Annotated in this window: 106 protein-coding genes and 1 other annotated feature (2 of these 107 cut by a window edge); of the genes, 78 read left to right on the forward strand and 28 right to left on the reverse strand. The window is 36.9% G+C overall.

What is annotated here, in order from left to right:
• The 6 genes from addB to KVT27_RS00655 all read left to right on the forward strand — a co-directional run.
• Positions 1–682: the 3' portion of a helicase-exonuclease AddAB subunit AddB gene (gene addB, locus KVT27_RS00630; RefSeq protein ID WP_217580483.1), read on the forward strand. It extends 2,828 nt beyond the left edge of the window; only the last 682 of its 3,510 coding nucleotides appear in the window; its start codon lies off the left edge, out of view; its stop codon occupies positions 680–682.
• A 1-nt stretch (position 683) separates the two neighbouring features.
• Positions 684–4,400, forward strand: coding sequence for a helicase-exonuclease AddAB subunit AddA (addA, locus tag KVT27_RS00635; protein ID WP_217580485.1), 3,717 nt, complete (start codon positions 684–686; stop codon positions 4,398–4,400).
• An 83-nt stretch (positions 4,401–4,483) separates the two neighbouring features.
• A complete protein-coding gene (locus tag KVT27_RS00640) occupies positions 4,484–5,650 on the forward strand; it encodes a DUF418 domain-containing protein (RefSeq protein WP_261613125.1) in 1,167 nt (388 codons plus the stop codon).
• A gap of 124 nt (positions 5,651–5,774) precedes the next feature.
• Positions 5,775–6,677: a fumarylacetoacetate hydrolase family protein gene (locus KVT27_RS00645; protein ID WP_025116790.1), complete on the forward strand. Its 903-nt coding sequence runs from the start codon at positions 5,775–5,777 to the stop codon at positions 6,675–6,677.
• 186 nt (positions 6,678–6,863) lie between these two features.
• Positions 6,864–7,232, forward strand: a complete 369-nt coding sequence (locus tag KVT27_RS00650; protein ID WP_012292941.1) for a YisL family protein — start codon at positions 6,864–6,866, stop codon at positions 7,230–7,232.
• Between the two features lie 148 nt (positions 7,233–7,380).
• Complete coding sequence (locus KVT27_RS00655) at positions 7,381–8,898, forward strand: alpha-amylase family glycosyl hydrolase (protein WP_309140214.1); 1,518 nt, start codon at positions 7,381–7,383, stop codon at positions 8,896–8,898.
• 102 nt (positions 8,899–9,000) lie between these two features.
• On the opposite strand, the gene KVT27_RS00660 is transcribed toward KVT27_RS00655, so the two are convergent.
• Together KVT27_RS00660 and KVT27_RS00665 are read right to left on the reverse strand one after the other, a co-directional pair.
• Positions 9,001–9,858, reverse strand: coding sequence for a DegV family protein (locus KVT27_RS00660; protein WP_036123407.1), 858 nt, complete (start codon positions 9,856–9,858; stop codon positions 9,001–9,003).
• A gap of 144 nt (positions 9,859–10,002) precedes the next feature.
• Positions 10,003–10,812 carry a Cof-type HAD-IIB family hydrolase gene (locus tag KVT27_RS00665; RefSeq protein ID WP_036123409.1) on the reverse strand — a complete coding sequence of 270 codons (810 nt, stop codon included), beginning with the start codon at positions 10,810–10,812 and terminating at the stop codon, positions 10,003–10,005.
• 121 nt (positions 10,813–10,933) lie between these two features.
• On the opposite strand from KVT27_RS00665, the gene KVT27_RS00670 reads away from it, so the two are divergent.
• Together KVT27_RS00670 and KVT27_RS00675 are read left to right on the forward strand one after the other, a co-directional pair.
• Positions 10,934–11,698, forward strand: a complete 765-nt coding sequence (locus KVT27_RS00670) for a prolyl oligopeptidase family serine peptidase (RefSeq protein ID WP_036147196.1) — start codon at positions 10,934–10,936, stop codon at positions 11,696–11,698.
• A 53-nt stretch (positions 11,699–11,751) separates the two neighbouring features.
• On the forward strand, positions 11,752–12,060 hold the full coding sequence (locus KVT27_RS00675; protein ID WP_036123413.1) for a metal-sulfur cluster assembly factor: 309 nt from the start codon (positions 11,752–11,754) through the stop codon (positions 12,058–12,060).
• Between the two features lie 59 nt (positions 12,061–12,119).
• On the opposite strand, the gene KVT27_RS00680 is transcribed toward KVT27_RS00675, so the two are convergent.
• Positions 12,120–12,806, reverse strand: a complete 687-nt coding sequence (locus KVT27_RS00680; protein ID WP_036123414.1) for a Crp/Fnr family transcriptional regulator — start codon at positions 12,804–12,806, stop codon at positions 12,120–12,122.
• A 269-nt stretch (positions 12,807–13,075) separates the two neighbouring features.
• Here KVT27_RS00680 and KVT27_RS00685 point away from each other — a divergent pair, with 269 nt between their 5' ends.
• Complete coding sequence (locus KVT27_RS00685) at positions 13,076–15,202, forward strand: ATP-dependent Clp protease ATP-binding subunit (RefSeq protein ID WP_208704701.1); 2,127 nt, start codon at positions 13,076–13,078, stop codon at positions 15,200–15,202.
• 49 nt (positions 15,203–15,251) lie between these two features.
• On the opposite strand, the gene KVT27_RS00690 is transcribed toward KVT27_RS00685, so the two are convergent.
• Positions 15,252–15,446 (reverse strand): YjzD family protein, encoded by a 195-nt coding sequence (locus KVT27_RS00690; protein WP_025116798.1) that lies wholly within the window; start codon positions 15,444–15,446, stop codon positions 15,252–15,254.
• Between the two features lie 385 nt (positions 15,447–15,831).
• Here KVT27_RS00690 and KVT27_RS00695 point away from each other — a divergent pair, with 385 nt between their 5' ends.
• The 3 genes from KVT27_RS00695 (at position 15,832) to KVT27_RS27480 (ending at position 18,375) form a co-directional block, all read left to right on the forward strand.
• Positions 15,832–16,770, forward strand: coding sequence for a beta-ketoacyl-ACP synthase III (locus KVT27_RS00695; RefSeq protein WP_008181752.1), 939 nt, complete (start codon positions 15,832–15,834; stop codon positions 16,768–16,770).
• Positions 16,771–16,800: 30 nt separating this feature from the next.
• On the forward strand, positions 16,801–18,042 hold the full coding sequence (gene fabF / locus KVT27_RS00700; RefSeq protein WP_217580487.1) for a beta-ketoacyl-ACP synthase II: 1,242 nt from the start codon (positions 16,801–16,803) through the stop codon (positions 18,040–18,042).
• A 111-nt stretch (positions 18,043–18,153) separates the two neighbouring features.
• Positions 18,154–18,375 (forward strand): YuzI family membrane protein, encoded by a 222-nt coding sequence (locus KVT27_RS27480; RefSeq protein WP_080709365.1) that lies wholly within the window; start codon positions 18,154–18,156, stop codon positions 18,373–18,375.
• A 9-nt stretch (positions 18,376–18,384) separates the two neighbouring features.
• Here the strand turns inward: KVT27_RS27480 and trpS are convergent, their stop codons facing one another.
• The gene (gene trpS / locus KVT27_RS00705; RefSeq protein WP_036123418.1) at positions 18,385–19,374 is read right to left on the reverse strand and encodes a tryptophan--tRNA ligase; all 990 of its coding nucleotides are present in this window, start codon (positions 19,372–19,374) and stop codon (positions 18,385–18,387) included.
• 61 nt (positions 19,375–19,435) lie between these two features.
• Positions 19,436–19,661: a binding site (T-box leader), on the reverse strand.
• A gap of 486 nt (positions 19,662–20,147) precedes the next feature.
• Here trpS and spxA point away from each other — a divergent pair.
• From spxA to pepF, 4 genes are all read left to right on the forward strand, one after another.
• Positions 20,148–20,543 (forward strand): transcriptional regulator SpxA, encoded by a 396-nt coding sequence (spxA, locus tag KVT27_RS00710; protein ID WP_025116803.1) that lies wholly within the window; start codon positions 20,148–20,150, stop codon positions 20,541–20,543.
• A 435-nt stretch (positions 20,544–20,978) separates the two neighbouring features.
• Entirely contained in the window at positions 20,979–21,647 is a 669-nt protein-coding gene (mecA, locus tag KVT27_RS00715) for an adaptor protein MecA (RefSeq protein WP_008181512.1), read from the forward strand.
• Positions 21,648–21,827: 180 nt separating this feature from the next.
• Complete coding sequence (locus KVT27_RS00720; protein ID WP_208704700.1) at positions 21,828–22,949, forward strand: competence protein CoiA; 1,122 nt, start codon at positions 21,828–21,830, stop codon at positions 22,947–22,949.
• A 54-nt stretch (positions 22,950–23,003) separates the two neighbouring features.
• Positions 23,004–24,821, forward strand: coding sequence for an oligoendopeptidase F (pepF, locus tag KVT27_RS00725; RefSeq protein WP_036123423.1), 1,818 nt, complete (start codon positions 23,004–23,006; stop codon positions 24,819–24,821).
• A gap of 385 nt (positions 24,822–25,206) precedes the next feature.
• Here pepF and KVT27_RS00730 read toward each other — a convergent pair whose 3' ends face one another.
• The 4 genes from KVT27_RS00730 to KVT27_RS00745 form a co-directional block, all read right to left on the reverse strand.
• Complete coding sequence (locus KVT27_RS00730) at positions 25,207–26,016, reverse strand: DsbA family protein (protein ID WP_008181503.1); 810 nt, start codon at positions 26,014–26,016, stop codon at positions 25,207–25,209.
• Positions 26,009–26,416, reverse strand: a complete 408-nt coding sequence (locus KVT27_RS00735) for a globin domain-containing protein (RefSeq protein ID WP_008181502.1) — start codon at positions 26,414–26,416, stop codon at positions 26,009–26,011. The genes KVT27_RS00730 and KVT27_RS00735 overlap by 8 nt, the downstream gene beginning before the upstream one ends.
• Before the next feature lie 216 nt (positions 26,417–26,632).
• Positions 26,633–27,400, reverse strand: a complete 768-nt coding sequence (locus KVT27_RS26565; protein ID WP_248287728.1) for a lytic transglycosylase domain-containing protein — start codon at positions 27,398–27,400, stop codon at positions 26,633–26,635.
• A 28-nt stretch (positions 27,401–27,428) separates the two neighbouring features.
• The gene (locus KVT27_RS00745; RefSeq protein WP_036123425.1) at positions 27,429–28,016 is read right to left on the reverse strand and encodes a CYTH domain-containing protein; all 588 of its coding nucleotides are present in this window, start codon (positions 28,014–28,016) and stop codon (positions 27,429–27,431) included.
• Positions 28,017–28,143: 127 nt separating this feature from the next.
• Between KVT27_RS00745 and KVT27_RS00750 the strand changes: the two genes are divergently transcribed.
• The 6 genes from KVT27_RS00750 (at position 28,144) to KVT27_RS00775 (ending at position 33,077) form a co-directional block, all read left to right on the forward strand.
• Positions 28,144–28,527, forward strand: a complete 384-nt coding sequence (locus KVT27_RS00750) for a UPF0738 family protein (RefSeq protein ID WP_036123426.1) — start codon at positions 28,144–28,146, stop codon at positions 28,525–28,527.
• A gap of 53 nt (positions 28,528–28,580) precedes the next feature.
• The gene (yjbM, locus tag KVT27_RS00755) at positions 28,581–29,252 is read left to right on the forward strand and encodes a GTP diphosphokinase (protein WP_008181494.1); all 672 of its coding nucleotides are present in this window, start codon (positions 28,581–28,583) and stop codon (positions 29,250–29,252) included.
• A complete protein-coding gene (locus tag KVT27_RS00760) occupies positions 29,249–30,043 on the forward strand; it encodes an NAD kinase (RefSeq protein ID WP_025116813.1) in 795 nt (264 codons plus the stop codon). The genes yjbM and KVT27_RS00760 overlap by 4 nt, the downstream gene beginning before the upstream one ends.
• 1 nt (position 30,044) lies before the next feature.
• Positions 30,045–30,953, forward strand: a complete 909-nt coding sequence (locus KVT27_RS00765) for an RluA family pseudouridine synthase (RefSeq protein WP_254636025.1) — start codon at positions 30,045–30,047, stop codon at positions 30,951–30,953.
• A gap of 292 nt (positions 30,954–31,245) precedes the next feature.
• Positions 31,246–32,622, forward strand: a complete 1,377-nt coding sequence (gene mgtE, locus KVT27_RS00770) for a magnesium transporter (protein WP_025116815.1) — start codon at positions 31,246–31,248, stop codon at positions 32,620–32,622.
• Positions 32,623–32,651: 29 nt separating this feature from the next.
• A complete protein-coding gene (locus tag KVT27_RS00775; RefSeq protein ID WP_036123427.1) occupies positions 32,652–33,077 on the forward strand; it encodes a hypothetical protein in 426 nt (141 codons plus the stop codon).
• A 65-nt stretch (positions 33,078–33,142) separates the two neighbouring features.
• On the opposite strand, the gene KVT27_RS00780 is transcribed toward KVT27_RS00775, so the two are convergent.
• Positions 33,143–33,667, reverse strand: coding sequence for a CotY/CotZ family spore coat protein (locus KVT27_RS00780; RefSeq protein WP_008174263.1), 525 nt, complete (start codon positions 33,665–33,667; stop codon positions 33,143–33,145).
• 125 nt (positions 33,668–33,792) lie between these two features.
• Here KVT27_RS00780 and KVT27_RS00785 point away from each other — a divergent pair, with 125 nt between their 5' ends.
• The 6 genes from KVT27_RS00785 to KVT27_RS00810 all read left to right on the forward strand — a co-directional run bounded on the left by KVT27_RS00785 (position 33,793) and on the right by KVT27_RS00810 (position 36,650).
• On the forward strand, positions 33,793–34,194 hold the full coding sequence (locus KVT27_RS00785; protein WP_225316259.1) for a YhcN/YlaJ family sporulation lipoprotein: 402 nt from the start codon (positions 33,793–33,795) through the stop codon (positions 34,192–34,194).
• Entirely contained in the window at positions 34,195–34,650 is a 456-nt protein-coding gene (spoVAC, locus tag KVT27_RS00790) for a stage V sporulation protein AC (RefSeq protein WP_036123428.1), read from the forward strand.
• Positions 34,644–35,639: a stage V sporulation protein AD gene (locus KVT27_RS00795; RefSeq protein WP_008174258.1), complete on the forward strand. Its 996-nt coding sequence runs from the start codon at positions 34,644–34,646 to the stop codon at positions 35,637–35,639. The genes spoVAC and KVT27_RS00795 overlap by 7 nt, the downstream gene beginning before the upstream one ends.
• Positions 35,640–35,655: 16 nt before the next feature.
• Positions 35,656–36,015 (forward strand): stage V sporulation protein AE, encoded by a 360-nt coding sequence (gene spoVAE / locus KVT27_RS00800; protein ID WP_008174255.1) that lies wholly within the window; start codon positions 35,656–35,658, stop codon positions 36,013–36,015.
• A gap of 65 nt (positions 36,016–36,080) precedes the next feature.
• Positions 36,081–36,263: a YjcZ family sporulation protein gene (locus tag KVT27_RS27175; protein ID WP_012292972.1), complete on the forward strand. Its 183-nt coding sequence runs from the start codon at positions 36,081–36,083 to the stop codon at positions 36,261–36,263.
• Positions 36,264–36,401: 138 nt separating this feature from the next.
• Positions 36,402–36,650, forward strand: a complete 249-nt coding sequence (locus KVT27_RS00810; RefSeq protein WP_008174251.1) for a stage VI sporulation protein F — start codon at positions 36,402–36,404, stop codon at positions 36,648–36,650.
• A gap of 119 nt (positions 36,651–36,769) precedes the next feature.
• On the opposite strand, the gene KVT27_RS00815 is transcribed toward KVT27_RS00810, so the two are convergent.
• From KVT27_RS00815 to KVT27_RS00825, 3 genes are all read right to left on the reverse strand, one after another.
• On the reverse strand, positions 36,770–37,198 hold the full coding sequence (locus KVT27_RS00815) for a GNAT family N-acetyltransferase (RefSeq protein WP_036147208.1): 429 nt from the start codon (positions 37,196–37,198) through the stop codon (positions 36,770–36,772).
• A gap of 3 nt (positions 37,199–37,201) precedes the next feature.
• Entirely contained in the window at positions 37,202–37,717 is a 516-nt protein-coding gene (locus tag KVT27_RS00820; RefSeq protein WP_012292975.1) for a YjcG family protein, read from the reverse strand.
• 81 nt (positions 37,718–37,798) lie between these two features.
• The gene (locus tag KVT27_RS00825; protein ID WP_036123430.1) at positions 37,799–38,518 is read right to left on the reverse strand and encodes an alpha/beta hydrolase; all 720 of its coding nucleotides are present in this window, start codon (positions 38,516–38,518) and stop codon (positions 37,799–37,801) included.
• Between the two features lie 112 nt (positions 38,519–38,630).
• Here KVT27_RS00825 and KVT27_RS00830 point away from each other — a divergent pair, with 112 nt between their 5' ends.
• Positions 38,631–39,212, forward strand: coding sequence for a phosphatidylglycerophosphatase A family protein (locus KVT27_RS00830; protein WP_008174245.1), 582 nt, complete (start codon positions 38,631–38,633; stop codon positions 39,210–39,212).
• Between the two features lie 118 nt (positions 39,213–39,330).
• Here KVT27_RS00830 and KVT27_RS00835 read toward each other — a convergent pair whose 3' ends face one another.
• The 3 genes from KVT27_RS00835 to KVT27_RS00845 are packed head-to-tail and all read right to left on the reverse strand — an operon-like array spanning position 39,331 to position 44,095.
• Positions 39,331–41,142, reverse strand: coding sequence for an ABC transporter substrate-binding protein (locus KVT27_RS00835; RefSeq protein ID WP_036123431.1), 1,812 nt, complete (start codon positions 41,140–41,142; stop codon positions 39,331–39,333).
• A 12-nt stretch (positions 41,143–41,154) separates the two neighbouring features.
• Positions 41,155–42,651, reverse strand: a complete 1,497-nt coding sequence (locus KVT27_RS00840; protein ID WP_150908131.1) for an ABC transporter permease — start codon at positions 42,649–42,651, stop codon at positions 41,155–41,157.
• 13 nt (positions 42,652–42,664) lie between these two features.
• Positions 42,665–44,095: an ABC transporter permease gene (locus tag KVT27_RS00845; RefSeq protein ID WP_217580491.1), complete on the reverse strand. Its 1,431-nt coding sequence runs from the start codon at positions 44,093–44,095 to the stop codon at positions 42,665–42,667.
• Between the two features lie 112 nt (positions 44,096–44,207).
• Between KVT27_RS00845 and KVT27_RS27180 the strand changes: the two genes are divergently transcribed.
• From KVT27_RS27180 to KVT27_RS00910, 13 genes are all read left to right on the forward strand, one after another.
• Positions 44,208–45,956: an ABC transporter ATP-binding protein gene (locus KVT27_RS27180; RefSeq protein ID WP_225316268.1), complete on the forward strand. Its 1,749-nt coding sequence runs from the start codon at positions 44,208–44,210 to the stop codon at positions 45,954–45,956.
• 552 nt (positions 45,957–46,508) lie between these two features.
• Entirely contained in the window at positions 46,509–47,324 is an 816-nt protein-coding gene (locus tag KVT27_RS00855) for a thermonuclease family protein (protein ID WP_217580493.1), read from the forward strand.
• A 783-nt stretch (positions 47,325–48,107) separates the two neighbouring features.
• Positions 48,108–49,259, forward strand: a complete 1,152-nt coding sequence (locus tag KVT27_RS00860) for a Gfo/Idh/MocA family protein (protein WP_036123436.1) — start codon at positions 48,108–48,110, stop codon at positions 49,257–49,259.
• 18 nt (positions 49,260–49,277) lie between these two features.
• Positions 49,278–50,270, forward strand: coding sequence for an ABC transporter permease (locus KVT27_RS00865; protein WP_150908100.1), 993 nt, complete (start codon positions 49,278–49,280; stop codon positions 50,268–50,270).
• Between the two features lie 13 nt (positions 50,271–50,283).
• The gene (locus KVT27_RS00870) at positions 50,284–51,162 is read left to right on the forward strand and encodes a carbohydrate ABC transporter permease (RefSeq protein WP_036226084.1); all 879 of its coding nucleotides are present in this window, start codon (positions 50,284–50,286) and stop codon (positions 51,160–51,162) included.
• Positions 51,163–51,186: 24 nt separating this feature from the next.
• Positions 51,187–52,797, forward strand: coding sequence for an extracellular solute-binding protein (locus KVT27_RS00875; protein WP_217581348.1), 1,611 nt, complete (start codon positions 51,187–51,189; stop codon positions 52,795–52,797).
• A gap of 172 nt (positions 52,798–52,969) precedes the next feature.
• Positions 52,970–53,638: a YesL family protein gene (locus tag KVT27_RS00880; RefSeq protein ID WP_244294752.1), complete on the forward strand. Its 669-nt coding sequence runs from the start codon at positions 52,970–52,972 to the stop codon at positions 53,636–53,638.
• Complete coding sequence (nagA, locus tag KVT27_RS00885; RefSeq protein ID WP_208704688.1) at positions 53,635–54,813, forward strand: N-acetylglucosamine-6-phosphate deacetylase; 1,179 nt, start codon at positions 53,635–53,637, stop codon at positions 54,811–54,813. The genes KVT27_RS00880 and nagA overlap by 4 nt, the downstream gene beginning before the upstream one ends.
• A gap of 69 nt (positions 54,814–54,882) precedes the next feature.
• Entirely contained in the window at positions 54,883–55,614 is a 732-nt protein-coding gene (locus KVT27_RS00890) for a GntR family transcriptional regulator (RefSeq protein WP_036123444.1), read from the forward strand.
• A 71-nt stretch (positions 55,615–55,685) separates the two neighbouring features.
• Positions 55,686–56,528 (forward strand): class II fructose-bisphosphate aldolase, encoded by an 843-nt coding sequence (locus KVT27_RS00895; RefSeq protein ID WP_036123445.1) that lies wholly within the window; start codon positions 55,686–55,688, stop codon positions 56,526–56,528.
• Complete coding sequence (pfkB, locus tag KVT27_RS00900) at positions 56,525–57,463, forward strand: 1-phosphofructokinase (RefSeq protein ID WP_208704681.1); 939 nt, start codon at positions 56,525–56,527, stop codon at positions 57,461–57,463. The genes KVT27_RS00895 and pfkB overlap by 4 nt, the downstream gene beginning before the upstream one ends.
• Before the next feature lie 10 nt (positions 57,464–57,473).
• Positions 57,474–58,490, forward strand: a complete 1,017-nt coding sequence (locus tag KVT27_RS00905) for an SIS domain-containing protein (RefSeq protein WP_254636026.1) — start codon at positions 57,474–57,476, stop codon at positions 58,488–58,490.
• Between the two features lie 99 nt (positions 58,491–58,589).
• Positions 58,590–59,465, forward strand: a complete 876-nt coding sequence (locus KVT27_RS00910) for an ROK family protein (protein ID WP_036123449.1) — start codon at positions 58,590–58,592, stop codon at positions 59,463–59,465.
• A 294-nt stretch (positions 59,466–59,759) separates the two neighbouring features.
• Here the strand turns inward: KVT27_RS00910 and KVT27_RS00915 are convergent, their stop codons facing one another.
• The 3 genes from KVT27_RS00915 to KVT27_RS00925 all read right to left on the reverse strand — a co-directional run bounded on the left by KVT27_RS00915 (position 59,760) and on the right by KVT27_RS00925 (position 63,305).
• Entirely contained in the window at positions 59,760–60,857 is a 1,098-nt protein-coding gene (locus KVT27_RS00915; RefSeq protein WP_217580495.1) for an ABC transporter ATP-binding protein, read from the reverse strand.
• A gap of 82 nt (positions 60,858–60,939) precedes the next feature.
• Positions 60,940–61,845, reverse strand: a complete 906-nt coding sequence (locus tag KVT27_RS00920; RefSeq protein WP_217580497.1) for a PucR family transcriptional regulator — start codon at positions 61,843–61,845, stop codon at positions 60,940–60,942.
• 587 nt (positions 61,846–62,432) lie between these two features.
• Positions 62,433–63,305: a glycine betaine ABC transporter substrate-binding protein gene (locus KVT27_RS00925; protein WP_217580499.1), complete on the reverse strand. Its 873-nt coding sequence runs from the start codon at positions 63,303–63,305 to the stop codon at positions 62,433–62,435.
• Between the two features lie 242 nt (positions 63,306–63,547).
• On the opposite strand from KVT27_RS00925, the gene KVT27_RS00930 reads away from it, so the two are divergent.
• The 8 genes from KVT27_RS00930 to srtB all read left to right on the forward strand — a co-directional run bounded on the left by KVT27_RS00930 (position 63,548) and on the right by srtB (position 71,287).
• A complete protein-coding gene (locus KVT27_RS00930) occupies positions 63,548–64,120 on the forward strand; it encodes a manganese efflux pump (protein WP_036147235.1) in 573 nt (190 codons plus the stop codon).
• A gap of 229 nt (positions 64,121–64,349) precedes the next feature.
• Positions 64,350–64,967, forward strand: coding sequence for a heme uptake protein IsdC (gene isdC / locus KVT27_RS00935; protein WP_235213784.1), 618 nt, complete (start codon positions 64,350–64,352; stop codon positions 64,965–64,967).
• Position 64,968: 1 nt separating this feature from the next.
• Complete coding sequence (locus KVT27_RS00940; RefSeq protein WP_036147238.1) at positions 64,969–66,393, forward strand: NEAT domain-containing protein; 1,425 nt, start codon at positions 64,969–64,971, stop codon at positions 66,391–66,393.
• 83 nt (positions 66,394–66,476) lie between these two features.
• Positions 66,477–67,745, forward strand: coding sequence for an NEAT domain-containing protein (locus KVT27_RS00945; protein WP_254636028.1), 1,269 nt, complete (start codon positions 66,477–66,479; stop codon positions 67,743–67,745).
• A gap of 15 nt (positions 67,746–67,760) precedes the next feature.
• Positions 67,761–68,666: a heme ABC transporter substrate-binding protein IsdE gene (gene isdE / locus KVT27_RS00950; RefSeq protein WP_036123462.1), complete on the forward strand. Its 906-nt coding sequence runs from the start codon at positions 67,761–67,763 to the stop codon at positions 68,664–68,666.
• Positions 68,667–68,760: 94 nt separating this feature from the next.
• A complete protein-coding gene (locus KVT27_RS00955; protein ID WP_217580501.1) occupies positions 68,761–69,726 on the forward strand; it encodes a FecCD family ABC transporter permease in 966 nt (321 codons plus the stop codon).
• A 5-nt stretch (positions 69,727–69,731) separates the two neighbouring features.
• Positions 69,732–70,502: an ABC transporter ATP-binding protein gene (locus KVT27_RS00960; RefSeq protein ID WP_036123466.1), complete on the forward strand. Its 771-nt coding sequence runs from the start codon at positions 69,732–69,734 to the stop codon at positions 70,500–70,502.
• Positions 70,503–70,513: 11 nt separating this feature from the next.
• Positions 70,514–71,287: a class B sortase gene (srtB, locus tag KVT27_RS00965; protein ID WP_254636029.1), complete on the forward strand. Its 774-nt coding sequence runs from the start codon at positions 70,514–70,516 to the stop codon at positions 71,285–71,287.
• A gap of 147 nt (positions 71,288–71,434) precedes the next feature.
• On the opposite strand, the gene KVT27_RS00970 is transcribed toward srtB, so the two are convergent.
• On the reverse strand, positions 71,435–71,872 hold the full coding sequence (locus KVT27_RS00970; protein ID WP_036123470.1) for a VOC family protein: 438 nt from the start codon (positions 71,870–71,872) through the stop codon (positions 71,435–71,437).
• 386 nt (positions 71,873–72,258) lie between these two features.
• Between KVT27_RS00970 and KVT27_RS00975 the strand changes: the two genes are divergently transcribed.
• From KVT27_RS00975 to ssuE, 7 genes are all read left to right on the forward strand, one after another.
• Positions 72,259–72,786: a YceI family protein gene (locus tag KVT27_RS00975; protein WP_036123473.1), complete on the forward strand. Its 528-nt coding sequence runs from the start codon at positions 72,259–72,261 to the stop codon at positions 72,784–72,786.
• 188 nt (positions 72,787–72,974) lie between these two features.
• Positions 72,975–73,901, forward strand: coding sequence for an NAD-dependent epimerase/dehydratase family protein (locus tag KVT27_RS00980; protein WP_008174188.1), 927 nt, complete (start codon positions 72,975–72,977; stop codon positions 73,899–73,901).
• Positions 73,902–74,002: 101 nt separating this feature from the next.
• On the forward strand, positions 74,003–75,283 hold the full coding sequence (locus KVT27_RS00985; RefSeq protein WP_254636030.1) for an AAA family ATPase: 1,281 nt from the start codon (positions 74,003–74,005) through the stop codon (positions 75,281–75,283).
• On the forward strand, positions 75,280–75,855 hold the full coding sequence (locus KVT27_RS00990; protein WP_036123481.1) for an RloB family protein: 576 nt from the start codon (positions 75,280–75,282) through the stop codon (positions 75,853–75,855). Before KVT27_RS00985 ends, KVT27_RS00990 begins: the two co-directional genes overlap by 4 nt.
• A gap of 123 nt (positions 75,856–75,978) precedes the next feature.
• Positions 75,979–78,060: a catalase gene (locus KVT27_RS00995; RefSeq protein WP_036147247.1), complete on the forward strand. Its 2,082-nt coding sequence runs from the start codon at positions 75,979–75,981 to the stop codon at positions 78,058–78,060.
• Between the two features lie 232 nt (positions 78,061–78,292).
• Positions 78,293–79,630, forward strand: coding sequence for a dihydrolipoyl dehydrogenase (lpdA, locus tag KVT27_RS01000; RefSeq protein WP_217580507.1), 1,338 nt, complete (start codon positions 78,293–78,295; stop codon positions 79,628–79,630).
• Positions 79,631–79,795: 165 nt separating this feature from the next.
• The gene (gene ssuE / locus KVT27_RS01005) at positions 79,796–80,329 is read left to right on the forward strand and encodes an NADPH-dependent FMN reductase (protein ID WP_036127653.1); all 534 of its coding nucleotides are present in this window, start codon (positions 79,796–79,798) and stop codon (positions 80,327–80,329) included.
• Between the two features lie 46 nt (positions 80,330–80,375).
• On the opposite strand, the gene KVT27_RS01010 is transcribed toward ssuE, so the two are convergent.
• On the reverse strand, positions 80,376–80,525 hold the full coding sequence (locus KVT27_RS01010) for a hypothetical protein (RefSeq protein ID WP_196244078.1): 150 nt from the start codon (positions 80,523–80,525) through the stop codon (positions 80,376–80,378).
• Positions 80,526–80,727: 202 nt separating this feature from the next.
• Here KVT27_RS01010 and KVT27_RS01015 point away from each other — a divergent pair, with 202 nt between their 5' ends.
• From KVT27_RS01015 to KVT27_RS01040, 6 genes are all read left to right on the forward strand, one after another.
• Positions 80,728–82,116 (forward strand): aldehyde dehydrogenase, encoded by a 1,389-nt coding sequence (locus KVT27_RS01015; RefSeq protein ID WP_036123489.1) that lies wholly within the window; start codon positions 80,728–80,730, stop codon positions 82,114–82,116.
• Between the two features lie 323 nt (positions 82,117–82,439).
• A complete protein-coding gene (locus KVT27_RS01020) occupies positions 82,440–83,906 on the forward strand; it encodes a UDP-N-acetylmuramoyl-L-alanyl-D-glutamate--2,6-diaminopimelate ligase (RefSeq protein ID WP_036123491.1) in 1,467 nt (488 codons plus the stop codon).
• Between the two features lie 135 nt (positions 83,907–84,041).
• On the forward strand, positions 84,042–85,619 hold the full coding sequence (locus KVT27_RS01025; protein WP_008174169.1) for a peptide chain release factor 3: 1,578 nt from the start codon (positions 84,042–84,044) through the stop codon (positions 85,617–85,619).
• 193 nt (positions 85,620–85,812) lie between these two features.
• Positions 85,813–88,866 carry an efflux RND transporter permease subunit gene (locus KVT27_RS01030; RefSeq protein ID WP_217580509.1) on the forward strand — a complete coding sequence of 1,018 codons (3,054 nt, stop codon included), beginning with the start codon at positions 85,813–85,815 and terminating at the stop codon, positions 88,864–88,866.
• Between the two features lie 19 nt (positions 88,867–88,885).
• Positions 88,886–89,971 (forward strand): SDR family oxidoreductase, encoded by a 1,086-nt coding sequence (locus KVT27_RS01035; protein ID WP_036123496.1) that lies wholly within the window; start codon positions 88,886–88,888, stop codon positions 89,969–89,971.
• A gap of 338 nt (positions 89,972–90,309) precedes the next feature.
• Positions 90,310–91,068, forward strand: coding sequence for a TerC family protein (locus tag KVT27_RS01040; protein WP_036123499.1), 759 nt, complete (start codon positions 90,310–90,312; stop codon positions 91,066–91,068).
• Between the two features lie 411 nt (positions 91,069–91,479).
• Here the strand turns inward: KVT27_RS01040 and KVT27_RS01045 are convergent, their stop codons facing one another.
• Positions 91,480–91,683: a hypothetical protein gene (locus KVT27_RS01045; RefSeq protein WP_152564538.1), complete on the reverse strand. Its 204-nt coding sequence runs from the start codon at positions 91,681–91,683 to the stop codon at positions 91,480–91,482.
• Positions 91,684–91,927: 244 nt separating this feature from the next.
• Between KVT27_RS01045 and KVT27_RS01050 the strand changes: the two genes are divergently transcribed.
• Positions 91,928–93,283 carry a TrkH family potassium uptake protein gene (locus tag KVT27_RS01050; RefSeq protein WP_036123502.1) on the forward strand — a complete coding sequence of 452 codons (1,356 nt, stop codon included), beginning with the start codon at positions 91,928–91,930 and terminating at the stop codon, positions 93,281–93,283.
• 705 nt (positions 93,284–93,988) lie between these two features.
• On the opposite strand, the gene KVT27_RS01055 is transcribed toward KVT27_RS01050, so the two are convergent.
• On the reverse strand, positions 93,989–95,728 hold the full coding sequence (locus KVT27_RS01055) for a B12-binding domain-containing radical SAM protein (RefSeq protein ID WP_036147257.1): 1,740 nt from the start codon (positions 95,726–95,728) through the stop codon (positions 93,989–93,991).
• 259 nt (positions 95,729–95,987) lie between these two features.
• Here KVT27_RS01055 and KVT27_RS01060 point away from each other — a divergent pair, with 259 nt between their 5' ends.
• Together KVT27_RS01060 and KVT27_RS01065 are read left to right on the forward strand one after the other, a co-directional pair.
• Positions 95,988–97,406: a PAS domain-containing sensor histidine kinase gene (locus KVT27_RS01060; protein ID WP_225316251.1), complete on the forward strand. Its 1,419-nt coding sequence runs from the start codon at positions 95,988–95,990 to the stop codon at positions 97,404–97,406.
• Positions 97,407–97,528: 122 nt separating this feature from the next.
• A complete protein-coding gene (locus tag KVT27_RS01065) occupies positions 97,529–97,975 on the forward strand; it encodes a MarR family winged helix-turn-helix transcriptional regulator (RefSeq protein WP_036123507.1) in 447 nt (148 codons plus the stop codon).
• A 118-nt stretch (positions 97,976–98,093) separates the two neighbouring features.
• Here the strand turns inward: KVT27_RS01065 and KVT27_RS01070 are convergent, their stop codons facing one another.
• The 3 genes from KVT27_RS01070 to KVT27_RS01080 form a co-directional block, all read right to left on the reverse strand.
• Positions 98,094–98,789 carry a hypothetical protein gene (locus KVT27_RS01070; RefSeq protein WP_036123509.1) on the reverse strand — a complete coding sequence of 232 codons (696 nt, stop codon included), beginning with the start codon at positions 98,787–98,789 and terminating at the stop codon, positions 98,094–98,096.
• A gap of 61 nt (positions 98,790–98,850) precedes the next feature.
• A complete protein-coding gene (locus KVT27_RS01075) occupies positions 98,851–99,468 on the reverse strand; it encodes a CPBP family intramembrane glutamic endopeptidase (protein ID WP_036123513.1) in 618 nt (205 codons plus the stop codon).
• 79 nt (positions 99,469–99,547) lie between these two features.
• A complete protein-coding gene (locus KVT27_RS01080) occupies positions 99,548–99,736 on the reverse strand; it encodes a YkvS family protein (protein WP_004224583.1) in 189 nt (62 codons plus the stop codon).
• Between the two features lie 123 nt (positions 99,737–99,859).
• Between KVT27_RS01080 and KVT27_RS01085 the strand changes: the two genes are divergently transcribed.
• The 3 genes from KVT27_RS01085 to KVT27_RS01095 all read left to right on the forward strand — a co-directional run bounded on the left by KVT27_RS01085 (position 99,860) and on the right by KVT27_RS01095 (position 101,480).
• Positions 99,860–100,048 carry a hypothetical protein gene (locus KVT27_RS01085; RefSeq protein ID WP_036123515.1) on the forward strand — a complete coding sequence of 63 codons (189 nt, stop codon included), beginning with the start codon at positions 99,860–99,862 and terminating at the stop codon, positions 100,046–100,048.
• A 92-nt stretch (positions 100,049–100,140) separates the two neighbouring features.
• Positions 100,141–100,317, forward strand: a complete 177-nt coding sequence (locus KVT27_RS01090) for an aspartyl-phosphate phosphatase Spo0E family protein (protein ID WP_008174142.1) — start codon at positions 100,141–100,143, stop codon at positions 100,315–100,317.
• A 296-nt stretch (positions 100,318–100,613) separates the two neighbouring features.
• Positions 100,614–101,480, forward strand: a complete 867-nt coding sequence (locus tag KVT27_RS01095) for an NAD(P)-dependent oxidoreductase (protein ID WP_217580511.1) — start codon at positions 100,614–100,616, stop codon at positions 101,478–101,480.
• Positions 101,481–101,548: 68 nt separating this feature from the next.
• On the opposite strand, the gene KVT27_RS01100 is transcribed toward KVT27_RS01095, so the two are convergent.
• On the reverse strand, positions 101,549–101,941 hold the full coding sequence (locus KVT27_RS01100; protein ID WP_036123521.1) for a DoxX family protein: 393 nt from the start codon (positions 101,939–101,941) through the stop codon (positions 101,549–101,551).
• Positions 101,942–102,096: 155 nt separating this feature from the next.
• On the opposite strand from KVT27_RS01100, the gene KVT27_RS01105 reads away from it, so the two are divergent.
• The 6 genes from KVT27_RS01105 (at position 102,097) to KVT27_RS01130 (ending at position 110,800) form a co-directional block, all read left to right on the forward strand.
• Positions 102,097–102,417 (forward strand): winged helix-turn-helix transcriptional regulator, encoded by a 321-nt coding sequence (locus KVT27_RS01105; protein WP_036123525.1) that lies wholly within the window; start codon positions 102,097–102,099, stop codon positions 102,415–102,417.
• Between the two features lie 196 nt (positions 102,418–102,613).
• Positions 102,614–103,936 (forward strand): MFS transporter, encoded by a 1,323-nt coding sequence (locus KVT27_RS01110; protein ID WP_008174138.1) that lies wholly within the window; start codon positions 102,614–102,616, stop codon positions 103,934–103,936.
• Positions 103,937–104,001: 65 nt separating this feature from the next.
• The gene (locus KVT27_RS01115) at positions 104,002–104,904 is read left to right on the forward strand and encodes a chemotaxis protein (protein WP_008174137.1); all 903 of its coding nucleotides are present in this window, start codon (positions 104,002–104,004) and stop codon (positions 104,902–104,904) included.
• A 160-nt stretch (positions 104,905–105,064) separates the two neighbouring features.
• Entirely contained in the window at positions 105,065–106,618 is a 1,554-nt protein-coding gene (locus tag KVT27_RS01120) for a Ppx/GppA family phosphatase (RefSeq protein WP_036147263.1), read from the forward strand.
• Positions 106,608–108,764 (forward strand): RNA degradosome polyphosphate kinase, encoded by a 2,157-nt coding sequence (locus tag KVT27_RS01125; RefSeq protein WP_036147265.1) that lies wholly within the window; start codon positions 106,608–106,610, stop codon positions 108,762–108,764. The genes KVT27_RS01120 and KVT27_RS01125 overlap by 11 nt, the downstream gene beginning before the upstream one ends.
• Positions 108,765–108,793: 29 nt before the next feature.
• Complete coding sequence (locus KVT27_RS01130; RefSeq protein WP_036123535.1) at positions 108,794–110,800, forward strand: putative bifunctional diguanylate cyclase/phosphodiesterase; 2,007 nt, start codon at positions 108,794–108,796, stop codon at positions 110,798–110,800.
• Between the two features lie 45 nt (positions 110,801–110,845).
• Here KVT27_RS01130 and KVT27_RS01135 read toward each other — a convergent pair whose 3' ends face one another.
• The gene (locus KVT27_RS01135; RefSeq protein ID WP_036147268.1) at positions 110,846–111,457 is read right to left on the reverse strand and encodes a TetR/AcrR family transcriptional regulator; all 612 of its coding nucleotides are present in this window, start codon (positions 111,455–111,457) and stop codon (positions 110,846–110,848) included.
• Positions 111,458–111,693: 236 nt separating this feature from the next.
• On the opposite strand from KVT27_RS01135, the gene KVT27_RS01140 reads away from it, so the two are divergent.
• The 3 genes from KVT27_RS01140 to KVT27_RS01150 form a co-directional block, all read left to right on the forward strand.
• On the forward strand, positions 111,694–112,587 hold the full coding sequence (locus KVT27_RS01140) for an NAD(P)-dependent oxidoreductase (protein ID WP_217580513.1): 894 nt from the start codon (positions 111,694–111,696) through the stop codon (positions 112,585–112,587).
• Between the two features lie 15 nt (positions 112,588–112,602).
• Positions 112,603–114,123, forward strand: coding sequence for a CoA-acylating methylmalonate-semialdehyde dehydrogenase (locus tag KVT27_RS01145; protein ID WP_150908186.1), 1,521 nt, complete (start codon positions 112,603–112,605; stop codon positions 114,121–114,123).
• A 66-nt stretch (positions 114,124–114,189) separates the two neighbouring features.
• On the forward strand, positions 114,190–115,343 hold the 5' portion of the coding sequence (locus KVT27_RS01150) for a GntP family permease (RefSeq protein WP_217580515.1). Its footprint extends 163 nt past the window's final position; 1,154 of the gene's 1,317 nt are visible here — the first part of the coding sequence; its start codon is at positions 114,190–114,192; its stop codon lies off the right edge, out of view.

Genomic DNA, 115,343 nt, shown 5'->3' on the forward strand with positions numbered 1-115,343 from the left:
TATGCGAGGTCGTATTGATCGTATCGATAGTGCCACAATAGATGACCGTTCTTATTTACGGATTGTTGATTATAAATCATCAGCTCGAGATTTAGATTTAAATGAGGTTTATTATGGATTGTCTTTACAGGTACTTACTTATTTAGATGTGGCAATGGAAAATAGCTCCTATTGGCTTCCAGGGGAAACGGAACCAGCTGGGGTACTGTATGTCCATGTCCATAATCCTATGTTAAAACTAGATAAGGATATGACGGATAGTGAAATAGAAGAAGACCGGTTAAAGCAATATAAAATGAAGGGTCTGCTGTCTGAGAATGCTGAGTCCATTTTATCGATGGACGAGCAGTTAGAGGAAAGTAGTGGACACTCAAAAATTATCCCTGTTTATATGAAAAAAGATGGAACACCTTCTGAATCGCAATCACGCATTGTGCCTGTAAATGATATGAAAAGACTCCAGCATTTCGTACGTCGTAAGCATCAGGAGGCAGGGAATGGGATTTTGTCTGGTGATACTGCCATCAGCCCGTATAAATTAAAATCCAAAACGGCCTGTGACTATTGTCAATTTGCCGCGGTTTGCCAATTTGATCCATCCGATGGTAAACAAAACTATCGTCAGTTGATGCAAGCGAAACCAAATGAAATTGTTGATAAAATTCGGAAGGAGATAGAGTAGCATGGTCCAAACAATTCCTATAAAGCCAGCGAATGTCTCTTGGACAGACGATCAGTGGAAGGCCATTTACGCTAGTGGGCAAGATACACTTGTGTCGGCTGCGGCGGGATCTGGGAAAACAGCGGTACTGATTAATCGTATGATTGAAAAAGTTATTGCTACTGACAATCCCATTAATGTGGATGAGCTACTGGTGGTGACCTTTACGAATGCTTCAGCAGCTGAAATGCGCCATAGAATGTCAGAAGCTCTAGAAAAGGCTATAGTAGAAAATCCAACTTCCAATCATTTAAGAAGACAACTGAGTCTTATTAATAAGGCGCAAATATCAACATTGCATTCTTTTTGTTTAGCGATTGTTAAACAATATGCTTATATGCTCGACATCGATCCTGGATTTCGTATTGCTAATGAAGCAGAGGTAGCTTTATTAAGAGATGATATAGTGGCGGATGTTCTAGAAGGAGCCTATGATTCTGAAGAAGAGACACAGGTACAAGCTATTTATCGACTTGTGGATAGCTTTACGTCGGATCGAGATGATCAAGCGATTGAAACGCTGATTAGTAAGCTTTACGATACTTCTCGTGTACACGCAGAGCCTCAAAGATGGCTAAGGAGTTTACCAAAAGCTTATGAATTAGCAGAGGAAGTGACGATTGATGATTTAGAGCTATCTCACTATGTTAAATTGACTGTTCGACATAGTTTGGAGGAAGCCTTCGTCCTTATTTCAGAAATGCGAGCAATCACCCTCCAACCCGATGGACCTGCCCCCTATGCTGAAACGGCAGAAATTGATTTTGCTATGATTCAGGAAGGGATTCGAATAAGTCAGGAAGGTACATGGCAGGAACTCTTTGATTATTTTGGGACCGTTAAATGGTCTACATTAAAACGAGTATCCAAGGATGCTTTAGTAGACGTGGAGCTACAGGAGCTTGCAAAGAAAAAGCGAGAAGCAGCGAAAAAAATTATGAATAAAATGAAAGAAACCTATTTTATTCGCACCCCCGCACGATTGCTAGAAGAAATACGCTTAATGGCGCCAATCATTGGCACATTAGTGGAATTGACGACGATTTTTAGTGAGCAATTCCGACTTGCCAAATTAGAGCGGGGTATTATTGATTTTTCAGATTTAGAGCATTATGCACTGCAAATTTTAACAGTCGAGATAGATGGAGAGCTACAGCCATCTCCCGTAGCACTTGATTTGAAAAAACGCTTTAAAGAAGTACTTGTGGATGAATACCAGGATACAAATATGCTACAGGAAACGATCTTACAACTTGTCAAGTCAGGGGAAGAACAGGATGGTAATCTGTTTATGGTGGGAGACGTCAAACAAAGTATTTATCGTTTCCGCTTAGCTGAACCTAAGCTCTTTATGAGGAAGTATAGTGAGTTCTTGGAAACGCCAGATGTAACGGGCATGCGTATTGATTTAAATGCTAACTTTCGTAGTCGTAAAGAGGTATTGAACGCGACGAACTATATTTTTGCACAAATTATGGGTGAGCGTGTTGGCGAAATTCTTTATGATGACAATGCGTCATTAAAGCCCGCAGCGCCCTATGATGAAAAAGAAGTACCTGTTGAGCTTGTCGTAATGCACCCTCCACAGGATGAGGAAGCAGTGGACGAGCAAGAGGATAAGACGGAAGAAGCGGCTGAGCTAGAGGAATTAAAAAAGTCACAATATGAAGCACGTTTTATTATTGATCGTATTCGACAAATGATGGAAGATGGAACAACTGTTTATGATACGAAATCACTGACAGAAAGGCCGTTGAAATATAGTGATATTGTTATTTTAATGCGTTCTATGACATGGTCGACAGATTTAGTGGAGGAATTTAAGCTAGCAGGTATTCCACTCTATGCAGAGTCGTCCAAAGGCTATTTTGATGCACTGGAAGTCATGATTATGTTAAATGTCCTAAAGGTAGTAGATAACCCTTATCAGGACATCCCGTTAGCTTCCGTACTGCGTGCACCGTTTGTTGGTTTAACAGAAAATGAATTAGCTAAAATCCGCTTAGCTGATTCAAAGGTACCTTTCTATGATGCGCTACGACAATTTATCCGAAGTGAAGGACATGAGATACAGACAACTACGTTTGAAAAACTTCAACGCTTTATGCTAGCTTTTGAAAATTGGCGGGATTTAGCACGTCGTGGGTCACTATCAGATTTAATCTGGAAAATTTATTTAGATACACATTATTATGAAATGGTTGGCGCCATGCCCAACGGTAAGCAGCGTCAGGCCAATTTACGGATTTTACATGATCGTGCATTAATGTATGAGCAAACAGCCTTTCGAGGTCTTTTCCGCTTTTTACGCTTTATTGATCGGATGCGTACACGCGGGGATGATTTAGGTACGGCTAAATCAATTGGTGAAAAGGACGATGTAGTACGCCTTGTGACCATTCACTCCTCCAAAGGATTAGAATATCCTGTAGTCTTTGTGGCAGGGATGGGACGTCCGTTTAATAAAATGGATTTTCATAATCCTTATTTATTCGACCAAGATTTTGGACTAGCTGTAAAGGCCATTGACCCGGAAAATCGCATTACTTATACTTCATTACCATTTTTGGCGCTGAAAGAGAAGAAAGAGCTGGAAATGCGTGCAGAGGAAATGCGTGTCTTATATGTTGCCATGACACGCGCTAAGGAGCGTCTGATTTTAGTGGGTTCCGTGAAAAATTGGGACAAAACGCGAGACAACTGGCAGGATGCGCAAAATATACCAAGTGATGCTCCGCTTCAAGAATATTTGCGGGCTAGAGCAAATAGCTATCTAGACTGGGTTGGCCCAGCCGTGGCAAGGCATGGTGACTTTGCCTCTCAAGCTACCACTTCATATAAGGAATTGGACAGTCCATCCCATTGGTGGATACAGCCGGTTGATACGAGACATTATTCGTATGATATACAGGCATTTGATGATGACATACAACAACTCCTTACAACACAAGAGGACGAGGCGCTTTTATTCGAAATAACGACACGCTTTCAAGCGCAGTATACGTATCAAAAGTCAACAAGAAAACGTTCTAAAACATCGGTTAGTGAAATTAAACGTATAGAAAACTTACAGCGTCAGGAGGAGCCAGAATATTATTTTGCGCCTCAAGCTAAGCGGACGTCAGCTTCTATTGCACCACGACCAACATTTTTACAGGATCAACAGCTAACAGGTGCCGAAATAGGAACGGCTGTCCATACAGTGATGCAGCATATTCCACAGTTTGGCTTTGATGATATTGAAGCTGTAAAAGGCTTTGTAGCAGATTTAGTAGCAAAACAGCTACTGACAGAGGCAGAAGGAAAAGTGGTCCCTATAGCGAAAGTTTTTCATTTCTTTCATACCGAAATTGGGCAACGCTTTAAGCAGGCAAGACAGATTCGTAGAGAAATGCCATTTACTATTAGTAGAGTAGATGAAGATGGGGATGCTCAAATCGTCCAAGGGATTATCGACTGTTTGTTTGAGGATGAATATGGCAACTGGGTCTTGCTAGATTATAAGACAGACCGTATTTTGCCTCATTTTGCAAAGGAGCCCGCCCTGACAAAAGAAATAATGGGGCGTTATGCTGTTCAGCTTCGTGTTTATAGTGAGGCTATTGAGTCCATTTTACAAATTAAAGTAAGCGATAAAGTGCTGTATTTATTCGATAATGAACAAACTGTACAGGCATAAGTTTTTGTTATGGAAAAGCGGAGGATGCAATTTTTTGCTTGCTCTGCTTCAACCATAGCTGCTATTTAAGAGGAGGCTATTTTGTGGAGTTCAAACCGACAATGTTGCAGGATCGACTAGCAACATTAGATATTTTACGAGGTATTAGTTTAGTAGGCATTTTGCTCGTAAATATGTATACCTTTTATTTGCCAATGCCGCATATTGATTTAGCATCTTGGTTTACAACACCATCCGATATCGTATGGCAGAAAAATTTAGATATTTATGTACAAAGTAGCTTTTACCCACTGTTTGCGATGCTATTTGGATATGGGCTTGCCATGCAGTGGCAAAAAGCACAAAGTCGGGGGCAAAATTTCTATACGCTAGGATTACGTAGACTTTCTGTATTATTTGCCTTTGGTTTCATACATGCCGTGCTAATATGGTGGGGCGATATTTTAATGATGTACGCATTTTGTGGGGTATTTTTAGTGCTTTTACTACGTTTAAGCCCTATTTGGTTAGTGGTTAGTGCACTTATAATTAACGGTTTGATGCAAGTTTTTATGTTATTTGTCATTGGGATTATGCAATTTAATACGAAGGTGGATGACTATTTAGATATTGTATCTGTAGAGAAGGCGATTACAGCTTACGGTACTGGAAACTGGCTAGATGCTTTTATGCAGCGCTTAACAGACTTATCGACACAAGCAGGTATAGGAATGTGGTTTGCGGCATTGTTTACTATTTTACCATATATGTTAATAGGCGCAGCTGCATCAAAATGGCGACTAGTAGAGCGAGCGAAAGAATTAAAATGGCTATGGCTAGCACTTGCGATTACTGGGTTGATTATAGGCATAATGATCAAAAGTTTACCCATTATGTTTACACGGACGTATTTATTTGATTATTTAAAGGTATACATAGGTGGCCCTATCCTTTCAGTGGGTTATGTCGCGGTCATAGTGCTACTTTGCCTGTTGCCAATTGTAGCTAAGCTACTTAGTCCTTTTGGTAAAATTGGACGGATGTCGTTAACGATGTATATTATGCAATCCATTATCGGCACGTGTTTATTCTATCAATTTGGCTTTGGCTGGTATGGGAAGGTAAGTGTAGAAACAGGTGTATTCATTGCCATTGGAATAATTGTTGTGCAAATGATCATCGCCGAAATTTGGTTAACAAAATGGAAGCAAGGTCCTTTAGAGGCTCTATGGCGTAAATTAACGTATAAGGAAAAAGTAGAAATGCGATAATATATTCCGCTTCACATGCATAATTTATGAAGATATAACAACTTATAAAATTATTGTCGCAAAAGTGAGGCAATTTCTATCATATTGTTGTATCATGTAGAAAAAAGAAGGAGCTCTTTCAATCATGAAAATTTTATCATTCAAATTAGGTGGACATGTAAGCTTTGGACCAAAAGTAAAAAAAGAAGAAGCGGTATGGGATGTACTCGCTATTCAAAATGAACTTCAAGTTCTCCCTTCTTTTTCAAGTTCTATTGTAGATGGTATTGCTCTAGGCTTTGATTTTGTTGAACAGATTCGTAAATTAGTAGAAGCAGCTGAAAAATCAGATCGTGCTAATAGTTTTAAACGTGAATTTACAGAAATCGAGTGGCTTTCACCCATTCCACGTACACCCAAAAATATTATGTGTATAGGTAAAAATTATAATGAACATGCCAAAGAAATGGGTGCAGAAGCAGCACCAACGGAATTAATGGTATTTACAAAATCGCCAACGGCTATTGCGGCAGATGGACAAACACTTTCCATTCACGCGGACCTTTCATCGAAAATGGATTATGAAGGGGAGCTTGCGATTGTCATTGGAAAACGTGGTAAAAACATTCCGAAAAACTTAGCATATGATTATGTTTTTGGTTATACAATTGCCAATGATATAACAGCTCGTGATTTACAAGAGAAGCATAAACAATTCTTCTTAGGTAAAAGCTTGGAGGGCACTTGTCCGCTTGGGCCATATCTTGTGACAAAGGATGAAATTCCAAATCCTCAGGACTTAACAGTAGTCACAAAGGTAAACGATGAAGTGCGCCAAAATGGCTCGACGAAGGACATGATGTTCTCAGTTGAAACTTTAGTATCTATTCTATCTCAGCATGTAACACTTGAGCCTGGTGATGTTATTTTAACAGGTACACCAGCTGGAGTTGGAAAAGGCATGAACCCGCCACAATTCTTAAAGGCTGGAGATACAGTAAAAGTATCTATTCAAGGCATCGGTACTTTAGTCAACCATTTTGAATAATAATTGGGAATCCGCGTGAGTCTTTACTCCGCGGATTTTTTTATTACTTACCATGTAGGTTGCTTTTCAGGGAGTTTCTAAGTCACAAATGGTGTAAATTATGTGAACACTATTGTAATGTTTGAAACCCTTTCCATCGCATGGTAGGATAGAGTTTGATAGAAAAATGAATGAGGTGGGACAAACATGGGTTTTTTAACTAGCCAAACGCATTTGCATATTACTACTTGGGTAGTAGCTATTGTTATCTTTTTAATCGCTGCGCTAATGGGCAAGCAATCAAAAGGCTTACATATGACATTGCGTCTATTTTATGTACTAATTATCATTACAGGTGGGGCATTATTCATTGAAGGCATGAATTACAACATGGGCATGCTTTACGGCTTTAAATTCATAGGCGGTATTCTTGTAATTGGTATGATGGAAATGGTTTTAGTACGCCAAAAGAAAAATAAACCAACTGGCATGTTTTGGATTTTATTTGCAGTATTCTTATTGATTACATTGTTCCTAGGCTTCAAGCTACCAATGGGTCAAAATTTCTTAGCATAATATTTGGTGAAAGTCGTGAAGTATTTGCTTCGCGGCTTTTATTTTATTAAAAACAGCGATCATACTGAAATGGAAGGGAACGGACACCTTTTTGCCGTAATTCCTTCCGCATTTTCGTAAAATCTTTTGAAAAGATAGCGACGTGACAGTGATATTTGGTAAAATGACGATGGATTGGTTTGAAAGAGAGGGAATAACAGTGAAATTCAAGAAGTGGATAAGTGCGACAGCTGCATCACTTTTACTAGCTACTACATTCGTAAGTGCTACACCCGTAGCGCATGCGGATGAAAAAGCGACAACATCGATTGCAGAAGAGAGCATCTATGATTTACTCGTTGACCGTTTCTTTAATGGCTCGGGCGCAAACGATTTTGATACAAATACGCAAGACCCTTCGAAATTTGCAGGAGGGGATTTTACAGGTTTACAAGATAAATTAAAATTTATCGGTGAAATGGGCTATACGATTGTTTCCATTGGACCTATTTATTCCACAGAGAAATATGATGGATCCATGCTAACAAGCTATTCTACGATTGAACGCCATTTTGGAACTGTAGAAGAATTCCAAAGTGTTGTAGAGGCTTACAAAGCTAAAAATATGTCTATAATGGTGGATTTTCCACTCAATGATGTAAGTCCTAATCATGAATGGGCAAAGGATGCTGCGAAAGCAGACTGGATTGCTTCTACGAATAATGGAAAAGTTCAATGGGATTTAACGAATACAGATGTGCAAGAAGCACTTATTCAATCAGCAATCGATTTTGTTTCTACATATGATATTGGTGGAATTCGATTAACTCATATTTCAGATGCTGATACGGATTTTATCAATAAAATGATAGCGGCATTAAAAGAGACAAAATCATCTCTTTATGTCATAACAAATGAAGCGAGTGAGGCTGATTTTGATGCAACCTTCTCACCAGCGACAGCAGAAATTTATCGCAATATCTTTAAGAATGTTGATATGGACTCATCTAAATTGACAGAGCCGTTTTCAGGAGAAAAGCCGACGCAAATTATGGTGGATTCTTTAGAAACCCACCGTTTTACATTCGATTCTGCGAATGAAAACATGTTCCCACCTACACGTTTAAAAATGGCTATGGGTGCTTTATTTATGATGCCAGGAACTCCAGTAGTCCAATATGGTACAGAAATTGCGATGAACGGGGAAGCTAAGCCTGATACACATCAACTTTATAACTTTAAAACAGATGAAGAATTAATTGACTATATTAAAAATGTTCAATCCTTACGAAATCAGTCTGCCACTTTACGAAATGGTGATTTTAACATCATTACAAATGAAAATGGTTTACTTGTCTTTACACGTACTTCGGATGAAGAACAATGGGTAATTATGGTCAATAATACGAGCAAAACTCAGCGCGTGGACTTAACACCTGAACAACTTGGTGAAGGGAAAATGCTAAACGGGATTTTACATGAGGAAAAAGTTCGTATAAACGAAAAGCAAGTGTATCCAGTCATTTTAGACAGAGAAATGGTAGAGATTTATCAGGTTCGCAATGATGAGGGGCTAAATGTGCCGTATATGGTTGCCCTTGGTTTAGTTTGGGTCATCTTTATTGGCTTTGTTGTAATCATCATTAAACGAGGAAAAGTTCGTCGTCAAGAACAAGACGCTTCTTAATATCTACGCAAAAAATAGCATGCTAGGAGTCATCCTAGCACGCTTTTTTTGTTTTTTATTTAGGGATGCTCCAATAGCTGGGCAATTCCAAGCTATCATAGTTTAGCCTTCATAGCTCTTATTCGTGAAGAAAATCGCGATAGTGCCTGGCCCCACATGTGAACCGATGGCTGAGCCAATCATCGTAATTTGAACAGCCTGTGGAGAAAAACGCTCCTGAATGGATGCTTTTGCTTCATTGGCAAAGGCCATATCATCACTATGACTAATACCAACAATTTTATTCGTGAAGTTACCTCCACGCTCCTGCATTAAATCCAGCATACGATTAAGTGCTTTTTTACGACCACGTGATTTTTCTATCGGTACAAGTTTGCCATCTTCTACATTTAAAATAGGTTTAATGCTTAGAAGGCCACCTAAAAAGGCACTCGCTTTTGAGACACGGCCACCTTTAGCAAGGTAGTCCAAATCTTCAACTGTAAATAAATGCTCTATTTGAGGAGCGAAAGCGCTAATTCTAGACGCTACATCTTCAAATGAGGTACCTAAATTTCTAAGCCGAACAGCCTCTTCCACAACAAGACCATGTCCTAGTGATGCACATTTGGAGTCGATAATGACTAACTTCAATGAAGGATATTGTTCTAGTACTTGATTACGAATCATTTGAGCAGTACTATATGTGCCGGATAATTCTGATGAAAAGGCGATATAGATACCTTCTTCTTCATTTTTAGCTAATTCTTCAAAGTGCTTCAAAAAAAGCTCTGGCGATACTTGAGATGTTTTGGGTTGGGCACCTTGACGAATTCCATCATAAACCTCTTTGGAATCAATGGAAATGACATCTTCATATTCTTTGTTGTTCAATTGCACTCGTAAAGGGAGTAGCACGACATCATTTTCTTCATAGTAAGACTTTGGTAGATCACATCCACTATCCGTAAAAATCTTCATTCTCTTGTCCCCCTAATTTCAACTTACTTTTTAAAGCCTTTTTAGCTTTATTCAGTCGGTACTCACTTAAATCAACCGGAAGGGGTACCACTGAATAAAGTTAAACTGGTAAAAATGGTATGGTAACTTGAACTTACTACGTAACTATGATAATTTCAAGCGTTCGATGAGTATTTTTGCAATCCCATCATCATTATTTGTAGTAGTTATTTCATTGGCAATATTTTTAAGGCTTGATATACCATTCCCCATCGCTACGCCAAGTCCAGCATATTCGATCATCTCTAAATCATTGTCTTCATCACCAAAAGCAATAATACGTTCACGTGGAATACCTAAATCCTTTGCTACGTGTGCAATGCCTACTGCTTTATTTAAGCCACGTCGAACAATCTCTATAATATGAAGAGGTGCGCCCCAACGACGGTGTTCAATAACTTCAGCGTGCACTGCCTGTAAGTGGTCGCGAATAATGACAGAATTGGCTTCATTTGCCTGTATCAGTAAACTTGTAGGATTATCTAAGAGATGTGTGTATAAATCCCCAAGTGTAATTTTCGGATTACCCATATTAAAAATATTTAAGATGCGATCATCCTCTGTGTGTACATAAATATCATCCTTCACCTCAGCAATGATATTTTCATACTCGTAACTATTAATGGAATTAACGACATCATGGACAACACTTAAATCAATGGGAGTATGCATATGCTGCCAAGAGACATTTTTAGGGTGATGCACATAGGCTCCATTAAAATTGACTATTGGTGTTGTAAGCCCAAGCTCATGATAATAAATATCACTGGCACGGTATGGACGGCCAGTTGCAATCATTACTTGATGTCCTTGTTCCTTAGCCTGCAATAATGATTTTTTTGTTTTTGCGGAAATTTGTTGTTGGTCTGTTAATAAAGTACCATCTAAATCCAATACGATTAAATGCGGTTTCATAGCTTGTTGCCCCTTTCCTATAGTTTGAATAGTATCTCTTTGTCTTTCATTCGTCAAAATTTTGTCACAGTGAAAAAAGTTTGCTAACATAAAGATGAGACAAGAGTTGGGAGTGACAAGAATGTTTGTAGAAAAAGAAATGTGGGGAAATATTCCTTTATTACATATACATACAGACAATATGAATGAAGATACCCCGGTAGTGATCTTTTTACATGGATTTATGAGTGCAAAAGAACATAACTTACACTATGCATATCAGTTGGTGCATAAAGGGGTGCGTGTCCTATTACCAGATGCAAAATTTCATGGTGACCGTAGCGAAGGTCTCACAGAGATGCAAATGAACTTGAAATTTTGGGATATTGTTATAAATTCTATTCATGAAGTGGAACAATTATATAATGAATTAAAGAATAAAAATTTATTAGCTCATCATAAAATTGGCATAGCAGGTACGTCTATGGGTGGTATTGTGACATCAGGCTGTCTTAAGCTTTATGATTGGATTCAAACGGCTGCAATATGTATGGGTGCGCCTGGTTTTATAAAATTGGGTGAATACCAATTGCAGCAATTTACAAAAAGTGGTGTCAATTGGCCCATGACAGAGGAAGATGTGCAAAAGATTAATGAGGTCCTAGGAACCTATGATGTCAGTCTAACTCCTGAAAAATTTGCAGGACGCCCGATTTTCTTTTGGCACGGTGAATTAGATAAAACTGTACCTTTCCATGAAACCTATAAATTTTATGAAACATTACGGGAATACTATCAAGCAAACCCTGAAAATTTAACATTCATGGTGAATAAAAAGGCTGGACATACTGTACCACGTGACGGAATGTTAGCAGCGACAGATTGGCTTGCAGAGCATTTGGCATAATATGATGCATCTGCTATGATAAGGTTAACACTATGATGGAAGGAGAAATGGGAATGGATCAAGATATGAAAGATAGCATGTTAGGTGCATTAGAAAACGTAATTGACCCTGAGCTTGGAATTGATATCGTCAACTTAGGTTTAGTATATGATGTAGAATTAGATGATGAAGGTGTAGCGACGGTTACAATGACGCTAACATCGATGGGGTGTCCACTTGGCCCAGTAATTGTGGATCAAGTGAATACAGCATTAAATGAACTTCCGGAAGTGAAAAGTACAAATGTAAACATTGTATGGAATCCACCTTGGTCAAAAGATAAAATGTCACGCTATGCAAAAATGGCATTGGGTGTACGCTAATAGTGGCTATTAAAAATCCCTGCTTATAAGAAATAAGCAGGGATTTAGCATGTAACGAATTAATCGATACGGCATACTTGTAATGGACAATTTTCGCAGGCAATCTCATTTTTTAAAAATTGTAAATCATGAATAGTAATAAAGCCTTTGTCAAAAGTCAAAATGTCATGTTTTTTTAAATCATTCAACATACGATTGATCATTTCACGACTAGTCGCACACAAATTTGCAATTTCCGTATTTGTTAGTTGAAACTCAATAAAAATGGAACCATCCTCTAAAGGTTTACCATACGTATTAGATAGACGAATGAGTGTTGAAAACAAGGCACCCTTTTTACCATTTAACACTAAATCACGCAAACGACTCTGATGTTTTAAATTTTCTGTCTGAAGCCACTTCATGTATTCCACCATGATTGTAGGCTGTTCTTCCAGTAAATGTTCTAATGACTTTCGACTTAAAACATATAGCGTAGCAGATTCTAAAACTTTTGCAGTCATGGAGTTATAGACAAGGTTACAAAATAATGAACCCTCTCCAATGATACTATCAGGACCACATATACGAATCGTCAATTCCTTACCTGCCTCAGTTTCTTGACTAATCGATATAACACCTGACTTAATATAGTATATTTCCTTTGACCGTTCACCCTCTAGAAAAATTTTATTCCCTTTATTTACTTTAATAAAAACACCATGCTTTTGAAAAAGGTCCATAATTTTTTCAAACATATTATCCATTGAAACCATATCTCCAACACATCGCTTTCTTTTTGTAATAAATGGCGATTATTACAAAAGGACAGTGGATTTTTCGATACTAAAACATAGAAACATACTATTATTATAACGTAAATTTTCATGAATAAGTGTAAAAATTTAGTGCTATTTCTTTGCGAAGAACTGTCGAGTGATGTAAAATAAAGTTAGTCAAAGAAGGTCAAACTTTTAAAAAGAACCAGAATGGGTATAAAAATTATGCGAAATATTAAAGTAAAGGAGTGCTAGTTATGCAATTTCAACAAACAGATAATCAAAAGCCATTAGAGCAATTTGGACGTAATTTAATAGAAGAAGTTAAAAATGGCAAAATGGATCCTGTCATTGGGCGCGATGAGGAAATTCGAAATGTCATTCGCATCTTAACGCGTAAAACAAAAAATAATCCTGTATTAATTGGTGAGCCAGGAGTTGGTAAAACAGCGATTGTAGAAGGTTTAGCTCAACGTATTGTGAAGGGTGATGTACCAGAGGGCTTGAAAGAGTGCGTGCTATACGAGCTGGATATGAGTGCCTTAATTGCAGGTGCAAGCTACCGTGGCCAATTTGAAGAGCGTTTAAAAGGCGTGTTAAAAGAAGTGAAAGATTCAGAAGGTCAAATCATTTTATTTATTGATGAAATTCATACAATTGTAGGCGCAGGCAAAACGGATGGCGCTATGGATGCAGGAAATATGTTAAAACCCATGCTAGCTCGTGGTGAATTACATTGTATCGGTGCTACTACATTAGATGAATATCGTATGTATATTGAAAAAGATCCTGCCTTAGAACGCCGATTCCAGCAAGTTCTTGTACGTGAGCCTTCTATTGAGGATACTGTGTCTATTTTAAGAGGCTTAAAAGAGCGCTTTGAATTACATCATGCAGTACGTATTCATGACCGTGCGATTGTGGCCGCAGCAGAACTCTCCAATCGTTATATTACAGAGCGATTTTTACCAGATAAGGCGATTGATTTAATCGATGAGGCATGTGCAATGATTCGAACAGAAATTGATTCAATGCCACAGGAACTTGATGCCGTGACTCGTCGTATTATGCAGTTAGAAATTGAAGAACAAGCGTTGCGTAAGGAAAAGGACGAAGCAAGTAAAAAGCGTCTGGAGCAATTACGAGAGGAATTGGCAAAGTTAAAAGAGTCCTCTGAAGGAATGCGGCAACAATGGGAGGCAGAAAAGGAAAAGCTACATGATATTCAGAAAAAACGCGAGACATTAGATAAGTACCGTCGTGATTTAGATGAAGCGGAAAGTAAGTATGATTTAAATAAAGCTGCAGAATTACGTCATGGTAAAATTCCAACACTTGAAAAAGACATTCAGGTGCTCGAAAAAGAATTAGAAAGCGGCGCAGAGTCCCGTATTTTACGTGAAGAAGTGACAGCTGAAGAAATCGCAGCAATTGTTTCTCGCTGGACAGGTATTCCTGTGACAAAATTAGTGGAAGGCGAGCGCGAAAAACTATTACGTTTAAAAGATACATTACATGAACGCGTAGTTGGCCAAGATACAGCTGTTCAATTAGTAACAGAGGCTGTATGGCGTGCTCGTGCAGGTATTAAAGATCCGCATCGTCCAATTGGTAGCTTTTTATTCTTAGGTCCGACAGGTGTTGGTAAAACAGAGCTTGCTAAGGCACTAGCTGCTCAATTATTTGATTCAGAAGATCATTTTATTCGAATTGATATGAGCGAATATATGGAGAAGCATAGTGTGTCTCGCTTAGTTGGTGCTCCTCCAGGGTACATTGGCTATGAGGAAGGCGGTCAATTAACGGAAGCTGTCCGTCGTAACCCTTATTCTGTAGTGTTATTAGATGAAATTGAAAAAGCACACCCAGATGTGGCTAATATTTTATTGCAAATTTTAGATGACGGAAGAATTACAGATAGTCAAGGACGTATGGTCAATTTTACAAATACCGTAGTAATTTTAACGTCGAATATCGGCTCTAGTTATTTAATGGAGGCAAAAGATGACGATCCAACCGTTGAAGACTTGGTTATGACTGCTCTCAGACAGCATTTCAAACCAGAGTTATTAAACCGTATGGATGATATTATCTTTTTCCATGCCTTATCAAATAAACACTTTACAGCAATTGCTTGGAAGTATGTAGAGCAGTTAATTAACCGTGTGGCTGAACAGGAAATTACATTAGCTGTCGACCAAGAAGTTATTGATTGGGTTGTTCTACAAGGAGCAGATGCTCAATTTGGGGCAAGACCACTAAAGCGCTTTGTACAACGCCATATCGAAACGGCAGTGGCTAAGGAACTGCTACGAGGCGAGGTATTGCCTGGAGAAACATTGCATGTAAAAATGCATGATGGCCATTGTATAGTGGAAAAATAACAGAAAAAACCTGTTTCGCATAATGCGGAACAGGTTTTTTCTAGCTGAATTAATGATGGTCTGCAGCTTCTGGTGTAGGATCGTTTGGAATGATTGCTCCAATAATAAAAATTAAGATGGAGAATACAACTGAAACGATTGCCCCTGTCTTAAAATCAAATGGTGCACCAAGTACAGAGCTGACTACATAGTTTAACATTGAAACTAGTAGGAATGACCATACGAACGTTACGATATATTGCATTAATTTCACCTCAACCGAACTTTTTTCATCATAAGTTTTTACTCATATTCATTATCATATCATAACATAAATCGAAAAAAAATGAATCTTTTATGTGAAACATGGCGAATTTGTCACAACAAATACAAGGTTTTGCATTTTATAATTCTCAGGTATTTTTTGCGGCATTCAATTTGCCAAAGTATGCAAACCTGAAAAAGGGAATTTGGAAACTCTATAGACTTCAAGCTATACGTAGTATAAGGCTAAGCTTACTTTCAATAACAAAGAAACGACTCGTTCAATACACAATAATTTTAAATCATCTTGCGTCATTCCTTTACTATGCGTTATAATTATGACCAGTTACTAATAATTGATAGTAAGAAAGCTGAGGGGTTGCTATATGAACGCTGGTATTTTAGGAATAGGCAAATATGTTCCTGAGAAAGTCGTGACAAATTTTGATTTAGAAAAAATAATGGATACTTCGGATGAGTGGATTCGTACGCGAACAGGCATTGAAGAACGTCATTTTGCGGCAGATGATCAGGAAACTTCAGATTTAGCAGTAGCCGCTGCTAAAGAAGCTATTGCAAAAGCGGGTATTACGCCTGAGGAGATTGGGTTAATACTTGTAGCAACTGTCACACAGGATCAAACTTTCCCAAGTGTAGCATGTATGGTTCAGGAACAACTCGGAGCAGTAAATGCTGCGGCGATGGATCAAGCAGCCGCATGTGCAGGATTTATATATAGTTTAGTGACAGCTAAACATTTTGTAGAGGCAAACACTTATAAATATGTCTTAGTAGTAGGTGTTGAAAAGCTGTCAAAAGTCATTGATTGGAACGATCGAAATACAGCAGTATTATTCGGTGATGGCGCGAGCGCAGCAGTTGTAGGGCCAGTATCTGAAGGCAGAGGTATTTTATCATTTGAGCTTGGTGCAGATGGCACAGGCGGTAAAAATCTTTATTTAACAAAACAAGATACAATTGCCATGAATGGTCGTGAAGTATTTAAATTTGCTGTACGTCAGATGGGTGAATCGGCTGTCAGTGTGTTAGATAAAGCAGGATTAACAAAAGAAGACGTAGATTTTTTAGTGCCGCATCAGGCGAATATACGTATTATGGAATCTGCTCGTGAGCGATTAGAGCTACCACCAGAAAAAATGTCAAAAACGATTCATAAATATGGGAATACTTCTGCAGCATCGATTGGTATTTCCTTGGTAGATGAGCTTGAAGCAGGTAAAATTAAAGAGGATGATTTATTAGTCCTTGTTGGTTTTGGTGGCGGCTTAACATGGGGTGCCGTAGCCATGAGATGGGGAAAATAAGTAGGAAAAATGCTTGAGGGGAGTAAGACAATGAGTAAAAGACGAGTAGTAATTACAGGAATTGGCGCAGTTACACCACTAGGAAATAGCATCGAAGAAACATGGGCGAACATTAAAGCTGGTAAATCTGGCATTGGTGAGCTAACACGTTTAAATAAAGAGCTTTTTGCAGCCAAAATTGCAGCAGAAGTGAAAGATTTTGATATTGAAAAATATATTGATCGTAAAGAAGCTCGAAAGATGGACCGCTTTACACATTATGCATTAGCTGCTTCAATCATGGCTATGGAAGATGCACAGCTAACAATTGATGAGGAGTTAGCTCCACGTGCGGGTGTTTGGATTGGTTCGGGTATTGGTGGAATGGAAACCTATGAGCAACAGTTTTTAACATTCCAAGAGCGCGGGGCAAGACGAGTTAGCCCATTCTTCATTCCAATGATGATTCCAGATATGGCTTCAGGTCAAGTGTCGATTCATTTAGGTGCAAAGGGAATTAACTCTTGCTCAGTAACAGCATGTGCTTCTGGAACAAACTCAATTGGAGATGCTTTTAAAGTTATTGAACGTGGGGATGCAGATGTTATGATTTCAGGTGGTGCGGAATCACCAATCGTAACAATGGCTGTCGCAGGTTTCTGTGCCAATACTGCATTATCTTTAAATCAAAATCCAAGGGAAGCATGCCGTCCATTTGATAAAAATCGTGATGGATTTATTATTGGTGAAGGTGCAGGTATTGTCATCTTAGAAGAATACGAACATGCAAAAGCTCGTGGCGCTAAAATCTATGCGGAAGTATTAGGTTATGGTGCAACAGGTGATGCTCATCATATTACTGCTCCAGCTCCAGAGGGTGAAGGTGCCGCACGTGCAATGATGCAAGCATTGACAGATGCTGGTGTAGAGGCATCTCAAGTTGATTATATCAATGCACATGGTACTAGTACGCCATATAATGACTTATTTGAAACACAAGCTGTTAAAACTGCTTTCGGTGACCATGCTTATAACCTAGCTATGAGTTCTACAAAATCTATGACAGGACACTTATTAGGGGCAGCAGGGGGCGTAGAAGCTATTTTTACCGCTCTTGCACTTAAAGAAGGTATATTACCACCAACAATTAATTTAACAGATCCAGATCCTGATTGTGATTTAGATTATGTTCCAAATGAAGCGAGAGAAGCAAATATTCAATATGCAATGAGTAATTCTCTTGGTTTTGGTGGTCATAATGCAAGTCTTCTATTTAAAAAATATGAAGCATAAATAGTACATCTAAACTCAAAAAACGTCAGCCAAATTTAATTGGTTGACGTCTTTTTTTATAGTTTTGTGAATAAATGATAAGTAAGAAGAAATAGAAAGGATGCCGTTACATTGTTCCGTCTCTTTTTATTTTTAGTAAGCTATGGTCTCATGATCCTCTCAATAGGGAATCTTATATTGTATTTAAATTACCGTACGCTAGGGTACTCTTGGAAAGTTGTGTTCAAATTTATTTTTCAAACTACGGAATTTTATATGGCGGTTGGTGCTTGTATCATCATATGTGCTGTCGTTCTTGATATAGGCTTTGATCGAACGTCAGATAAGCTATAAATGAAATGATTAGCGGCGTGCACGCCCAAGGCCCATTGCCTCTTCCATACGTTTTAATGTGGCACTGGCAATTGCATTTGCTTTTTCAGCACCTTCATCAAGGATGACGTCTAATTCAGAGGATTCTACTAAATGATAGAATTTTTCTTGAATTGGCGTCAGGTGATCGATTACAGCAGTAGCTACACCTTGCTTGAAGCCACCATAGCCAATGCCTTCATATTTTTTAACGAGATCATCAATAGAAATACCTGAAATAGCCGATTCAATCGTCAATAAATTTGAAACACCTGGTTTATTTTCTACATCAAATGCTACGATACCATCAGAATCAGTAACAGCTGATTTAATTTTTTTCTCAATGTCTTTTGCTGTGTCTAGCAATCTGATTGTCGCCTTTGTATTGGGATCAGATTTGCTCATTTTTTTTGTTGGCTCTTGTAGAGATTTAATGCGAGCACCAGCTTTTGGTAATTGAATCTCTGGAATTGTTAAAACGTCACCATAACGTTTATTAAAGCGTTCTGCTAGATCACGTGTTAACTCGATATGTTGTTTCTGATCATCGCCCACTGGGACAATATTTGTGTTATAAAGTAGAATGTCTGCAGCCATCAATGGTGGGTATGTTAAAAGAGCAGCAGAGACACTCTCTTTACCATTAGATTTATCTTTAAATTGTGTCATACGTTCAAGTTCACCGATAGATGCAACACACTGTAACATCCATCCTGCCTGAGCATGTGCTGGCACCTCTGATTGAATAAATAATGTAGACTTTTTAGGATCGATGCCAGTTGCAATATAAGTAGCAGCAAGCTTACGAATACTTTCTCGTAATTCCTTTGGATCTTGAGCGACTGTAATAGCGTGTTGATCGACGATGCAATAGATTGCATCTCCTTCATCTTGAAGGGCAGGGAATTGCTTGAAGGCTCCTAAGTAGTTCCCTAAAGTTACAATTCCTGTAGGCTGTACACCTGAAAAGATGGTTGTCATGAAAATTTCCTCCTCGAATTCAAATAAAAAACATCACGCGTCCTCATTAGACTTTTTCTAATGAAGGGACGAATGATGTTTGAATCCGCGGTACCACCCAGCTTGCCTTAACGGCCACTCAGCTTCGTAACGTGAAGGGACGAGCCTTGCTAGTAGTTTCTATTCATGAAACGTTCACAAAGCTAACTCGGAAGTCCATTCCATATGCCCCACGATCTGTTTTCACCAACCACAGACTCTCTAAACGTTTCATTAACATATGTACTACTCTTCGTCAGCGTTTTTCTCAATTTAACATGAAATTGATTTTATTGCATTGAATTATATTATAAAGATTTCATTGTGTAAAGTCAGACTTTTGGCGGTGTTTTTTTTAGAGAAAAAATTATATGCTTTTTTTGTTGTGTAAATTTGTTATAAAAAGAAACTTTTTTATTAAAATTAACTTGTGGTGTACATGTCGAATTGACAATTTTCTCGTTTATTTTAGGTAAATGAGAACAGCGGAGCGACGTAAAAAGATGTTTAAAATACACTTAAAGTGGGAATAGTAGTAGTAGTTCGGAATGTTGTGAAAAAAGTATATACATTAAAAGGTATATAAAAAGACAGAAAATTTAGCAAGACGCTCATTCTTTTTTTTATTGGAACTATATTCAAAAACAGCGGAGTGCTGTATAATGGTACTGTGTATTTTACATTACATTAATTCTAATTTAACACACTGGTTTATAGATATGATTACAAAATGAAAGGATGTGTCAGAACGAATGATCGTAACTCTATTTACATCACCAAGTTGTACCTCTTGCCGTAAAGCGAAAGCATGGCTAGAGGAGCACGAAATTCCCTATACAGAACGTAATATATTTTCTGAACCACTAAGTATTAGTGAAATTAAAAAAATCTTACGTATGACGGAAGATGGCACAGATGAAATTATTTCAACGCGTTCTAAAATATTCCAAAAATTAAATGTAGATGTGGAAAGTTTACCTTTACAACGTTTATATGAATTAATTCAGGAATATCCTGGTTTATTACGCCGACCAATCATTCTAGATGAAAAACGTCTACAAGTTGGCTATAACGAAGATGAAATTCGCCGTTTCTTACCTCGAAAAGTTCGAGCATATCAGTTGCAAGAAGCACAAAGAATGGTGAATTAATTTTATCTATTCTGAATAAAATAAGTAGTAGATGTTACAGATGTGAGATGCATATTGTGACATCTATTTTTTTATGTTTTACTTATGTAAAACCTGCTATATAAAGTATAATAATTAATAGGGCAAAGTCATATATTTCCGTTAAAGTATGTTAAACTTGATTTAAGTTAAATAGTTTACTACAATTTCAATAATTCAAATATCTTCTGTGAAATGGTGTATATCCTTTTCATTTTATGACAGAACAGCATACAATAGTGTTAGAGACAACTGTAAATAAAAAAATTTAATGTTTGCAGTTCCTCGTGTGGTTTTACTGGTGTGGTCAAAGGTTGAAAAACAAATGCAGTATGAAGGTTAAAAACAAAGAATAAAAGCATACTAATGAAACAAAACTGTTTTTCGACATATGACAGTGAAGGGAGATGAGGTCTAGTGGACATCGAACGTGTAAATGAAAATACACTTAAGCTCTTTATTACGTACAATGATATAGAGGATCGCGGCTATAGTCGTGAAGAAATCTGGTACAATCGAGCAAAGGGTGAACAGCTTTTTTGGGATATGATTGATGAAGTAAATACGGAGGATTATTTTGATGTAGAAGGTCCGATTTGGATTCATATCAATGCATCTGAAGTAGGCTTAGAAATCATTGTCACACGTGCACATATCTTAAAAGACGGTGAAACATTAGATGGTCATTCGAATTTTGATGAACACAAAGAGATGTTTGCACCATTCGATGAAGTTGGGGACGATCTTCTTAGCCAACTAACTCAATTTGGTGACATGGATGAATCAGAATTATTTATGGATACAGACATTTATGTATATAAATTTAAAGATATTGATGAGTTAATCCCTGTTGCAAAACGAATGACGGACGAATTAGTGGATTCCTCATTATTTAAATATGAAAATTGGTACTATTTAGTGGTTGATTTCGGAAATGCAGATGAAGAATTAAATCGTCACGATCGAAATGCGGTCATCAAAGAATTTTTAACGCCATCTAATTTTACGATTCATCGTTTAGAGGAGTACGGCGAAAAAATAATGGAATTTAATTGCTTTGAGACAGTTCGAAAATACTTTGCTTAAGCATATGTTTACTTGATTTTTTAGACTGTAGTGAACTCGGTAAATTTATCGAGATTCACTACAGTTTTTTTATACGAAAAGCTCAGTAGTGTGGCATTTCATAAATTTCAAGAAAAAACAGCTTTTAATTTGTGATAGCTAATAATTTTTACTATAGTTGGCCAAAAAGGAGCTGATTATATGCTAATTGCCTATAATAATTTACAGCAGCTTTTTCACGCATATCAATATACGAGAAAAGCATTGCAGACATATAGGCGCCAGATGACATTTTTTTGTCCTCAATGTCTAGAACCAGTTCATTTAAAAATTGGTTCCTATAATATCCCGCATTTTGCACATCATACGCAAAGTCAATGTCCGAAATTATTTGCTGAAGGTGAATCAAAACTTCATTTACAAGGTAAAATTCAATTGTTTGAATGGCTACAAAAGCTTGGACATAAAGTGAAGTTGGAGCCTTATTTAACAGAGCTTTCTCAGCGTCCAGATTTGCTTGTTGCGTTAGAAACTAACAACGTCGCACTGGAATTTCAATGTAGCCCACTTACTCATCATAAATGGCAGGAGCGGACAACAGGCTATGAAAAAAATAATATTCAAGCCATTTGGCTCTTTGTAACGCCTCAAAGATACGAAGCAATTAATGGAATTAGAAAAATAAGTATTCCTCCATTACTACAAAAGTCATTCATGCCTACTTCAACAGGCCTTCCTTATTTAATGACCTATAATGCCAAGACAGCCTATTTTGAATATTGGACGAATCTCCTTTATGTGCATGGGCATACTTTTATAGGGAAAGTCCAAAAAATCCCCATAGATAAGCAACGCTTTCCATTTTATTTACCAACTTGCATTTCCTTAGAAGAATTTCAACAGTATTGGCAGCTATATAAACATGCTTGCCAGCAATTTGCAAATAGGCGCCTCCTACACAGTAAACAAGGGGTGCAGGATACATTTTTACGAAGTTGTTATGGGTTGAATTTTTCTATTTCGGCAATGCCTTCTTATATTGGTATTCCGGTAAAAGATGGGACAGCAATTTCACTATTTTCAAGTGAATGGCAAACGATGCTGTTGCATTTTAGTCAACAGTTAGGTTTAGAGCCATATGAATTAAAAAAACACCATATTCAAAATTTTCTCATGCAGTCTCACTTAGAATATACCAGACAGGCAGTTAAAGCTATTCAACAATATAGCCTCATTTTGAAAGGAATAGAACAAGATCAGAAACTACAGGATATTTGTGAGATAGTGTACGCGCAATTATTTGCAATTGCCGCAATATACTGAGAAAATATGAGAGTATAGGGAAAAAAAGCACATTTAAAGGGGGCTGGCATGCACATGGCTAGTAACAGTAATCAAATTTTGGTACGAAATGAGGTACCTGAAGAATTAACATGGCGATTAGAGGATATTTTTGCATCCGAAGCACTTTGGGAAGATGAGTTCAAGGAAGTTGCAGAGCTTGCTAAAAAAGCATCTAGTTTTGCAGGTACTTTAAATAATGGAGCACAAGCATTATTAGCAGCTTTACAGTATCACGATCATATTTATGAACGTGCAATGAAGCTCTACACATATGCTCATATGCGCTATGATCAGGATACGACAAATAGTTTTTATCAAGATATGAATAGCCGTATTCAAACATTGGCAACGAGTATTTCTGCTGGTCTATCATTTTTAACGCCAGAAATTTTGGCATTAAATGAAGAAACAATCGAAAGCTATTTAGCTGAAAATCAAGATCTACAATTGTACAAGCAATCATTAAAAGAAATAACAATGGCACGTCCACATGTCTTACCAGCGGAACAGGAAGCATTACTCGCTCAAATGTCTGAGGTAACTGGCACTGCCTCTAATACATTCAGCATGTTAAATAATGCGGATTTGGAATTCCCTTACGTGAAAAATGAAGATGGGGAAGAAGTACAACTTACGCATGGTAACTATATCAAGTTTTTAGAGAGCAAAGAACGCTCAGTTCGTGAAGGTGCTTTTAAAGCCATGTACGCAACATATGGCAAGTTTAAAAATACGTTCTCGTCAACGCTAACAGGGAATGTGAAGAAACATAATGTGAGTGCTCGTATTCGTCATTATGACTCTGCACGTGAGGCAGCAATGTCTAATAATTTCATTCCTGAAAATGTTTACGATCAACTAGTAGAAACGATTCATAAGCATTTACCTGCGATGCAGCGCTATATTTCGTTACGTAAGAAGCTTTTAGGTGTGGATGAATTGCATATGTGGGATTTATTTGCACCTCTTGTAAAAGAGGTGGAAATGAAGGTTACTTACGACGAAGCTAAAGATATTTTAGTGAAGGCTTTAGCGCCATTAGGTGAGGAATATCAAAACATCGTTCAAAACGGACTAGATAACCGTTGGGTAGATGTTTTAGAGAATAAAGGGAAACGAAGTGGTGCATACTCATCCGGTGCTTATGGAACAAATCCTTATATTCTAATGAATTGGCAAGATAATGTGAATAATCTCTTTACGTTGGCACATGAATTTGGTCATAGTGTTCATAGTTATTATTCAAGAAATAATCAGCCATTTGTTTATGGGGATTACTCTATTTTTGTCGCTGAGGTTGCTTCAACATGTAATGAAGAACTATTAAATGACTATTTACTTAAAACCATTGATGACCCTCAACAAAAAATCTACTTGCTAAATCATTGGTTAGACGGTTTCAGAAGTACAGTTTTCAGACAAACAATGTTTGCTGAATTCGAACACCTAATTCATCAAATGGATAAGAATGGTGAGTCTTTGACAGCCGATCGATTGACTGAAGTGTATTATGAACTTAATAAAAAATACTTCGGTGATGATATGGTTGTGGATGAGGAAATTGGTTTAGAGTGGGCACGTATTCCGCACTTCTATTATAATTACTATGTTTATCAATATGCGACAGGTAAATCGGCAGCTACAGCATTGAGTAAACAGATTTTAGAGGAGGGTGAACCGGCTGTAGAACGTTATATTAATAACTTCTTAAAAGCAGGTTGCTCGGATTTCCCAATTGAAGTATTAAAGGCAGCAGGTGTTGATATGAACGTCGCGAAGCCAATAGAGGATGCTTGTAAAGTATTTGAAGAGCGTTTAATTGAATTAGAAAAATTATTGTTAAATAACTAATTTATTGGGCTATAGGAATATTCCTATAGCCTGTTTTTTTTATAGCCAGCTTTAATTGAATGGAAAGAATAATGATTTTTTTTGATTTATAAATACTTTAAAAGAGTGCATCTTGGAAAAATACTGTTTGAAATCGCTTTCTATTTGACAAATTTGTGAATCTAGTATTGGATTCATTGCTAAATATATTATTCCATGATAGAGTAATTCTTGTGAAATAAATCACAAAACAAACATACACCCCTTTGTTTGAACGTGAACATTTCTCCCATCCCCTTTGTGAAAAAGAAGCGTCTCTATCGGTCGAGGATAGAGGCGTTTCTTTGTTTTTATGTAATAAAATAAGGACTCAACTAATGATTATTAGCTAAGTCCTTAACGTGTATTATTTAAGACGCCATAATGTAGCGTGAGTTGTCTGGATTCGTTCAATCTTTTGTTGCAGCATACGTTTCTTTAGTTCACGTTCGGCTGCTTGTTCTGTTAATGAATAGATAAATGCTATTTCATTTGTAGAAAGTGTATGGAATTTTGAAAATAAGTCCTCTATTGATGGTAAAGGCTGACGTACAAGCTGTTCATTGAGCATTTCTTCTAAAATATGTTCATAAACTTCATAGGCATAGCTACCACTAACCTTTAGTCCCTCATCTTCTATACATTCATTGAAAAATACAATACTTGGGACTTCGTCAACTTCCATTTCACGTTTAATGTATAAATCACATTGGAAAGCTCGTGCTGCTTCCTTTGAGCCGAAGTCAACGGTAAATTCATTCATATCTAGTTGAATATCCTCTGCGATCTTTAAAAGAGTAGCATAGGAGTTTACATCTTGATGGCTTAGTAATACATATTCTTGTAATTTCGATAAATATCGTGCACCTGCGCGTTTGCCCTGTAATTCGGCCGCTTTAATAGCGATAGAAGGTAATACAGGGTGATTAATATCTAGCTCTATGCCTGATATACAACCCTTTACACGCTTGCTTAAGCAGTTTAAAGAGGTAAGCTCAGTGCTTAGAACAAAGCGCCAAGTGAAGTAATGGTTGTATTCAAGCTGTAATTTACGAAGCACAGCCTGCATACTAAAAGCTTCAGGACAAAGTGGATCTACGAAAATATACAATTCAATAGGCTTATTGGCAGTAGAAATCGTTGGCGTTGGTTCTTGTAGCATTTGAATATTATTCACGTAACAATTCCCCCTCATCGTCATTAGGCGTATTAACCATGTGATGAGCTGTTAATACTAAACGTTGATAATAAGTTTCACGGAACTTCCCTTCCAAACCTACTTCATCCATAGCTTCTGACATACATTCCAGCCAAGCTTGTGCGCGATCTGGTGTAATCGGAAAATTCATATGACGTGCACGCATCATTGGATGTCCATGTTCTTCAGTAAAGAGATTTGGTCCACCTAAATACTGTGTTTGAAATTGAATTTGCTTACGGGCTGTCTCTGTTAAATCCTCTGGAAAGATTGGAATAAGATCAGGATGCTGAGCAACTCTTTTATAGAATGCATGAATAAGCTCTGCCAGTTTTTCAGCCCCCAGCTCCTCATAAGGAACAGTGTATTTTCGACTCATAAGTTATATGCTCCTTTAATTCTTTATATCGTAAAGTACCATTTATATACTCCGTCATTAAAATGTGAATTTCTTGTGACTACCTTCATTCTATCAACGTCTTTTCGTTTTCACAAATAAAGAGCTCTTTCGAATTGTTGTTCGCTATAAAAGCACAAATTTCACCACAGAGGGTGAAATTTGTTGGAAAATAGATAGATAGTAAGAAAAATGCGATTACACTGTGAAGTAATTCATTACTTTTTTGACATAATTCTGTGTTTCTTTGAAAGGAGGGATGCCTCCATATTTTGTGACACGAGAAGCGCCAGCATTATAGGCTGCTAATGCTAGTGTAGGATCATTATTAAACTTATCTAGCATTTGGCGCAAATATTTTGCCCCAGCCATAATATTTTGCTCTGGATCAAAAGCATTGGTAACTCCTAGATACTGTGCTGTTTGAGGCATTAATTGCATCAAGCCCTGCGCTCCTGCATGACTAACTACAGATGGATTAAAATTAGATTCTTGTTTTATAACGGCTGCAATAAGCTTCTCAGGTACACCATAGGTTGCTGAGGCCTTTTCTATAATAGCAGCATATTGATCTGCTCCTGCCAAAGAGTTTGCATAGGCAGTTGAGCCAATAACATTATCTGAAACATAGGAATCGAGTTTTGTATGTCCATAAGAGCTTGCTAATGCCTGCTTAACGGATTCAGGAACGTACACAGCATTAGAACCTTTGTATAACAATGATTCAAGCGTGCCTTCTGAAGTATTAGCTAACTGATTGAAGATATCAGCGCTTGCTGTGCCTAAACCTAGTAAGCTAGAAAGCTTGGCATTGCTGGCAGTTGAAGCGTCCCCTAATAATTCATTCATCATGTCAGAGAAAATAGATTGATTGTCTGTCAAAGCGTTTGTGGATGAACCATCTGTCGATCCAAGTGTTTGTAATGCTTGAATCTCCATTAAAGATCTTAGTGATTGAATATCCAAGAAGTTAGTCACCTTTCTTTTTATACTATTATGAATTTTGCTGCTGTAAAGCCTTCATAAAGCGGGCGATTTTCTTATCAGTTTCCTGCTTAGGAATACCATATTGTTGTAAAAATTCGTCGAAGATTGCTTTTCCTTTTATGGCATCTTTTGCTTCATATTCTACCTCATAATCGTCGCACTGCAAATAGTAAGAATGGTCAAAAACAAGAAGTCCCTCTTTATACGGAATTTCGACACGATCTGTAGTAAGTGAGCCAAACACCCGTAATTGGTCTAATGGAATCCCATGAAGGGCAAGTTTTTTGGCAACCTCTTGAGCAAAGAAGCCTTCGCCCTCTAACATTTTCTGGGCTTGATGTGCTGTTAATTGGTCCGTAGTTTCAAGGTGAGCATGCTCAGCATTTTTTTCTTTAAGTGTACATTCATAATATTCACCGATTTGCCTAATGCGCAGTCCACTTTGTAGCTTGCGAATCGCATGAGTAGGTGTGTCGAAATAATGATTTGTTTGACGATGAATAGCATTATTACGAATGTGGAAATCTTGTAATAGTTGCTCGTATTGATGTTTAGTTAGGAGATTTTTAAACTCGATTTCAATTTCTTGTGTCATTTATATTCACCTATTTATTTTTTTATTTTTCATTCGCTGTTTCGCTTGATTTAACATTTACACACTGCAACTATTTACCCTCTGTGCTAAAATAAGAGGAAGAGTACAACGAAAAGGGGAACCGCACGTGCGTAAAATTTATACAATAGAAACATCGAATTTTGAACAAGATCAACTTCATTTTAGTTTAAACGACAATGAAGTAAATTTACAGTTAAAACCTGCTGGACAACTTATTGCAGACTCAGATGATTTTGCATTTATTTATCTACTGGATGCAGGCGAAGACTATCATTACTTGCGTTTTCCACCGAGTAGTTGGGAAAATCTTGTACATATTTTACAAAAAAAGAAAGATCCAATACTACGAATAAGTGAAGAAGCAATCGAGCTTACAAATTTCTACGATGAATTGGAAATGCTCGTGTATAATATTGAAGGAAATTACAATTACGGGGCAGAATTTGTCCAAACAGTGGAACAACACTTCAAGGCAATTCTCGCTGAATAGAAAGACAAAACGAACAGACGGTGTTCGATACCGAATGTCGGGAGGTTTTTGTGATGGGACAATGGGAAATATTTTTAAGTCCTTATAAACAAGCAGTAGATGAACTAAAAGTAAAATTAAAGGGCATGCGTTCGCAATTCGGTATTGTTAATGCCAATTCACCTATCGAATTTGTAACAGGTCGTGTAAAGCCCTTAGCAAGTATATATGATAAAACATTGGAAAAAGGGTTAGCTTTTGAGCCATCTAAACAACTTGGTGATGAACTTGGTGATATTGCCGGTCTTCGAATTATGTGTCAATTTGTTGATGATATTGCTACAGTAACGGAGCTTATTCGTCAACGAAAAGATATGCGTGTAGTGGAAGAACGCGATTATATTACACATAATAAACCAAGTGGTTATCGCTCCTACCATATGATTGTTGAATATCCTGTTGAAACGATCCAGGGGAAAAAGGTAGTGTTAGCCGAAATCCAAATACGAACACTCGCTATGAATTTTTGGGCATCTATTGAGCACTCTTTAAATTATAAATATAAGGGCATGTTCCCAGAGGAAATAAAAAATCGCTTGCAAAGTGCGGCTGAGGCAGCATTTCGCTTAGATGAGGAAATGTCATCTATTCGTAGTGAAATTCAAGAAGCACAGGCGTATTTCAGCGAATACAAGGAAGCATCGAATCCTAATTTACTATCGGAGAAGGAGCGTGACTCACAATGAAATTTGCGATTCAATCACGTCGAGATGCACAATCCAATGAGCTAATGGAGCTAGCTAAAACCTACTTACAGGATTTTGGCTTAACGTATGATGAGGAAGCACCAGAAATTGTTGTCTCTATAGGTGGAGATGGGACGCTTTTACATGCCTTTCATCGATATTCTCATTTATTAGATCAAGTGGCATTTGTCGGCATCCATACAGGACACCTAGGTTTTTATGCAGACTGGAAGCCTTCAGAATTAGAAAAGTTAGTTTTGTCCATTGCTAAAAAGGATTTTAATGTGGTGGAATATCCGCTGTTAGAAGTGAAGGTGGAGCATCATAATGCAGAGTCAAATACGTATCTAGCTTTAAACGAGGCAACAGTTAAGTCGCCAGATGTCACACTTGTAATGGACGTTGAGTTAAATGGCAATCAATTCGAACGTTTCAGAGGAGATGGTCTTTGTGTGTCAACTCCTTCTGGAAGTACAGCCTACAATAAAGCACTTGGAGGAGCAATCATCCATCCAACTTTAGCAGCACTTCAAATTACAGAAATTGCATCGATTAATAATCGTGTATTCAGGACAGTTGGTTCTCCATTAATTTTACCCGCCCACCATCATTGTGTTTTACGTCCAGTAAATGAGCAAAATTTTAATATGACTGTGGACCATTTACAAATTACACAGGGTGATGTAAAGGCAATTGTATTTAACGTAGCTAATGAAAGAGTACGTTTCGCACGTTTCCGTCCATTCCCATTTTGGGAGCGTGTGCATGAATCTTTCGTTGCAAATGAGTAAGATGGATTCAAGATTTACATTGCGCTTTATGGCTAAGAAAGAAGGCCAATTATTACGAGAAGCTCTACAAGAATGGCGTATATCTAAACGAGCATTAACAGCTATAAAGTTCGATGGAGGGTTATTAACGGTGAATGGCATCGAACGTAATGTGAGACATGCCCTTCGAGTTGATGATTGTGTGGAAGTGACATTTCCTCCTGAGGAAAAGAGTGAGGGGCTCATAATCGAGCATGGTGATTTGGCTATTGTATATGAAGATGATACAATCTTGGTGTTAAATAAACCGGCTCACCAAAGTACGATTCCCTCACGTGAACACCCAACCAATAGTATTGCCAATCTAGTTTGTGGCTACTTTGAGCAGCAAGGATTACCGTCCACTGCACATATTGTAACGAGACTTGACCGAGATACTTCAGGTTTACTCTGTATTGCTAAGCATGCACATATTCATCATTTAACAGGCTTGGCTCAGCGTAATGGGGAGATTTCAAGGCAATATGAGGCAATTGTCCACGGACATGTTGACCAGGATAACCAATCAATCGTGGCACCTATTGGGCGTAAAGAAACGAGCATTATTGAGCGAGAAGTACGTGAGGATGGGCAATATGCTCATACGGATGTAACCGTCATCCAACGTTTTTATATAGGGGCTGAACCGATGACACATATAGGCCTTAAATTGCATACAGGACGTACACATCAAATTCGTGTACATATGTCGTCTTTAGGTCACCCACTTGTGGGTGATGAACTTTATGGAGGTAGTCGACTTCATATGGACCGTCAGGCACTACATTGTGTGTCCTTAAATATGACACATCCCTTAACAAGTGAACATTTGCAGTTCACTAGTATGCTTAATGAAGATATGCAAAATTTGCTTAAAGGATCTTCCGCTTAATATTGTGATAAGGAGATGTTCGCACAACGGGCATCTCCTTATCATTTTTGATAGTAAATAAAGGGTTCTTTACACCTTGTTCATTTGACAAGTACAAATATAGGGTATAGTAAAATAGAAAACGTCACGATTTTTTTAGGCAGGAATACCATTATATAGAAGGCCATGTAAATCCTCGTGGAAATAAACAAAAAAGGGTTTGCAGAAGGGTATAATTCGCTCTATTATATAGAAGGTAGATTTACGGCATTGCCCGTAACAATGATGGATAGCTCGGAAGGAGGGGACAAGCATGATAGAGGATAGAAATGAAAAGGATGATGTGCAATTTGACGAAGCACATTTACGAGGTATGCTCGAAGCACATAATATTGACGCATTCCGTGATGAGTTTTTAGAACTTCATCCATATGATCAGGCAACGTTTTACGAAAAGGTGGAACCTGATATAAGGAAGATCATCTATTCGTTCTTGTCTCCGACAGAAATGGCTGATATTTTTGAGGCAATCGATATTGAAGATGATGAGTATAAAGCGTATCTAGCTGAAATGGATCCATCCTATGGGGCAGAAATGCTTTCTCATATGTATGCAGATGATGCAGCCGATGTTTTAAATGAGCTGGATATGGAGCAACGTGAAAGCTATCTGGAAATGATGGATGAGGAAACGGCTGAAGAAATTAATGAGCTACTAAGCTATGATGAATATACAGCTGGGTCCATTATGACAACTGAATATGTCGCTATTCCAGAAAACTCTACAGTGCGTTCAGCAATGGCGATTTTACGTAAAGAGGCACCAGATGCTGAGACCATTTATTATATTTTCGTAGTAGATGAAGAGCACCGTTTGACGGGTGTTATTTCATTAAGAGATTTAATTATTGCTGAAGAGGATACACTTATTCGTTCAATTATGAATGAACGAGTTGTTATGGTACATGTAGGAGATGACCAAGAGGAAGTCGCACACATAATGAAAGATTATAATTTCTTAGCGACACCTGTTATTGATGATAAAGGTGAATTACTTGGGATTATTACCGTCGATGATATTATCGACGTTATTGATGAAGAGGCATCTGAGGATTACTCTAAGCTAGCCGGTATTTCCGATATGGATAAATTTGATGTCACACCACTCCAAGCAGCTAGAAAACGTTTGCCGTGGTTGGTGGTACTACTGTTTTTAGGTATGCTAACAGCCAATTTAATGGGTCAATTTGAGGATACTTTAGATAAGGTTGCCTTATTGGCAGTCTTTATTCCATTGATTTCAGGAACATCGGGGAATAGTGGAACACAAGCTTTGGCCGTAGCTATTCGAGGTATTGCTACAGGTGATGTAGAAGAACATAGTAAATTAAAATTACTGCTACGAGAAGCGGGCACGGGCTTAATGTCAGGAATTGTTTGCGGCTTAATTGTCATTGGTATCGTTTATTTTTGGAAACAAGAGCTGGTACTTGGGATGTTAGTAGGTGCTGCACTTTGTGGCTCGATTTTAGTTGCGACATTAGCTGGTTCATTTATACCTTTGTTAATGCACCGTTTAAAAATTGACCCTGCTGTTGCCTCTGGCCCGTTTATTACAACTTTAAATGACATTACAAGTATTTTAATTTATTTAGGTTTAGCAACAGTTTTCTTAAGTCAAATAGGCTAAGAACCAATTTACTTACTTTCGCATATTGTATGGAAAAAGGGGAAGTGAGTATTGTGGGTCAAGAACCACGCTTGTTTATAAAATCACCATCTTATTTTTTAAATATTTCTAAGGTGTTGCATGAACTTGATTTAGATGAAAGTACATCTGTATACGTCAAGGACAATACTTATGTAGATGAAACGGTTGAAGAAGAAGAAGAAGTTGTAAAAGATGTGGAAGTGGATCCGCATTTACTAAAACAACTTCAATTTTTAGAAAAGCCATTTCGTCAGCGAGCCTATCAGCCGCTTTTAGTTTGTTTAAAAGATGGTAGAAAATTAACTGGTTCTGCTTCAGATGTACAAAATGATTCTCTAATGCTTACCTCACTAGAATTAAAAACACAGGAAATCATTTATTTTGAAGATATAAAACAAGTCCTTTGGCGAGGAAGACAATTACCATCATTATAAAAAAAGTGTACAGCAGAGGATGCTGTACACTTTTTTTTATGTGTGTGTGTCAAAGGTGAAAGAAATTAGTCACAAATCCCTAAGTCAACATCAGCGATACATTGTACAGCGCAGAAGCAAGATAAGTCTACAGTAATACAGCTATCTGTTGAGTTCCAATCATCCACTTTACAGATCTTCTTCATATTTACGCAACAGCCGTCACGACTTAATAAATCTACTGTACTTTCGCTAGAATCGAATGTACATAGAGGTTCTAAAACACGTAAAGTCGCACAACACTCATCAAACATATCTTCAACGCGGAAGAATACGGATGTACAAATACAAGGATCTGCAGTTGGGGAATTAAAGAATGCTTTGAAAGGAGTACCATCTTTTGTAATTAACATAAATACACGTGTATCTGCTTGAGAGCGAGCAGGACTAACAATCCCGCCTAGTGGTTCTAAGAAACAGTTAGCTGTACATGGAGAACACTCATCTCGCACCGCTTGATTTTGAATATCTAAAATAGCGCGCACTACGTCACAAACGCAGCCTGCTGAATGGATTGGTCCAATAGGATTTGTTGGCTTACCACAACCCATATTGTCACCTCCTTTCCTTGTTACTACTTCTACAATATGTACTTTTCAAATTTGGACTCGGGCTATTGTATCTATGAATAGTTTTTTTATGTGTGGAGAAACTTTAAAGAAAAGGAGGGTAAAACTTGAGGCTACTTGGAATGACGTTACCTCTCTTAGTCGTTTTGCTGTTAAATGGTTGTGCTGAAAAAGAAAAATTTATCGTCTACGGTCCATCCCAAAATGGAAGTGAAGTCGAAGCCCTTATAAAAGAAGAGGACTATGTGGAACGTTCAACCGTTATCCATTATGACGATAGTATGCTTGTTGCAGTACAAATTAAACCATGGGAAAAGTGGAAAAAGACTAAGTTAGAGAAAAAATTGCAGAAAAAGTTTGATGAGAAATATCCAAATAAAGATGTTTTTGTCTCAGCTGATTATAAAATTTTTTATGAAGCCAATAAAATAAAAAAGGATCAGATTGAAGATAATAAATTGAGCGATAAAATTAAAGAACTTAAAGAGCTTGCAAAGGAGAAGACATAAATGGAAAAAGAGCAATATCAGCAGTTGGAGCAAAATGTGACACCAAAGCCTCCATATATAAAGAATATAGCCAAGGCGTTTTTTGTCGGCGGTCTTATTTGTACAATTGGCCAAGCTGTGTCCCTTTTTTATATTATATTCTTCAATTTTACAGAAGCAACAGCCGGTAATCCAACCGTAGCTACAATGGTGTTCTTCGCCATGTTGCTAACAGGGCTTGGTCTATATAAAAGAATTGGTCAATTTGCTGGGGCAGGCTCATCAGTGCCAGTAACGGGATTTGGTAATGCCGTTATTTCCGCAGCCATCGAGCATAGATCAGAGGGCTTAGTATTAGGAGTTGGCGGTAATTTATTTAAGCTAGCAGGGTCAGTGGTTTTATTTGGTGTAGTAGCAGCGTTTTTCGTAGCACTTATTAAATATATCTTCGTGATGATAGGAGTGGTTTCATGGTAATCGTTTTTCAATCGAAACCATCCCTTTTAGCAGGTGGAGTTGTAGCGGGCCCATTAGAGAACCGAAGTATTTTTAGTCAGTATTTTGATGCTGTGTATGATGATGAACGTTGGCAAATGAAGACCAATGAACAGGGGCATCGTAAAATGATTGAAGAAGCCTGTGATGCAGCCATGAAGAAAATGAACGTACAAGGTGGAGATATTGATTATTTAATGGGTGGAGATTTGGTCAATCAAATGACACCGACCAATTTTGCAGCAAGAGATTTAGAAATCCCGTTTATTGGACTATTTTCTGCGTGTGCCACCTCTGTTTCTTCCGTCATTATTGCCTGTCTTTTAACAGAATTAGGTGCTGCTAATTATTCATTAGCTGGTGCGTCAAGTCAGCATAATGCGATAGAACGTCAATTTCGTTATCCCATCAATTACGGTGCACAAAAGCCACAAACTGCTCAATGGACTGTAACGGCAGCTGGCTATGCGCTAATCGGTAAACATCGTGAAGAGTATCCTTCCATCGAAGCTGCCACAATTGGAAAGTCTGTGGATTACGGCATGGATGATCCTTTTCATATGGGTGCTGCAATGGCACCTGCAGCCTTTCAAACGATTCAATCTCATTTACAACAACGAAATCAAAAAATTTATCATTACGATTTAATTTTAACAGGCGATTTAGGTCAGCTTGGGTTAAAGCTTTTGAAGGGAATGCTTGTTGAAAATGGTGTGAAAAATGAGGAACTAACTCTTTTACGCGATGCAGGTGCTGAGTTTTATGGGCAAGATGAATCCTTTCAATCAGGGGCAAGTGGTGCTGGCTGTTCAGCAGCTGTTTTTTTTAGTTACGTTCTTCAGCAGATGCGAGCGGGTAGCTATAAGCGTGTATTACTAGTGGCAACTGGTGCATTATTGTCTCCATTATCGTTTCAACAAGGTGAGACGATTCCATGTACGGCACATGCCATCGAAATTACAATGAAATGAGGCATAAATTATGGTAATGACATTTGTATTTGCATTTATTGTTGGAGGCATTATTTGCGTCATCGGCCAATTATTAATGGATGTCGGTAATTTAACACCGGCCCATACATTAAGTACACTCGTTGTCCTCGGTGCTATATTGGATGGAATGGGATTATATGAGCCATTAATTAATTTTGCTGGCGCAGGAGCTACCGTACCTATTACCTCTTTTGGTAATTCTCTAACACATGGGGCAATGGCTGAGGCAGAAAAGCATGGACTGGTTGGCGTCTTAACAGGAATGTTTAAAGTAACAAGCTCAGGTATCAGTGCTGCTATTGTTTTTGCCTTTATTGGTGCATTAATTTTTAAGCCTAAAGGAAATATCGACTAGACGAATACCCCTCCCATTTCTACAACCCAAACATATTATAGGTTGTAGAAGGGAGGGGTGCTTTTATGGGATATCAAGGCTGGTCCTCACAACCGTATGGAAATAATGTTGGTGGGTGGAACAATAGCTATTGCGGAGGCAATAACTATAGTTATTGTGGAGGCAACAACTCTGGCTATGGTTCAACATTTGTTCTAATTGTTGTTCTATTTATTCTTTTAATTATTGTTGGCGCTACTTACATCTAATTTGATGAACATATTGTAAAGGCTTTAACTCTTATTTAGAGGGTTCACATACCTAAATAAAGTTAAGGCCTCCACCATTTGTGAATGCTTCGGGCAAGTCGCAAGGTCAAATTGAGTTTTAATGATAGGAGGGAAAACATGCATCGCTCGTTATTTAATTCAATTGAGCAAAAAACAGGTGTTTCGATGGATGAAATCTTCGCATTAGCCAATGCCATTCAACATGCGGATTTTACAAGTGAAAAACAAGTAAGAAAAATCGTACGACGTGTTGCTAAGATATCTAACAGAACGATTACACAAGAGTTAGAAGATAAATTAGTACAATCTATTATTCAAGATGGAGCATCACTAGATTTCGATAAAATCACTAGAATGATGAAGTAGCGCATGGCATATCTACTTGGCAAAGCAGCTTGTTACGATAGAGTAGATAAATGGTGGCAAGCGGATTTTGGTTTAAAAAAGGGTGTTACGACATTGAACAATATCGTAACACCCTTTCATTAAATTTTTTTCTCCATTGCTCGATGCGGAATACCAGCATCCAGAAATTCTGGAGAAGTTACCGCATAGCCAAGCTTTTCGTAAAAAGGAATCGCATGGCTTTGCGCGTGAAGCTTCAATGTTTCTTTAGGGATAGAAATGGCGTATTTCTCCATTTCCTTCATTAGTATAGCCCCTAGTTTTTTACCACGCTGAGATTGTAAAATACAAACACGTTCAATTTTTGCTGTATTGTTTTCAATACTACGTAAACGCGCTGCTCCTACAGGCTCATCGTCCTTATACATAATAAAATGCGTTGCAGTTGCATCTTCAGCATCACATTCCAAATGGAGTGGAACGCCTTGCTCTTCAACAAATACTTTTTTTCGTACAGTAAACGCATCATCATGTTCTTGCTGTGTTTCAACAATCTTAACGTTATACAATCATCACTCAGCTCCAGACAAACGGAATGTTTCGTATGTTGTCCATGAACCGTCTTCTAATTGATATAGAAGATGAATTCGATCAATTGTATCTTTTTCATCTACACCAGTCATACGTAATTGACCAAAGATGTCGTCATGCTCAGAATCCGACATTTTTTGAGCGATTGTAATATGAGGTACAAATACATGTTTCGTTTCCCCATAAGAAATATTTTCTTGGATTTCATGTTGGAAAGCAGCTAATTGTTCAGTTGGTTCAATGCGGAAATAAATGGCATTGGTTGTAGGGAAAAACGAACTGATGCGTGATGCATGAATGTTTAAAGGCGCATATTTAGCAGCAATTTCATCCAATTGCTTAACGATGGTTTGAATTTCTTCTTCAGACGCATCAAAGCTGTCTTTTAACGTCATATGCGGTGTAATCTTCGCAAAATGAGGATCATATCGTTTGCGATAAGTGTTCGCTAAATCTTGCAATTTTTTTGATGGAAATGCCACAATACCGTACTTCATAGTCCATTACCTCCCGTAAATAAACAATTTTTCTATTTAAGTATATCAGAAAATCCAATTTTCGTAATTTAATCACTCACATTAATTAAAATTTTCAATTAATGCACGTCGAAGGTCTGGTTTCCAATATTTCCATGTATGATTGCCATCAAACTCATCATAAAATATAGAGAACCCTTTATGGATCATAAGATCATGGAGCTGACGATTAGGTGTTAAAAAATCCTTCACAGATTTATCCATAGTCACTACTTGGTCTTCACCCTTACCAACTATATGGTATATAGAAATGGCTGCTGGATCTTTGAAATTTTCGACTGCCTTCAAAACGTCTTCATCCACGTATGGTGATTGAAGAATGACCTTGCCAAAAATACTTGGATACTTTAATGCGGCCATTAAGGAAGCTGTAGCAGCCATCGAATCTCCAATCACTCCACGACTCATACCCATTTGATACGTGGAAAACTCGTTATCTAAATAAGGTACTAGCTCATGTGCTAAAAAGCGGAGATAAGCTTCATGCTGCTCACCACTAGGAATATATTTATGACGTCGATCGTTAATATCTTTGTATGGAACAAAAGCAATAATTAAATTTTCTATTTCATAGTCATCAATCAGTTCATCAGCTAGCTTTGTAATACCACCAAGCTGGAAATAATCCTTACCATCTGATGCGATTAGAATATTGTATTTATATAGTGGAGAATAATTTGCAGGAACATAAATATAGAGCTGTAATTCTTCCTGTAATGCCTCACTATAGAATGTTAAATCCTGTACTGTTCCCTTATCCAATGATGACACTCCTTCTTATGTTTGTAACAAAATTGTACCATATTACGAAAGTAAAGGTATAATAGGTTGGGCTAGCACTATACTAGCAATAAAATCGAAATGAGGGGTAGCTATGCATAATAAAAGTATTCGTGTGCACTCTGATGAAGTAGCGAAGGCAGCACATGCCGCGTTAATTCGTAGAGGTGTGGCGATCGAGGATATCGCAAAAATTGTTTACGAAATGCAAAAAACCTATAATGAAGGTTTAACACTGGATCATTGTGTTCATTCGGTTGAGCGTGTACTGCGTAAACGAGAAGTGCAACATGCGCTTTTAGTAGGAATTGAATTAGATGAGCTAGCTGAGAAAAAATTATTATCATCACCATTACAGCAAATTATAGAATCTGATGAAGGTTTATTCGGTGTGGACGAAACAATCGCACTAGGATCTGTTTTTACATATGGTAGCATTGCAGTAACCACATTTGGTCATTTAGACAAGCAAAAAATTGGCATTATTAAAAAATTAGATACTGAGCCTGGGCATCACGTTAATACGTTTTTAGATGATTTAGTTGGCAGTATAGCTGCCTCGGCAGCATCACGAATTGCTCATCGTATGCGTGATTTAGAGGAAGAGGGCGAGACATTTGCGGATATCGAGCCAGAAGAGCTAGGACCAAAGCCAAAATCACATAATGAAATATAAAATGAGTTTCTTCTATAAAAATGAACTTTCTCAAATATGAGGGAGGATAGACAAAAGCCATCGAGAATTTTTATTCTCAATGGCTTTTGTCATTTTATTCTTTAAAAAAATCCCTTAATTACTTTTTATCGTTATAGGCTTTTAAAAATTCTTTTACTTTTTCGCTATCGGCTTCAAGTTTTAACCCAGTGTCAACTAAAGGAGATACAGTTGATACAGCAGGTTTCTTATTGCCTTGGTAATAGCTAATGAACTCGTCTTGGTTGATGGAGTACAAAATCGCTTTACGTAAGTCAGCTGAATCTGAAACTGCGCGACCAGAGGTATTCATTTGTAAGTAAGAAACAGCATTGCTATCGGCAGTATTTAAAGTTAATTTATCGTCAGATTTCACAATATCCAGCTTTGTTTCTGGCACTGTTTGAAGAACGTGAATTTCTCCATTACGTAATGCTGATAAAGCACTGTCAACATCAGATATGAAACGAACATTGATTTTCGAAATTTTTGGTTCATATTCACTACCAGCACGGTAGGCAGGATTTTTCACAAATTGTGCTTCATAATCATTTTTCTTTACTAAAATATAAGGACCACTTGCGTAAAGTTGATTGTTGAAAGTTGCTGATCCTTCAGTAATTGTAGCTTGATCACCATAGGCAATATCTTTGTCAGGGTCATAGTTAGCTACATCATACGTATTTATACTTGTTACTTGTTTTTCAGATACAATACCACCAGATTGGTGTGCTAAATAGTTTAACACTTGAGGGAATGGTGTTGGTGTTGTAATTTTAACAACTTGGTATGAACCAGAAGCATTGTTAACAGCCCCTTTGTCCTTTGCTAATTGCGATACAGAGGCAGGGAGGTTTTGTGATAATGCTTCGAGAACTGATTGATCAGAACCAGATACTTTTTTATTTTGTAATTCTGCTAAATCTGAAACAATCTCTACTGTTTCAATATTTTCATGGATACTATAAGTACGGTGATCTGGTACTGAATTAGCATCTTTAGCACGGTTTAATGAGAAGACCACATCTTCGGCAGATACTAAATCACCTGTATCAACAGCTGCGCCATCCTTCACTGCGGCGAAATGAATATCATCGCGTAAAATAAAGTAATAGTCTTGATTGCCTTCTGCCATTACATGGTTATAAGATAATGATCCATCTGAAACAACGTCATCCGTGTTTGTTAAATTAACAAGACGAACATACATATTTGTATTTAATGTGTTAATGGAACCATCATTTCCTTTAATCGGATCTAGCGAAGTAAGAGAATTAATTGTTTGATGTAAAATTAATGGTTCAGTTGCATTTTTAGCAGAATCATTAAATTCGATTTTTTCCCATACTTGCGCACGTGATTTTGGTAAATGTACAGTTTTAGGATTTACTAACTCCGAGTAGATCCCTTGATACTTATTGGAAATATATAAAGGTGCAATATAAGCTTGATCGAATACTAGTAATTGCTCTAAATCTTTATATTTAGCCGCTGCTTCTTCACCAGTTAATGTACTTGCCTCATCGATTAGGGCATCTAATTTTGAATCTGCAACAACACTGTAATCTCCACCAGTTTTAAATAATCCACGAACAGCATAGTCCGGGTTACCTGTTACTGTCGTCCAGCTTGAAAGGGCAAGATCATAGTTACCTGCTTCTTTTTGGGCAGAGAATGAACCGTAATCTGGTTGAATATTAAGCTTTACATCAAAGCCGTTTTTTACTAATTGGTCTCGAACAATATTCATATCTTCTTCAGAAGCTGCCATGCCTAATACTTCAATGGCTACTTTGCCATTGCTCTTGTCACTATCTTTTGAATCTTTACTTCCTTCTACGTCAGTTTTCGTCTGTACACAGCCAGCTAAAGCTAATACTGCGACGAATAAAAATACAAGTAATTTCTTCATAGGTACCTCCAGTTAATTTGTTTTTGGATCTAAAGCATCTCGTAAACCGTCTCCTAAGAAGTTAAAGGAGAGGACAAGAAGCATAATACAAAGACCTGGGAAAATCGCAACATAAGAATGAGTTTCCAGGTACGTACTACCAACCTTTAAAATATTGCCCCATTCGGGAATGTGTGGCTCAATACCAAGCCCTAAAAAACTTAAACTACTTGTTGAAATAACAGCTCCACCAATCGTAAGTGTTGCTTTAACAATCATAGGTGCTAATGAATTAGGAACAATATGCTTGAAAATAATGGCCGCATCAGATGCCCCCAAAGCTCGGGCAGATTCCACAAATTCAAAATTTGCTAGCTGCATGACATTTGCCCGCATTGTACGTGCATAGGTTGGGATTGCCCCAACACTAAGTGCAATAATGAGATTGATCGTATTAGCACCAAATGCAGCAATAATAGCAATGGCTAAAAGAATGCCCGGAATAGCATATAAAATATCAAGGCTTCGCATGATGACATTGTCAGTTGTTTTTCCGTAATAGCCGGAAAATGCCCCTAACGTGCCTCCGACTAACGCAGGAATAATCGTTGAGAAAAATCCGACGATTAATGAAATACGTGCCCCAAATACAATACGGGAAAATAAATCTCGCCCGTAATTGTCTGTGCCTAGAGGATATTCTAATGATGGTGTTTGTAGCAGGGCACCGTAGTTATTTTCTGTAGCAAAGTCATAGTCAAAAGTCCAAGTACTAGTGACGGACAATGAAAACATAAAAATAATGAAAAATAACCCGAATACTGCCATCGTATTTCGTAAAATCTTTTCCCATATTTTTTGCCACTTTTCAATAGAAGAAGGGTTTGCCTTTCGAGCCTTTTGAATAAGGCTATAACCTAGTAATGTAGCAAATAGATTACCAGTGAAAGTAGCCAATAGTAATAAAATACCTGGGATAAGCATCCATCTTGGAGCCGCCGTTGGTGTGACAAACTTAACGCATAAAATGGTCATCACGATATAAATAAGCGCAAGTATGAAGAAAACACCCATCGCCAGTAAAAAGGTATCTGTTACATAAGGCTTAAATAAATTCAATGCTGCAATACCAATGATGAATAATTGCGTAATAAAGGCATAGGCAGCAAATGTATATTCGGCAGTCTTTCTAGTGGACACAAGCATAAATGCAAATGATGTAGAAAAAATATTGCCAGAAAGAACGGTTAATAATAGAGGATAGCCGAAAATACGAGTACCTCTTTGAATCTCCCCAAACTTTGCTAAATCTCTTTTTATCCGTAAATTTACAAAAGCCACATAGATCGCAGTAATGGCATAAATAACAAAGAATAGTAGAACAATTGGTCGCCAGCTATGAGTTGAAAAATTATAGCTATAGGCTAGAAATAATAAAGAAAACAGTAAGGAAAAGACAAAAGTAAAATGAGAGTTGACATATTCCTGTGTAATCTTCAAAAGTAGTTTGACATGTAAGATGTTTTTCACAGGTGATCCTCCTTTAAGACTTCTTCATTTTCGAGCGAATGCGTGGATCAAAAAAGGCATACATGATATCAATCAATAGATTGACAATGGAGATCGTAATAGCGATATAAACAACGCCTCCAAGGATTGCGGGAATATCAGGAATAAATTGTTTATCAACAATATAGCTACCAATCCCACTAATATTGAATACCTTTTCTGTAACTGATGCGCCTCCCAACATACCTCCAAAAAGAAGTCCTATCACCGTAATAATCGGAATCATGGCATTACGAATGGCATGCTTTGAAATTACTTTAAATTCATTCAAGCCTTTTGCTTTAGCTGTAATAATGTAATCCTCATGGATCACCTCAAGCATACTCGACCTTGTCATCCTAGCTATGGATGCCGTAATGGATGTCCCCAAGACGATAACTGGCATGATAAGGGATAACCAATTTTGGGGGTTATAGGTCGCTGGAAACCATTGTAGCTTTAACGCGAACGTTAAAATAAAAATTAAACCTTGCCAAAAGCTTGGAATGGATAAACCAATTAAAGCAATAAACATAAATGTATAATCCAAATACGAATTAGGACGAACCGCTGAAATAATACCGACTGGAATGGCGATAGCAATAGCCATTAACAGTGATAATACGGCTATTTCAAGTGTGACAGGAAATTTATTTGTAATGCTGTGCGTAATATCTTCTTTACCTGCAAAGGATGTGCCTAAGTCAAAAGTGAATAGGCCAGATAGTGAATGCCATAATTGAGATAAATAAGGTTGATCCAAACCATGAATGCGATTAAAGTTGGCTATTTGTTCTGCTGTCGCCTCAACACCGAGTAAGTTTCTCGCCGGATCGAAAGGTGATAGATACAAAATTGTAAACACTAACGTTGCCACACCAACAATGACAATGAAGCTTTGTAAAATTCTTTCAATGATAAATTGCAAAAATGGGTTCGCAAATAAGATTAGCACTACATAAAATAAAACAGCTGGTAGAAAGGTAAGAGCTATAAAATATTTGTTTTTCAGTTGCTGATTAAAAAATTGATCATAAGTTAATGGTTGTATACCTTCATGTTGTAAATCGTTATCTACTTGCTGTTGAAGCCTTTTCTTGGCTAATTCATTAGCAGTTTGCTGTATTTGCGATGAGGATACAGCTTCTTGAAAAAATGAAGCTTTTGCTATTTCTTGCTGTTCAAAAGATTGCTGCCATTGAGCAAATAACCCATCCTTCAAGTAATACTGACTACGCAATTCAAAAGCCTGGTCATAAGTATTTGAATGTTTCTTTTTCCGATAGATAAAGTATGTAAATGGATGAACCAAAATACTTAAAAGGAAAAGTAGTATATTGTAAGGCTTTTGGTGCATTAGTTTTTGATAAACCATAGAAAAGAACGTAAATTCCTTAGGTTTTAAATAATTTTTTGAAGTAACCATGCATTTCCTCCAAGCGTTAATAAAATATTCAACACTATATTGTATAATTCCTATCAGTATTGTAAAGTATGGATTATACATGAAATTAAGTCAATCACAAATTTTAAAAAGGATGATTCGAATGAGCGAAAAGCTTTTAGAAGTCAATAATCTTCGTGTTTCCTTTCTTACCGGGGAGACAGAGTTTGAAGCTGTAAAAGATGTAAGCTTCCATCTAAATAAAGGTGAAACACTCGGAATTGTAGGTGAGTCTGGGAGCGGGAAAAGTGTAACGGCACGCTCCATTATGCGCTTATTACCATCTCCGCCTTCATTTTTAAAATCTGGCACTATTAAATTCAAAGGTCAGGAGTTAACGGAATTAGCGGAAAAACAAATGGAAACAATTCGTGGAAAAGATATTAGCATGATTTTTCAGGATCCTATGACATCTACAAACCCTACCATACGAATAGGAGATCAAGTGGCTGAAAGTTTAATCAAGCATCAATCCATGTCAAAGACGGAAGCCTATACGCAAACCATTGAATTATTAAAACTTGTTGGCATTCGGGATGCAGAAGAGCGTTATCGACAATATCCACATGAATTTTCAGGTGGTATGCGACAACGTGTAATGATCGCTATAGCACTTGCATGTAATCCGTCACTACTAATTGCGGATGAGCCAACGACAGCATTGGATGTAACTATTCAAGCCCAAATTTTAAAATTGATGCGAGATATGCAAAAGAAAATGGGGACATCTATTATTTTAATTACACATGATTTAGGTGTCGTAGCTGGTATGTGTGATCGTCTCATTGTCATGAAAGAAGGAGAAATTGTTGAACAGGGTACGACGGAAGAGATTTTTGCGAATGCGCAGCATCCATACACCCAAAAATTATTGAATGCGCTACCAAAGCTACATGAAAAAAAGCAGCCAAAAGAAATTTCTAATATACAACCAGGTATTGATCCAAATAAACCTTTGATCGAAGTCACACATCTGTCAAAGGAATTTTCATTAGGAAAAGGCCAAACATTAAGAGCTGTCAATGATTTATCATTCCATATACTCCCAGGAGAAACTTTAGGCTTAGTAGGTGAATCAGGATCAGGTAAATCTACCACTGGTCGAACAATTCTACAGCTTCATCAGCCTACTAATGGAGAAGTTTTATACCAAGGCATTCCAGTAACAAGACTAACGAAAAAGCAGTTAAAGGCGATGCGTCGCCATATGCAAATAATTTTCCAAGATCCCTATTCATCGTTAAATCCTCGTAAAAAAATCTTAGATATTATTGGGGAAGCACTTGATATTCATGGACTAATGAAATCACATAGTGAAAGACTAGGACGGGTAGAGGAACTGCTTGAGCTTGTTGGTTTGAAGAAAGAACACGCTATGCGTTATCCACATGAATTCTCTGGAGGTCAACGACAACGTATTGGGATTGCTAGAGCATTAGCGGTTGAGCCTAATTTTATAGTTTGTGATGAACCTTTGTCAGCCTTAGATGTATCCATTCAAAAACAGATTGTGGATTTACTAAAGGAATTACAACAAAAGCTTGGATTGACGTATTTATTTATTGCACATGATTTATCGATGGTGAAGCATATTAGTGATCGGGTAGCAGTTATGTATGCGGGGAAAATTGTAGAATTAGCTGAAAGTGAGGAGCTATATGCTAATCCTCAGCATCCCTATACACGTGCATTATTACAGTCAATACCAATCCCCGATCCAGCGATTGAAAAGCAAAAATATAGTGATGCGGAAAATACAGACGATGTGAAAGTTCACTACGAGGTAGAAAATAGCCAGCTTGTAGAAGTGTCTCCAAATCATTGGGTTGCCGTTTCAACATGATGGCTGCTATATTATAGTACAATAGAGACAATTGGCAGGTGTCCGCTAAAAATGAACAACCTTTAATTAAACTATATTAAAGCATAGGATGGAATATCTACATTATTTATTTTGCATAAATAAAATGTAGTTGTATATAATAGAAGTCTTTTAATACATTCAAAGAATTATAGAAAAATATATATTTGTTACAAGGGGATTATGTAGTTACTGTACATAATCTTTTTGTTTAGAATAATTTTGAATCTATATAAAAAGGGCTATGACATGTTATGATTAGTGTAAATAAATAGCTGAGGGAGATAAAAGTGAAACAATCAGATATTAAAACGCTAATAACTAGTGGAACAATTATTTTGGCTGTTGTTTTATATTTAATATTTAAATAAATATATGTATAAAAGTCTTCAGTTGTTACAATGACTGAAGGCTTTTCATTCGTTACAGGAGCAATCTTGCAATGGGAGAAGGAAACCATTTATGAAAAAATAATTAGTTAACTGCGGAGATTTTTAGTTGTAGGCGATTTAAATTAGAAAGTAGTGTGTAAATTTGAAGAAAATTATTTTTGTTTTATTCATTTCTATATTGGTTCTGAGTGCATGCACAGAAGAAACTAGTACGAATAGTATTAAGACTGAGGATATGGGAGATCTAATATCTTCAACGATAGGAAACGCAGAGAAACACGATGTAAGTAAGTTTGAAGAATATGAACTGGAAAGTGTAATTGACGGCGACACAATAAGGATAAAATATAACGGTAGCTCTGAAAAAGTTCGCTTTTTACTTGTAGATACCCCGGAAACTAATCATGAAACATTAGGAGAGCAACCGTACGGACCAGAAGCTAAAGAATTTACTAAGCAACTATTAGCTGGTCAGGATACAGTCTATTTAGAATTTGACGTTTCTTATCGTGATAAATATAAAAGACTACTTGCCTATATTTATACGAAAGAAGGTATCAGTGTTCAGGAGCAGTTATTGAAAAATGGATTAGCACGTGTGGCCTATATATATGATCCTAATACGAAGCATGTAGATTGGTTTAAATCGATTCAAAAAACTGCACAACAATCAGCTATTGGGATATGGTCTGTTGAAGACTATGTCACAAATCGTGGATACGATAAAGATGTATATTATGCTGCTATAAAAAAGGGAAATCAGTCAAACGTAGTTGAGGATAAATGGAATACCAATAATAACAAGGGCGGTTGCGAAATCAAAGGAAATATTAACTCCAAGGGTAATAAAATTTATCATATGCCAGGGCAACGGGACTATGAGAATACAATAGCAGAAGAGATGTTCTGTACGGAAGAAGAAGCAAAAGCCGCTGGGTTTATTCCAGCTAAGCAATAAAATTAGGCATTTACATACTTATAGCGTCATGTTGCTAAGAAGTATGAACGAGCACCAGGGAAAACATAAGTGAAAAGAGGAAGATGTTTTCTAGGTTGAGTGAAATCATCTTCCTTTGTTTTATATTATTTGTCTAGGTTCGTCTGCGGAAATGGGTTTATCAAAAGGAAAAAAACGGCCCTAAATTTCTTTGGAATTAATATCACCTTCAAATTTATCAGCAGTTTCGAAGGTATCGAGAATAAATATATTAATTGATAAAAGCATCTTAATTTCTTTAAGCTTAAAAATTATATTAACATTATCGTTCAGTTAAAGATGATGAAGATGTAGGCTTTAAGGTGGCTGAAAGATAATGCCCCTACTAAAATATCTGAGTCAGGTCAACTCCTGAACTCAGATATTTTTTGCTTAGGGTAAACAGGAGTGATTGCATCTAAAATAGCTAGGGTACTGCCGAAGAACATGACATGTCAGAAAAAAATTTAAACAAAAAAAGTGGTAGATTGAGCTCTTGAAGAAGCGGTATATGTTCTAAATTTTAGGATGGGTCAACTCATGTTGATAGCAGTTGGTGCATACAAGCAACCATAATCTAGGGTATTGACATACTAAGTATTGGAATTATATATTTATTCCAGTTAAATTTTTTGAATATTCATTATATATTAACTTGTACCTACAACGTGTTGACGTGTAGTTGTGTTGTTTTGGATAATATAAGTTTTGCTGCAAATCTTTACGAAATACAGAGGCACAAGGATGAAACGAGGGGGAACTAAAATGAAGAAAATACGAATAGGTGTGATTGGAGCTGGCTTAAGGGGGGGCTTGGCACAATACTGGCATAAACCTAATGGGGAATCAGAAATAGTAGCATTAGCCGATATTTCTCAGGAACGTTTAGAAAAATTTCAGGAAAAATTTGATACACCGTTATTTTTAACAAAGGACTATAAAGAGTTATTAACAAGAGATGACATCGATGCAATTGCGGTTTTATCGCCAGATTATTTACATGAGGAGCATATTATTACTTGTTTACAAGCGGGTAAGCATGTGTATGCGGAAAAACCATTAGCTATTACGGTGGAAGGCTGCGATCGAATATTAGATGCTTGGGAAAAATCAGGAAAACATCTGATGGTTGGCTTTAATATGCGTTATATGAGTATGTATCAAACGATGAAAGGCATTATAGATTCAGGGGCCATTGGAGAATTAAAGGCAATATGGGTGCGTCATTTTGTTGGATTCGGTGGTTATTTCTATTACCACGATTGGCATGGTAATTCAAAAAATACAACCTCCTTATTACTTCAAAAAGGTTCACATGATTTAGATGTTATTCATTGGATTTCAGGGAAATATACACAGAAAGTATCTGCGTTTGGAAGCTTAGATTATTACGGTGGAAATCAACCTAATACGTTAACATGTCCAACCTGTGATCAGAAAAAAACTTGTCCAGAATATGTTGCCCATACATTTACAGAATGTGCGTTCCGTGAAGAAATTGATGTAGAGGATAATAATATGGTCATGATGGAGTTGGAAGGTGGCATAAAGGCTTCTTATTTACAATGTCACTTTACACCTGACTATTCGCGAAATTATACATTTATCGGTACGAAAGGGCGTCTCGAAAATGATGATATCAATAATAAAATTTATTTAAAAACACGTAAATCAAATTCTTGGGAGGAATTGAGTGATGTTGTGTATGAAATGAAGCCTGAGGAAGGTAGCCATGGCGGAGCTGATCCGAAAATTGCCCAAGATTTTGTAGAACTCATCCTCTACGATAAAAAACCTTTGACAACGCCATTTGCAGGACGTATGAGTGTCGCGGTGGGTTGTGCAGCAACAGAATCTATTCGTAACGGAGGTAAGGTTATTGAGATAAAGCAGGAATCTACCATTCTGCAACATTGATAAATAGGGGGTGTAGTTATGACGCTTTTAGATAAAACAACTGTTGAGGAAAAACCTTCTAAAACAAAACGTTTTTTCAAAAAGCAATCAAAGGTAAAGAAAAATCACTTGGTAGAGTGGAAAAAATCTATCAAGAAAAATTGGGAGCTTTATTTATTACTAGCCCCTGTTATACTTTACTTTTTGATTTTCCATTATTACCCACTATATGGGTTGCAAATTGCCTTTAAAGATTTTATTGCTACAAAGGGAATTACGGGGAGTCCATGGGTAGGATTAAAGCATTTTGAACGTTTTTTTGATAGTTATTATTTTTGGCGTTTAATCAAAAATACAATTGGGATTGGTGTATTCACGTTACTTATATCTTTTCCTGTACCAATCATCATTGCATTGCTTTTAAATGAAGTGAAGAGTCTTCGCTTTAAGAAATTTGTACAAACAGTCATTTATGCCCCACATTTTTTATCAACAGTAGTCGTAGTTGGGATGCTATTACTATTTTTAAAATCAGATGGGATGATCAACCAAATCATTATGCTGTTTGGGGGTACACCCATTGATTTTATTTCAGAACCTGCCTGGTTTAAATCCATATATGTACTGTCTGATGTTTGGCAAACGATGGGATGGAGTTCCATCATATATATTGCAGCTTTGGCTGCCGTTGATCCTGCACAGCATGAGGCGGCAATGATAGATGGGGCATCAAAATTTCAAAGGATTATTCATATTAATATTCCTGCGATTATGCCGACAATTATCATTTTATTCATCTTAAATGTTGGGTCTGTCATGGCTATTGGATTTGAGAAAGTATTTTTAATGCAAAATGACTTAAATATGTCGGCATCAGATGTTATATCCACTTTTGTTTATCGTAGCGGAATTTTAGAAGCACAGTATAGCTTTTCAGCAGCAGTTGGCTTCTTCAACTCTATCATTAATTTTATCCTCCTTATTATGGTTAATCGAATAGCCAAAAAAGTGAGTGATACAAGTTTATGGTAAAGGAGAGATTGACATGAAAGAATCAAAGGGCGATCGTGCATTTACTATCTTTAATTATATTTTTTTAGCAATCGTAGCAGTTGTTGTTTTGTATCCACTTATTTTTGTTTTAAGTGCTTCTCTTAGTAATCCCGAGTACGTCATTTCAGGGGATCTATGGCTATGGCCAAAGGAATTTACAGTGGAGGCTTACGAAAAAGTATTCCAAAATCCAGATATTATTAATGGATTTATCAACACTTTGAAATACACATTCTTTGGAACATTACTAAATATCGTGATGACCATTTGTGCAGCTTATCCTCTTTCACGTAGAAACTTAAAAGGGAAGGGCTTTATTATGGCATTTATGGTATTCACCATGTTTTTCAGTGGGGGACTAATTCCTACATATCTATTAATTCGTGATTTGGGTATGATAAATACATTTTGGGTCATGATTATTCCGAATGCGGTAGCTGTATGGAACATCATTATTATGCGGACATTTTTCCAATCCATTCCTTATGAGTTAGAGGAATCAGCCATGATCGATGGTGCAGGGAACTTCCGTATTTTATGGAGTATCGTTCTACCACTATCATTACCTGTTATGGCAGTCATGGTTTTATTTTACGCTGTAGGGCATTGGAACTCTTATTTCCAGGCATTGATCTACTTGCAAGACCAAGATAAGTTTCCACTACAACTTATCTTGAGGCAAATATTAATTCAAGGACAAGCTGACGATATGATTCAAGCGACGTCAGAAAGCTTTTTAGCTCAAAAACTTAGCGTTGAAGGGTTAAAATACGCAGTTTTAATCGTTGCTAACCTACCAATGTTAATGCTTTATCCATTCTTACAAAGATATTTTGTAAAAGGTGTCATGATTGGTTCATTAAAAGGTTAAAGAATAGGAGCGATTTAAGTGGAAATGAAAAAAAAGCGTGTTTATGGTATCGTAACAAGCCTAATGTTAGCTGCTAGTTTGCTAGGAGCATGTTCTGATGATAAAGCAACTGGTGGAGTGAAAAGTGAAAATATCGATAATTTGAATGCGACCGATATGCCAATTACAAAGGAGAAAATTGAAGTAGATGGTTTTGCAGCAAAGTTTTTTGCATCTCAGGATTGGAATCAACTAATGTTATGGGAAGAATACGAGAAAATGTCTAATATCCATATGAATTGGACAACTGTTCAGACGGAGGTATTAGCGGACAAAAAGAACTTGCTTTTAGCTTCAGGGAATTATCCAGAAATATTTTTTGCATCGGCATTTTCAAAAACAGATTTAATCAAATACGGTCAACAGGGTGTATTCTTACCGTTGAATGAATACATCGATCAATATGCACCCAATTTTAAAAAGCTATTAGAAGAATACCCTTCTGTCGAGCAGGGTGTGACGATGGCAGATGGAAATATTTATGGCTTCCCAACAATTTATGATCCTAAATTTTCATCACTTCGCGTTGGAGCACCGTGGATTAACCAGGAATGGCTTGATCATCTAGGCTTGCCATCACCAGAAACAACAGATGATTTGTATAAAGTACTAAAAGCATTTAAAGAAAATGATCCGAATGGTAATGGTTTACAAGATGAGCAAGGCTGGGGAACGGGTTATGGTGTGAATCAAATTATTAATTACTTAAGAGGATCATTTGGCTTGAACAAACAAGGAACGATGAATCTGAATTTAGATTTTAAAAAAGGTACGGAGGAATTCCGATTCGTGCCAACGACCGACGAATATAAACAATTACTTGAATATTTAAATAAGCTTTATAAAGAAGGTTTAATTAATAAGGATGTATTTACGACAGAGCCTCAAAAATTTGCAGCAGAAGCAGCTAAAGGAACGTTTGGCATGCTTAGTGAAGTAGATCCTAAAGAGTTATTTAAACTAGATGGTTATACGGGTGCACAAGTGTTAAAAGGACCAAATGGGGATCGACAATATACTGCGATGTCTAATGGTCTTGGGAATCTAGGGATGTTTGTAGTAACAGATAAAGCAAAAAATCCTGAAGCTATGGTTCGTTGGATTGACCATTTATATGGTGATGAGGGAGCTAAAATGTTCTTTATGGGCTTTGAAGGTGTCACTTACGAAGAAAATGAGGATGGAACAATCCAATATATCGACAATATTACGAATAATCCAGATGGCAAAAATTTAGACCAAGCAATAAGTGATTATTTAACATGGCCTGGTGGTTATTATCCTGGGATTGTAACGCAAAAGTATTTCCAAGGGGCAGAGGCTAAGGAAAACTCTCTTAACAATGCCAAGCAAGTCATGCCTTATGCTTTGAAGGATGAAGATATTATTCCAGGCTTGAATTTCACAGTGGAAGAAAATGATCGAGTGTCCGCTGTTTTAACAGACATTCAAACCTATGTAAATGAAATGACAGCAAGCTTTATTACAGGAAAAGAAAGCTTCAATAAATGGAATGACTATAAGAATACAATTGAAAAAATGGGCTTGCAAGACTATATGGAAGTAGCACAAGGGGCATATGACCGTTCCAAATAAGGAGGTTTAATTTCTTCAAACTTAACAAGTAGAAGGTCACATAAGCTAAAAGATTACCATTCAACTTGGCTTATGTGACGCACGCTTGTTGAACCTTCTATGGATGGGTGTAGCGAGTGTAAATGAAAAAATGTATAGATAGTAATATGTGAATCGTAGGGAGGTAATGGGCATGGAATTGGAAGGGTGGAAAGGTAAACTATACTGGTTTGTAGAATGGATCACATTATTAGCAGTATTACAGTTACTATGGACAGGTTTAACTTTACTTGGACTTTTGCTATTTGGAGTAGCCCCAGCGACTGTTGCCATGTTTACTACTTTACGGAAAAGATTACAAGGAGAAGATGGCTTAAAACGATTAGCCAAAATCTATTGGAATACATATAAAGTTGAATTTATTCCATCAAATAAAATAGGTATGATCTTACTGAGTGTTGGCTACTTTTTAACGATTAATTTTCGAATAGTTTCATCGTTACATGGCTTACTAGGCTTACTATTACTCACAGTGTTTATTTCTATTAGTATACTGTTCGGTATGATTGTCGTGAATATATTTCAGCTATACGCTCATTATGATTTACCAACATTGCGCTACTTTGCTGCTTCCATCATATTTAGTATTGCGTATCCATTACAAATGATTAGCAATATTGTTGGGCTGATAATTCTTTATAAACTATATAGCTGGTTTCCAGGCCTAATACCGTTTTTCAGTGTTAGTTTAGCTGCCTTATTTTTAACGTGGATGTCATCCCATATATTTAAGAATGATAGAGACGTAGAGGAACATACTAATCTACCATATTACTCTGCTGGGAGAGGGATCACCTCATGAATAAAAAATGGATTATTAATGCGAATATCGTAATGGAAAATAAAATTATTACTAACGGATTTCTAGAAATGTCGGAAGGGAAAATTACAGTAATTGATCAAATGGCAAATTGCCCTTCATTCGCTTTAAGAGAGAATGTAGTAGACTGTCAGCAAAAAGGCTATATCATCCCTGGAATGATCGATATCCATATACATGGTGCTGTAGGTCATGATTTTATGGATGCGAACTATATTTATTATTCGAAAATAGCCCAATACTTAGCAAGTGAGGGCGTAACTGCTTTCTTGGCTACAACGATGACAGGTCCTATGTCTGAGATCGAAGCTGCTGTTGAGGCACTTGCCTATTATTATAAAAACCAACCAACAGCAGTACCTGAGATGTTAGGAATTCATTTAGAAGGTCCATTTATTAGTCAAGCTAAAAAAGGGGCTCAATCCGAAGCGTTTATTTTAAAACCTAATGTTCACCAATTTAATGATTTGTATGATAAGTCTCATCATTCAATTCGTGTTGTCACATTTGCACCAGAGGAAGATAGCGGTTTTGAATTACTACACGAATTAACTAGTAAAGGGGTTATTGCATCTATTGGTCACTCTGACGCTGACTATGATACAGCACAACATGCAATAAAAGCTGGTATTACCCATGTAACACACCTATTTAATGGCATGAGTGGACTACATCACCGTGATCCAGGTGTTGTGGGAGCAGTACTTCTAGCCGAAGATGTGTATGTGGAAATAATTCCAGATAATGTCCATTTTCATAAAGATCTACTACCCATGGTTTACAAGATGATGGGCTTAAATCGTTTGCTCGTCATAACAGATGGTATGCGTGCTAAGGGGATGCCAGATGGTTTGTATCAATTAGGTGGTAATGAGGTAGAAGTCATGAATAAACAATGTATTCAACGTAAAACAGGATCCTTAGCAGGAAGTGTGCTAAATATGAATACCGCAAGGAAAAACCTAGAAGAGTGGCTTACACTTTCACTGGCTGAGCAAATACGTGTTGTTACTTTAAATCAAGCAGAGCATTTAGGCATAGACAATCGAAAAGGGTCTATTGCACTAGGGAAAGACGCAGATATCGTTTGGCTGAACGAAGAAGGAGAAGTAGAAAAAACTTTTTGCCTAGGGAATCTTGCCTTTGAAAAGGATTGATATATCAATAGGCATCCTATTATATAGATGGTATATTGATTACAAAACCTAGAGAAGGAAGGAAAAAAGATGCATTTATTAGATCAATCTAGTGTAATCCCATTATATCATCAATTGAAACAAATTTTATTTGGAAAAATTCAATCAGGTGAATGGAAACCAGGAGATAAAATTGACTCGGAAAATCAATTGATGGAGATGTTCCATGTTAGTCGAAATACAGTAAAAAAAGCAATTGAGGAATTAGTAAAGGAAGATAAATTATATCGTATTCAAGGAAAAGGAACTTTTGTTTCCAAGCCAAGACTTGAACAATCTCTTGGAGGGTTTTATAGCTTTAGTCGCATGATTCAAGAAAAAGGATTTAATCAAAAAGATGAAGTACTAGAAATACAAAAGGTGTATCCATCAACTAAGGTTAGATCGAATTTAGCATTAGAGGAAAATGAACAAGTTGTAGAAATGAAGCGTTTACGATTTGCCGATAATGAGCCGATTATTTTGGAATCATCTTTTTTACCTTTACACCTTATTAAGGATACTGAAATTTTACGAGAAGTAACGTCTTCATCTTTATACAGCTTATTAGCCGAACGTTTTAACATTATTGTTGTAAGGGCGAGAGAAGCCTTCGAACCAGTCCTTATTAATAAAGACGAAGCACCTTTATTGAAAACAGATGCTGGAAAACCAGCTTTATTGCTAGAACGGACTGCGTTTGATACTTCAGGAAAACCAGTGGAATTCTGTATTTCAATTGTAAGAGGAGATCGTTGCCGTTTTTATACGGAATTAAATTAAAATCTAATCGTTTGCTTCATTTATTTTTGTTTTAGATTATACCAACAACCCATTGAGGGAGGAATTCTATAATGCCATTAGTGACAACTAAAGATATGTTAGAAGACGCTTATAAAAATAATTATGCAATCGGTGCTTTTGGAGCACATAATTTAGAAGTAATTAAAGCTGTAATTGCTGGGGCAGAAAAAGTGGGAGCACCTGTAATTTTGCAAACAACTTCAAGCACGTATAAATATGTAGAGATGCCTTATCTAATTGCACTGGCAAAAACAGCAGCAGAACAGGCAAAAGTACCGGTGGCATTACATTTGGATCATGGCGAATCTTATCATACTGTTATGGAATGTTTACGAGCAGGCTACACCTCAGTAATGATTGATGGATCTTCCTTACCTTATGAGGAAAATATTTTATTAGTAAAAAAAGTAGTTGAAGCTGCAAGTGCGGTAAATGTGCCTGTTGAAGCAGAGCTTGGGACAATTGGTGGTGTCGAGGATAGTGTATGCGTAAAGGAAGAGAATGCATTCTTTACTGACCCAAAGCAAGCGGAGCATTTTGTGAAAGTTACAGGAATTCATTCATTTGCCCCTGCTTTTGGTACAGCACACGGTAAGTATCAGCAAAAGCCAAAATTGCTATTTGAGCTTTTACAAGAAATCCATAGCTCTACTAATATTCCATTAGTCATGCACGGAGCCTCTGGGGTGCCAGAAGAGGATGTACGTGAATCTTTGAAGTATGGAATTGCAAAAGTGAATTTTTCTACCGAGCTGAAAGACTTATTTGCTGAAGAATTAAGGGCTTATTTTAATGATCATCCAACAGAAAATGATCCAAGAAAGTATTTCCTTCCTGCACGTGAATCTTTAATTAAATTAGTAGAGCAAAAGATTGTGATGTTACAAAAATGATTACTACATTAACCTTAAACGCAGCCATTGACCAAGTATATGAGCTGGACTCTTTAATGATTGGTCAAACAAATCGTGTATTGCAGAAATCACAACAAGGTGGTGGAAAAGGGGTTAACGTAGCTCGTGTAATTGCATCACTTGGTGGTGAAGTGAATATTGGCGGTTTCGTTGGTGGATTAAATGGCAGTAAAATAGTCGAGCTTTTACAGGAAGAAAATCTCCAAACAGAGTTCATACAAATAGAGGAAGAAAATCGCATTTGTTTAACGATTATTAATCAGCAAACGAAGGAAATGAGCGAGCTGTTAGAGGTAGGGCCAACCATTCATGAGCAAGAATGGATAAACATGTTAAAGTGGATTGAATCTAAAGCAGAACATGCAACCTATTTTGTATTGTCAGGAAGCCTTCCTCAAGGTATTCAAAAAACGGCATATGCAACGATTATCCATTTATTAAAGGAAAAAGGTATTAGAGTCGCACTTGATACAAGTGGCGATGCTTTGAAAAAAGGTATTACAGCAATACCTTTCATTATTAAGCCAAATGAGGATGAAATTACTCAATTAATCGGTAGACCTGCTTTAACTCATGAAGACTTAGTTCAGGCGGGTATAAAATTTCAACAATTAGGCATTGAGCATGTATGCCTTTCATTGGGGGAGCAAGGCGCTCTATTTGTTCATCCGTCAGGGGTTTACAAAGTGAATGCACCACGGATAAATGTGGTCAATACAGTAGGAAGTGGTGATGCCTTTTTAGGAGGACTTATTTATAAGCTCTCACATGGTGCAGACCATACAGAGGCATATAAATGGGCTGTTGCATGTGGCTCAGCGAATGCAGCACATAAAGAGATTGCCAAAGTCCAGAGAGATACAGTGGAAAAACTCTTAGAGGAGATACAAATAACTAAAATAAAAGAGAAGTAGGGATTTGTTTATGTACACTTACAATGAAATTATGGCACAGGGACAAAAGTTAGAAAGAACAAAAGACATTGTTCAATTAATGACTTTCAATGAAGAAGCTGTTGATGTAGTGATTTTCACAGGATGTGGAACATCATATTATTTAGCGATTGCAGCAGCGCGTTATTATCAAACTGTTACTGGAGCGTTTGCCATTGCTGTACCCGCATCTGAGTTATTTTTACACACAGACACATTTATTTTAACGCATAAAAAGTATCTGATTATTGGGATTTCACGGTCGGGGACAACTTCGGAAATTATTATGTCCTTAGAGCATTTGAATGATGCGAAAAATATACGTACTATGGCAGTAACATGTAATGGTGAAACACCTATGGCTAGATTAACAAATGAATTGATTGCTTTAAATGATATATCAGAAAAAAGTGTGGTCATGACACAATCATTTTCTAATATGCTATACGCCTTACAATTATATGCTGCGAAAATTAGTGGACGCGTGGATATACTGGAACAGTTAGAGAAAATCCCCGCTCTTGTTCAATCAGCATTAGGCAATGGACAACAATTAACGCAGGTGACGGAAGATGCTTCAAAAAAACGCTTTATCTTTTTAGGGTCCGGTGCTTATAATGGGCTGGCTAAAGAAGCAACATTAAAGCTAAAAGAAATGACCCAAACGGAATGTGAAAGTTACTCAAATCTGGAATTCCGACATGGACCAATTTCTATTGTTGATAAAGAAACGGTTGTTATTATATTTACACAAAATGAAACGAAGGAATATGATCAGGCATTAGTGAAGGATATTCAAAAGCTTGGAGGCTTCGTTGTTATTATTGGTATAGCTTCAGAGGAATTAGAAGCGGATTTAATTTTTAAGCTATCAGCAGAAGTAGATGATTTAAATCGCCTTGTTGAAGCGGTCCCTTACTTTCAACTTTTAGCTTATCAACATGCAATATTTAAAGGGTGTAACCCCGATAAACCACGTAATTTAACACAAGTCGTTAAACTTTCATAATAAAAACCTATTCAAGAAGTAATAGATATAATTCCACTTATTACTTTCTGATAATTTTGAATTTAAGTAAATCCTGTGGGGAGAACTGGTGATGTAAAGATGAGTCATATTTTAGTAGCAGATGTTGGTGGAACAAAATTAGCCACGGCTTTATTCAACCAATATCAGCAGATTTTAATTAAAAGAGAGGTTCCAAGTGATATTTCCACAAGAGAAGCTTTATTCCATTGTTTAATTGATAGCTTTGAAATACTCTGTATGGAGAAGAAGCTCTCTTTTAATGAAGTTTCTAAGGTATGTATTGGTGTACCTGGGATTGTTGATGTTCAAAAAGGTCTAGCCGTCTACCAAAATAATATACCGTGGAGTAACTTTCCAATTTGTGAACGATTAACTGAATTTTTTCCTCATGCACAGATTATGATGGATAACGATGTGCATATGGCTACTTGGGGAGAGTATAATGCTAGAGGATTTCGGAAGGAAACGATGGTATATATAACATTAAGTACAGGGATATCCTGTTGTACCATTGTCAATGGTGAGTTTTTACGAGGAACAGGATTAGCTGGTGAAATAGGTTTTAATATTGTCGGTCAAGCTGGTGAAACTTTAGAAGAAAGTGTCGCAGGGCCAGCTATAGAAAAGCTTGGAAGAACATTACTGGGAAATTCAAATATCCGATTAAAAGATATGATGGAGCTCTATTACAAGGGTGACCCTATTATGGAGAAAGTATTGCAGCAAATCATTTATTGCATGGAAAAACAGTTACATCAAATGATTTTAATGCTTGATCCACACTGCATAGTATTAGGCGGAGGCTTTTTTAATCATCAGCCGAAAATCATTAAACTGATTAAAAACGTAATTCAGCAGCGCCTGTTGAATACTCCTTTTGAAGGGAAAGAGCAAATTATAGAGAGTAGTATTCATAAAGGTGAGACGGGACTGTATGGGGCAGCATTGAAGTAATCAAAAACAGTGGCATGATGAGGAAAATGGAAAATTACATCGATAATAATTGCATACAAAGACCCAACTTCTTAATATTGCTTATATTGAGAAATTGGGTTTTTTTCGTCAACTTCTTGATGGACGTAAGGTAGCGGAGGATGGTGAACTGTTAGGAAATACCAAATGTGGTTGTTCCAATGAAAAAAGACTAATCGCCTTCTAAAATGGAACCGAAATAGCAAAGAAACAAATGTTGAACTGTAAAAGGGAAACAGACTTGTTATCTGAATCCCTTTCAATAAAGCTTTTACCCTACCGAATACGCTGTTCTGATTCTAAGTCAAAGAAATGAGCCCGGGACATATCAAATAGTAGGTTTGCTACCTGACCCTGAGTTATTCTAGTATCAGAGTTTACACGTGCGATATAAGGCTGTCCATTTAACTGTGCATGTAACATCAGCTCAGCCCCTGTTAATTCGGATACATCGATATCTGTTTCAATAGCTGAGAGGAACGGCTCTGAATGGACAGAAGAATTTTCATAAATATGTTCAGGACGAATGCCCAAGATCAGCTCTTTTTGTAAATAACCTTTTTCTAATAATAATTTGGATTTTTCTGCAGGAATGGTTAGTGAAATAGGTCCAATTTGAATCCCTTCTTCATGGAAAATCCCTTTAAAAAAGTTCATCGATGGTGAGCCTATAAAACCACCAACGAATTTATTTTCAGGTAAACTGTATACTTCTTCAGGAGTACCGACTTGTTGAACAATACCGTCTTTCATGACGACAAGACGTGTTGCCATTGTCATGGCTTCAGTTTGGTCATGTGTTACGTAGATTGTCGTTGTTTTTAATCGTCGATGGAGCTTAGTAATTTCTGCACGCATTTGCACGCGTAGTTTTGCATCTAAATTGGACAATGGTTCGTCCATTAAGAAAATATTTGCATCTCGGACGATTGCTCGACCAAGGGCAACGCGTTGTCTCTGACCACCTGATAAAGCTTTAGGCTTACGATCTAAATACTTTTCTAAATCAAGTATGGCTGCTGCATTGTGGACACGTTCTTGAATTTGTTGTTTTGAAAACTTACGGAGCTTTAAGCCAAATGCCATGTTGTCATAAACCGTCATATGTGGATAGAGAGCATAGTTTTGAAAAACCATCGCAATATCACGTTCCTTAGATGGCACATCATTCATTTTCTTGTTATCAATTAAAAAATCACCTTCCGAAATTTCCTCTAACCCAGCGATCATACGTAATGTTGTTGATTTTCCACAACCTGAAGGACCAACAAGTACAATAAACTCTTGATCCTGAACAGTTAAATTAAAATCAGATACAGCTGTTACACCGCCATCATATATTTTATAAATATGATTAAGTACAATTTTCTCCATGTTTAATCCCCTTTGTCCTTTTATTCAGTGTAAATAAAGTAATGAAGAAAACAAATGTCTAATGTGCATAATTTTCAGTTAATTATTTTTGTGCATGTTGTAAAAATGACCAAAGATAACTAGCAAAGTAAACAAGAATAACACCATCTAAATTTTTGATATGAATATTGGTAATTTCTTGAAACTTGGATAATCGATAGGTAAGCGTATTGCGATGCATATGTAATTTTTTTGATGTCAAAGAAATATTGAAACCATATTCACAAAAGGTTTTAACCGTTTCCAGTAATTCCTTGTCAGATTTTAAAGGTATAATAATTTGCTCCTCGATAAATGTAAGAATCGAAGTGGGCAATTGTTCGGTTAGTAAAATAGGGAATATCGTTTGAAATGAATAATAAGGTTCAGCAAATCTTAAATGTAAGCATTCCTTGAACCATTGTGCTTCCCTTTGGAATTTAACGGAAAAATCTTGATTGATTGCATAAAATTCTCCCAAATATAAGTGAATACGAACATAAAAATCGGCTTCAATCGTACGGATAAGGGCAATAAAATCTTCCTTTTCACATATTGAATGCTTTTCAGGCTCAATAAGTAAAAATTGATTTTTAGCAACTTGAAGGAATACCGTATCCTCCTGAAAAAAATTATAAAGCGCTTCTTTTAAAGCTTCTAAAGGAGGGTTTTCGTTAATAAACGTTATTTGAATAACCCGTGCTTTGTTAAACGTTAACTTGGATGGTATGTCACCATTTGAATAAATAAATTCATACCATAAATCTGATGCCTGAACTAGCGGAGAGGTAACTTCAGTATAAAAAACCGTCAACCATTCGTAGTCCCGCTGTGAAACCTCATGCTTGGAAATAGAAAACCATTCCTTAGTTTCGTGATGATAAAAAATATGAGAATCATAGGATAGTTGAGTTGGCTTTGAACGAAAATAACGATAGGAAGGAAACAATGCTTTGAGATGTAAGTTCATGAAAGACTCCTTTTCTTTCGATATTATAGTAAAAGATGTAACTGACAGGTTGTGCGGGAAAAAGCTCATAAAAGATGATGATCAAAAACATGCTTAAAAATTTTCTATCATTACTAGTAATAATAAATGTTGAGGTTAAAAAAGTTAAGAAATATAAGTAAATTCACAGATATGAAGATAATAATTCGAGGAGGCCCATATGAGTGAAAAGAAAGTTTTTCATTCGAGTCACATGGTGAAAAACGAGCAAAAATAGTTAACATTATTGATGAATCCCAATAATGTTTGAACGAAGTAAAAAATATCTAACAAACTCTAATAATTTTTAGTTGTGTTTTCCAATAGGAGTCGTTGCAGCCTTCGTTCCAATCAACTTACCATAATTCGCTATTTATTGTTGAGGGCTATTAGTTATTGGATTTAGGACCAGTTTGTTGAGTTATACAGTGATGGAGTATCTTGAGCGAAAAACGCATGGTGCAAAATTAAAAACTAGCCTCAAGATGATCACTTCTAAAAGGAGGCTTCCAGTTTGAAGGTTAATGAAAAAGATCCATTTACTAATCGCTAGTAAATGAATCTTTCAATTATGGTGTCTTTACATCTTTTGTCCACTCAGCTACTTTATCTTGATTATTGTTAATCCATTTTTTTGCAGCGTCCGTGGCACTCATACCTTCCATAATATCAAACATCACACTTTCAATATCTTCGGCAGTCCAATGGAAACGATTTAGGACATCATATGCCTCGGAAGCATCTTCCTTTAATCCTTTACGGGCAAATGTACCAATATATTCTTCCGTACCATATAAACCTTTTGGGTCTTCTAAATATTTTAAATCGTAGGCATTAAAGATCCAGTGGGGTGACCAACCTGTAATGATGATTTCTTCATGATTTGAAATGGCTTGACTAAGGGCTGCGGTCATGGCACCGGCAGAAGAGGTTAGTACATTCCAGCCCTCTAGATTATGATATTCCTTATAGGCATTTTCTGTTGTGGCCATCATATTAGCCCCTGGTTCAATACCTGTAATTGTTTTATTGGCTTGATTTGTTAAGTCTTCAATGGAATTAACGTCCATATAACTTGGAACGACTAAGCCAATTTTAGCACCAGTAAGGTTTTCGCCTAAATTCTCAATTTTATCTTTGTATTTCTCTACTTGCGGAGCGTGTGTTTGGGGTAACCAGGCAGATACCATACCGTCAACCTCACCGTTCGCAAGTGCCTCCCACATAATGCCATTGTCTAATGGTGTGAGCGTCACATCATATCCCAAATTCTCTAAAACTTGTCCTATAACATGGGTAGAAGCAACCTCTGTATCCCATTCCACATACGCCAAGTTAATTTCTTTTTTATCTTTTGTACCCGCATCAGCAGAACCACATGCAGCTAATAGTAGTAGGCATGATAAAGCAAATCCTATCTTCCATATTTTTAAATATCTCATCAAATTCCCCTTTCAATAATTACTTACATCCTAGTGAAAATTAATAAATATTAACAAGTAACAACTTAATTTTATATAGAAGTTGTTACTTTTGTCAAATTGATGATTCATGTAACGCATGCAATAAAATGGAGGATTCATTACGGAAAAGGTTCTGAATAGGGTTCTAAAATGCCCATAGATTTTTAACACGATTACATATGATAGGTGAAAATGGATACTGGGTTTTGAGGAGGCTTAGTGTGCACTGGATTACTATTATTCTAATAGGAATTGCTGCAAATCTAGATAATTTGGGGATTGGCCTAGCCTATGGTGTCAAGCAAGTTAAAATTCCTATTTTATCGAATGCAGTGATTGCTGGCATGTCAATGATTGTCACATATGTCGCAGTAACAGCTGGCAGCACTGTTGTTGAATATATTTCACCGCATACTGCCAATTTATTAGGAAGTTTACTATTATGTGTTATTGGTATATGGACCTTGATGTCCAATAACTTTTCTAATCAACGCATAGCAGGTAACCCTGAGCTTTTTGATGAAGATAAAAATTTAGTCATCTCAACTCGAGAGGCAATGGCACTCGGATTTGTATTGTCAGCTAATTGCTTAGCAGGTGGTATTGCCATTGGTGCTAATGGCATTTCTGCAATATGGACAGTAATTTCCATTGGTGTCTTCTCATTTGTTACGGTGGGGGTAGGCAGTCAATGTGGCGCATTGCTCTCCAAAACGTTTATTGGGAGGCATTCAACAGCCATATCAGGATGGCTATTATTGTTGATCGGTATTTTAGAGATTTTTGCTAAATAAATTAAGAGCTAGAATATCACCAAATTTTGGTGATATTCTTTTTATTAGGAGGAAAATTTGACATATTGAGGACGAATTTGGATTAACGGTTGACATTGACTGGGAGTAACGATTATTCTTGGGAGTAGAATCGTAATTGAGAATTATTTTCGTTTACATGAAAGTGCTTTCGTGGAAGTGAATCTATCAATTAGGATGTTTTATTATGACTAAGGGAGGCGTGCAACACATGAAGAAAATGCTCATGTTGATCATGCTTGTTAGTATTTTTGTCGTTAACTTCGGGTTAACACAAGCATCTGCTCAACTAGCTGATGGCACTCATTCGATAAAATATCAGGTCAATAAACCTGAAAGTAATTCCGCATCAATTGCTAATGATTATTTTGTAAAACCTGCGAAAGTTACGGTGAAAAATGGCACTGCAGTCGTACAAATTACATTAAAAAACAGTGCATGGATTACGAAATTTCAACCACCAGGTGGAGCAACTGTAGTAAGTGAAGATCAAGCAGCGGATACACGAACTGTACAATTCACCGTTAAAGATCTAACAAAACCTGTAGTAACAGCGATGAAAATTGATATTGATGATATCAATTATCATCATGAATACAGTGTATCACTTGTATTTGATGCTACATCAATCGCAAGCTCAGCAACGGTTTCTACTCAAAAAACAGAATCCAGTAAATCACAACCAACTTCTTCAGCAACTACAACTGAAAGTCAAGTGCCCAATCCACAAACAGATGATGCAACACCTTACCTATTAATCGTTGCATTAGTGGGGTCAGCATTTTTACTTTATAGAAAAAAACTACAAACAAAAACGGAGGGTCAATAAAATGGCTAAAAAACGTCAATCACGCGCAACTAAAATCGTACTAGCTTCATTGTTAGCAGCATCTCTTACAGTTCCTTCCTTTGCATCTGCGGCAGAATTAGTAACAACAAATACAGAAGTGAAAGCAGAAACAACGAAAGCTGCTAAAACAGATTCAGTTATTAATTTCCAAATTTTTAAAACAGGTACGACAGAAGCACAGCCTGCAATTAGTTCTCATTTAGTACCACAAGGAACAATCGTTGAAAAAGACGGTAAGTTTGAAGCTCAATTAACAATTACAGCTAAATCTGCACCAATGATTGCAGGTCTGCAAACAAAACAAGGCGATACATTTGTAGATGCTAAAGAAGTAAAAAATAGCGATGGTACAATTACATACAGTTTCCCTGTTGTTGTTGATGAAGTTAAATCAGCAAAAATTCATGTAGTCGTTCCGTCAGCAAATATGGATAAATGGTATGACTTTGATTTAAAAGCAGTGAAAGAAGTAAAAGAAGAAGTGAAAGTGAATGAAGTAGCTGTCACTGTTTACAAAGATGGTACAACAGAAGAGTCGATGATGAAACAGTATATCGCACCAAAAGTAGGGATTACTGTAAAAGACGGTAAAAATGTTGTGACAATGACATTCCCTCAAGGTCAATATGTAAAAGGTTTCACTGTAGAGGGTAAGGAAGCAACTTTAGTGAAACAAGATGATACAACAAATTCACGCACATATTCATTTGAAGTTGCAGATTTGAAGAAACTGGTAAATGCTCAATTACACATCGTTGTAAATGAACCAGCACAAGGTGTGAAGTATGATTCGAATCATACAGTACAATTTAGCTTTGCTGTGGAAGGTGCAGTGAAGCCAGTTATTAATCCATTTAAGGACATCAGTAAAGATGCGAATAAAGATGCCATCCTATCACTTTACAGCTTAGGCATTGTGAAGGCACAAGACAATTTTAGACCAAATGACAACATTACACGTTCTCAATTTGCTTTAATGGTAGCACGTTCATTGAACGTAACTTCTACAAAAGATGCTGGATTTAAAGATACAGGTAAGCTTAGTGCAGAAGCTGTTCAAGCTATTAATGCATTAGCTGAAGCTGGGATTGTTAAAAAAGCTACAAACTTCAATCCAAATGATACACTTACTCGTCAACAAGCAGCTGTAATGATTTATCGCACTGTAACACATGTAGCAGGAAAAGAAATGAGCTTTGGTGATACAAGTCTTTCTTACTATGCTGATGGAGCAAAAGTGAAAGATGAAGAAGCAAAAAAAGCCTTTGCCCTTCTATATGCAGGTAAAGTAATGACTGGTTCTCCAACTGCTGATGGTAAAACAGTTATTGATGCAAATAGTCCATTAAAACGTTCACATATGGCGAAAATTTTAAATGGCTCTTTGCAATACATGAATAAATAATAAGAATTTTTACTGCAACTTCCTTTCTCATATTTTATGGGGGAGGAAGTTCCTATGTGTTTAATATGGAAGGAGAATATGCAATGACAATCATAAAAAGGCACATTTGTATTTTGGCAGTTTTATTGCTTGCTTTTCCTCCATCCATTTTTATGCAAGCAAAAGCTGAAAACCTTGGCATAATAGATGGTAGTTATCAAGTTGAACTAAGTTTTTCTCCTATTGAGGGCTTTGAAGAAAATCTTTTTAAACATAAAGCAACTCTCACCGTAAAGGATGGACAGTATCAATTAGCTTTGGCACTTGAACAGCCATATTCTGTACGTGATATACATATCGAACAGCTTGGTAATGAAATTTCTTGGACTCAAGATATAGAAAATTTAGTTCAGTTTGATGTTTCGGCATTACAGGACCCGATTGTTATAAAGGGCAATATAGAGCTTTCAGCTGAGGAATCTTATTTTGCATTCACTCAAGAGCTACGCATTGAGATGGCGGGACTTATACCAACCGTTCCTCAGGAAGAAAACAAGACGGATGATGCTGAAAACGTAGTTGTAGAAGAAACCAAGGGCCAAGAATGGACAGTGGATTATGTATTATTAGCGGATGGTAAAAATGAACCTTCTATGATGAATAACTATGTGAATCCAACCGCAAAGGTGATTGAAAAGGATGGTAGATACTATGCGCAAATGACCATTTTACAATCAGCTTGGGTGACAGGTCTACAAGTAGATTATAAGGGAAATCAGATTGAACCGAAGCAAGTTTCACTTTTAGATAATGTACGCATAGTGGAATTTGAGGTTGAGGACTTAACACAGCCGTTACGAATGTGGGTGAAAATCGATATTCCTGACATTTCATATTATCATCAATACTATGTTCAGCTAGCATTCAATCAAAAACAGGTCGCATTGCTTTTACAAAAACCTATCAACGAAAAACCTACTACGCAAGTTGTACTTGACAAGTCAGTGGAAACGGTTAAGGGGCAGGTACAAAAGCCACAAGCACAAATAAGTAAAGAGAGTGTATCTAGCAAAGTTACACAGACATTACCAGCTATTCAATCACTATTGCTTATACCAAGGGAAGAAAAATTAACATTTGATCGTACACTTGATGAACCAACTGATGAAACTTTAGACGAAACATTAGAGGATAGCCAAACGATGGAGGAGACTACGGACAATAAAGTAGTGAAAAATACGACTGCAGAACAGCTAATTGAACCGTTAAACATCGTAAAAATTATTGGGCTAATCGTTATATGTCTCGTATCAGGCTGGCTACTTATAAAGCGTATTAGAAAAACCAAAAATGAGACGACTGGGCAAAAATAAGTGGGGGATGACACAATGAAAAAAGATTGGAAACTGAAGTTACTGTTGTTGACATTACTATCACTAATTCTCGCTGCATGTAGTAGCAGTGATCAAGCAGAAAAGAAAGAGCCAGTTACTGATAAAGAACAGGTAACAGAAGATAGTGAGCAACGTATCATTGCGGGGACGGTAGTTATAGCAGATATCCTAGATAAGCTGGAGCTTGATGCAATTGCTGTACCAGAAACAGAAAAGCAATTAGCAAAGCGTTTTGACGGTCTGCCAACAATCGGTAATGCAATGGAGCCGGATATGGAAATTGTTAAGTCATTAAATCCGACAGAAGTATTATCCGTTTCAACTTTAGAATACGATTTACAGGATAAATTTAAACAACTTAATATTCCTGTCGATTTTCTTAATTTCCAAAGCGTTGATGCCATGCTGAAGGAAATAACATCTCTAGGAGAACGCTATGATCGTCAATCCCAAGCTGATGCATTAGTAAAAGATCTACAGAAGAATATCGAGGCAGTCCAAAGTGTAGCTGCGAATAAAGAAGGTCCTCGCGTATTAGTTTTACTAGGTATACCAGGGAGTTATTTAGTAGCAACAGAAAATTCGTATGCTGGGGATCTTGTGAAACGAGCAGGAGGTATCAATGTAATGGAAGGACAGGATGCAGAATATCTATCTTCTAATACGGAATATCTCCATAATAGCAATCCCGATATTATTTTGCGCTTATCACATGGCATGCCCGATGAAGTTGTGAAAATGTTTGATGAAGAATTTAAAACAAATGATATTTGGAAACATTTCGAAGCAGTGAAAAACGATAAAGTCTATGATTTAGAGGAAGAATTATTCGGGACGACATCATCCTTGCAGGTACCACAGGCTTTAGGGCAGCTGATGGAAATTTTCTATCGTAAATAGTAACTTGAATGTCGCTCGTATGATCAGTATTTTACTCGTCATAGAGCGTTTTTCTTATCCTATATGGCATAAAAAAAGAAAAAGGAAGTCCGATATGACAAAAAGAATCGTCAGTTTTTTACTTGTAATTTTTCTATTACTTGTGACAGTTATTTATTCAGCCACAACAGGTAGCATTAAAATGGGCTTTTTTGAGTTTATAGGGGCATTATTTGAGGAGGGGAACAGTCAAATGGAGGCGATCCGTGATTTACGCTTCCCACGTATCATCGTGGCATTATTTGCAGGTGCCGCACTTTCAGTTTCTGGGGTGCTTCTACAATCGGTGATGCGTAATCCATTGGCAGATGCAGGGATTATCGGAATATCTTCGGGTGCAGCTTTTGTTCAATTATTTATTGTTGCCTTTTTCCCCACATTATTTTTTATGACACCCGTTTTAGCATTTATGGGCGGAGCCTTAGCCTGTATGCTTGTCTTTGCACTATCTTGGAAATCTGGCTTAAGCCCTCTCAAATTGATTTTAGTAGGGATAGCGATTAACGCTATGTTTACGGGCTTAACCGAGGCTATGATTAGCTTAGGTGGCTCCTTAAATATGTCCGCATCTAGTGTGATTGGTTCTAATCTAACAATGCGAACATGGAAAGATGTTTCCACAATTGTAACATATGGTTCAATCGGATTAATAGGTGCTCTTGCTTTATATAGTTGGTGTAATTTACTCGTATTACAAGACAAAACTGTTAAAAGTTTAGGGTTTCAAGTTACGCGAGCACGGTTATTAATTGCTGCCGTGGCTGTTTTACTAGCAGCTGTTTCAGTTGTTGTTGCAGGTGTTATTTCATTTGTGGGACTATTAGTACCTCATATTGCTCGCAGATTGGTTGGTCATGATCATGCTGTGCTTATTCCGTTTACAGCACTGGCAGGAGCATTATTAATTTTAGTAGCAGATACAATTGGACGGACAATTGTTGCACCACTTGAAATTCCAGCGTCCACAATTATGGCAATTATCGGTGGACCCTTCCTCATATTCTTATTACGAAAAGAGTGACAAACATGGATATACAAGACATCATTGTATCGCATGATAATACACGTAACCATCTAAATGGCGTTTCAACATCCATTACAAAGGGCAAAATTACAACAATTATTGGCCCGAATGGCTGTGGGAAATCAACTTTATTAAGTGTTATCTCTCGTCTTCATTTACCTAAATCAGGGAATGTCCTGTTAGAAAATAAAGACCTACTAAACTATAAGCCTAAGGAATTCGCTAAAAAACTAGCGATAGTGTATCAGCAAAACGATATACCGAAAGATTTAACAATTGAAAAATTAGTCGGCTTTGGTCGTCTTCCCTATCAAACATTGCTGAAAAAAGACAATGAAGGAGATGCAAAAGCCATTGAATGGGCACTGGCTTGTACAAATTTACAACAAAAGAGTACAACAAATTTAGAGGCGTTATCAGGTGGGGAGCGCCAACGTGTCTGGATTGCTATGGCTTTGGCACAACAATCTGAAATACTATGCTTGGACGAGCCGACAACCTATTTGGATATTTATTATCAACTTGAATTATTAGAGCTTGTCAAAACATTAAACGAGCAGCACGGCTTAACGATTATCATGGTGCTTCATGATATTAATCAAGCTATTCGCTATAGTGACCATATTATTTTAATGAAGGATGGTCAACTATTCGCAGAAGGTGCTCCACGTGATGTGATCACGAAAGATGTTATTAAAGAGGTTTATGGAGTGGATGCGGTATTTAATGAAGATAAACAACTTGGCTATTATATGATGCCAATAGGGATATGATTGGTGATAGGATGAAAAAGAAGGCGTCAAAGTTAGTCACATTTCTATATTTAGCGATATTTTTATTTTCTGCATTTTCTCTGGCAAAGTATCTATATACGTACTATGAGACATCAAAATCACTGAAGGAAGTGCAGGATATATATCAAGCTACATTAAGCACTATTGAGGATCAGCCTGTAAATCTAGAGGAAGAAACTCAAGCTCCTTCAACGATAAGGCCTCAATTCCAAGATTTATTAGCAATGAACCGTCAAATTGTGGGATGGATTTCAGTGGATGGAACAAAGTTAAATAATCCAGTACTACAAGCTGACAATAATGAGTTTTATTTAGTTCATAATTTTAGAAACGAGGAAAGTCGCGCAGGCAGTGTCTTTATGGATTTTCGGAATAATATTCTTTCTATGAATCGAAATACAATTTTATATGGTCATGCTATGAAAAACAATACGATGTTTGGTAGTCTAAAAAATTATTTAAAGCAAGACTACGCGGATGACCATCCCATTATTTATTTAGATACCTTATATGAAGGGTATGATATCGAGGTATTTGCTGCATATGAGACAACTATTGATTTCTACTATATTGAAACGGACTTTACAAGTGACGGAGCTTATCAGCAATTTCTAGAGGACATTCAGAAGCGCTCATCCATACAAATGAATGTCGCTATAAGTCCCAATGATAAAATCCTGACATTGTCTACTTGTAAGGATTCAGTGATGAGTGACGATCATCGCTTTGTTGTGCAGGGTAAATTAGTAAAACGTGGAGAATAAGATATAGTAGGGAAGTCTGAAAAGTTCGACACCCTTTTATGAGGAGAACCATTATTGTCAAGGTTCTCCATTTTTTTTTTTAGCCACAATGACTACTCTCCATAAGCAGTTATCTCCGTTTAAATGCTACATTATTTCAGTTTCTTTTTATTTGATTTTCTCTCCCAGCTCTAAAATAATTCCCTCTGGACCACGAACGTAACATAATTTATAACTATCTTCATATTGCTGTATCTCACTAAAAATTTCTGTACCCCCTTTTTTCAATTTAGCTATAATACCTTCAATATCTTCAACATTAAAGCAAATATGTCGGATTCCTAGCGTATTGGCAAAAGGTTGCTGAATATCTTTGTCATCTGATGGCGAATAAAATTTCACTAGCTCTATCCATGTCTGACCATCAGGCATCCCCAAACCTACACATGCCGTTTTAGCATGATTAAGCCCAACTATTCGGCTTAATTGTTCTCCTTCCAACTCCCATTCTGCTTTTACTTCAAGTCCTAACTCAAGAAAAAATGCTTTAGCCTCTGAAAGATCATTTACGTTTATACTTACATGATCCATTCGATTGATTTTCATATGTTATACCTCCCAAGTGTTCTTCGCAGAATTATACAACAAACTACTATTTTAAGTATCTGTAAAAGTCTCTTTACCATCATGTTTTTTATGCTACCTAGGCTATGGATAAACGTATATATATTCAGAGGAATGGGATATCTCAGTTTTCAACATGAACATTTAATAAAAAAATAATTTAATTACTTGACGTAATTAAATTATTAATATATAGTAGGTTACATAAAGTAATCAATTACTTTTTATAACTAAAGTAGTAAAAAAAGATAAGTAACTACAAATGTTTATCCTAAATAATGTTGGGTAACATAATTACTGTAGTTGCTTCATATTTTAAAATATATCTCGAAATCGAGATAAAATCAACTTATTGGAGGAAATTTAAAATGGCAAAATGGAATATTGATTTAGGGCACTCGGCAATTAACTTTCAAGTAAAACACATGATGGTATCAAAGGTGAAAGGGGTATTTGACAAATACACAGCGGACATTGAGGCGGCAGATCTTGCAGACTTAACTACTGCTAACATCAGCTTTACAATTGATCCAGCAAGCATTAATACACGTAGTGAAGATCGCGATAATCATTTAAAAGCAGCAGATTTCTTTGATGCTGAACAATATCCAACAATTACGTTTAAATCAACAAATATTACAAAAAAATCTAGCGATGAATATTCAGTAACTGGTGACTTAACAATTAAAGGTGTAACAAAATCAGTAACATTTGATACGGAGTTTAACGGCAAAGGCACAAATCCATGGGGGCAAGAAGTATATGGTTTTGAAGCTGAAACAACGATCAATCGTGAAGACTTTGGTTTAACTTGGAATGCTGCCTTAGAAACGGGTGGAGTTCTTGTAGGTAAAGATATTAAAGTATCAGTTGAGTTAGAAATTAACCCAGCTTAATAAAGAGATTTTTCCTTGCATGCTTGAAGTAATATTCGAGCATGCTTTTTCTATGTCCCTAAATAGGCATGTGCTTATCATATAGTCTAGTAATGATATTTTGTAAAAAAATCCCATCAAATAAGTTTCTTGCATATTTTTAGCAAATACTGCATATAAATCATCATATTGTTTTTGGGGGCGATAGGATGAATGTATTAGTGACAGGTGGCTATGGTTTTATTGGCAGTGCAGTAGGTAGGCGTTTTTTTGAAGAAGGAGCATCGGTTTATATTATTGATAATTTAAGTACGGGTCACTTACGGAATGTTGACTTTGAGCATAAATCTTATCTTTTAAATGTGGAGGATGAGGTTTGTGAGCACCTTTTTAAAGAGACACATTTCGATGTGGTGATTCATTGTGCAGCGCAAACAAGTGTTCAACAATCCTTACAGGAGCCAGTAAAAGATATTTTGACGAATATTGTTGGGCTAAGTCAGATGCTCTTTTTATCATCTAAATATAAGGTAAAGCATTTTGTTTTTGCCTCCTCAGCTGCTGTGTATGGAAATAGTCACTATCCGCCACTAGAAGAAACAGATGTCTGTGAACCAATATCTATGTATGGATTAAACAAGAGCATTGGAGAAACCTATTGTGAGAAATGGCAAAAGGATTATCGGTTACCTATTCTTATTTACAGATTCGCTAATGTTTTCGGTCCAAGACAACAAATGCAAGGTGAAGCTGCTGTCATCCCAAGCATGTTAAAAAGCAGTATGGAGGGAAAACCCTTTACGATTTATGGTGATGGTGAACAGACACGTGACTTTATTTACGTCGATGATATTGCAGACGCCATCTATGCCGGTGTCCATGCACGATTGCAGGGTATCTATAATGTGTCCACAAATGAAGCATGGTCACTTCATCAAGTTATTTTGCTACTTCAGCATTTAAATCATCCACTTGAAATTCAATATGCCCCCGCGCGAGAAGGAGATATTGAACATTCATTTTTAAATAATGACAAATTAGCTAATGCAATTGGTTGGAGACCCAAAATTTCTTTTGCAGAGGGAATTGAACGTACGCTGAATGCTTTACAAGTTGATAAATTAGCGGAAATTTAACGATATAGAGAATTTGGCATATTACACTGTGTAATATGTCTTTTTCTATGTCTATAGTATAATAATTCATTAAAGAAATGGATGTGGACGGAGGCTTACATATGCTTGTAGATTTTAGAGTAAACAATTGTCTAAGCTATAAAGAGGATACATTATTTTCAATGGTAGCGGGAAGTCGTCTGAGAAAATGGAAGGATACCAATACCATGCAATTGGATGATTCACTGCGTGTAGTGAAAAGTGCATTTATTTTTGGGCCAAATGGAAGTGGTAAATCTAATCTTTTTACCTCAATTAAGGTTTTGCGTTCCTTACTTTTTAACTTTGAGAATTTAAACAATATTAAACAATTACGTCTACCTTATCAACCATTTAAGCTAGGAAGTCAGCAGGGCAAACCAACAGAATTTATGATTTCCTTATTTTTGGACGGAGCTTTGTATGATTATGAAATTCAGTACAATGCTTCCTTAGTTTTATATGAGCGCCTTCACAAGACAACTAATAATTTGAAGGAAGAGCTTTTTGTCCGACGTTGGGATGGTGTGGACTATTCGTATGACACGGCTCATTCGACGGCACAGGAATTAACAAAATATACACGTAATAATACAGCCTTTTTATCAGTGCTCCATGTTTTTAATGATTCAGATGCGTTAAAGGTATTCGATTGGTTTTTACATAAAATCCTGTTTCTCGATGAAGCGAATCGGTTATCAAGTCATCCCCTTATTCGTAAACTTGAAGAAGAGCCTTTTAAAAAAGAGGTCATCAAACTTCTTAAAATTGCTGATTTTTCGATTCAAGATGTCACAGCAAGACGTGTGGAACGCAGAGAAAAAAATACCATTGGCTACGAATTTGACACCCCTGAGATCATTCAAGAAGTTGATATCGATCTGCATTATTTATCATTCGATGAAGCAGGTGCCCCCATCGGGACAGAGACGATCAATTGGACGATGGATTCAAAAGGTACTGTGCGCATGTTGCATTTAGCTTGTGTGTTGGTAGATGCTTATAATAAAGGAAAAACTATTTTTATTGATGAATTTGATACAGCTTTTCATGTGTCAATTTGTGAATTTCTAATGGCAATCATGAATAGTAAACGCAATACGAGTAATCAATTTGTCGTGACGAGTCATGAAATAGAATTATTGGATCAGCCATTGCGGTCCGATCAAATTTGGTTTGTTAATAAAACCTATAAAAATGAATCCGAGCTTTATTCTTTATTTGATTTTGCAGACCTGCAAAAAAAGCGTGGCGACCTTTCATATGCAAAACGTTATTTAAAAGGAGAATTTGGCGCAACACCCGTTATTAATGAATATTTATCTGGACAATATTTAGATGAAGCGGAGGTATCTGAGCAGTGAGAGTACGTCAACAAGGAAACCGAACACTGCGGAAAACTATTTTAATTTATTGTGAAGGTGAAACGGAACGTATTTATTTTGAGCAGCTACGTATTTTGAAGCGCTCTAAAATGGTGAGTGTGAAAATAAAAAACGTTAAACGTTCTGCAATTAAGCTTGCTCAACATGCTTATCGGGATTCAAGTTATCAATATTTTGACGAGGTGTGGATTGTTTTTGATAAGGATGATTTAACAGAAAATCAATTGGAGGAAGTAAATCAATTTTGTGGGGAAAAAGGGATTCATATTGCTTATTCAAATGAAGCTTTTGAATTGTGGTTACTTTTGCATTTTGAAGAGGTGGAAAGCTCGGAAAAATATCCACGAGCTGTCTTAAATGACAAAATGGAACAACATCTTGGCGTGAGTCGATATTTCCGTCATAAGGCTGATGAGTCTATTATTGCCCCTATTGCATTACGACATGAGGTAGCGATTAAAAATTGTACGGACATGATGGCTCTTCGTAGTACGGAGAGCCGTGACAACCCCTACTGTAACATACATGAAATGATACGATACATATTTTAAAATTGGTAGGTTCTTTATGTTAATAGGGAGCGTATTTTTACTTTAGCGGAGATAGATTGTTAAATAAATGCATGTTTATTCCAAACTAACATATAGTGTCTATTGAGCGAAATCAGTAATAGTATGAAAGGGGATTGCGTGGATAAGCCAAATTCGAATCAACGCAAAAATATAGAGGATAATGCCAAGGATCAGCAACTGGAGCCATTTCGTGTTGAGAATGAAGGCACAAAAATGACTACGAATCAGGGTCTTAGAGTGTCGAATGATGAGGATTCCTTAAAAGCAGGAGTCCGTGGTCCGACAATTATGGAGGATTTTCACCTTCGAGAAAAAATTACACATTTTGACCACGAACGAATTCCAGAAAGAGTTGTGCATGCCAGAGGTTTTGCGGCGCATGGTGAATTCGAATTATATGAGTCAATGAGAGAGTATACGAAGGCGAAATTTTTGCAAGACCCGAAAAAGAAAACACCAGTGTTTGTTAGATTTTCGACAGTGGTAGGTAGTTTAGGCTCGATGGACACAGCTCGTGATGTACGGGGGTTTGCAACTAAATTTTACACGGATGAAGGAAATTATGATTTAGTAGGCAATAATATTCCAGTCTTTTTTATTCAGGATGCTATTAAGTTTCCAGATTTAATTCATGCTGTAAAGCCAGAGCCACATAATGAGATGCCTCAAGCAGCCTCTGCCCATGATACGTTTTGGGATTTCGTTGCGAACAATCAGGAGATAGCACATATGATTATGTGGCATATGTCTGATCGAACAATACCTAGAAGCTTCCGTATGATGGAAGGTTTCGGGGTGCATACATTCCGTTTTGTTAATGACAGAGGACGATCGAGATTTGTGAAGTTTCATTGGAAGCCTGTACTAGGTGTGCATTCACTAGTTTGGGATGAAGCACAGATAATTGCAGGGAAAGACACAGATTTTCAGCGACGGGATTTATGGGAGGCCATCGAAATTGGAGATTATCCAGAGTTTGAGTTAGGGGTGCAAATACTTGAACCAGAAGACGAATTTAAATTCGATTTTGATATTTTAGATGCCACTAAGCTTTGGCCAGAAGAACTAATACCCGTAAAGAAAATTGGAAAAATGACCTTAAATCGTAATGTGGATAATGTATTTGCTGAAACGGAGCAAGTTGCCTTCCACCCAGGGAATGTTGTACCAGGCATTGATTTTACTAATGATCCACTGTTACAAGGTCGACTCTTCTCCTATTTAGATACACAGTTAATTCGTCTCGGGGGACCAAACTTTGCGGAAATCCCTATTAATCGCCCTCTTTGTCCTGTGCATAATAATCAACGTAATGGGTTTAGTCGACAGGCAATTAATCTAGGGAGAGTAAGCTATCATAAAAATTCATTGGCCAATAATACGCCTGCAACATCTACTGCAAGGGAAGGGGGATACGTTCATTATGAAGAAAAGGTTGAAGGGCGAATCACTAGAGCACGTAGTAAATCCTTTGACGATCACTTTTCGCAAGCTAGGCTTTTTTGGAACAGTATGTCCCCACCTGAAAAACAGCATATTATAGATGCTTTTAGCTTTGAAGTTGGAAAAGTAAAAAGTAAATCGGTGCGACAACAAGTTGTGGATATGTTTGTTCGTGTGGATAAAGCAATGGCTACAACTGTTGCTGAAAATGTTGGTGTCAACCCTCCTACTGGGGAACAGTCCAAGGTAACAGCCTCTTCACCTGCACTTAGTCAAGCCAATACCATTAAATTGCCTTATACGCTTAAGGTAGGTGTTTTAATTGGTGATGGATTCGATGCCAATGAGGTAGGAGAAGTATTGAAATATTTAACAAGGCAAGGTGTGCGCTATAGCATTATTTCTGATCGACTAGGTGTTGTGACAGGGAATAATGGAGTTCAATTAACGGCAACCGACACATTTATTACAACCGATGCCGTTTTATTTGACTCGTTATATGTGGTAGGGGTAAAGGCAAGTAATCAAGCTAAATTTAATACACAGATCGTGAATTATATTAATGAGGCATATCGCCATTATAAACCTATTGGGTTTGCTGTTACAGGTACAACGTTTTTCAATATGTCAAATGCGAATGTAGGACCAGGCATTGTTTTAGCGACTGGTAATAAGGATTTTGCTAAAAAATTTGTAGGCGCGATCGCACAACAAAGATTTTGGCAACGCAATATTTATTAAGCAAAGGAAATATAAACGTATAAGGCTCAGACTGTGGACAAAAGCTATCGAGAAGTTCTTTCTCTCGGTGGCTTTTGTTATTTTCATATTTTAAGCTTTTGGAATTGTTCTACTTGGTGGCCATTTCTTTAAATGAGCCGGTTCCTTTTCTAAAAGAACCCTCTCTATGACATCCCTGATAATATTGCATTCAATTTTTCCAAATGATAAGGTGTTACATGAGGTGAGAAATATGGAAAATTTTGATATAGCGATTATTGGCGCAGGGCCAGGAGGTTATGTAGCGGCCATTCATGCGGCGAAAAATGGCAAAAGGGTTGCATTGATTGAACGAGATAAATTAGGAGGAGCCTGCTATAATGTCGGCTGCATTCCATCTAAAATTTTATTGGAGCATAGTAAACTAGTACAGGCAATAAATAAAGGAAATAACTGGGGAATCGAATCGGACAATGTGCGAATAAATTTTCCTCGATTGATGCAAAGAAAAGATACAATTATTCAAGAGCTACTAACAAATATTGAGCACTATATCATCAACAACGATATAACTTTATATCGTGGTGAAGCTACATTAACTAAAGACTTGTTGATAACGGTTGGAAATGAAACTTTGACAGCGACGGATATTATATTGGCAACAGGCAGTCATCCATTTGTCCCGCCATTTGAAGGTTTAGAGACTGCTACCTACTATACAACAGATACATTTTTCAATCTTCAAGAGCTACCAGCACAGTTAACGATTATTGGTGGTGGTGTCATTGCAGTAGAAATGGCCTTTAGTTTAGCACCTCTAGGAACGAAAATTACAATGCTTAATCATAGTGAGGATATTTTACAAACGGAAGAACCAGAGTCAAGACCTCTTATTCGAGAAAAGATGAAGAAACTAGGTATTAAACTTGTAACAGATTTCCAATTCGAAAAATTTGAAGGCCATACTATTCATACAACTAAAGGAACATATACATATGAAAATCTTCTATTTGCCACAGGGCGTCGTCCTAATACAGAGATCGCTCAGCATTTAGGGTTAGCATTTGAAGGACGTTTAATTGCCGTCAATGAGCATTTACAGACGAGTCAGCCCCATCTTTATGCAATTGGTGATTTGGTTGGTGGTTATCAGCTAGCACATTCAGCAAGTGCAGAAGGAATCTATGCTGTAGATTATATTGTGGGTAATCAACCAGCATCAATTGACCAAGCATCTATCCCACGTTGTGTCTATACACATCCTGAGATTGCCACATTTGGTTTACTAGAAGAACAGGTAAAAGTGCCTTACACGATGACAAAAATGCCTTTAAAGACAAATCCAAAAGGTTTAATGGAAGGGAATACAGAAGGCTTTGTGAAGCTAATTACAGAAGAGGGTAGTGGTCAAATTCTAGGTGCTTGTGTTGTAGGAGATGGTGCAACAGAAATGCTGAATGCGATATTGGTGGCAAAAAATGCAGGTGGTACAGCTCTTTCATTAGCACAAATGATTTTCCCACATCCGACTGTATGTGAGCATATTGGAGATGCAGCCAAGGCGGTTTTTGGAAAAGCCATTCACCAATAAAAAAGCTATTGACTTTAAAGGAATATATGTTAGATTAATTTTATAAGAATACTTGGTTTTAAAGTTGACTAGGCATCTAGAGGCTTCTATTTTACAAGGCGGTTTCCGTTTGATTGTAAAATAGGAGCTTTTTTAATGGCTAAAAAAAATAAAAGGAGTGGGGAAATGACAAAAGCAGTAATTATTAATGGAAGTAACTCGAAAAGCTCTAGAGTTACGGCAATTCATGAAAAGGTTGTAAATCATCTAATGGCACAAGGAGTAGAAGTTCATTCTAATTATGTTCATGAGCTACCAGCAAAAGATTTAATGACAGCCAATTTTGGGAGTGAAAGTATCCAGCTAGAGAATAAATGGGTCGAGGAAGCACAAATAGTGATCATTTTAACCCCAATATACAAAGCATCCTTTACAGGGATATTGAAGACTTATTTAGATGTACTACCCCAGAAAGCTCTGCATGACAAGGTCATACTACCTATTGCTGTCGGAGGTTCTATTGGTCATTTATTAGCATTAGAGTATGCTTTAAAGCCCGTTTTAGCTGTACTCGGGGCAACCACAATATCACACTCAGTTTATATTGTGGATAAACAAATTATTCGTCTGGATGAAGGAGGCTTTGCCATAGAAGAAGAAGCAATCAACAGATTGGAAGCAGAGTTAAAGCAATTGCAACGAGTATTAATTGCTAATTAAATATGATAAAAGCGCATTATAGGGGCATCCTATAATGCGCTTTCTTTTAATTTACTTCAAGATCTTCTTCTGTTTCTACCGGTGCTGTAGAAAGATATAAGAAAGCCTCATCTTGTAAAAGCATTAATTTTTCTTCACAAATCCCATGCGATAATGGTCCTGAAAAAATAGACTCCCACCATGTCGTTGTTGTCATTCATCTACGCCCCCGTTTTAATTAATATGTAGTTGTATATTTCCCGAGATAAAAAAACTAAAACATTTTACATACTCAAATTTCATCCTCCCTGATGTAGAAAGAGGATTTTTCCCTCCTGATGTTGTATCGTATAGACAATGATAGTTTGTTTCGAAATGAAAAAACTATGTATGCCATTTTTGAAAGGGGTGCTTTATTGATGAATTTTACGTCTCAAGATGTGGAAAATATGATAACAGAGCAGCGTCAATTTTATTTTTCTCGTGCCACTAAAAGTGTCAAGTTTCGAAAAGAGCAATTAAAAAAACTAAAGAAATCCATTTTGAAATATGAAAAGGAAATACTGAACGCCTTATACTTAGACCTTCGGAAAAGTGAGTTTGAAGCTTATGCAACTGAAATTGGCATTGTCTTAGATAGTATTTCGCATATGGTGAAGCATGTGGAAGAATGGATGGAGCCAGAAGCTGTCAAAACACCTATTCAATATCAGATGGGTAAGAGCTTTATTGTTCATGAACCATATGGTGTTACATTAATAATTGGACCATTCAATTACCCATTTCAATTGGTTATGGAACCATTGGTAGGTGCTATTGTTGGCGGTAATACAGCTATTGTCAAACCGTCAGAAACATCTGTACACACTGCAGCCATCGTAAAAAAAGTAATTGAAGAAACATTTCACCCGTCCTATGTACGTGTAGTGGAAGGGGAAAAAGATGAAGTTACTGCCTTAATCCATGCTTCCTTTGATTACATCTTTTTTACAGGAAGTGTTGCAGTCGGCAAAGTGGTAGCTAAGGCAGCAGCAGAACGATTAACTCCTATTGCTTTAGAACTTGGAGGGAAAAGTCCAGCTATTGTCGATCAAACAGCGAACCTAGAAGTTGCAGCGAAGCGGATTGTATGGGGTAAATTTACAAATACTGGGCAAACATGTGTGGCACCAGATTATTTACTTGTTCACAAAGATGTGTATGATCGCTTTATGAAAATTTTAAAAGAAACGATACGTTCTTTTTATGGGAAGAACCCATTAAAAAGCCCTGATTATGGACGGATCGTGAATCTTAGACAGTTTGATCGTTTACAGCAAATTATTAAGGAAGAGCGAGATGCTATAACATTTGGCGGGCGGATAGATCGAGATGATTTATATATCGAACCAACAATCATCGAATATGTAAAGTGGACAAGTCCATCGATGCAGGAAGAGCTTTTTGGTCCTATCCTACCTGTTATGATGTATAACGATTTACCACTAGCTATCCATCAAATTCGCCAATTGCCGAAACCACTAGCGGCATATTTCTTTTCAGAGCATGAAAAAGCGACTCAATACTTTTTGGAGGAATTGCCATTCGGTGGAGGATGTATTAATGATACTATTACACATGTTGGTAACTTACATCTACCATTTGGAGGTGTTGGTCCTTCAGGTGTGAAAGCCTATCATGGTAAAGCGAGCTTTGAAAACTTTACACATTCAAAATCCATTTTAAAGAAATCTTCTAAGCTTGAGACTAATGTACTTTTTCCACCCTATAATCAAAAGGTGAAAATTGTACGCTCTATTATGAAATAGTAAAATGGGGGTATCTTTTTTCAAAATGAAGATACCCTCATTCAAAAAACCCCTCCTTTGTATAGGAAAATGTTCCCAAAAATCCCATTCTAGTCGTGTCGAAAAATGCCGATTCGTGATTATTTATGAAAATTTCGAAGAAAACGTGTTTTTTGTTCAAATGTAAGCGTTTTCGTTGAAAAAACAGCACAGAGACATTTTATTTATCACGAAATAAGTAGTAAAATAAGTTCAATAGATCGTGGGGGGATTCATATTGTCGTTTTTTGTCGAATAATCAAAAATGATGACGTGAGTGTAGAGATTGATTGGAGGACTATGAAATGTATGCAGAGGAATTGTTAAGTGCATTACCTTTGAAAAAAATAATTGGCATGTTGCCAGACCAAGTAACTGATATCGTAGTGGATTCAAGAAGTGTACAGCCAAATAGTATGTTTGTTTGTATTAAAGGTTATACAGTGGATGGACATGATTATGCTCAAAAGGCTGTAGATGGCGGGGCTACGATTGTTGTAACGGAGCGAGAATTACCGCTAGGTGAGACTATTGCTCAAGTAATTGTGAAAGACACGGACCGTGCAGTAGGCTTATTAGCTGCTAAGTTTTTTGATTATCCTTCCAAAGATATAGCGATGATCGGGGTAACGGGAACGAATGGTAAAACATCTGTGACGGGCATTATTCAAAATATCATGCATGGTATGGGTGAAAAATCTGCCCTATCTGGCACAATTGGCTTTAATTTAAATGGAATTCTATATGAATCTGCCAATACAACGAGTGATGCGTTATCGACGCAACAAATGATTTTTAGAGCAAAAATGGAAGGCTGTCGTTTAATGACGATGGAGGTTTCATCCCATGGCTTAGCACTTGGACGTTTAGCAGGTGTTGACTATGATGTTGCTATTTTTACAAATCTAACGCACGATCATCTTGATTTCCATGGTACGATGGAGGAATATGGCCATGCTAAAGGTTTATTATTCTCCCAGCTTGGACAAGATTTAGAAAAAAATAAATTTGTTGTGCTAAATGCAGATGATGCGTGGTCAGAGCGATACGCAGCTATGACACCATTTCCAGTGTGGACATATGGTTTAAAAAATGAAACAGCAGATTTCCGTGCCATTAACTGTGAATATCACGATTATATGACATCCTTTGATGTGGAGATGTCAGAAGGAATTTATCGTGTGAAAATGAATTTATTAGGTGAATTTAACATTTATAATGTGCTAGCAGCGATGGTGGCATTTTATGGTCGTGGTTATACTATGGAAGCCATTATTGAGCAAATCGAGCAACTCCCACCAGTTAAAGGTCGTATGGAAAAAGTATGCTCTGATCTACCTGTTCAAATGTTTGTTGATTATGCACATACACCTGATGCTATTGAAAAAGCAATTGAAGCAGCACAACCATATAAAAAGGGTAAACTTATTTTCTTAGTTGGGACAGGTGGTAACCGCGATAAATCAAAACGTCCTGCAATGGCTGAGAAGGCGTCGGCAGCAGAGTATGTCATTCTGACAACAGATGACCCACGCTATGAGGACTATAATAGTATTACAGGTGATTTGGCCAAAGGGATGTTACATGACAATTTTGCTTGCATTGGGGATCGTGCAGAGGCAGTCCGACATGCCATTGAGGTTGCTGAACCAGGCGATATGATCATTTTTGCTGGTAAAGGCCATGAGGATTATCAAATTATTGAAAATACAAAATTTCCACATAGTGATGCAGAAATAGCAATAGAAGCTGGCCGATTGAAATTTGTTTGATGGAATATAAGATCCTAGGAAACCCTTTTAGATAGTACTAAAGGGTTTTCTTTTTGGCGATTTCATGTAAAAAGGTTGTACGAAAGGCAAGTCTTCTTTTATTATTATTAAGTATGAAAAAAGGAGAATGACGAGATGAATTCAAATTTAGAAAAAGATATACAATCGCGTCGTACTTTTGCCATTATCAGTCACCCTGATGCTGGGAAAACGACGATTACAGAAAAGCTTTTACTTTTTGGTGGCGCCATTCGTGACGCAGGAACAGTAAAAGGGAAAAAAACAGGTAAGTTTGCAACATCTGACTGGATGGAAATCGAAAAGCAGCGTGGTATCTCCGTAACTTCTTCCGTGATGCAGTTTGACTATAATGGCTCACGTGTAAACATCTTGGATACCCCTGGGCACCAAGACTTCTCAGAAGATACGTATCGTACACTAATGGCAGTAGATAGTGCTGTCATGGTAGTGGATGCCGCTAAAGGGATCGAGGCACAAACATTAAAGCTATTTAAGGTTTGTAAAATGCGCGGTATTCCGATTTTCACTTTTATTAATAAATTAGACCGTCAAGGGAAAGAGCCGCTTGAGCTAATAGAAGAGCTTGAGGAAGTACTAGGAATTAATGCGTATCCAATGAACTGGCCGATTGGTATGGGGAAAGAGTTTCTTGGTATTTATGATCGTTACAATAAGCGTATTGAGCAGTTCCGTACGGATGAGACAGAGCGCTTTCTACCAATAGATGAAAATGGTGAACTTGCTGTAGAACATCCAATGAAAGTCACTTCTTATTATTCTCAAGCAATGGACGATATTTTACTACTAGACGAGGCTGGTAATGAATATTCGGAGGAAAAAATTCGTCGTGGCGAATTAACACCAGTGTTCTTTGGTTCAGCTTTAACAAACTTTGGGGTACAAACATTCCTAGAAACTTACTTACAATTTGCACCAATACCACAGCCTAGAATTACGGAAGATGAGCAGTTTATTGATCCGCTTGAACAAGAAGAATTTTCAGGATTCATATTCAAAATTCAAGCTAATATGAATCCTGCACACCGTGACCGTATTGCCTTTGTACGTATTGTTTCTGGTAAATTTGAGCGTGGCATGAATATGACATTGTCTCGTACAGGCAAATCCTTTAAAGTTACGCAATCTACACAATTCCTAGCTGATGATCGTGAGACTGTAGATGAAGCTGTTGCTGGAGATATTATCGGGTTATATGACACGGGGACTTATCAAATTGGAGACACAGTTGTGGGTGGTAAGAAAACATTCCAATTTGAAAAATTACCACAGTTTACACCAGAATTATTTGTCCGTGTCACGGCTAAAAATGTAATGAAATCGAAGCAATTCCATAAAGGTATTTTACAATTAGTACAGGAAGGTGCTATTCAATATTATAAAACACTGCACACAGAAGAAGTCATTCTTGGAGCAGTGGGTCAACTGCAATTTGAAGTATTCGAACATCGTATGAAAAATGAATACAATGTGGAAGTAAGAATGGAGCCAATTGGTTCAAAAATTGCACGTTGGATTGAAAATGAAGAGGATGTTAAGGAGTCCATGTCCTCTGGTCGTTCAATGCTGGTGAAAGACCGTTTTGACAACCTTGTGTTCTTATTCGAAAATGAATTTGCCATGCGTTGGTTTAACGATAAAAATGAGAACATTAAACTTTATAGCCTTCTTTAATAGTCAAACACGAATCGACAATTTTGCGATTCGTGTTTTTTTGCAAGGAAATTTGACACTGACTGTAGAATATATACAGTATTAGGAAATTTAAGATTGCCCAGCGCTAGATGGTAGAAAATTAGCCTATTTATAAAATAATCCCCTTTTCGGCTATCATAGTAAGCAAGAGGTAGAAAAAGGAGTTTATCATATGAACATTAGTAATTTTTCAATTAAAAGACCGGTCTTTACAATTGTAACGATGCTTTTTGTCATTTTATTAGGCGGTGTATCGTTATTAAAAATACCAATTACTTTAATTCCGGAGTTAAATCCTCCGATAGGTGTAGTAGTCACCTCCTATCCTGGAGCAAGCCCGACAGAGGTGAATGAGAGAGTAACGAAGCCTTTAGAGGCAACACTAGCCACCTTACCAGGCATTAAGAAACTACAGTCAACCTCGCAAGAAGGAAGCAATTTAATCGTCCTTGAGTTCAATTGGTCCACCAACCTAGAAGATGTCCAACTTGATATTTTACAAAGAATTGATATGACGCCTCTTCCCAATGATGCGGGCAAGCCAAGCTTTTTAAAGTTTGATCCATCTCAATTTCCAATTATTCAGCTATCATTGCGCGCAGAAAATGAAAATGTTGATGTGCGCTTATTAGCAGAGGATTTAGAAAAGGAGCTTCGACGGACAGAGGGTGTCGCAAGTGTGAATGTTTCGGGGAAGCTTATAGAGGAAATACAAATTACATTAGATGAAGGAAAGCTAGTCGAAAAAGGCTTAACACAGGCAGATATTATTCAAATCGTTCAAGCGAACAATGTATCACTTCCTGGTGATCCTGTTTTAACTGATGATGGAAAAATGTTAACAACACGGATTGTTAGTACATTAACTTCCCCTGAAGATATAGCAGATTTAATCGTTTCTGTGAATCCTTTAACAGGTGAAGCGTTAACAATTGGCAATCTCGGCTCTGTTAAAAGGGCAGAACAGCCATCTGTAACGACAACTCGTGCCAATGAGCAAGCAGCAGTTCTTATGTCTGTCATACAGGAGTCGGGTGCGAATACTGCAGAAGTGTCAAAGGAATTTCAACAAACCTTAAATGATCTGCTAGAGAAAGAGCGATACAAGGGAATAACAGCAGACATATTAGTAGATCAGGGCAACTACGTAGATGTTGCTATTAGTAATATCGGCTCTTCCTTAATTTTAGGAGGATTGTTTGCAATGTTCGTCCTTTTTGTGTTCTTACGCAGTGTAAAGAGCCCTATCATCATTGGTATCGCTATCCCCTATTCAGTAATAGTGACATTTGTATTGATGTTTTTTGCTGACTTTTCACTCAATATTATGACTTTAGGTGCTCTAGCTTTGGGTATTGGCATGCTAGTGGATAATGCGATCGTTGTTATTGAAAATATTGAAAGACACTTAGGGCTAGGAAAGGATCCTATTACAGCAGCACAGGAAGGGACAAGGGAAGTTGCTCTTGCTATCACAGCTTCAACCCTAACAACAATAGCTGTCTTTATTCCTGTTATGTTCATCGAAGGATTGATTGGACAAATTTTCACAGAATTTGCTCTCACAATTTCATTTAGTTTAATTGCCTCTTTAGTAGTTGCCCTTACAGTAGTGCCGATGCTAGCGAGTCGTCTTTTAAAAATGAAAAGTATTAACTTTTACGAGCAGCGTAGTCAATCTCAATTTTATAAGCGATACAAGTCGTCTATTGTTTGGGTTCTAAAGCATCGTATGCTCATACTAATTTTCACAGTAGTTTGCTTTGGTCTATCATTATTCGGATTGACTAGAATTGGTACTGAATTTTTACCACCTACCGATGAAGGATTCACAACCATTAGCGTCAATCTTGAAAAGGGTGTAGCTGTATCTGAAACTGAAAAGGTTGTCAGGAAGATCGAGGAACGTTTAAAGCAGGAAAAAGATGTAGATGTTTATGTTAGTTTAATTGGTGGCACACAACAATCTCAATCACGTGGACAAACTAGCCCGAACCAAGCAGAAATGTATGTAAAGCTAGTGCCTTTAGCGGATAGAGAACGTTCAATTTTTGAATTTGTCGAAGAGTTAGAGCAAGAATTACAGGGAGAGTTAGAAGACAAGACTGAACTGACATTTAACGTATCGACAGCAACTGGCTCATCACCACATACTTTAACGTTTAGATTAACTGACTCTGATGAAGGAAGGCTCCAACAGGCTGTTAATAAAGTACAACAAGAGCTACAAGCGATTGAAGAAGTGACGAAAGTCTCCACAGATTTAGATAATACGGTTCAAGAAATTCAAATTGAGGTCAATCGAGAGAATGCAAAAGATTATGGTTTTGTACCGGTCCAAATTGCACAGTCTGTCAATCAAATGACAAGAGGGCAATTAACGTCCCAATTAATAGCAGAGGATGGTGCTGTGTTACCTGTCTACACAGGTTTCGGACAGACCTTCAACGATAGTGTGAATTCACTAAAAGCAATGCAACTTCGTTCACCTGCAGGCTTGTTTGTGAAATTAGAGGATGTTGCTACAGTTTCTATAGAAGAGGGTCCCGTCTCTATTCGACGTTCTGATCAGGCTGCAGCAGTGGCATTTTTTGTTGAATATGAAACGAAGGAATCTTTAGGCGGAATATCAGCAAAGGTAGATAAAGCAATAGAGAGTGCTCATTTATCACCTACTACGCAAATTGTATTTAGCGGTGATCGAGAGCTTTATGATAGTGCAATTGATGATATGCTACTAGCCGTTATTCTGGCAATTATATTAGTTTATATTGTGATGGCTGCTCAATTTGAATCATTCAAATATCCGTTTGTCATTATGTTTACGGTGCCATTAATGATCATAGGTGTAGCAATCGCCATGTTTGCCACAAATACATTAATGGGTGTGACATCTGTAATAGGAATTTTAGTGCTTGTAGGGATTGTTGTAAATAACGGTATTGTGTTAGTTGATTATATTAACCAGCAAAAAGCGAATGGTATGTCAGCGTATGAAGCCATTTTACTGGCTACTCAGGATCGTCTCCGTCCTATCTTAATGACAGCGTTAACGACTATTTTAGGATTGCTTCCACTTGCACTTGGCATTGGGGAAGGAACAGAGATGAATCAACCGATGGGAATTGCAGTGATTGGAGGACTTGTGACGTCCACGTTACTAACACTATATATTGTACCGATTGTTTATAGTTTAGTGGATAAGGAAACAAGAAAGATGCGTTAGAATCGAGGGGGAATGGGAGATGAAAGTTCATTTTTTTACTGGTTTTCCTGGTTTCATTTCAAGTCAATTAATTAGGACATTGTTCCAAAAAAAACAAACACAACAGGTTATAGCAATTGTATTAGCTGGCGAAACCATTAAAGCTCATCAAGAGAAAAATAAAATACTAAAGGAGTTTCCTAATGGATCGATTCGTATTGTTGAGGGTGATATTACCTTGCCGAACCTCGGTTTAGATAATCAAGTAATTGAAGAAATCGTACCTCAAATTGAAGTGTTCTGGCATTTGGCAGCTATATACGATCTAGCTGTACCCCGTGATATTGCTTGGAAAGTGAATGTACATGGGACAACAATGGTGAATGAATTTGTGCGCACTTTACCCCATTTAAAACGCTATATGTACTTTAGTACGGCATATGTGGCTGGTACACGTGAGGGGGTACTGCGTGAAAATGAACTGATTCGACCATTCGCATTTAAAAATTATTATGAAGAGACAAAATATGAGGCTGAGCTCCGAGTAGAAGATTTAAAATCCGAAATTCCATTAACAATTATTAGACCTGGTATTGTGAGGGGGCATTCGGAAACGGGTGAAACAATTAAGTTTGATGGCCCCTATTTCTTTTTAAATTTAGTAGAACGTTTAAAATGTTTACCTATAATTCCTTATATTGGACAATCTACATCTACGATCAATGTAGTACCAGTAGATTATATATTAAATGCCTCAACTTTTTTGGCATCAGAACAAGAGGCTGAAGGTAAGACCCTTCATTTAACAGATCCGAATCCTCACCCTGTACAGGAAGTATATCGTACTATGGTGAAACTAGTGACGAATGCTTATCCGAAGGGACGTTTACCGTTTGCGTGGGCAAAGCTATCCTTGCAAATTCCATTTATTCGGAGAAAGCTAGGGGTGGAGCAGGAGACATTAGATTATTTAACATGGAATGCCACATTCGACACGAATGAAGCCCAGCAAATTTTGCAAAAAGGTGGAATTACATGTCCTGATTTTATTCGGACGATGCCGCGTATGATTGATTTTTATTTAGCACATAAAGAAGATAAGAGCTACCAGATACAAATTAAGTAATGAAAAAACAATATAGATATTTTTGTCAGCTGTAAATGATAGTGCTATAATGTTTGAAAGAAGATACCTTCGACACTTTGTCAAAGGGGAGTAGCTAACAGGTTTTGCAATTATTTTACCTGGTTTCACATTCGTCAAGACATGGTTTGACCATCGGATGTGATAGTGAATGGCTCTATGCGTAAAATGATGACTGATGACGTGTAGATTGATGTACCGATAAGGTACTAATTTACTTAGCGAGACCTTTGCCTACATATGGCAGGGGTTTTTTTCTTTTGTACTTTAGTGGAACTAGTCATTTGGGTATTTAGAGCTTAGAGGAGGCACTAGCATAAATGGAAGCAATAATATTACAATACGGCTGGGTTTTAATTGTCCTAGTTGTATTAGAGGGATTACTAGCAGCTGATAATGCAGTAGTAATGGCTGTAATGGTCAAACATTTACCGCAAGAACAACAAAAAAAGGCGTTATTTTATGGACTATTTGGCGCCCTGATTTTTCGATTCGCTGCGCTTTTTGTCATTACAGTTTTAGTAAACTATTGGCAAATACAAGCAGTAGGTGCGGCTTATCTGCTATTTATGTCGGCGAAAAATATTTATGATTTACGTAAACATAAAGATGATGAAGAAGAAGAGACGAGTGAAAAGACTGGGAAAAAGGGGTCTGGATTCTGGTTAACAGTACTCAAAGTAGAAGCTGCAGACATTGCATTTGCTATTGATTCCATGTTGGCTGCAGTAGCTATCGCTGTCACATTGCCTCATTTGGGGAATTTTGATATCGGTGGCATTAATGGTGGACAATTTATCGTCATGCTCCTTGGTGGGTTTATCGGGGTTATTATGATGCGTTTTGCTGCCCAATGGTTTGTCAAAGTATTAAATGATTATCCTTCACTTGAAACAGCTGCATTTTTAATTGTAGGCTGGGTAGGTGTGAAGCTCGTTGTCTTAACATTAGCTCATGAAAAAGTAGGGATATTACCTGCAGAATTCCCACATTCCACTGCATGGGAGTTAACATTCTGGATTGTCTTACTCGGCATAGCATTTGTAGGTTATCTAGTAGGTGTTCGAAATAAAAAATAGCTTAGATTGAATTATTCAGCTGTAGTTGAAAGCCATCGAACGTATTATGATCGATGGCTTTTGGTATTTCATTCTCTATGATATTTTACTACTAAATCTAATCTCACTTGTACTTACAAGGTTTTGGCAAGCTTACGTCATGAATGTGATTTTTCGTCAACATTGTTTATCACTTTAAGGATTTACTTTTCAACAGGAGAAAATAGCTTAGAATCAATCTAGGCGACTGTTTATAAAGTATAGCCTTTAATCTCCACTATGGGAGGACGCTTTCCACAGCGGGGCAGAGCTGCTTCCATCGTTGCGCTCAGTCCAGGATCTATACGTTCCCGCTTTTCCCACGTCGCCACTCTACGTTCCAATCAACTTCTACATAAACACTCCACCTACATAGTTCGAGTTTTTTTGACATTAACCGATTGTGCAGTGTGAGAAAATCTTTTCCTGTGTATGTTCGATAGGTAAATCATAATGAAAATACTCAATAGAAGATATAAAACTTTCTTTGCAAATTGCTTCACCAGAAATTTCGTATGTCATCGTTGGATAGTTTGCTTGTAAAAGTACCATTGCTTCTTCAGATTCATCTGGATGTAAATTAGCCTTAAAATGCAAAAAAAGCAAAAAACACTCGCAATTATTAGTAATACTAATAATCCTCCGATTGTAAAAATAAATATACTCCAAGCCTTTAACCACTTATTCAAAATTTCACCTCCAAAATAAAAATGCATTTTTGTTCAGATATCGTCTCATTCTCAAAAAGTATAGTAATAACTATTCCTCTTTCTTTTTTCTTGTATTTTTTCTATACTATAATCTATCTAGTTGGGCATCATATGTAGGAGGGGTTGTTAAAGTGCCTTGGAAAAAATCTTCCAATAGACTTGTCACACCATTTCAGGTACTTGTTTCTTATTATTTTATAGCTATAGCGATTTCCTTCCTGTTATTACGGCTTCCAGGCGTTCATCAAGAAGGAGTAAAGGTTTCCTTTTTAGATAGTCTATTTACGGCAGTAAGTGCAGTAAGTGTCACTGGTTTAACAACTATTAATATTTCTGAAACGTATACGACATTGGGACTTGTGATGATTCTTGTTATTTTACAGTTAGGCGCAATTGGTATTATGTCACTGGGTACCTTTGTGTGGCTCTTAGTCGGGAAAAAAATAGGGATGCGTGAGCGTCAGTTAATTATGATTGACCACAACCAGTACAATTTGTCAGGTGTTGTGAAATTAATACGTGAAATCTTAAAAATCTTAATTGGTATTGAGGTAGCAGGTACGTTTATTTTAACTCTACATTTTACCAATTATTTTGATACGTTAGAAGAAGCATTCTTACACGGAGTATTCGCCTCAATTTCTGCTACGACAAATGGGGGATTTGACATTACGGGAATGAGCTTATTGCCATTCCATAATGATTATTTTGTTCAATTGGTGACAATGATACTTATTGTGTTAGGGGCAATCGGATTCCCTGTCTTAATTGAACTAAAAACTTTTTTACTCAAACGTCATGCGAATTTTCGATTTAGCTTGTTTACAAAAATCACTACGTCTACTTATGCCATTTTATTTGTTGTTGGTGCTCTAGTCATTTTACTTCTCGAATCTTTCCATTCTTTCAAGGAAATGTCCTGGCATGAGGCGCTTTTTTCAGCGATGTTCCATTCTGTGTCGACGAGATCTGCTGGGCTGACAACTTACGATGTGACGACGTTTAGTGAGGCGACAGATATTTTTATGAGTTTTCTCATGTTCATAGGTTCCTCACCAAGTTCAGTGGGGGGAGGAATTCGAACAACTACTTTTGCAATAGCTATTTTATTTTTAATTACATTTGCAAGAGGGAGAGAGGATATTCAAGTGTTTGGGCGAGAAATTCATTTAATTGATGTTTTCCGCTCCTTCGTTGTCATCTTATTAGCCTTTTTCATGGTTTTAATTGCAACGATTATTTTGCTTATTACAGAGCCACATGCCTCCCTTATTCAAATTATTTTTGAAATCACCTCTGCGTTCGGTACTTGTGGTATGTCATTAGGAATAACCTCAGATTTATCGGTCATTGGCAAAGTAATAATTATTATGTTAATGTTCATTGGTCGAGTTGGTTTAATTTCCTTCCTGTATACACTAGGTGGTGGTGGACGTGGAAAGAAATCGAAATTCCATTATCCAAAGGAACGTGTAATTATCGGTTAACGCTAATTAAATGCTGCTAACTATAGGTTTTATAGGGGCTTCCGTGAGTTTGCCCCTTTTTTTCGTCAAAAGTGTTAAGTAATAATGTACTTGTTTGGGAGCTACATAGCTGTGTGAGCTGTATTCATAATGAAGCAGTCATACACAAATGTATTCTCTTTTCGATAGCTAGAAAGAGCATTTAGGAGTAATTGACTTTCTTCTATTATATAGGAGTAAAAAGAGATGAAATTGTCGAAAGTTGTCATTACAACTGTATATACATTAAAAAAACCTCTATACTAATTCTATACATTTTTTAGGAATTGAAAATTAACTATTGAATGGGATAGGTAGTTCCAATACAATATAAAATACATAAAAATAAACAAATAAATAAACGTGTCTGATATAGAATAAGAGGGCTCCATTTGTTACTAAAACGCCTGAATGTGTAAGTTGTCACAAAATTTTCGGAAAATTTAAAATTATTTTTCCCGAATGTGAACATTTGAAGTGGGTATATTTTCAACGTATAGATTGTTTGTTTTTAAGGAATTTGCCCTAAACTTTTTTTAGAATCGCTATGTATACTTGACTAATAGATTAAAAAGGCAGAAACGATATAAAACAGCTACCCGTTTCTTTTTCAGGGCATCTTTAAGAATTGTTTAAGACCATAAAAAAAGCTAGTCCTGATCGTTCATACAGGACTAGCGTTTGTTATTAAAGTGTGGGGATTGTTGCAAAGTAAGGCGCTTGACCATGACGGAAATAAGTTAAAAGATAGCCATCTTTTTGTACAATTTTGCCATTCAAGAAATCATCATAATTGAGAGCATGTGGGATTACCAAAGTATGCTTAAACAGCTCTTTCTCAGTAAGTTTAAAGCCTGCAAAAGCCTCACCAGCGATAGCCGGATTTTCACGTAATGTCTGGTAGATTGTTTTTTGTTGCTCTATTGTTGGGCGCTCCTTCCACCATAGTTTACGGGGCTGGAATTGCTGAGCTGTTAGATAATCTAGTTGCATTAAGCTTTGTATAATGTTTAAATTCGCTCCATCTACAGTTTCTAAGAACATTAGTAAACGACGGAATAAATCTTCTAATTGATGGCCAATACGGGACCATCCCTTAGTTTCCCAATACGTACCGAAGCTTTGGAAAAAGTCAAATGGTGTATCGAAGACCTCGGTTACTAAATATTCGATTGTATGATCCATACGATGATCATTCCAGTATTTCTCCAGAACATCCTCTGCATGTTTAATGCGAACAATATCATCAAATGTAAGGACATTATTAGAAAAGATTTCATAAGGCGCTAGATCGACGTAAGTATAACCAAACTTCTCAGCCTCCACTCGAAGTCCTGTACCGCGTAAAAGCTTTAAAAAACCAAGCTGAAGTTCTTCTGGTCGCATGGCAAAAACATCATTAAAGGTTTGACGGAAGCTTGCGTAATCCTCTTCAGGCAAACCTGCTATTAAGTCTAAGTGTTGATCGATTTTTCCACCATCTTTAACCATTGTCACTGTTCGCTTTAGTTTTTCAAAGTTTTGGCGACGCTGTACAAGTGTATTGGTTAAATCATTTGTGGACTGAACACCAATTTCGAAGCGGAACAAGCCTCTCGGCGCATTGTCATTTAAAAATTGGATAACTTCCGGACGCATAATATCGGCAGTAATCTCAAACTGGAATACAACACCTGGTTTATGTTCATCAATTAAAAACTGGAACATTTCCATAGCGTAGCTACGGCTTATATTAAACGTTCGATCCACGAATTTTATAGTTCTAGCGCCATTATCCATTAAGAAACGAATATCTTCCTTAATTTTTTCTCGGTTAAAGTATCGAACACCAACCTCTATAGAAGATAAACAGAATTGACAGCTAAATGGACAGCCTCTGCTTGTTTCAATGTACTGAATACGTTTCCCAAGGTGAGGAAGATCCTCTTCGAAGCGAAACGGACTCGCTAATTCACGCAAATCTATTTTAGGTGGTTGAGCGTGTATCTTAACTTTTCCGTCCTCCAAATAGCAAATTCCAGGGACATCCTCCAGTAATATTTCACCGTGTAAATAACGTAACAATTGCTTAAATGAAGTTTCTCCTTCACCCATCACTATGAAATCTACTTCAGGTATACGGCGTAGCCAATGGTGGGAATCGTAAGAAACCTCAGGACCTCCAAGCAAAATTTTAACATCTGGACAGACCGTTTTTAACATTTTAATAACATGAACTGTTTCTTCAATATTCCAAATATAACAGCTAAATCCAACGATATCAGGTTTTTTTTGGAACAAATCTGATACAATATTAAAAGCAGGGTCTTTAATTGTATATTCTGCTATAATTGGATTGAATTCGGGTGCAGCGGCACCTTTTAAATAGCGTAATGCTAGATTTGTGTGTATATACTTCGCGTTTAAAGTAGTTAAAATAGTATTCATACAATAATCTTCCTTTCAGTATCTAATTGTATCAGTCAAGTATTTGACATACAATATAATTCTTTTTACCTATTTATTTTGTGAACAGTTCGTGAAATAATTTAAAATACTTAAATTTACTAAATTTTGTAATAATAGAATCGTGCTGTCATAATGTATAGTAAAGGCTCAAAATTCGATTTAGAGGTTTTTTACTCTTTTGAAAGGTTCGGTGAGAAAGTTGAAGCAAAATGATATTAATCAATGTTTTGGAAATCTTATGAAAAGTACTTCGTCACCAACACTTATACTCAATAAAGCAGGGAAAATTTTGAACGTCAATGAGGCTGCTATCCAACTATTTAATCTTAATTTAACGTATATTGGCAATTTGGCTATGGACGAGCCATCTAAATTTAAATGGGCGAAGTTCGTCCAACAACTACAAAAGGATTTACGATCGGAAGAAATTTTCAACATTCGCACAGTAGGAAATGAGTACGAAATGTTATCATTTAAATGTTTCTACGATCCAAATGCAGAGGAAATTGTTGCGCAAATTTCAACATTAAATGAAGATGTCCCCCATAAATTATACGTTAGTCAAGAGCATGAAAGATCCCAATCTTTTAATGCATATGATTACTTACCTTATGCTGTTATTGTAAGTGATGCTAGCGGTATTATTCTTGGGCTTAATAAGTATGCAGAAATGTTTCTCAAAGTAGAAAGCTCGCAGCTGCTCCATAAAGCTCATCAGCATATATTTGATCTATTTACATTGAAAAAAGGGCAAATTACATCCTACCTTTCTAAATTAATGGGTGACAAACATGCAAGTCTACACGTTGTCGATGAAACACAAGTAAGTAGAACTTGCTATTATGAAATTTCCAGTATTTTTGATGAATACAATAACATTATTGTCACGGTTATTAATGATGAAACAGAAAAGAAGCAACTTCAACATAAAGTGGAGCATCAACAAGCTTTGAATGTTGTTGGACAAATGGCTGCGAGTATTGCGCATGAAATTCGTAATCCATTAACTTCTTTAAAGGGTTTTACTGATTTATTAAAAATAAATGCTGACGATGAATCACGCATGTACCTTTCTGTCATTGATAGTGAGCTTCAACGAATGGAACAAATCTTATCAGAGCTATTAGTTTTGTCCAAGCCATCAACTATGAAAGTGGAGTTATTGGAACTAGATCATATTGTAAAACAAGTCATTGAGTTCATGTTACCAGATGCACTCATGAAAAATATTATGATTCAGTACATTTCAATTCCTAATCAAGTTTATATTGGTGGAAGTGAAAATCGATTAAAGCAAGTATTAATGAATCTCATCAAAAATGCGATGGAATCCATGAATAATGGTGGTACGATTACTGTAGAAATGACAACAAATGACTGCGCGATTGTTGAACTTACAATTAAAGACGAAGGCGTTGGAATGGATAGCACAACCCTTCAAAACCTATTCCAGCCTTTTTACACGACAAAATCAACAGGGACAGGACTGGGCCTTGCTTTCGTGAAAAAAGTTATCGAAGAGCACGATGGAGTTATAGGTGTTAGTAGTGAATTACAGAAGGGGACATGCTTCCATCTACAGTTCCCAATTTATACATTTAACCAAGTGGATACAATGGAAGTATCCACAAAAGATGCTGCCTATTTAGTAACATAAAGAGAGTAAAAATGGGTTGGATAACAACAATATAACCTTCTAAATCGGATAATGCTTTTGACAATGCTTTTCTAATATCGCTATAATGTCAAGTATAAAGAGCGAAGTGAGAGGAAAAGAATATGACGTCAGAAGACTTAAAACAATCTTTAAAATTATATATTGTATTGTCACGTGCACTTAAAGCTATTAATGAGACAACACATCAATTATTTCAGGATAATGGTTTAAACCCAACTGAATTTGCAGTTCTCGAGCTTCTTTATCATAAAGGAAGACAGCCGTTACAGCAAATTGGCAATAAAATTTTACTTGCCAGTGGGTCTATTACGTATGTCATTGATAAGCTTGAAAAAAGAGGCTATTTATTGCGTGTATCCTGTCCTTCAGATCGTCGTGTGACATATGCAGAAATCACGGATGAAGGCGAAGCATTTATGGGAGAACTATTCCCAAAGCATGAGCAGCATTTGCATGAAATAATGAGCGTATTATCTTCAGAAGAAAAAGAGCTGGCTATTATGTTATTAAAGAAGATGGGCCTTTCTATTAAAGATTTATCTTATTAAAAAAGTTGTCTCATTCATTTGAGACAACTTTTTAATCATGTGGATAAAAAAATCTCAAACATACATAAAAGGACGATAGACAAGGCATTGTCTATCGTCCTTCTTGTATTACGAATTATTATTTTTTAGAAATAGTTGCTGCCATGTTCATCATAGCATTCGTTAAATCTTGCTTATCATTATCGTGAATCGTTAATTTTGTAATGAGACCATCATTTTCAAAAACAACCCCGATTACTTTCTCTGTGTCAAAGTCTACAACATAACCTTCAATATTTTGAACATCCTTGAATGCAGCTAATTCATCAGTAGTTAAAGCTACTGTTTCACCTACAGCATTCATATAATCTTGCATAGCTGTTTTTACTTCAGTAAAGCTTGATTGTGATGCCTCAATTGTTTCAATACGCATAAACACTTCGTCATCATCATTAGAAACTAGCATATCTTTACCTGGCTCTTCTTGCGTTAATGTGAATCCTGGAAGTTGCTGTAGCTTATAGCTTTGGTCAACACTTTTAGATTCAGTTGCCTTTTCTGTTTTATCTACACCATTTTGTTTGTAAGTCACATCTTGTTGAGGCTGTTTAGAAGCATCCTCAGTATTTGTTTCATTTGATGCAGGTGTATCTGTATTCTCTTCCTCTTGTGCTTCACCTGCTGTTTCATCGCCAGATGGTTTTTGATCGGCAGCAGTATCAGACGGCTCATTTTGTTGAGTATCCGAACCCTCTGTTTTTTCAGAGGTATTACAACCTACTACTAGTACTGCTGTTAATAATAATGCAAGAATTGAAAATAATTTTTTTTGCATAAAAAACCCTCCTTTTCTAAATTAAACGTTAGTAAAGCTAAAATGTTTCCAAATAATAATGTTATGATGTTAAAGGTAACACTAAAAATAATAATAGTACAAAAACAACATGAGCTACAATAACAAGTGGCATACTTCTCTTCCATTCATACAAGAAGCCCCAAATAATACTTGTTACCAGTGCAGCAACCACGCCTAAAATAAAACCACTGAGGGCAATGGAGATTGCACATAAAACTGCCGTCACTAGGATAGCCAGAGTAGGGCGCATAAAGCGTTTTAATTGTTGCTGAATATAACCACGCCAAAATAATTCTTCGCCGATGGCAACAATAAAAACAAGTAATGCATAGTGCCAAATATTTTGCGGTCCATAGTTGGTTAAAAATTTATGAACTGATTGTACTAAGTTATTATTAATAAATGGAGCAAGCCAATAACCGAAGCGAATAATACCATATGTGATGGTACCGTATCCAATCCCAAAGAGTAAAAATTGCCATGTGGGTAATTGATCTTCAATAGAACCAGCTAATATGGCAATGGCAATACATACTAGTAAGGTAAATGCATACATGTACCAAAATACTGCTTGGTTAGCAAAGGTAAAGGCAAGCATGCCATAAACGAATAATAGAGAAAGGAGTAATAGTACTGTTTGTTTTGAATTTGTTAGCATATACGACCTCCATGCTTTAATTTTATCAAAAAAAAAGCCCCATATCATCTATAAAGACAAATAGGGACTATTCAGACTATTAAGCTTCATTCGTATATAAAATTTTGTAACGTTTATGATTGACGACCGTTTTCTCTTCAATTTCAAGGGAATCAAAATTCTCCATATATGTTAAGTTAACGATCACCGAATTTTCATTTACCTTTTCGACAATACCTTGGAGACCATTTTTAAACTCGATAATATTTCCAACTTCAGCTATTTTCACAGACAGTCAGCTCCTTCATCGACTAATAATATACAGTTTGCACGAAAAAATGGTAAACGTAAAGCTTTTTTTAAATAATTCATAATTTATTACACAAAAGATGAAAAGAAAGGAATAAAACTAATGGAAAGATACGAAAATATGCTTAAACAATTACAAAATGGGGAAATAGGAAGTATTGAAATTCAAAAGGAAGATTTTTACGAATTTCGAGAAATTCTTGTAGCGCATCCTTTATTTAAACATTTCAGAGGTGAGGCCAAGCAAAATGGACGAATTATCTATACTTATAACGAAATACCTAGGAGTTAATTTGTCGAACATTGTCGTAAGTTAATGCTGTAAGAAATGAAATATAAATGTATAATAATGGTATGATTATTTGTGTGTGGAGGGTTGTATGAATGGTCAATCTACTCTTGAAACAAATGGAACAAACTCGTGAGTTGATGATTCGCTCTGGTGTTGAAAACGGGTTACAAAATGCAAAAACCATTCAACTGAGTCGCAGATTAGACCAGTTAATGAATACCTATTATAGACAGACAGCATTTGATGAAGAAAAAGACCAAGACGAATAAAAAGATTGTTCCAGTATTCAGAGTAATAACATTTTAAAAATAGATGTTTAAAATGCATTTTAATGGGGAATAACTTACTATGAACACAGCAACATTCTCATTTCCCCCTTTAGAGCAGTGATCCCCCAATCACTTGCTCTCTTTTTTTTTGCTTATTCGGTATATATGCAAGTTATCTAATTATTAGTACAAGTTATAGGAAGAGTTTGAATTATTTTATTTATTCGCCTAAACTGAAAACATCAAGTCACGTAGGTGAAAGAATCCTAACTTTTATAACAAAGGAGTATATACATATGAAAAAGCAACGTATTGCATTTATCGGAACTGGTGTAATGGGGACAAGTATTATTAAACACTTATTGAAAAATGACCATGAGGTGACGGTGTACACTCGTACTAAAGAAAAAGCAGAGCCGCTAGTAGCTTTAGGAGCATCATGGGCTAGTTCGCCAGCAGAAGCATTTAAACATCAAGATATTGCATTTACAATGGTTGGCTACCCCTCAGATGTTGAAGAGGTTTATTTTGGAGATAATGGCCTTTTTAAAACAGCTGAACCTGGCAACCTTTTCATTGATATGACGACTTCAGAGCCATCTTTGGCCAAGAAAATATATGAGCATGCACAAACTATTGGTGTAGATTCTTTAGATGCACCTGTTTCAGGTGGTGATATCGGTGCGCAAAATGGTACATTGTCGATTATGGTCGGTGGCGGTTTAACAACTTACGATAAGGCTTTACCGCTGATGAAGCATTTCGGAGAAAATATCGTTTATCAAGGTGAGGCAGGGGCTGGTCAACATGCAAAGATGTGCAATCAAATTGCCATAGCTGCAGGCATGATTGGGGTATGCGAATCACTTGCATACGGTCTCAAAGCAGGGCTAGATTTACCAACCGTACTGCAGTCCATTGCATCAGGTGCGGCAGGTTCTTGGTCTCTAAGTAATTTGGCACCACGCATGATCAAAGAAGACTTTGCACCAGGTTTTTATATCAAACATTTTGTGAAGGATATGAAAATAGCTTTGGATGAATCCAAGAAAATGGGGATTACATTGCCAGGATTGGCATTAGCCTATGAAATGTATGAAAAATTGATCGAAGAGGGCTATGGTGATAATGGTACACAGGCTCTTCTTCAACGCTATAGATAATAAAAATCCTATTTGGATAAAACAGAACCTGAAGTTTCTTCATTTTGGAGAGACTTCAGGTTTTTTTGTTACTCTTTTCCAAAAAGTTGGGCGTCTAATGAAAAACTAGAAGCACCAGCTAGAGTGAAGTATAGTGCAATTGCACCCAAGGCTAAATCTAATTCGTATCCGGCTAAACCATCAGCTCCAATAAAGCCAATACTTAGCTTAGCTGTGAAAATGGCTACAATCATAGTCATTGTTAGTAATGCGCCAAAAATTCTTGTTGCTAAACCTAAAATAAGGGCAATACCTCCCACTAACTCAATAATTGCAACGATATACGCCATAAATCCTGGGATACCTAAACTAACAAAGAAGTCTGCCGTATAGCTAATGCCTCCTTGAAATTTTTGAAAACCATGCACAGCAAAAATAATGCCGAGAACGACACGTAAAATAGTTGAACCAATGTTTTGCATTATAAAATATCTCCTTTTTCTTTAACTTACAATTCGTAACTTAGTTTATTTTTAAAAATAACTTTTGTCAAGTAACTAAATGTGTTTTAAGAACTGAATATTGAAAGAAGTGTTATAATGTTGTATATGAACTACTAACAATGGAGGCTTGTAACGTGGATCAAAAAAAAATTTGTCCTCGATTTGAAAAGGCGCTCAAAATAGTCAATCATCGCTGGAATACTTTACTCATTTTTCAATTATTAGATGGTCCTCAGCGGTATTCAGTTATTAAAAATCAGTTAAATATAAGCAGCCGCGTATTAACTGAGCGATTAAAGGAGCTAGAAATCGAGGAAATTGTATTACGTACTGTCATTCCTTCTACCCCAGTCATCATTGAGTATGAACTTACTGAAAAGGGATACGCACTTGCACCCGTACTAAAAGCAATTGAACAATGGTCTTCTGAATGGGTAGCAATAACAGAAGAATAATAAAAAAGATATTCAAGCGAGGGGGCTTGGATATCTTTTTTTGATTGAGAAGGCATTATTTATCGATCTTTTAGCAGTTATGTTTCAATGAATTTACTGTTATATTGTAAATAATATTAATTTTCTTTAAAAAAAGGAATTTTTCATTACGGAAAGAAATTAATTGATTATTATAGAGAATGTAAGGGAGGGTTTTATGAAAAAGAGTTCAGCAATAGACGTCCAGCATCGAAGTCAGTTAGCGATTTACTTATCATTACCAATACTTTCATGGGCTTTCTATGATTTTGCTAATACAATTTTTTCTTCAAATATTAATACGATTTTTTTCCCGTTTTATATGGATGAGGTATTAGGAACAAATGAAGTTATGCAACAAGTAGCTAGTACATTTATTTCGTATGCGAATGCCATTGCTAGCTTATTACTTGTAGTATTTTCTCCACTTTTTGGAGTGTGGATTGATAATACTGGCTATAAAAAAAGATTTATTGTCTGGTTTGCTTCTATTTCCATTCTTTTTACTTTTATGATGGGGATATTTGCGGATCTACAGATAACCACTCATTACTCAGGCGTACCCCTTAGTTTATTTTTAGTCGTGGCAAGTTTTGTCATTGCAAAGTTCTTCTTTAATTCAAGTTTAGTATTCTATGATTCTATGATGGCAGATTTAGGAACGAAAGAAGAAATGCCACTTATTTCTGGCTATGGCGTTGCAATTGGGTATTTGGGTACACTTTTTGGTCTTCTCGTTTATTTGTATGTAGGCAACAGTGATTTTCATCGTGCATTTATTCCTACGGCAATTTTATATTTATTATTTTCACTGCCTTTATTTTTGATCAATAAAGATACGCCAATTCCAAAAGCACAGAGGAAGTCTTTAAAATTTTTAGATGGCTATAAAGAAATTATTCAAACCTTTAAGGATATGAAGCAATATAAGGCGATCTTTACTTTTATGATTGCTTATTTCTTTTTGAATGATGCTATCGCTACTACGATTGCAATGATGGCCGTTTACGCGACGGCTATTGTCGGTTTTAGCTCAGGTCAATTTATCATTCTTTATTTAGTCTCTACTGTATCCACGATAATTGGGTCTTTGGCATTTGGCTATATTACAAAATCAGTAGGCGCTAAACGCGCGATTACTATGGTAGCCCTCATTATGATTGTCGCTTTAGTGTTTGCTGTATTTGCGACAGCACAATGGATGTTTTGGCTGGCAGGTAGTCTTTTTGGTATATCACTTGGCTCTATGTGGGTAACGTCTAGGACCTATATTATTGAATTGTCACCAGATGAGAAACGTGGACAGTTCTTTGGCTTGTTTGCTTTCTCTGGGAAAGTATCATCCATTATTGGTCCAGCCGTATACGGAACAGTTACATTATGGATGAAGGATTACGGTACACTAGCTAGCCGTGTCGCACTATCGACGCTAATCGTAATGACAGTCATTGGCCTATTGGTACATCTAAAAGTTAATGATAAAAATGGAAATAGCAAGTAGGAGAAATGTATTGCCTATGATACAATTGAATTATAAATTGAAGTAAAGAAAGGAGCGGGGTTGCATTGGAACATAAAGGAATATTATTAGAAAGTGGCACAAATGAGCTAGAAATCGTTGAATTTGAAGTAGCTAACAATAAATTTGGTATCAATGTAATTAAAGTAAAAGAAATCATTCAACCGATTCCAGTAACATTTATTCCACACGCGCACCCGCATGTAGAAGGAATCATTCAATTACGAGGTGAAGTATTACCAGTTGTGGATATGCTACGGGTACTTGGAATTCAGAGTACTGAGCGTAACCCGCAACAAAAATATATTGTTGCTGAATTTAATAAGCAACGTGTTGTGTTCCATGTGGATAACGTGACACAAATTCACCGTATATCATGGAATCAAATTGAAAAGCCTTCAGATATGTATCAAGGCGGAACATCACAAGTTATAGGTGTTATTAAACAAAACGAGCAAATGATTCTACTACTCGATTTCGAAAGAATTATGGTGGATATTAATCCTGAATCGGGCATAAGTGTGGAATCTGTTAAAAAGCTGGGCAAACGTGAACGTACCGGTAAACGTATTTTAATTGCAGAGGATTCACCATTATTACGGAAGTTATTATTTGATACGATGAACGAAGCAGGCTATGACAATGTAGAGTTCTTTGAAAATGGCCGAGATGCATATGAATACTTAGAAGGAATTGCGAAGAGCGGTAGTGATATCGCAGAACATATTCAATTAGTCGTAACAGATATTGAAATGCCACAAATGGATGGGCATCATTTGACAAGAAAAATCAAAGAGCATCCTGATCTTCAAAAACTTCCAGTTATCATATTCTCAAGTCTAATTACGGATGACCTTCGTCATAAAGGTGATCAGGTAGGAGCAGAAGATCAAATTAGTAAGCCAGAAATTGCAGAGCTCATCCTACGTGTTGACCAATTAATTCTGTAATAGTTGTGCTTTACATGATACTTCACAATTTTAATAATGGGTATCCTGAAAGTATAAATAAATGAAAGTAAAGTCGGATGCCTTTAAAGTATCCGACTTTTTGTATAGGTCTACATATTGTGAACAAAATAATCAGAAGATGCTTGAAGGATGTGATTATTTGAATGAACTTAAAACAGCCATTATTGATATCGGCTCCAATACTATTCGTTTAGTGTTATATCAGTACAACAATGAAGAGGGACTCCATGAACTAGGCAATATTAAAACGGTGGCACGTTTACGTACATATATACAACCCTCTGGTGAGATGTCTGAAGAAGGAATCCATGTGTTAGCCGAGACATTACAAACATTTAAAGCGATGTTAGAAGATTTTGAAGTGACAGATGTGAAAGCGGCGGCAACGGCTGCTATCCGCCAAGCGTCTAATCGTGACCAAATAATTGCAGAAATGAAAGTACGAACTGGTATTCAAATTGAGCTTTTATCAGAAGAAGAAGAAGCATATTTTGGATTTGTAGCTGTTGCTTATTCTAGTGGAACCAAATCGGGAGTTACGATTGATATTGGTGGTGGTAGTACCGAAATTACGCTGTTTGAAAATAAAGAAATTCAGCAATCACATAGCTTTCCATTCGGGACAGTTTCTTTAAAGCAACGTTTTGTGAAGGGCGACATCATGAATAGCGGTGAAAGGAAGGAGCTTATTGCCTTTATAAAAGAGCAATTTCAAACATTATCATGGATTCAAAAAAGTGGTTTACCAATTATTGCAATTGGGGGGAGTGCACGTAATATTGCACAGATTCATCAACAAAAACATGATTATCCCATTGCTAGTGTCCATGGATACGAAATGACAGAAGAAAATTTAGAAGAATTAAGCATATTTTTAGGTCAATTAAGCTTCCAAGAATTGAAGCAGCTAGATGGCCTGTCTTCAGACCGAGCTGATATTATTTTACCTGCCTTAGAAGTATTTAGAGTGTTGATGGATACTGTAGGAAGCAAGTCATTTCAGCTTACGAAGAAGGGTTTACGTGAGGGACTGATTATTAAAAAGATTTTGCAAACAGATAGCAATGCCTTTGATAAATATAATGTGTTTGAAGGAAATGCCAGAAGGCTTGCACGACAGTATGGTCGAACTGAAAAAGAGGTTGATTATTTGATGCATTTAGCTGATCAATTGTATCGCGAATGTTGTCATTTAGGCTATTTACCATATAATGCAGGAGATTTGCAGTTAATAAGAAAAGCAGCGAAGGTTTTTAATATTGGTGAATATATTGAATTAAGCTCTGCAAGCCAACACACCTTTTATTTGATTGCGAATCAATCTATTGATGGTTTAAATCACCCAGAAAGAGTCAAGCTAGCCCTTTTAGCCTCTTATAAAAACAAAGATTATTTTCAACGATTTGCTGCCCCGTTCTCCACTTGGATGAATCGTGAGGACTATCGAAAAATACGAGACTTTGGAGCGTTATTAAAATTTGTCTATGCTTTAAATGTCTCAAAGCGAAATGTTGTACATGCAATTGATATGCATCCAGAGGAAGATTATGTACAGCTCAATATTTATGTAAAGAACAATGCAGCAGCTGAAAAGTATCAAGCTAATCGACATAAAAAACATTTAGAGCGAGCATTAAAAATCCCAATGACAATCAATTTTATTGAAGAAGGATGGAATACGGATGACAACTGAAATAACTAATAACGAGCTGAATGAGGAAGAGTTTTTAAAAAATCATAGTCAATTATTAGAGGAGATTGCGAAGCCTCAGTACTATAATAATCGAGAGTTAAGCTGGCTTGCTTTTAATGAACGTGTATTAGAGGAAGCGGAGGATGTAAATAATCCTCTGCTCGAACGTTTGAAATTTTTAGCTATATTTAGCTCAAATCTCGATGAGTTTTTTATGGTACGTGTCGCTGGCTTACAAGATCAAGTTCGCGCAGGGTTCCATAAAGCTGAAAATAAATCTGGGTTAACACCAAAGGAACAATTAGCTAAAATTGCAGAACGTACACAGGCTTTAGTGCGTCGACAAACTGAAGTATACCGCCATTTAATCTATGATTTATTACCACAGCATAATGTACATATTGCAGACATGAAAGATTTAAATAGCACACAAAAAGCTTTTATTAATGAAATGTTTGCAGAAACTATTTTCCCAGTTCTAACACCTGTAGCAGTAGATGCGTATCGTCCATTCCCTACATTGCTAGGGAAAACACTTAATTTACTTGTCCTTTTAGAGCAGGATGAATCGGATCTTGAAAGTCGCGAAAGAGTCGCAATCGTTCAAGTGCCATCTGTTTTAGATCGTTATATTAAAGTGCCCACTGAAGAAGGTAAAACGGTCGTTGTATTGTTGGAAGATGTCATTGTAGCGCATATTGAAAAATTATTTTATGGCTATAGCGTAAAATCAGCGCAAGCCTTCCGTTTAACAAGGAATGCAGATTTAACAATCCATGAAGAGGGCGCAAGGGATCTTCTCGTTGAAATTGAAAAAGAATTGAAGAAGCGTAAATGGGGAGTAGGAAGCCGTTTAGAAGTTCGAGTTGGAGAAATGAATGAGGAAGTACTTCTCTACTTATTAGATGAATTTGAAATTGAAGAAAATGACGTTTTCCATATTGATGGACCTTTAGATTTAACCTTTATGTTCTCTTTTGTTAAAGGTATAGCTGTTGGTCGTGAACATCTGGAATATGAAAGTTTTATTCCACAGCCACCTTTAGATTTACAATCCGATGAAAATATTTTTGAAAAAGCATTAACACAAGATATCTTTTTCCATCATCCATATGAATCATTTGCACCAATCGTTGATTTTATCTCTGAGGCAGCCGTAAATCCCAATGTCTTAGCAATCAAACAAACATTATATCGAGTAAGTGGTAATTCACCGATTATTCAAGCACTGAAACTTGCAGCAGAAAATGGTAAACAAGTAACAGTTTTAGTTGAATTAAAGGCCAGATTCGATGAAGAAAATAATGTGCATTGGGCAAAACAGCTAGAACAAGCAGGCTGTCTTGTTATTTATGGGATGAACAATTTAAAGACACACTCCAAAATCACATTAGTCGTAAGTCGTCGAAATGGCAAAATTGAACGCTTTGTTCATCTTGGTACAGGAAATTATAATGATGCCACTGCAAAAATTTACACGGATATGGGCATAATAACGACAGATAAAGAATTTGGTATTGATGCGACAAACTTCTTTAACTATTTAAGTGGCTATACAGAAAAACCTACATTTAATCACTTAGTCGTGGCACCTTTTGATATTCGAGATGAATTTATTCGATTAATGGATGAAGAAATTGCTTGTCATAAAAAATACGGGAATGGTTTTATTCGAGCTAAAATGAATTCATTGACAGACAAAGATCTAATGATGAAGTTATATGAGGCTTCGATTGCTGGTGTAAAGGTAGAGCTCATCATACGTGGTATTTGCTGTATTAGACCTGGTATCCCTGGCATTAGTGAAAATATTACAGTAACAAGTATTGTCGGTCGTTTCCTTGAACACTCCCGAATTTATTGGTTCCATCATAATGGAGAGAATAGAGTATATTTATCTTCAGCTGATATGATGACACGCAATATGATTAAACGTGTAGAAATTTTATTCCCTGTATATGCAAATGAAGCAAAAACTCGTATTATTGACATTATGAATACACAATTAATGGATACTGCTAAGGCTCGTATTCAAGATTCCAATGGTAAGTATCATTATAAAGATTTTGATCGTAGTGAAGATCCATTGAATAGCCAGGAGATTTTCTTACAAGATGCATTAAAGCCTACGCTAGACGAAGAATAGAGCAAACACGATACTTAGTGAGGGATAGAATGAAAAATTATAGAGAGAGTGTAGCGCCATTTGCAGATTATCAACAACTCATTCAAATGAATCCGTTTGACGCAGTCATTTGTTTGAGAAAAGTTGATAAAAAGGTGTTCGAGGTCGTTGATTTTAATGATAAGTTATTATCATTTATGGAGCTGCAAGATAAAGCAGCGACGAACGCTGAACGTTTTTTTACCAAGCAATGCTGGCTGCAGTTGTCGAATTTTCTAAACGAAGAAGACCATACACAGCATGTCCTGAAATTAGGTACCGGTTATTATGAACGAGCATTTGCTATTCATGTACAACATTTTTCTAAATCCATGGTTGCGGTTATTTTGAGAGAAACACAGATAGAAGATAAACCTTATTTACAATACGTGGAACAACATGTGAGTCCTGTGCTAACGGTCGATTTACAAGGCCGAATTATTCATCAAAACATGGCCGTTACGTCAGCACTTTCTAGAGAGCAGCAATGTCTAATGGGACGAGATATTTTTTCATTATTGGAAAGTAAGTATATGAAAGAATTTAAATTATTATTTGCTAAAACTATTGAAGGCTCAGCTTTTGGTATGCCGAAATGCTTGTTTAAGAACCAATTGCTAAGTAAAGAGCCTTTTTACTTAAGAACACACCCTACCTATTATAATGGTGAGGTTATAGGTGTCCATTTATTTGTAAAAGATGCAAATTCATTTATGAATGATCATGAGGCATTTTATTACCTAGCGCTAATGGATGAATTAACAGGTATTTGGAATCGTAAGGCATTCAAGGAGCATTGGCTACATCATCTAAACGACAAGAAACAAGAGCATAAGCAAGCAGCCCTTATTTTAGTGGATATAGATCGTTTTAAAAAATTTAATGAATCCCTAGGTGAAAGTAAGGGGGATGAGCTTATGCGTATGTTTAGCCAAAGGCTTAATGAACTGTGCTATTCAAAATGTGCCCTTTTTCGTTATAACAGCGATGAGTTTATCTTTGTACTAAAAGATGCGACTATTCAAAAAATTGAACATACCGCTAATGCCATTTTGGAAGTTTTAAAGCAGCCATTTATGATAGAAGGACAGGAATATTTTATTAGTGTTTCAATCGGTATCTCCCTTAGTCCAGCAGATGGCAAGGATTTAGAGACACTTGTAAGGAAGGCTGATAAGGCGTTATTTTCTGTTAAAGAGCATGGACGATCGCACTATCGTTATTATCGTGAAGATATGACGGCAATTTTCCCAAATGAAGCTTTAATGGAAGCACATTTACGACGTGCTATTGAATTTAATGAACTTAGTTTGCATCTCCAGCCACAGATGGACCTAACAAATAATAGCATCAATAGCTTTGAAGCTTTATTGCGATGGAATAACCGTAAATTTGGTTTTGTGTCACCTGCACAATTTATACCTATTGCGGAGGCTTCAGGATTAATTATTGAAATTGGTGATTGGATTATTGACGAGGTTTGTCGTCATCAAAATGAATGGCAATCGAAAGGGTATCGTCCTGTAAGAATAGCCATCAATATATCACCAAAACAGTTCAGAAAAGAAAACTTCGCACGAAAAATAAAAGCGGCATTAAAGAAATACGAGGTACCTCCAGAACTTCTGGAGGTAGAGATTACCGAAAGCTCTATGACAAATGTTCATGAGACATTTTCGATTCTTACGGAATTGAAGCAATTAGGGGTTTATGTGTCAGTAGATGACTTTGGAACAGGCTATTCTTCATTAAGCTATCTAAAGCGTTATCCAATCGATATTATAAAAATCGATCAATCGTTTATTAGAGATATCGCTAAAGATGACAAAAATGAGGCCATCATTAAAGCCATCATTTCGATGTCTCATAACCTAGGGCTAGAGGTAATTGCCGAAGGAATCGAAGAGCCCACACAAGTTGATTTTCTTAAACGTCATCATTGTCAAAAGGGACAAGGTTATTTGTATAATAAACCTTTACCCGTTGAAACAATTGTACAGAAATATTTCGTCAGCTAGTTAAAAAAGTAGCACTCATCATCATAGGATGAAGTGCTACTTTTTTTATTTGACGCTTTTGAGGCCGTTTAACACAATAGCTGTAAATCGATTCATCTCAGCGGCCAAGTCAAAGTCTTCACCGTGAATTAACCAATCATAAACATTGGCACGCATACAACGTTGTATGATGGCTTGCACTTCATGAGCTGATACATCATGTCTTAGTTCACCTTGTTGTAGCCCTTCCTCAATATATGTATTCATTATTTGAAAAATCCTGCGCTCGGGATTAATTAAGTAATGATCCTGTTTTACCTGATTTGTCATTGCAGCAGTATACACAGTGCGTAACAGGTCCTTTCCTACAACATTCGTTAAGTATTTCATTTGTTCTTGATAGACGAATAAAATTTTTTCACTTGCCGGTAATGTAGGGTCGATATTTTTTTCTACAGTGCTATAAAAATGATCCAGTTCTTTAAACTTTTCTAAAATAACATCATATTTAGATGGGAAATGTGTATAAAATGTACCCTTTGAGACATGACAAGCCTTTGTAATTTGTTCGACAGTAACATGTTCAAATCCGAATTTATTGAATAAATCTAAAGATGTTTTTAATAATTTATCACGAGTTTCTAATGCCTTCTTTTGTCTGTTAGTTAGAGATTCCATAGTGGCAGATTACCTCCGATAGTAAGTATTGTAAAATATTTTTTAAATTAAAAATTCTGAAAATATAAAATTTTTAATTGACGAGATGGATTTATTTTGATTATGATTTAATTGACCACAGTCACTGACCGAGGTCATTAAAGGTATCTCGTTATTAATGTTACGATAAAAAACTGTAGTTGGCTAGTGACCATCCAGCACTATTGCTGAATTTTCAAGGATTGGGGGATATCCAAATGAATAGAAAATTAGGTTTTATCGGGTTAGGAAATATGGGGTTACCAATGTCTATTAACTTATTAAAGGCAAACAATGAGGTGTATGGCTTTGATACAAATGTGGAGGCAGTGGAGCTATTTACAGAAGCTGGCGGTATAGGTCTTGCATCAGCAAAGGATGTTGCAATGCAATGTGATGTGATAATGACTAGCCTACCAACTCCTCAAATTGTAGAAATGGTGTATTTATCAAAGGAGGGCATTATACATCATGCTAAGAAAGGTGCCTTACTTATTGACTTTAGTACGGTCAATCCCGACTTAAATGATTCGTTACATAAAGAAGCAAGTACGTTGGGATTACGATATTTAGGGGCACCTGTAAGTGGAGGGGTCATAGGAGCTGTAAATGCTACCCTAACGATAATGGTCGGTGGTGACAAGGACGATTATGATAGTGCAAGTGAAATATTCGGAATAGTTGGAAAAAACATCTATCATCTAGGTTTATCCTCAAGTGTAGGTACACGTCTTAAATTATTAAATAATCTAATGATTGGGTTTTACACAGAGGCTGTAGCTGAAACGATTGTGCTTGGTGAAAAAATGGGGATTGATGCGGATACGCTGTATGAAGTATTAAGTAATAGCTACGGTCAAAGTCGGATTTATGAGCGTAACTATGAGGAATATATGAAAAATAATAATTATACACCTGGTTTTTCAACGAATCTATTATTGAAAGATTTGAAGTTAGCAAAGGGCATGGCTGATGAAGCTGGTGTATCTCTACGTATTGGGGAAAAATTGGTGGATCTTTATAGTGAGATTGCTCAGCAGGGCTATGGTGAAAATGATATGTCTGCAGCTTATTTAAGCTTAAAGGATACATGTAAAATAAAACAATTATAAGAGGAGGAAATGATGATGACGACAGCTCAAGAGGTAAAAACATTAACGCATTTTATTGGTGGACAGTTAGTTGAAGGGAAAAGTGGTAGATTTGGCTCTGTATACAATCCAACTACGGGTGATGTCATTGCTAGAGTGCCACTGGCAACAGTAGAGGAGACAAAAGAGGCAATCGAGCAGGCTCAAGCAGCCTTTCCATTATGGCGTGATACATCTGTGGCTAAACGTGCAGAAATCGTCTTAAAGTTCCGCAATCTTATAGCAGAAAATATGGAGGAGCTACTACAAATTATATGTAAGGAAAGTGGAAAAACGTTGGAAGATGCCAAAGGTGAAATTACACGAGGTCTTGAATCTGTTGATTTAGCCATCGGTGCACCACATCTCATGAAAGGGGAATACTCCGTTAATGTTGGAGGTCAAATAAACGCTTATTCCGCAAAATATCCACTTGGTGTGGTAGCGGCCATTTCACCCTTTAACTTCCCGATCATGGTGCCTTTAGCTCAAACGAGTATGGCCATCGCGGTAGGAAATGCTGTGATTTTAAAAGCATCTGAACGTGTACCAATGACTGCTTTATATGTTAGTGAGCTATGGAAAAAAGCGGGCTTACCAGATGGGATTTGGACAGTGGTGAATGGTGATAAAGATGCTGTCAATGAACTTTTAGAGAACCCAACTGTGCAAGCGATTTCATTTGTGGGCTCAACACCAGTGGCCAAGTATATTTATGAAACCGGTTCTAAGCATGGAAAACGTGTAACGGCACTTGGCGGTGGAAAAAACAATATGGTTGTCATGCCAGATGCAGATCTTGAACAAGTTGCAAACGCCTTTATAGGGGCAGCCTATGGGGCAGCATCTCAGCGTTGTATGGCGATATCCACAATTATGCCTGTAGGCAAAAATACTGCTGATCGTTTAGTGTCGATTTTAAAAGAGAAAATTACTAATCTAAAGGTAGGTCCATATACAAATCCAGATTCAGACTTTGGTCCAGTTATTTCTCAACAATCAAAAGAAGCAATACTCGCTGCCATTGATCGTGGACAATCTGAGGGAGCGTCCATTATTTGTGATGGTCGTGAGTTGGATATTGTTAAAGAGTCAAAAGGTTTCTATGTAGGTCCTACCCTATTAGATCATGTAAAGCCAGGTATGGAAATTTATGAGCAAGAAGTATTTGGACCTGCTCGTAATGTTGTACGCGTAGATTCTCTGGAGGAGGCTATTGAACTAATTAATAAGCATGAGCTAGGAAATGGTGTCACTATCTTTACAAATGATGGATTAGCGGCTCGTAAATTCACAACAGAAATAGACGTCGGCATGGTAGGAGTGAATGTACCAATTCCTATTCCAGTAGGCTACCATAATTTTGCTGGTTTTAAAGGATCTCGTTTTGGTGAAGGGCATATGTTTGGTCCAGATCAGGCGAGATTTTTTACAAAGACAAAGACCGTTTCAGAACGCTGGATGGTAAGTGATACATCCACTGCATCAACATTTGCATTCCCAAGCAATAACGATTAGTACCAACAAAGAGCTGTAGCGATATACAGCTCTTTTTCCAAAAAAATGGGGAGAGGTAGGGTGTACATGTTGGCGTACATTGGTCTTTTTGGTAGTTTAGCATTATTAGTGTATTTAACAATGAGAGGCGTTAATTTACTTATTTCAGCACCGTTAACTGCACTGTTAGCTGCTTTAACTAATGGTCTTGCGTTTTTTCCACAAACTGCTAATGAAAATCAAGCTAATTTTCTAACGAGCTATATGGATGGATTTACTGGTTTCGTTGGTTCTTGGTATTTAATGTTTATGGCAGGTGCTATTTTCGGGAAAGTTATGGAGGATACAGGAGCAGCTGATAGTGTTTCTAAATGGATTGTTGGAAAAATCGGGGTGAAATATGCAACATATGCGGTTGTATTAGCCGCAGCGGTCCTCACTTATGGGGGTGTTTCTGTTTTTATCGTTGCATTTTCTGTTTATCCGATGGCCATCAGTTTATTCAAACAAGCGAACTTTCCACGACGCTTTATCCCCGCTGCACTTGGTCTAGGCTCGGTCACTTTTACGATGACGTCAGCTGGCTCACCTGAAATTCAAAATTGGATTCCAATTCAATACCTTGGAACGACACCCTATGCAGGTTGGCAAGTTAGTATTATTGTCGCTATTTTTATGGCTGTTGGTGGTTCACTTTGGCTGAATTGGATGATTAAACGAGCTGTGAACAATGGGGAAATATTTATTGAACGCTCAACAGATCCAGTAATTGATGAAACGCGGAAGCTTCCTAGCCCACTTCTGAGTCTAATACCATTACTAGTCGTTTTAGTGATTTCTTTTGCTTTCCATAATTCGCTTGGAACTTCTGCTTTAATTGTCTCTTTGACAAGTGGTTGTATTGTCGCCTATTTAGTGAGTTACAAGTATGCCAAATCCGTTGGAACGACATTAGCAGCGGGAGCAATGGGTGCCATTATTGCCATTGCTAATACAGCGGCTGTAGTAGGGTTTGGTGGTGTCGTAAAAGCAACGCCATCCTTTTTAGCTACGGTAGATGTCATGACAAATATTCCTGGCAGTCCATTAATTGGGGGAGCCCTAGCGATTGCTGTCATTGCAGGTTTAACAGGTTCAGCATCGGGTGGTCAAACAATTGCAATGCCTTTGCTTGCACCTCACTATATTGACATGGGGGTAGATACAGAGGCACTGCATCGGACAATTGCCATTGCATCAGG

The sequence above is a fragment of the Lysinibacillus sp. GbtcB16 genome (assembly GCF_019091145.1).
GTDB classification, from domain to species: domain Bacteria; phylum Bacillota; class Bacilli; order Bacillales_A; family Planococcaceae; genus Lysinibacillus; species Lysinibacillus fusiformis.

What these genes read in the sequence shown, in the direction of transcription:
- addA (WP_217580485.1), top strand. Translation starts at nt 684, where the DNA reads ATGGTCCAAACAATTCCTATAAAGCCAGCGAATGTCTCTTGGACAGAC.
- KVT27_RS00645 (WP_025116790.1), top strand. Translation starts at nt 5,775, where the DNA reads ATGAAAATTTTATCATTCAAATTAGGTGGACATGTAAGCTTTGGACCA.
- KVT27_RS00650 (WP_012292941.1), top strand. Translation starts at nt 6,864, where the DNA reads ATGGGTTTTTTAACTAGCCAAACGCATTTGCATATTACTACTTGGGTA.
- KVT27_RS00660 (WP_036123407.1), bottom strand. Translation starts at nt 9,858, where the DNA reads ATGAAGATTTTTACGGATAGTGGATGTGATCTACCAAAGTCTTACTAT.
- KVT27_RS00665 (WP_036123409.1), bottom strand. Translation starts at nt 10,812, where the DNA reads ATGAAACCGCATTTAATCGTATTGGATTTAGATGGTACTTTATTAACA.
- KVT27_RS00670 (WP_036147196.1), top strand. Translation starts at nt 10,934, where the DNA reads ATGTTTGTAGAAAAAGAAATGTGGGGAAATATTCCTTTATTACATATA.
- KVT27_RS00675 (WP_036123413.1), top strand. Translation starts at nt 11,752, where the DNA reads ATGGATCAAGATATGAAAGATAGCATGTTAGGTGCATTAGAAAACGTA.
- KVT27_RS00680 (WP_036123414.1), bottom strand. Translation starts at nt 12,806, where the DNA reads ATGGATAATATGTTTGAAAAAATTATGGACCTTTTTCAAAAGCATGGT.
- KVT27_RS00685 (WP_208704701.1), top strand. Translation starts at nt 13,076, where the DNA reads ATGCAATTTCAACAAACAGATAATCAAAAGCCATTAGAGCAATTTGGA.
- KVT27_RS00690 (WP_025116798.1), bottom strand. Translation starts at nt 15,446, where the DNA reads ATGCAATATATCGTAACGTTCGTATGGTCATTCCTACTAGTTTCAATG.
- KVT27_RS00695 (WP_008181752.1), top strand. Translation starts at nt 15,832, where the DNA reads ATGAACGCTGGTATTTTAGGAATAGGCAAATATGTTCCTGAGAAAGTC.
- fabF (WP_217580487.1), top strand. Translation starts at nt 16,801, where the DNA reads ATGAGTAAAAGACGAGTAGTAATTACAGGAATTGGCGCAGTTACACCA.
- trpS (WP_036123418.1), bottom strand. Translation starts at nt 19,374, where the DNA reads ATGACAACCATCTTTTCAGGTGTACAGCCTACAGGAATTGTAACTTTA.
- KVT27_RS00720 (WP_208704700.1), top strand. Translation starts at nt 21,828, where the DNA reads ATGCTAATTGCCTATAATAATTTACAGCAGCTTTTTCACGCATATCAA.
- pepF (WP_036123423.1), top strand. Translation starts at nt 23,004, where the DNA reads ATGGCTAGTAACAGTAATCAAATTTTGGTACGAAATGAGGTACCTGAA.
- KVT27_RS00735 (WP_008181502.1), bottom strand. Translation starts at nt 26,416, where the DNA reads ATGAGTCGAAAATACACTGTTCCTTATGAGGAGCTGGGGGCTGAAAAA.
- KVT27_RS00745 (WP_036123425.1), bottom strand. Translation starts at nt 28,016, where the DNA reads ATGACACAAGAAATTGAAATCGAGTTTAAAAATCTCCTAACTAAACAT.
- yjbM (WP_008181494.1), top strand. Translation starts at nt 28,581, where the DNA reads ATGGGACAATGGGAAATATTTTTAAGTCCTTATAAACAAGCAGTAGAT.
- KVT27_RS00760 (WP_025116813.1), top strand. Translation starts at nt 29,249, where the DNA reads ATGAAATTTGCGATTCAATCACGTCGAGATGCACAATCCAATGAGCTA.
- KVT27_RS00765 (WP_254636025.1), top strand. Translation starts at nt 30,045, where the DNA reads ATGGATTCAAGATTTACATTGCGCTTTATGGCTAAGAAAGAAGGCCAA.
- mgtE (WP_025116815.1), top strand. Translation starts at nt 31,246, where the DNA reads ATGATAGAGGATAGAAATGAAAAGGATGATGTGCAATTTGACGAAGCA.
- KVT27_RS00775 (WP_036123427.1), top strand. Translation starts at nt 32,652, where the DNA reads ATGGAAAAAGGGGAAGTGAGTATTGTGGGTCAAGAACCACGCTTGTTT.
- KVT27_RS00780 (WP_008174263.1), bottom strand. Translation starts at nt 33,667, where the DNA reads ATGGGTTGTGGTAAGCCAACAAATCCTATTGGACCAATCCATTCAGCA.
- spoVAC (WP_036123428.1), top strand. Translation starts at nt 34,195, where the DNA reads ATGGAAAAAGAGCAATATCAGCAGTTGGAGCAAAATGTGACACCAAAG.
- KVT27_RS00795 (WP_008174258.1), top strand. Translation starts at nt 34,644, where the DNA reads ATGGTAATCGTTTTTCAATCGAAACCATCCCTTTTAGCAGGTGGAGTT.
- spoVAE (WP_008174255.1), top strand. Translation starts at nt 35,656, where the DNA reads ATGACATTTGTATTTGCATTTATTGTTGGAGGCATTATTTGCGTCATC.
- KVT27_RS27175 (WP_012292972.1), top strand. Translation starts at nt 36,081, where the DNA reads ATGGGATATCAAGGCTGGTCCTCACAACCGTATGGAAATAATGTTGGT.
- KVT27_RS00810 (WP_008174251.1), top strand. Translation starts at nt 36,402, where the DNA reads ATGCATCGCTCGTTATTTAATTCAATTGAGCAAAAAACAGGTGTTTCG.
- KVT27_RS00820 (WP_012292975.1), bottom strand. Translation starts at nt 37,717, where the DNA reads ATGAAGTACGGTATTGTGGCATTTCCATCAAAAAAATTGCAAGATTTA.
- KVT27_RS00830 (WP_008174245.1), top strand. Translation starts at nt 38,631, where the DNA reads ATGCATAATAAAAGTATTCGTGTGCACTCTGATGAAGTAGCGAAGGCA.
- KVT27_RS00835 (WP_036123431.1), bottom strand. Translation starts at nt 41,142, where the DNA reads ATGAAGAAATTACTTGTATTTTTATTCGTCGCAGTATTAGCTTTAGCT.
- KVT27_RS00845 (WP_217580491.1), bottom strand. Translation starts at nt 44,095, where the DNA reads ATGGTTACTTCAAAAAATTATTTAAAACCTAAGGAATTTACGTTCTTT.
- KVT27_RS27180 (WP_225316268.1), top strand. Translation starts at nt 44,208, where the DNA reads ATGATTCGAATGAGCGAAAAGCTTTTAGAAGTCAATAATCTTCGTGTT.
- KVT27_RS00860 (WP_036123436.1), top strand. Translation starts at nt 48,108, where the DNA reads ATGAAGAAAATACGAATAGGTGTGATTGGAGCTGGCTTAAGGGGGGGC.
- KVT27_RS00865 (WP_150908100.1), top strand. Translation starts at nt 49,278, where the DNA reads ATGACGCTTTTAGATAAAACAACTGTTGAGGAAAAACCTTCTAAAACA.
- KVT27_RS00870 (WP_036226084.1), top strand. Translation starts at nt 50,284, where the DNA reads ATGAAAGAATCAAAGGGCGATCGTGCATTTACTATCTTTAATTATATT.
- KVT27_RS00875 (WP_217581348.1), top strand. Translation starts at nt 51,187, where the DNA reads ATGAAAAAAAAGCGTGTTTATGGTATCGTAACAAGCCTAATGTTAGCT.
- KVT27_RS00880 (WP_244294752.1), top strand. Translation starts at nt 52,970, where the DNA reads ATGGAATTGGAAGGGTGGAAAGGTAAACTATACTGGTTTGTAGAATGG.
- nagA (WP_208704688.1), top strand. Translation starts at nt 53,635, where the DNA reads ATGAATAAAAAATGGATTATTAATGCGAATATCGTAATGGAAAATAAA.
- KVT27_RS00890 (WP_036123444.1), top strand. Translation starts at nt 54,883, where the DNA reads ATGCATTTATTAGATCAATCTAGTGTAATCCCATTATATCATCAATTG.
- KVT27_RS00895 (WP_036123445.1), top strand. Translation starts at nt 55,686, where the DNA reads ATGCCATTAGTGACAACTAAAGATATGTTAGAAGACGCTTATAAAAAT.
- pfkB (WP_208704681.1), top strand. Translation starts at nt 56,525, where the DNA reads ATGATTACTACATTAACCTTAAACGCAGCCATTGACCAAGTATATGAG.
- KVT27_RS00905 (WP_254636026.1), top strand. Translation starts at nt 57,474, where the DNA reads ATGTACACTTACAATGAAATTATGGCACAGGGACAAAAGTTAGAAAGA.
- KVT27_RS00910 (WP_036123449.1), top strand. Translation starts at nt 58,590, where the DNA reads ATGAGTCATATTTTAGTAGCAGATGTTGGTGGAACAAAATTAGCCACG.
- KVT27_RS00915 (WP_217580495.1), bottom strand. Translation starts at nt 60,857, where the DNA reads ATGGAGAAAATTGTACTTAATCATATTTATAAAATATATGATGGCGGT.
- KVT27_RS00920 (WP_217580497.1), bottom strand. Translation starts at nt 61,845, where the DNA reads ATGAACTTACATCTCAAAGCATTGTTTCCTTCCTATCGTTATTTTCGT.
- KVT27_RS00925 (WP_217580499.1), bottom strand. Translation starts at nt 63,305, where the DNA reads ATGAGATATTTAAAAATATGGAAGATAGGATTTGCTTTATCATGCCTA.
- isdC (WP_235213784.1), top strand. Translation starts at nt 64,350, where the DNA reads ATGAAGAAAATGCTCATGTTGATCATGCTTGTTAGTATTTTTGTCGTT.
- KVT27_RS00940 (WP_036147238.1), top strand. Translation starts at nt 64,969, where the DNA reads ATGGCTAAAAAACGTCAATCACGCGCAACTAAAATCGTACTAGCTTCA.
- KVT27_RS00945 (WP_254636028.1), top strand. Translation starts at nt 66,477, where the DNA reads ATGACAATCATAAAAAGGCACATTTGTATTTTGGCAGTTTTATTGCTT.
- isdE (WP_036123462.1), top strand. Translation starts at nt 67,761, where the DNA reads ATGAAAAAAGATTGGAAACTGAAGTTACTGTTGTTGACATTACTATCA.
- KVT27_RS00955 (WP_217580501.1), top strand. Translation starts at nt 68,761, where the DNA reads ATGACAAAAAGAATCGTCAGTTTTTTACTTGTAATTTTTCTATTACTT.
- KVT27_RS00960 (WP_036123466.1), top strand. Translation starts at nt 69,732, where the DNA reads ATGGATATACAAGACATCATTGTATCGCATGATAATACACGTAACCAT.
- srtB (WP_254636029.1), top strand. Translation starts at nt 70,514, where the DNA reads ATGAAAAAGAAGGCGTCAAAGTTAGTCACATTTCTATATTTAGCGATA.
- KVT27_RS00970 (WP_036123470.1), bottom strand. Translation starts at nt 71,872, where the DNA reads ATGAAAATCAATCGAATGGATCATGTAAGTATAAACGTAAATGATCTT.
- KVT27_RS00975 (WP_036123473.1), top strand. Translation starts at nt 72,259, where the DNA reads ATGGCAAAATGGAATATTGATTTAGGGCACTCGGCAATTAACTTTCAA.
- KVT27_RS00980 (WP_008174188.1), top strand. Translation starts at nt 72,975, where the DNA reads ATGAATGTATTAGTGACAGGTGGCTATGGTTTTATTGGCAGTGCAGTA.
- KVT27_RS00985 (WP_254636030.1), top strand. Translation starts at nt 74,003, where the DNA reads ATGCTTGTAGATTTTAGAGTAAACAATTGTCTAAGCTATAAAGAGGAT.
- KVT27_RS00995 (WP_036147247.1), top strand. Translation starts at nt 75,979, where the DNA reads ATGAAAGGGGATTGCGTGGATAAGCCAAATTCGAATCAACGCAAAAAT.
- lpdA (WP_217580507.1), top strand. Translation starts at nt 78,293, where the DNA reads ATGGAAAATTTTGATATAGCGATTATTGGCGCAGGGCCAGGAGGTTAT.
- ssuE (WP_036127653.1), top strand. Translation starts at nt 79,796, where the DNA reads ATGACAAAAGCAGTAATTATTAATGGAAGTAACTCGAAAAGCTCTAGA.
- KVT27_RS01010 (WP_196244078.1), bottom strand. Translation starts at nt 80,525, where the DNA reads ATGACAACAACGACATGGTGGGAGTCTATTTTTTCAGGACCATTATCG.
- KVT27_RS01015 (WP_036123489.1), top strand. Translation starts at nt 80,728, where the DNA reads ATGAATTTTACGTCTCAAGATGTGGAAAATATGATAACAGAGCAGCGT.
- KVT27_RS01020 (WP_036123491.1), top strand. Translation starts at nt 82,440, where the DNA reads ATGTATGCAGAGGAATTGTTAAGTGCATTACCTTTGAAAAAAATAATT.
- KVT27_RS01025 (WP_008174169.1), top strand. Translation starts at nt 84,042, where the DNA reads ATGAATTCAAATTTAGAAAAAGATATACAATCGCGTCGTACTTTTGCC.
- KVT27_RS01030 (WP_217580509.1), top strand. Translation starts at nt 85,813, where the DNA reads ATGAACATTAGTAATTTTTCAATTAAAAGACCGGTCTTTACAATTGTA.
- KVT27_RS01035 (WP_036123496.1), top strand. Translation starts at nt 88,886, where the DNA reads ATGAAAGTTCATTTTTTTACTGGTTTTCCTGGTTTCATTTCAAGTCAA.
- KVT27_RS01040 (WP_036123499.1), top strand. Translation starts at nt 90,310, where the DNA reads ATGGAAGCAATAATATTACAATACGGCTGGGTTTTAATTGTCCTAGTT.
- KVT27_RS01055 (WP_036147257.1), bottom strand. Translation starts at nt 95,728, where the DNA reads ATGAATACTATTTTAACTACTTTAAACGCGAAGTATATACACACAAAT.
- KVT27_RS01060 (WP_225316251.1), top strand. Translation starts at nt 95,988, where the DNA reads ATGAAAAGTACTTCGTCACCAACACTTATACTCAATAAAGCAGGGAAA.
- KVT27_RS01065 (WP_036123507.1), top strand. Translation starts at nt 97,529, where the DNA reads ATGACGTCAGAAGACTTAAAACAATCTTTAAAATTATATATTGTATTG.
- KVT27_RS01070 (WP_036123509.1), bottom strand. Translation starts at nt 98,789, where the DNA reads ATGCAAAAAAAATTATTTTCAATTCTTGCATTATTATTAACAGCAGTA.
- KVT27_RS01075 (WP_036123513.1), bottom strand. Translation starts at nt 99,468, where the DNA reads ATGCTAACAAATTCAAAACAAACAGTACTATTACTCCTTTCTCTATTA.
- KVT27_RS01085 (WP_036123515.1), top strand. Translation starts at nt 99,860, where the DNA reads ATGGAAAGATACGAAAATATGCTTAAACAATTACAAAATGGGGAAATA.
- KVT27_RS01090 (WP_008174142.1), top strand. Translation starts at nt 100,141, where the DNA reads ATGGTCAATCTACTCTTGAAACAAATGGAACAAACTCGTGAGTTGATG.
- KVT27_RS01095 (WP_217580511.1), top strand. Translation starts at nt 100,614, where the DNA reads ATGAAAAAGCAACGTATTGCATTTATCGGAACTGGTGTAATGGGGACA.
- KVT27_RS01100 (WP_036123521.1), bottom strand. Translation starts at nt 101,941, where the DNA reads ATGCAAAACATTGGTTCAACTATTTTACGTGTCGTTCTCGGCATTATT.
- KVT27_RS01110 (WP_008174138.1), top strand. Translation starts at nt 102,614, where the DNA reads ATGAAAAAGAGTTCAGCAATAGACGTCCAGCATCGAAGTCAGTTAGCG.
- KVT27_RS01125 (WP_036147265.1), top strand. Translation starts at nt 106,608, where the DNA reads ATGACAACTGAAATAACTAATAACGAGCTGAATGAGGAAGAGTTTTTA.
- KVT27_RS01130 (WP_036123535.1), top strand. Translation starts at nt 108,794, where the DNA reads ATGAAAAATTATAGAGAGAGTGTAGCGCCATTTGCAGATTATCAACAA.
- KVT27_RS01135 (WP_036147268.1), bottom strand. Translation starts at nt 111,457, where the DNA reads ATGGAATCTCTAACTAACAGACAAAAGAAGGCATTAGAAACTCGTGAT.
- KVT27_RS01140 (WP_217580513.1), top strand. Translation starts at nt 111,694, where the DNA reads ATGAATAGAAAATTAGGTTTTATCGGGTTAGGAAATATGGGGTTACCA.
- KVT27_RS01145 (WP_150908186.1), top strand. Translation starts at nt 112,603, where the DNA reads ATGACGACAGCTCAAGAGGTAAAAACATTAACGCATTTTATTGGTGGA.